This window comes from Stenotrophomonas maltophilia group sp. msm1 (assembly GCF_032025805.1).
GTDB lineage: Bacteria > Pseudomonadota > Gammaproteobacteria > Xanthomonadales > Xanthomonadaceae > Stenotrophomonas > Stenotrophomonas hibiscicola.
On the sequence record NZ_JAVSKH010000002.1, the window covers coordinates 1,534,940 to 1,615,753 of the forward strand.

Genomic DNA, 80,814 nt, shown 5'->3' on the forward strand with positions numbered 1-80,814 from the left:
CTCATCGGTGCGCGCCGCGGCCTCCAGGCGGTTCGGTGCCGATTCGATCATCCAGCCCGGCGGCAGCGACAGCCCGGCCTCGGCCAGCGCCTGCTGGAAACCGGCGCGGCGCTGATGACAGGAGCTGGATGCCGCGTGGCCGCCGAAGAAGGCGATCTGGCGATGGCCGCGCTCGATCAGGTGGCGCGTGGCGAGATAGGCGCCGTGCTGGTTGTCGAGGGTGAGGAAATCCCAGTCAGCCCCTTCAAGCTCGCGGTTGAACAGCAGCACGTTGGCATTGGCACCCAGCGCCTGCCGCAGCAGCGTGGTATCACTGCCCTCGGCCGGCGACAGGATCAGGCCGGCCGGGGTGTGCTCCATCAGCGTGGACAGCACCGCCTGCTGGCGCTCCGGCGATTCGCCGGTGCTGCCCAGCAGGGTCACATAACCACGCCCGCCCAGCGCCTCATCCACACCGGATGCGAATTCGGCGAAGAACGGGTTGGACAGATCGTTGATCACCAGCGCGATGCTTGATGACGTGCGCCGGCGCAGGTTGGCCGCCGCGCGGTTGTAGACATAACGCTGGCGGCGCAGTTCGGCCTCGACCTTGGCGCGGGTATCGACGTTGACCAGTGGGCTGCCGCGCAGCACCAGCGACACCGTTGCCCGTGACACGCCGATGGCACGCGCGATGTCGGTCACCGTCACCGCCTTGCCGGCGCGTTTGCTGGGACTGCTGCCGTTGTCGTTCATCGTCTTCCCGGACTCCGCTGGATGCTCAAGCCTAATGGATCAGGGACCTGTCGTGCCGTGCCGTTCGCTGGGTCACCGCGAACGGCACAGTCCGTCTCAGCGCAGCTGGCTACCCGGTGCCGCGCACCAGGATACCGGCAGGTCCTTCACCGCCGTGCCCCAGCCCTGCTCCGGCGCCTTCGCGTCGAGCGCGAACTGCAGGCGCGGGCCCTGCTGCAGCTGGTTCCAGTCCAGCCAAACCGGCGCATGCGGCTGGCCATCGACCTGCACGCCCTGCACATACTGCAGACGGCGGCCATCGGCACCCGGCGCGTCGATGCGCAGCGTGCGGCCATTGCCCATGTCCACTTCCACCTTGCTGAAGCGCGGGGTGTGCAGCAGGAACTGGCCACTGCCCGGCACCGCCGGGTACACGCCGATGGCGCTGAACAGGTACCAGGCCGACATCGTGCCGAGGTCATCGTTGCCGGTCACGCCGTTGGGGGCATTGGTGAACAGCTGCTGCGCCGCACGCACCACGGCGGCGGTCTTCCACGGCTGGCCGATCAGCGTGTACAGCCACGGCGCGTGCAGGTCCGGCTCGTTGTTCGGGTTGTAGCGGAACTGGTTGTAATAGCTGTACGGCCCGACCACCCACGCCTTGCGGGCGGCATTGAGCGGGTCGGCCTGCAGCGCGTCCATCGCGAAGAACGCATCGAGGCGGCGGCCGGCCTGTTCGCGGCCGTCCATGGCTTCGACCAGGCCCGGCACGTCCTGCTGCGCCAGCCACTGGTACTGCCACGCCGTGCCTTCATGGAAACCGTGATGCGAGCGCGGGCTGTAGTGGCCATCGGCCGGGGTGTACCACTGGCCATCCTCGGTGCGCGGGCGGGGGAAACCGGTGAAGCCGGTCTCGGCGTCACGCACCTGCGGGTCCCACACCTTGCGCCAGTTGCGGCCGCGCTCACGCAGCGTCGCCGCGTCCTGCGCATGGCCGAGGCCATCGGCCATCTGCGAAAGCGCACAGTCGGCCAGCGCGTATTCCAGCGTCGCCGAACCGCCGTGATGCGGATCGACGTCCATGCCCTTGGACGGGAACGCGCGGTCGTAGACCACGTAGCCCTTGTCCAGATAGGTCGGGTTGCCGGAGCGGCCAGCCATGCGCGAGTTCAGCGGCGGCGTGCCGAACGCGTTGCGGCGCAGCGCATCCCAGGCCTGCGATTCACGGCCCTTGAGCGCGCCGAAGCGCCACAGATCGACCATGAACGGCGTAACCGGATCGCCTGTCATGATGTTGGTCTCGAAATTGGCATAGCCCCAGCGCGGCAGCCAACCGCCCTGCTCGTCGATCGCCAGCAGGGTACGGCCGATGTCACGCGCCACGTCCGGGCGGGTCAGTGCCAGCCACTGGTTCTGCGCGCGGTAGGTATCCCACAGCGAGAAGTACTCGTAGTAGGTCCAGCCGTCGGCACGGTGGATGCCATCGTCATAGCCACGGTAGCGGCCGTCGGCGTCGTTGCCGGTCATCGGCTGGAGCAGCGCGTGGTAGACCGCGCTGTAGAACACCGCGCGGTCGTCGGCGTTGCCGCCCTGCACACGCACCCGGCCCAGCTGCTCACGCCACGACTGCTGGGACAACGCACGCATGCGGTCGAAACCGAGCAGCGCTCCATCCTGCATGCCATCTGCGCGCAGATTGATGCGCGCGCCTTCGGCATCCACGTGCGAGATTGCGCTGACCGCCGTCACCGACTGGCCCTTGGCCAGGTCGAAGGTCAGCCAGGCACCGTTCGGCTTCTGCTCGCCTTCCATGCTGTGCCGCGCACCCGGCAGGCCACCGCCCTCGCCCCAGGTGCCATGCGCCTTGAACGGACGGTCGAACTCGATGCGGAACCAGGTGGTGTACTGATGACCGCCACAGAAGCTCTTGGTCACCAGCTTGCCCTCGACTACACGGTCGCCGACCACATCGACCACGCTGCCGATCACTGAATGGCGTTCGTTGGCCTGGCCGACATTGACGAGGACGTGGCCATCGCCGCTGCGCTGGCTGAAGGTGTAGCGCTCGGCCGCGGCACGGGTGCGCGCGGTCGCCTCGGCATCGATGCCGCCGTAGCTGGTCAGGCGCACCTTGTAGTAGCCAGCCTGGCCGATCTCGCCGTCATGCGTGTAGTTCGAGGCATACGTCTTGTGGTCGAACTTCTTGGGGTTTCCGGTATCGAAATCGCCGCCCGGGCCGATCGAGCCGGTCACCGGCAGCACCGACACCTGGCCGCCCTGTTCCCAGCAGCCGGCACCGGAGATGAAGGAGTGGCCAAAGCCACGGATCTTCTCGTCGTCATAGCGCCAACCCGAATAGTGGCTGCCAATCGGGCTGACCTGGATCAGGCCGAACGGCGCCGACGCGCCCGGGAACGTATTGCCGTCGTCCTTGCTGCCGATGAATGTATTGACCTCCCGCTCCAGCGCTGCCGGCGCGGCCTGCAACAGCATCGGCATGGCCGAAAGTGCCAACAGGCAGGCCAGGCGCGCCAGCGGGCGCGAGGTCGATGGGACGGCGGGAGCGGACGGCACTGGGCGCATGTCGGGTTCCTGTAGTCGATGACGCGGAGGCAGACGGCCGGGGGCGTTCGGCACCGTTCCGCTGAGTCCCGCCGTGACCGGCAGAGAGCTCCCCCTGGAATGACGCCCGACCCGTGCGGTCGTGAATTTAGATCGATTCAAGTAGAGCATGCAGGTTCAGCCGAATGCATTCTGCGGCGCAGCATGAGGGGGTGTTCGGCAGGGCTGCGCCCTGCACCGCTCCGAGCTGGAGCAACAGCAACAGCAACAGCAACAGCAGAAGCTGGTTTCCTGTGGGGAGTCGGGCTGGGGCCGGTTGCGGGGGACGCTGCAAGTACGTCCATGTAAGCTCGGTCGCCGCATCCATGCGGCTCACGCCCCCGCAACCGGACCCACCCCGCCTTCGACAGATTTCCACGATCTGTCGGGCCTTGTTTTCTGTAGAGCCGAGCCATGCTCGGCTCAGATCTCCCGGATATCGAGATGTTCGATTTAGATGGAGATTCATCCACGCATGGCGTGCATCTACGTGTCGACCAAGGTCGACACCTACCAACAGCAGCAGGAATCTGTCAGAGGTGGGGCGGTGTCGGAGGGCGGGGTGTCAGCCGCATGGATGCGGCTGCCAAGCTTACAGGGACGTACTTGCAGCGTCCCCGCACTCCGACACCGCCCCGCCATCCTACGGAAAGCCCGCTGTTACTGTTGAGGTTGCCGGCCAGCGGCCGGCACTACCACGGGTCCAGGGCGCAGCCCTGCCGCCCCTCCTCAGTGGCGGCGGCGCTTGCGGTCCACGTACAGGGTCCTGGCAATGCTCAGCACAATGCCGACACCGATACCCACCACGCAGCCCAGCAGCAGGTTGTCGGCCCCAAGGCCCACACCCACGCCGACCACGGTGGCGATGACCATTTCAGCGGTGTGGGAAATAGGTTCGGGCTTCGGGGCGGACATGCGGGCTCCAGCGTCAGATCGGATCTTCGGGATGGGCCAGTGGCCCGGAAACGACGAAGCCGGGTTGCCCCGGCCTCGTCTGGTGCACCTGCAGGGGGCCGTCAGTGCGATTCGGCCGGGCCCGCGATCGGCGGCAGCGGACGGGCGTCGCCGCCCTTGTCGTTGCCACCGTCCTTGTTCGACTTGCTCCAGCCCGCCGGCGGCGGCGGATCACGACCTTCCATGATCGCGTCGATCTGCGGCGCATCGATGGTCTCGTACTGCAGCAGCAGCTGGGACATCGCGTGCAGCTTGTCGATGTTCTCGGTCAGCAGCTGGGTAGTACGGGCGTAGGCCTTGTCGAGGATATTGCGCACTTCCTCGTCGATACGGCGCGCCGTGTCGTTGGACACGCTCTTGTGCTGGGTAACCGACCGGCCCAGGAACACCTCATCGTCCTCTTCGCCATAGGCGATCGGACCGAGCTGCTCGGACAGGCCCCACTTGGTAACCATGTTGCGGGCCATCTTGGTGGCACGCTCGATGTCGTTGGAGGCACCGGTGGTGACCTTGTCCTCGCCGAAAATCAGCTCTTCGGCGACGCGGCCGCCGTACAGCGAGCACAGCTGCGACTGGATCGCGACGCGGTTCATCGAGTACTTGTCGCCTTCCGGCAGGTACATGGTCACACCCAGCGCACGGCCACGCGGAATGATCGTGACCTTGTAGACCGGATCATGCTCGGGTACCAGACGGCCGACAATGGCGTGACCGGCTTCGTGGTAGGCGGTGAGGGTCTTCTCCTCTTCGCTCATGGCCATCGAGCGGCGCTCGGCGCCCATCAGGATCTTGTCGCGGGCACGGTCGAAGTGGTCCATGCGGACTTCCTTCTCGTTGCCACGCGCAGCGAACAAGGCGGCCTCGTTGCAGAGGTTGGCCAGGTCGGCGCCGGAGAAGCCCGGGGTACCGCGCGCGATCACCATCGGCTCGACGTCGTCGGCCAGCGGCAGCTTGCGCATGTGGACCTTCAGGATGTGCTCGCGGCCCTTCACGTCCGGCAGGCCGACCACGACCTGGCGGTCGAAACGGCCCGGGCGCAGCAGCGCCGGGTCCAGCACGTCCGGACGGTTGGTCGCGGCGATCACGATCACGCCTTCGCCGCCTTCAAAACCGTCCATCTCCACCAGCAGCTGGTTCAGGGTCTGCTCGCGCTCGTCGTGGCCGCCGCCCAAGCCGGCGCCACGGTGGCGGCCGACAGCGTCGATTTCATCGATGAAGATGATGCACGGGGCATGCTTCTTGGCCTGCTCGAACATGTCGCGCACGCGGCTGGCGCCGACGCCGACGAACATTTCCACGAAGTCCGAACCGGAGATCGAGAAGAACGGCACCTTGGCTTCGCCGGCAATGGCCTTGGCCAGCAGCGTCTTGCCGGTACCCGGCGGGCCCACCATCAGCACGCCGCGCGGAATCTTGCCGCCCAGCTTGGTGAACTTGGACGGGTCGCGCAGGAAGTCGACCAGCTCGCCCACTTCTTCCTTGGCCTCGTCGCAGCCGGCGACGTCGGCGAAGGTGACCTTGATCTGGTCCTCGCCCTGCAGCTTGGCGCGCGACTTGCCGAAGGACATCGCGCCCTTGGCACCGCCACCGCCGCCCTGCATCTGGCGCATGATGAACAACCAGAAGCCGATGATCAGGATGACCGGCAGGAAATTCATCAGGATCGCGCCGAGGGAAATGCCGCTGGACGGCTCCTCCTGCACGATCTCCACGTTCTTGGTGCGCAGCACGTTGATCAGGTCGCGATCGAACGGTGCGGTGATGGTGGATGTCTGCCCGCCGCGGGTGGTGTAGGTCAGCTGGCTGGTGCCGCCGCGCATGTCGCCGCCGAAGGCGACCTTCTGCACGTTGCCGCTGTCCACCTGGTCCAGGAACTGCGAGTACGACGCGCCCTGCGCGCCGGCTCCGGAGGACTTCGGCGAGAAGCTCTGGAAGACCACCATCAGCACGACGGCGACGACCACCCATAGCAGGAGGTTCTTGGTCAAGTCGTTCATCCTCATTGGCTCCGGTGTTCCTCTCAGTGCTGGCGTTGCGTGGGGGTCGAACTTGCGTACATTGCGAGCTTACTTCATGTGGGCGCGTTTTCCCTGACCCAAGGCATACACCTCGGGAGAGCGCTTGCGCGAGGCTTCCGGCTTGCGGATGGAGACCTTGTCGTACCGGCGGCGCATGTCGCGCACGTAGTCGTCAAAGCCTTCACCCTGGAACAGCTTGATCAGGAACGCCCCACCGGTCTTGAGGTGGTTGTCGGCAAAATCCAGGGCCAGCTCCGCCAGGTGCATCATCCGCGGCTGGTCGACCGCACCCACACCACTCTTATTGGGGGCCATGTCCGACAGCACAAGGTCTACCGGCTGATCCCCGAGCATGGCTTCAAACTGCGATAGGACGGCTTCTTCCCTGAAGTCACCATGAAGGAACTCCACGCCGGCCAGCGGCGGCATGTCCAGGATGTCCAGGGCCAGCACCCGGCCGGTATCGCCGATCTGTCTCCGCACCTGTTGAGACCAGCCGCCCGGGGCCGCGCCGAGGTCGACCACCACCATGTGCGGCTTCAGCAACCGGTCACGTTCCAGCAGCTCTTCGAGCTTGTAGGCGGCACGCGAGCGCATGCCTTCGGCCTGGGCCTTCTTCACGAAGGGGTCGGAGAAGTGTTCCTTGAGCCAGCGCTGGCTGCTTTTGCTGCGGGTAGCCATTGAAAATAGGGGCTGATGGGGTCCTCATGATACCCTGATCGCCCCATTCAACCGTCTTTTCCTGCATGTCCATCGCCCTGACCGCTTCCCAGACCCGTTTCCTGCGCGGCCAAGCCCACGACCTGAAGGCCCTGCTGCAGACCGGCGGCAAGGGTGTGACCCCGGCCTTCATTGCGGAGCTGAACGAAGTGCTGGAGCGCCACGAGCTGGTCAAGGTGAAGGTCGCTGCCGAGGATCGCGACGCCCGTGACGTGATGATCGGCGAGATCGTCGAAGCCACCGAGAGCGCGCTGGTGCAGCGCATCGGCCACGTCGCCGTGCTGTACCGCCCGAGCAGGGAACAGCGCCAGATCGTGCTGCCGCGCGGCTGATCGGCCTACTGCCATGCAGCTGAACCACGAACCGCCGGACTACGCCTACAGCCTGCGCGCCGCCGATGGCCGCTCGGCCAAGGTCAATGACCAGGTGCTGGGCAGCAGTTTCTTCCTGACCCCGGACCAGCTGGTCACGCAATGGCCGGCGGTGAGCGCCACTGCGCTGCAGCTGGCTGACCTGGAACCGATCCTGGCGCTGAACCCGGCGCTGATCGTGCTCGGCACGGGTGACCGTCAGGTGTTCCCGCCGGCGGCGGTGATGGCCGCCTGCCTGTCACGCGGCATCGGCCTGGAAGTGATGAACAATCCAGCCGCCGCGCGTACGTTCAACATCCTGGCCGGCGAAGGCCGCAAGGTCGCGGCTGCTTTCATTCTGGAAGGCTGAGTTCTCGAGTCACCGGTGCCTCCGGCCCCTAGCGGCCTGAAGGCGCGCAGCGGAATGCCGAGAACTCCTGGAGCCGGCCGATCAGGTGGCCGCCCTGCCCCCAGCGGATATCCATGACCTTCCAGTCCCGGTCCTGCCGCTGCAGCAGGACCCGGTCGGTCCATCGATAGTCGCCCACTGCCATGTCGACGCGGATCCAGGTCGCGTCACCCCTCGATTCGGCCATTCCCACCGCGACCGTGTCCGGTCGGTCCGGCGCCAGCAGATAAAGGCTCTGGTCGAGCATGTGCGGCTTCTCGTCGTGCGCGGCCAGCGCGGTACAGGCCCGCTCGTAAGCATGCTGCGCATCGACCGCCGAGCGCAGGGCATCGCCCAGCAACGGCGGGATGGCCACTTCATCTGAAGCCGGCGCCTGGACTACGGCGTAAAGACGGGTGACCACGTCGCGCGGATCGCTGGCCGCGGTGACCAGCGGCGCGACGATCAGCAAGGCGAGAACGGAAGCAGGACGCAGCATGGGGTACCGGGTCGACTGGGACCGCTCAAGAATGCCGGGTATCCGGTCCGCCGTGAAGGTGAGCCTGCGGCACACAGGATCGCAAACGACCGCTCCGCAGTCGCTGAGTCGAGCACGGCTCTACAGGTCAGGAACGCCAGGCATGGCCCGGCACTCCCTGTTCCAACCGCGTCAACGTGCCGGCAGGTACTGCTGCGGATCGACCGGCTTGCCGTTGTAGCGAATCTCGAAGTGGACCATGTCGCGATTCGCACCGGTGCGGCCCATTTCGGCGATCTGCTCGCCAGCCTTCACGCTCTGCCCTTCATTGACCAGGCGCTTGCGGTTGTGACCATAGGCGGACAGCCACTGGTCGCTGTGCTTGATGATGATCAGTTCGCCGTAGCCGACCAGGCCGGCACCGGAGTACACCACCACACCGTTGGCGGTTGCCTTGACCGGCTGGCCGCTGGTACCGGCGATGTCGACGCCCTGCTTGGTCGCGTCACCGGCCACGTAGCGGCCGACGATCGCGCCATCGGCTGGCCAGCGCCAGGCGATGTTGCTCTTCACCGGCCCGACCGGCGCCGGGGCCGGCGCGGTGCTGCCGCCACTGCTGCCAGCCGAACGCGGCGGGGTGACCACCGTGGTCGGCGCACGGCCGCTGGTGGCCCCCTGCGGATACAGGCGGATCACCTGGCCGGGGTAGATGGTGGACGGATTGTCCAGGCGGTTCCAGGCGATCAGGTCGGCCGGGGTGATGTCATGGATGCGAGCCAGCGCATAGATGGTGTCGCCCTTGCGCACCACCACGGTCTGCCCGGGCTTGGGCACCGAGGTCTTCGGCGTGCTCACGCCGCCACCGGCGCTGCCGCCTCCCGGGCGGACCACGGTGGCGGTACCGCAGGCGGCCAGGGTGGAAACCAGCAACGCCAGCGCGCAGATGCGCACTCCCTTGCTCAGACGATCAGGACTCATGCGAACTTCGACCTCCATACAAGCCAGGCGATCAGCACCACCACCAGCGCAGTGGCGATCCAGCCCAGCGGTTCAATCCAGCGACGCAGTGCGGCTTCGGCACGCGCACCACCGATACGGATGACCGCGGCCAGCACGAACACGCGCTTGCCGCGACCGATCAGCATGCTCAGCAGGTACTGCGGCATGGGTACGCCGACGATACCCGATGCCCACGTGAAGACCTTCATCGGGATGGGCATGAATCCGCCCAGCACCAGGAAGGTGAACACCGCCCAGGGCGACTCGGCCATCTTCGCCTGCACGGTGGTGATGCCCTGCTCGATCGCCGGCAGCATGCCCAGCGCTTCGAACAGCGGCTTGATCGCCTCGAAGGCGTAGTGACCCAGTGCATAGCCAACCAGCGCGCCGAGCATCGAGCCGGCCAGGCTGAGGGTGGCGAACCACCAGCCGCGCTTGGGCTGGGCCACGCACATCGGCGCCAGCATCACCTCCGGCATCACCGGGAAAATGATCGCTTCGAAGAAACTCAACACCGTCAGGTAGGTCGGCGCGCGTTCGTGCGCCGCCCACTTCATCGCCCGCTCGTACAGCGGCCCGAAAATCTTCATGCAACCCTGCTCCGTGGATTAGTCGAGCATGCCAGACAGCAGCGGCACGAAGGTGACCGGCGCCAGCACGTGTTGTTCGATGCTGCCGTCGGCCTTGCGGTCCAGCTGCACCAGCGACTGCGCCCCGGGACCACCGACCGGCGCCACCAGCCGGCCGCCCTCGGCCAGCTGCTCGATCAGCGCGTCGACCAGTGCCGGCGCCGCCGCAGTGACCACGATGGCATCGAAGGGACCGTGCTCGGCCCAGCCGACGCGACCGTCGTCATGCTTGGTGCGGATGTTCATGCCCAGCGCACGGAAGCGCTTGCGCGCCTGGCGCAGCAGGTCGCCGATGCGCTCCACGGTGTAGACCTCCAGGCCCAGCGCACCGAGGATGGCGGCCTGGTACCCGGAACCGGTGCCCACTTCCAGCACGCGCTTGGGCGCGACCTGGAGGACCGCTTCGGTCATCCGCGCTACCACCCAGGGTTGAGAGATGGTCTGGCCGTGGCCGATGGGCAGCGCGGTATCCTCGTAGGCACGCGAGGCCAGCGCTTCGTCGATGAACAGATGGCGCGGCACCACCCGGATCGCGTTCAAGGTCGGCTCGTCGACGATGCCGGCTTCGCGCAGGCGGTCGACCAGACGGTCACGCACGCGCTGCGAGGTCATGCCGATACCCACAGCTTCCGGTTGCAGGCGCAGGCGTGGGCTCATGCCGGCTGGTCCAGGGCTGCGCTGAGGCCGCCGACCCAGCTGGCCACCTTCTCCAGCGCCTGGTAGCGGGTGAGGTCGACCTGGATCGGCGTGATCGAGATGTGGCCGGTGCGCACGGCGTGGAAATCGGTACCCGGGCCGGAGTCCTGCTCGCGGCCGGCAGGGCCGATCCAGTACACCTCGTTGCCGCGTGGATCCTTCTGCGCGATGCAGCCTTCGGCACGATGGCGGTTGCCGAGGCGCGTGACCTCGAAGCCCTTGACCTCGCTCCACGGCAGGTCCGGCACGTTGACGTTGAGGATGGTGTCGGCCGGCAGCGGGTCGGCCTTGAGCCGTGCAACGATCTCGACCGCGGCGCGCGCAGCGGTTTCGTAGTGCTTCGGATCGTGGTTGCGGCTGACCAGCGACACCGCCACGGCGGGCAGGCCCAGGAAGCGACCTTCCATCGCCGCCGAAACAGTGCCGGAATAGATCACGTCATCACCGAGGTTGGCGACGTTGTTGATGCCGGACACGACAATGTCGGGCTCGAATTCAAGCAGGCCGGTCAGCGCCAGGTGCACGCAGTCGGTCGGGGTGCCGGCCACCGAGACGGTGTAATGGTCGATGCGCTTGAGCCGTATCGGCAGATCCAGCGTCAGCGAGTTGCTGGCGCCGGAGCGATCGCGGTCGGGTGCGACCACCGTAACCTCGTGCCCAGCCTCGCGCAGGACCGAGGCAAGCATCCGGATGCCTGCAGCGTCGACACCATCGTCATTGCTGACCAGGATTCGCATCTTCGATTTAACGGCTTGATTTTCCAAGAATTCGATTCCGTCACCGTGCAGTGTGGGCGGGACCGCCGCGCTCCCCTGCGGAAGCCGTCGACCCTGCAAGCGCATCGTCTATTGTGCCGCATGCGAGCCGCCGGTCCTACCCTGCCGGCGGTCACGGCCGACATCGAACCGTCATAGGCAGACCTGCGCCGGCGGTTTACCCTGTGCGCATGTCGCACCCTGAAGACGAAGATCCCGCCGCGCTGTTCCGTGCGGCCATCGGCGAAGTGACGCCGCTGCGCAAGGATGCCGAGCCGGCACCTGCCGCGCCGCGACCGAAGCCGCGTGCGCGGATGGCCGAACGTGACGAGGCCGACGCCGCCGGCGAGTTCGCCCGGCTGCTGCGCGACAGCACCCCGCTGGAAGCCGGCGATGTGGCCAGCTATCGACGCGACAACCTGCCACCACGCCTGTTCCAGCGCCTCAAGCGTGGCCAGTACTCGGTGCAGGACGAGCTGGACCTGCACGGCGCCACCGCCGCGCAGGCGGAGACGCTGCTGCGCCAGTTCCTGCTTGAAGCGCATGCACACGAATATGGCTGCGTGCGCATCATCCACGGCAAGGGCCTGCAAGCCGATGGCGGTGCGCCGGTGCTGAAGAACCTGGTTGACCGCCTGCTGCGGCTGCGCAACGACGTGCTGGCGTTCCATTCAGCGCCGACCGGGCAAGGCGGGACCGGCGCGGTACTGGTGCTGCTGGCGCGGCGCTGAAAAAAGGGGACGCCATGAGTCCAGGTGGAGTCGACTGTCAGTCGACTGCTCTTCCAGCGGCAAGCGAATACCCCGCGCTGCGCGCGCAAGTCGACTGACAGTCGACTCTACCGTGCGCCCTGCTCAGGCCTGCGAGGCGTCTTCGACCGGGCCCAGCTCGTGCAGTACAGCGGTGGCGTAGCAGCCCGGCGGCAGCGCGAACGAGAGTTCCAGCACGTCATCGGCCAGCCACTGATGCTGCAGCAGCGCCGGGCGCAGGCGCAACGCGCGGCGCTCCTGTTTCAACCGTGCGTCTTCCAGGCCAGCGCGCAGCGCCTTCGATTCCTCGTCGTCCAGCGCGGCCAGCTCCAGCTCACGTGCAGCGTCGGCGCTGCGTAGTTCGCCTTCGCCCCACAACGGTGCGCTGGGATGGATGTCGAACCGCGCGAGGCGCTCGGCCAGCACCTCGGTGTACGGCTCGGGGCCGAACACGCTGCGACTGCCGTCCAGCATCCACACTTCGCCCTCCAGTGGCTGATCCCAGCTGCCCTGCTCCACGCGCGCGGCCAGCACGCGGTTGAACAGCGCCGAACGGGCGGCAGACAACAGCAGCGAACGCTGGTCCTTGCGCATGCGGCGGCCCCCGAACATCGCCAATGCGGCCGGCACGTTGCCGCCGTCGCGGCCGAAGCGCTGCTCACCGAACCAGTTCGGCAGGCCCCGGCTGGCAATCTGCTGCAAACGCTCACTGATCGCTGCAGCATCGCCCCGCACCTCGCGCAGCACCAGCTTGAAGCGGTTGCCGGCCAAGGCGCCGCGCTGCAGCTTGCGGTTGTGCCAGGTGGCTTCGAGCACTTCGATCTCATCACTGGCCAGCTCGGCCAGATCCGGTGCAATGCGCTTGGGCAGGTGCACGCTGAAGCGCTGGGTGGTGACCGCATGGCGGTCCTTCATGCCGGCGTAGCTCACCGCCATTTCCGGCAGGCCGGCCCACTTGGCCAGCAGCTTGGCCACATGCACGGTGTTGGCACCGCGCTTGCGGATGTGCAGCAGCAGGTGCTCGCCCTCGCCAGTGGCCTCGAACGCCGGCAACTCGTCGACCTGGAAATCTTCCGGCGTGGTGCGGATGCGCGCCGACAGCAACGGCGCACCAAACGCAAGCGGCAGCGGGATCATGCCGCCACCAGCAGCACCACCGCCTGTGCGGCGATGCCTTCTCCACGGCCGGTAAAGCCCAGCTTCTCCGAGGTGGTGGCCTTGACGCTGACCGCATCCAGCGGCAGCTGCAGCAGCGCACCGATGCGCTCACGCATGGCCAGCGCATGCGGACCGACCTTCGGACGCTCGCAGATCACGGTGATGTCGGTGTTGCCGACGCGCCAGCCACGCTCGCGCAGCAGGCTGTCGCAATGGCGGACGAAATCGCTGCTGTCAGCGCCCTTCCAGCGGTCGTCACTCGGCGGGAAGTGCTGGCCGATGTCACCCAGCGCCAGCGCACCGAGCATCGCGTCGCACAGGGCATGCAGGATCACGTCGCCGTCGCTGTGCGCGAGCACGCCGCAGCTGTGCGGCACGTTCACCCCACCGAGCATGATGTGATCGCCCTCACCGAAGGCATGGACGTCGTAGCCCTGGCCGATGCGGACGGGCGGGAACGGTGCGGTGCTCATGGATGCAACCCTTGCAGCAGGGCCGCGCGGGCAATCAGCCGGCGCGGCGGGAAAGTACGAATTCGAACCGGTCGAGATCGGCCGGAGTGGTTACCTTGAAGTTGTCCTCGCTGCCTTCCACCAGCAGCGGGCGCTGGCCCTGGCGCTCCATGGCCATGGCCTCGTCGGTGACTTCGACACCGGCGGCAGCGGCTTCGGACAGCGCGCGGCTGAGCTGGTGGCGGCGGAACAGCTGCGGCGTCAATGCACGCCACAGGCGCTCGCGCGGCTCGGTGCCATCGATGCCACCGTCATCGCCCGCGCGCTTGAGGGTGTCGCGCACCGGTGCGGCCAGGATCGCCCCGACCGGGTCGGCACGACCGACTTCAAGCAGGCGGCCAAGGTCGGCCAGCGACAGGTTGGGCCGGGCCGCATCATGGACCAGCACGAACTCATCGGCACGCACCGAGTCCGGCAGGGCCTGCAGCCCGGCCAGCACCGAGGCGGCACGGGTCGCGCCGCCGATGCAGGTCAGCACCGGCTTGCCGGCCCATTCACTCCAGCCAGGCCAGTCACCGTCGTCCTGTCCGATCACCACCATTGCGCCGGCCACGGCCGGGTGCGCCAGCAGCGCGTCCAGGGTATGGGCGAGCAGGATCTGCCCGCCGGCCTGCAGGTACTGTTTGGGCAGCGGTGCGCCGAAGCGGGCGCCACGGCCGGCGGCCGGAACCACCACCCAGATCGCCCCACTCATGGCACGTCCGCCGGATGATCGCCGACCTGGGCGCTGACACCTGGCGCAGGTTGCGCCGGTTGGACCGGCGCATCCTCGACCACACGGTAGAACTTCTCGCCAGGCTTGATCATGCCCAGCTCGCTGCGCGCGCGCTCCTCGATGGCGGACTGGCCTTCCTTGAGGTCCTTCACTTCGGCGGCCAGCGCGTCGTTGCGCTGCTGCAGGCCCTCGTTGTCCCGCTCCTGGTTGGCGACCTGGGCTTCGAGCATCATCACTTCACCCGAATTGCCCGGACCGAACCAGAAGCGGTACTGCAGCCAGCCCAGCAACAGGGCCAGCACCAGCAGCATCCAGCGCCAGTCGCGCATCGGCTCAGCGCTTCAGCGAAACGAACGCGTCACGACCGGCGTAACGCGCGCCGGCGCCGAGGGCTTCCTCGATGCGCAGCAGCTGGTTGTACTTGGCCACGCGATCGCTGCGGCACAGCGAGCCGGTCTTGATCTGGGTGGCGGTGGTAGCCACGGCGATGTCAGCGATGGTGGTGTCTTCGGTTTCACCCGAGCGGTGCGAAACCACCGCGGCGTAGCCGGCACGATCAGCCATGGCGATCGCTTCCAGGGTTTCGCTGAGCGTGCCGATCTGGTTGACCTTGATCAGGATCGCGTTGGCGGTGCCCGAGTCGATGCCTTCCTGGAAGATCTTCGGGTTGGTCACGAACAGGTCGTCGCCGACCAGCTGCACCTTCTTGCCGATGCGGTCGGTCAGCAGCTTCCAGCCAGCCCAATCGTTCTCGGCCAGGCCATCTTCAATCGTGATGATCGGGTACTGCGCGGCCCAGTCAGCGAGGAAGTCGACGAACTGCTCGGAGGTCAGGCGCTTGTTCTCGCCGACCAGGTTGTACTTGCCGTTCTCGAAGAATTCGCTGGACGCCACGTCCAGGCCCAGCAGCACGTCTTCACCGGCGGTGTAGCCGGCCTTGCCGATCGCTTCGAGGATGGTGTCCAGCGCTTCGACGTTGCTGCGGAAGTCCGGCGCGAAACCGCCTTCGTCGCCCACCGCCGTGCTCAGGCCGTGGCCCTTCAGCACCGACTTCAGCGAATGGAAGATTTCGGTGCCGGCGCGCAGCGCTTCGGAGAACGAGGTGAAGCCGACCGGCAGCACCATGAACTCCTGGAAGTCGACGTTGTTGTCGGCGTGCGCGCCACCATTGATGATGTTCATCATCGGCACCGGCAGCGCCGGGGCCACGCCGGTCTTTGCGGCCAGATACTGCCACAGTGCCTGCTTGCTCGACGCGGCGGCGGCGTGCGCGGCGGCCATCGAAACGCCCAGCAGCGCGTTGGCGCCCAGGCGGCCCTTGTTCTCGGTACCGTCCAGATCGATCAGGCGACGGTCGAGGCCGGCCTGGTCGGTGGCTTCAAAATCCTTCAGCGCGTTGGCGATGGTGGTGTTGACGTTGTCGACGGCCTTGCGCACGCCCTTGCCCAGGTAACGGGTCTTGTCGCCATCACGCAGCTCGACCGCTTCCTTGGTGCCGGTCGAGGCGCCGGAGGGAACCGCGGCACGACCGAACGAACCGTCCTCCAGGATGACTTCGGCTTCCAGCGTGGGATTGCCACGGCTGTCGAGGATTTCACGGGCGTGGATGCTGCGGATCGTACTCATGGTCGGGCCGGTTACCTGTCTGGAGAGGGGGCGACAAAACGAATGCCGCGTGATTATCCCCGGCTGCCCGCCACTTGCCAAATGGCGTGGGCGCCGTCAGGCCAGAGTGGCCCCGATCACCATCAGGATCAACGACACCATCACCACCAGCAGGCCACCAGCAATGGCCGCCACTACGCCGCCGCGGCGGCAACGCCAGGCCATCACCATCGCCACCAGGCTGCCAACGAAGGACAGCACGAGCATGGCCAGTGCAGCCCAGATCCAGTACTGCATGGCCTGCATGCCATGGCTGCCATCCCCGGGCGAACCGAAACTGGCGGCGAAGGCGAATACAGCTGCCACCAGGCCGGCCCAGGCAAGAACAGCCAGCGCCAGCGCGATCAGGCCCCAGGGCCGATCACGGGTTGCCAGGGTCGCATTCATCAGAACAGCCCGTAGAACAGGGCACCAAGCCACAGCGACAGCAGGATGATCGCCAACCCGGCGGCCACCTTGCCACGGTTCAGGCGCCAGGCCAGTACGGCGGCAGCGACGCATCCCACGGCGCCGACCAGCTCTGCAACCAGCAGCGTAATGAAGTACACGCGCAGATTGAGCGCGCTGCCGCCATCACCTGGTGGGCGCACTGACGCGGCGCCGATCAGCACCAGACCGAACATGCCCACGGTGAACAGCACGGCCAAGCCCAGTGCGATCAGGCCCCAGGGCCAGTGTTTCCAGTGCCGGCGGCGGCGCTGGTTTTCCAGCGCCAGCCACGGGTCACGACTCACGCGAAGCGCGAGAAGCCGTGCTTCTTGGTCACCGCGTCCAGTTCCATCAGGGTCTCGAGCAGGGCTTCCATCTGGTCCAGCGGCCATGCATTGGGGCCATCGGACAGGGCCTTGGACGGGTCCGGATGGGTCTCGGCGAACAGGCCGGAGATGCCCACCGCCACGGCGGCACGGGCCAGCACCGGCACGTGCTCACGCTGGCCACCGGAACTGGTGCCCTGCCCGCCCGGCAGCTGCACCGAATGGGTAGCGTCGAACACCACCGGGCAACCGGTCTCGCGCATCACCGCCAGCGAACGCATGTCGCTGACCAGATTGTTGTAGCCGAAGCTGGCACCACGCTCGCAGACCATGATCTGCTCGTTGCCGGTGGCCTTGGCCTTCTCCACGACCGGCTTCATGTCCCAAGGCGCCAGGAACTGGCCCTTCTTGATGTTGACCGGCTTGCCGGCCGAGCACACCTTGCGGATGAAGTCGGTCTGGCGGACCAGGAACGCCGGGGTCTGCAGCACGTCCACCACCGAGGCCACTTCGTCCATCGGGGTGTACTCATGGACGTCGGTGAGCACCGGCACGCCGATCTGCTTCTTCACTTCGGCCAGCACCTTCAGGCCCTCTTCCATGCCCGGGCCGCGGAATGCGGTACCCGAAGTGCGGTTGGCCTTGTCGAAGCTGGACTTGAAGATGAAGTTGACGCCGAGCTTGTCGGTGATCTCCTTCAGCTTGCCGGCGGTATCGAGCTGCAGCTGCATCGACTCGATCACGCAGGGGCCGGCGATCAGGAACAGGGGCTGGTCCAGCCCGACCTCGAATCCACACAGTTTCATGGCGTTTCCTTGTTGTCCGCAGCACCGGACGGGCCGGTGCGCTGGGGGTTGAAGCATGCAGGATGGGGGCCGAAGCCCCCATTCACAAGTCAGGCGCGCGCTTCGGAAAGCAGCTTGCCGCCGGCCTTGCGCTCGCGCGCGGCACGGATGAAACCGATGAACAGCGGGTGGCCGTCACGCGGCGTGGACAGGAATTCCGGGTGCGCCTGGCAGGCCAGGAACCACGGGTGGGCATCGCGCGGCAGCTCGACCACTTCCACCAGGGTGTCGTCCATCGACTTGCCGGCGATCACCAAGCCCGCATCTTCCAGCTGGGTGCGGTAACGGTTGTTGAACTCGTAGCGGTGGCGGTGGCGCTCGGCGACCACGTCCTTGCCGTACAGCTCGCGGGCCAGCGTGCCCGGCTTCAGGCGTTGTTCCTGCAGGCCCAGGCGCATGGTGCCGCCGAGGTCGCTCTTGTCGTCACGCTTCTCGACATCGCCGCTGGCGGTGCGCCATTCGGTGATCAGGCCGATCACCGGGTTCGGCGACTGGCGATCGTTCTCGGTGCTGTTGGCACCTTCCAGGCCGACCACGTTGCGCGCGTAATCGACCACCGCCGCCTGCATGCCGTAGCAGATGCCGAAGTACGGCACCTGCTGCTCGCGGGCGAACTTCGAGGTCAGCACCTTGCCTTCAAAGCCGCGGTCACCGAAGCCACCCGGTACCAGGATGCCGTCGACATCGGCCAGTGCAGCCATGTCGGTGCCTTCCAGGTCCTGTGCTTCCAGCCACTTCAGGTTGACCTTGGTGCGCTGGCGCAGGCCACCGTGCTTCAGTGCCTCGCCGACCGACTTGTAGGCATCCTGGTGATCGACGTACTTGCCGACCACGGCGATGGTCACTTCGTCCAGCGGGTGCAGGGTCGCATCGACCGCGTCTTCCCACATCGACAGGTCGACCGGACCGGCCTTGTCGGCCAGCTTCAGCTGGTTCACCACGATTTCGTCCAGGCCCTGTGCATGCAGGCCGGACGGGATGCGGTACAGCACGTCCACGTCCGGCACGCTGATCACTGCACGCTCGGAGACGTTGGTGAACTGGGCGATCTTGCGACGCTCCGAATCCGGCACCGCCTGTTCTGAACGGCACAGCAGCACGTCCGGCTGGATGCCGATCGAGCGCAGCTCCTTCACCGAGTGCTGGGTCGGCTTGGTCTTCAGCTCACCGGCGGCGCCGATGTACGGCACCAGGGTGAGGTGCATGAACAGCGCCTTCTCCGGGCCACGTTCGGTGCGCACCTGGCGGATCGCCTCCAGGAACGGCAGCGACTCGATGTCGCCCACGGTGCCGCCGATCTCGACCAGTGCCACGTCGTAGCCTTCGGTGGCTTCGTCGATGCAGCGACGGATCTCGTCGGTGATGTGCGGAATGACCTGCACGGTCGCGCCCAGGTAGTCGCCGCGGCGCTCCTTGCGGATCACGTTCTCGTAGATGCGCCCGGTGGTGACCGAGTTCTTGCGGCTCAGGCGGGTGCGCACGAAGCGCTCGTAGTGGCCCAGGTCGAGGTCGGTCTCCGCGCCGTCGTCGGTGACGTAGACCTCACCGTGCTGGAACGGGCTCATGGTGCCCGGGTCGACGTTGATGTACGGGTCGAGCTTCATCATCGTGACCTTCAGGCCACGGGCTTCAAGAATGGCGGCCAGCGACGCGGCGGCAATGCCTTTGCCGAGCGAGGACACCACGCCGCCGGTTACGAAAATCAAGGGAGTCATGGCTGCAAGCATCCTGTCTGGAAATGGAAAACGGCAGCACCACGCGCACCCGGAGGGCGGGCATGGTGCTCAGAGGGGGTTTTCCGGTTCGCTGAGGCAGCGAGGGAGGTGCGGATCCGTGCGGCGGCAGGCGCCGGACCGGAACCATCGTGCGAGGTCGGGGCGGCCGTGCCGGCCAAATCGACCGTCACCTGCGACCCGCCATGCTGGAAGCCACGCTTGGCCGCTCCAGCCCATTCGCAAATGGTGGACACGCACTTACTCCCGGAAAGCCATAGTTTACAGATTGATGGCCGCCAACCCAAGGGGCAGACGCCACGTTCCCAAAAAGAAACGCCCCGCTGAGCGGGGCGTTCCGGAGCGCAACCCTTGTCGCAAGGGCGCCTGGCAGGCTGCGGGATCAGCGCTTCTTGCGCGCTTCCTCTTCCTCTTCCTGCTGCGGGGCCGGCTGGCCCTGCGCCTTCATCTGGGCATTGGCCTGGGCCCGGCGCTTGGCCTTTGCATCGGCCTCGGCCTGGGCCTTGTCGGCCTGATCACCCTGTTGCGGGGCCGACTGGCCGGCGTTCTGCGCCACCACCAGCGGCACTGCAACGGCGGCAGCGGCCAGGATCGCAATGGTCAGCAACTTCTTCATGGAGTCCTCCTCGCGGTATGGCTTGGACGTTCTGATCCAACGGAGCGCCGGCGTTCAGATTCCAGCGGCTGCCATTTTACCCCCTCTGCGTCGCCGAGACTGAACCGCAGGCGTGCAAAATCCCGTGCCAGACCCCACACTTGCCCGTCGCTCCAAGCTTTCGAAGACAGATGAACGCCCGTTATAACGCCGCCGATATTGAAGTCCTGTCCGGCCTTGACCCGGTCAAGCGCCGTCCCGGCATGTATACCGACACCGCGCGCCCGAACCACCTGGCGCAGGAAGTGATCGACAACTCGGTGGACGAGGCCCTCGCCGGCCACGCCCGCTCGATCGAGATCACCCTGTACAAGGACGGCAGCGTGGAGGTCAGCGATGACGGCCGCGGCATGCCGGTGGACATCCATCCCGAAGAAAAGATCCCGGGCGTCGAGCTGATCCTCACCCGCCTGCATGCCGGCGGCAAGTTCAGCAACAACAACTACACCTTCTCCGGTGGTCTGCACGGCGTCGGCGTCAGCGTGGTCAACGCGCTGTCGACCCTGGTGGAAGTGCACATCAAGCGCGACGGTGCCGAACACCGCATCACCTTCCGCAATGGCGACCGCGCCACACCGCTGGAAGTAGTTGGCAGCGTCGGCAAGAAGAACACCGGTACCCGCGTGCGCTTCTGGCCGGACCCGAAGTACTTCGATACGCCGAAGTTCGCGGTGCGCGCGCTCAAGCACCTGCTGCGCGCCAAGGCCGTGCTGTGCCCGGGCCTGACCGTGAAGCTGACCGATGAAGCCACCGGTGAAGTCGATACCTGGTACTACGAAGACGGCCTGCGCGATTACCTGAAGCTGGAGCTGGGTGATCGCGAGATGCTGCCGGCCGAGCTGTTCGTCGGCAGCCTGAAGAAGGACACCGAGGTCGTGGACTGGGCAGTGGCCTGGCTGCCGGAAGGCGAGCTGGTGCAGGAAAGCTACGTCAACCTGATCCCCACCGCCCAGCACGGCACCCATGTCAACGGCCTGCGTACCGGCCTGACCGAGGCGCTGCGCGAGTTCTGCGACTTCCGCAACCTGCTGCCGCGTGGCGTCAAGCTGGCCCCGGAAGACGTGTGGGACCGCGTGTCGTTCGTGCTGTCGCTGAAGATGACCGACCCGCAGTTCAGCGGACAGACCAAGGAACGCCTGTCCTCACGCCAGGCGGCCGGCTTCATCGAAGGTGCCGCCCATGATGCCTTCAGCCTGCTGCTCAACCAGAACGTGGAGCTGGGCGAGAAGATCGCGCAGATCGCCATCGAGCGCGCCAGCGCCCGCCTGAAGACCGAAAAGCTGGTCGTCCGCAAGAAGGTCACCCAGGGCCCGGCCCTGCCCGGCAAGCTGGCCGACTGCATCAGCCAGGACCTGTCGCGCACCGAGCTGTTCCTGGTGGAAGGTGATTCGGCAGGCGGCAGCGCCAAGCAGGCCCGCGACAAGGATTTCCAGGCCATCATGCCGTTGCGCGGCAAGATCCTGAACACCTGGGAGGTTTCCTCCAACAGCGTGCTGGCCTCGGAAGAAGTGCACAACCTGGCGATCGCGATCGGCTGCGACCCGGGCAAGGACGACATCAGCGGCCTGCGCTACGGCAAGGTCATCATCCTGGCCGACGCGGACTCCGACGGCCTGCACATCGCAACACTGCTGACCGCGCTGTTCCTCAGGCACTTCCCTGCGCTGGTCGATGCCGGCCACGTGTTCGTGGCCATGCCGCCACTGTTCCGCATCGACGTGGGCAAGCAGGTGTTCTATGCCCTGGACGAGGAAGAAAAGCGCTCGATGCTGGACAAGATCGAACGCGAGAAGATCAAGGGCGCCATCAACGTGACCCGCTTCAAGGGCCTGGGCGAGATGAACCCGCCTCAGCTGCGTGAATCGACCATCCACCCCGATACGCGCCGGCTGGTGCAGCTGACCGTGGACGATCGCGAGCAGACAAGCTCGCTGATGGACATGCTGCTGGCCAAGAAGCGCGCCTCCGACCGCAAGGGCTGGCTGGAGTCGAAGGGCGACCTGGCTTCGCTGGAAGTCTGACTCCCGCAGCCCTCCTGTAGAGCCGAGCCCACGCTCGGCTGCATTCCGCGCCGTGCCGGGCAGCCGAGCATCGGCTCGGCTCTACAGAGATCCCACTCCCATCGGCAAACCCGGCGGCGCCATAATGCGCGTCCATCCGTGTGGACCAACGTATTGGCCAGCCACTCCCTGCTGTTTCCCGGCCTGCCGCTGCACAGCGCGCGCCTCGTCCTGAGCCCGATCCGCCGCGACGATGCGGCCGCCCTGTTCGCAATCCAGTCCGATCCGGACGTGATGCGGTTCTGGAACCATCCTGCATGGACACGACCGTCCGAGGCACGCGCGCAGATCGACGATGACCTGGCGGCACAGGCCACCGGCACCCAGCTCAAGCTGGCCGTGCGCGAAACGCTGGACGGCCCGTTGCTGGGCATCTGCGTGGTGTTTGCGTTGGACCGCGATGCGGCACGCGCCGAGATCGGCTACCTGCTGGCACCGGATCGCCAGGGCCAGGGCTACATGCACGAGGCCCTGCAGCAGGTACTGGCCTACCTGTTCGGCACCCTCCACCTGCATCGCGTGGAAGCCGAGATCGACCCGCGCAACGCACCCTCCGCGCACGTGCTCGAACGCCTGGGCTTCCGCCGCGAGGGAGTGCTGCGCCAGCGCTGGCGGATCCAGGGGGAACTGGCCGACTCGGCCGTCTATGGCCTGCTGGCCGATGACGAAGCGGCCGCCACCCTGCCCGCTTGACCCAATCTGGCCAGTAGCGGGCTCAACGCACGGCCATGCCTTTGGACACATACGACATGGGCCGCCACCGGCCTAGCATCGGAATCCCCTTCCGCTGCCCACCCGGTGCCATGAAGTCCCTGCTGCACACTGCCGCGCTCTGCGTCGGCCTGCTCATCGCCCCAGCCAGCGTGCTGGCCGCGCCTGATGCCGACGCCAAGCCCGATCCGAAAGACGACAAGACCGAGGCACCTGCGTTGCCCGCAGACGCCTCAGCCCGCCAGAGCATGCGCCTGGCCGGCCGCACCCTGGACTACACCGCCACCGTCGGCACCCTGCCGGTACGCGATGCCAAGGGCAATGTGATCGCCGATGTGGTGTTCACCGCCTACACGATGCCGGGCAAGGACCGGCCGGTGACCTTCGCGCTCAATGGCGGCCCCGGTGCGTCGTCGGTGTACCTCAACATGGGCGCGATCGGGCCCAAGGTGGTGACCTTCGGCTCCGAGGGTGACAGCGCGTCGGCGCCGGCCACGCTGCACGACAACCCCGGCACCTGGCTGGACTTCACCGATCTGGTGTTCATCGATCCGGTCGGCACCGGCTTCAGCCGCGCGCGGATCGGCGACGATGAAGCGAAGAAGGCACTGTACAACCCCAGCGCCGACATCGAATACCTGTCACGCTCGATCTACGACTGGCTGCTGCGCAACCAGCGCATGGCGTCGCGCAAGTACCTGACTGGCGAGAGCTACGGCGGCTATCGCGGCCCGCGCATCACCCACTACCTGCAGACCCGGCTGGGCGTGGCGATGAACGGCCTGGTACTGGTCTCGCCGTACCTGAGCCCGACCCTGGAAGACAACGCCGATGTCTCGCCGATGGCGTGGATGCAGACCCTGCCGTCGATCGCCGCCGCGCACCTGGAGCGCCAGGGCAAACTGACCGATGCAGCGATGCGCGAAGTAGTGGAATACACCCGTGGCGACTACGCCACCGCCCTGATGAAAGGCCGTAGCGATCCGCAGGCAACCGAGGCGATGCTGCGCCGGGTGACCGAACTGACCGGCCTGGAGCCGCAGTTCGTGCGCCGTGCCGGTGGCCGCCTGGAAACGCAGGCCTACCTGCGCGAAGTATTCCGCGGCAAGGGCACGCTGGGCAGCCGTTACGACTCCAACGTGACCGCGTTCGATCCATTCCCGAACGATCCGGAGCAGCGCGCCAACGATCCGCTGCTGGACAGCATCATCGCGCCGACCACCACGGCGATGGTCGACTTCGTGACGCGCGTGGTCGGCTGGAAGGTGGACGCGCGGTACCAGGCGCTGAACTACGACGTGAACCGGCTGTGGGACCGCAATGGCGAGCTGCGCGATGGCGCGGTGACCCAGCTGCGCCAGGCCGTGGCGATCGACCCGCACCTGCAGGTGCTGATCGTGCATGGCTGGAACGACCTGTCGTGCCCGTTCATGGGTTCGATCCTGACCGTGGACCAGATGCCGACGATGGGCAGCAATCCGGACCGGGTGCAGGTGCGCAGTTATCCGGGCGGGCACATGTTCTACAGCCGGGCCGACAGCCAGGCGGCGTTCCGGAATGATGTGAAGGCGCTGTTCCAGCGTAATTGATGGGTGGGGGCGGCCGGGCCTGCGGCCCGGCACCCGCTGGATCAACTGCAACTGCAACTGCAGCTGCGACTGCAAAGGCCTGGATTCCGTGGGATGGCGGGGTGGGATGGGAAGGCGGGGGACGGCAAAAACTGCTCCTGCGTGCCTCGTAGAGCGCCATCCATGGCGCTCTGCGCCCCCGCCTGCCCACCCCACCCCGCCTTCGACAGTTTCCGGGCGCTGTTGGTAGGTGCCGACCGTTGGTAGGCACGGGGGCGGATCCCGTTGTTTGGCAACGGGCTCTGACCCTGGTTCTGCTCAGGTAGGTGTCGACCTTGGTCGACACGGTGGGTGCGGAAAAATCCTTGCCCATGAAAAAGCCCGCCTGATATGGCGGGCTTTTTCGTTTGCAACCCTGGCGTGGCGATCAGGTCCAGCCGAACAGCTCGAACAGCTTCAGGATCAGGTACGCACAGCCGCCGGCCGCCGGGATGGTCAGGATCCAGGCCCAGACGATGCGCTCGATCACGCCGAACTTCAGCGAACGCGGGTTCTTGGCGAAGCCGACACCCATGATCGCGGTGGAGATGCTGTGCGTGGTCGAGACCGGCATGCCGAAGTGGGCCGCCAGGGTCAGGATGGTGGCCGAGCTGGTCTCCGCGGCGAAGCCGTGGATCGGGTGCAGCTTGACCATCTTGTGGCCCAGGGTCTTGATGATTTTCCAGCCACCCGAAGCGGTACCGGCCGCCATCACCACCGCGCAGGTCAGCACGATCCACATGGCGATGCCGTCACCGGCGTGCGCGTCCGGGTGCATGAAGGCCAGCCAGGACGGCAGATCGTTCAGTGCGCCGGTGGCTTCGGCACCAATCAGGGTCATCGCGATGATGCCCATGGTCTTCTGCGCGTCGTTGTGGCCGTGGGCGAAGCCCATGTAGGCCGCCGAGGCGATCTGCGCCTTGCCGAAGAAGGCATTGACGATGCGCGGGCGGGCCAGGCGGCCGATGGCGCCACCGACCTTGGCCAGGCCGGCGATCAGCGCCCACAGCAGCACCATCACCACAATGCCGAGCAGGAAGCCGGCGATCGGCGAGGTGATCATCGGCACGAACACCTTCCACAGCAGGCCCTTGTTCTGCGCCCAGCTGCCCAGGCGCTCGGACCAGATCAGGGCATCCCAGTTGTTGTGGGCCGCAGCCAGGCCGGCGCCGCAGAGGCCGCCGATCAGCGCGTGCGAGGACGAGGACGGCAGTCCCTTCCACCAGGTGATCAGGTTCCAGATGATGCCGCCCAGCAGCGCGCACAGGATCACCTGCGGGGTGACTTCCACCACGTTGGTGTTGAGCAGGCCCGAGGCGATGGTCAGCGCCACCGCCGTACCGGTCAGCGCACCGATGAGGTTCATGAAGGCGGCCAGCATCACCGCCCAGCCGGGCGAGAGCACCTTGGTCGCCACTACGGTGGCAATGGAATTGGCAGTGTCGTGGAAGCCGTTGATGAACTCGAAGACGAGCGCGGCCAGGATCACTACCAGGACAAGGGTCAACATGCGGCGGCGTCCGTCAGCTGTTCTTCAACACGATCTGGTACGCCACCACGCCAGCCTCGCGGCAACGGTCGATGGCCTTTTCCAGGATCTCGAAGAACTCCTTCAGCAGGAACATCTGCAGGTTGTCCAGGCGACCGGAGTAGATGTCGCGGTACAGCTCGAGCATCAGGCGGTCGGCCTCGTTCTCCAGCGAGCGCAGCTTCTCGTTCAGCGCGGTCATCCGGTCCAGGTTCATGTGGCGCAGGTCGGCCACCATCTCCACCACCACGCCGGCGGCCTGTTCCAGCATCGCCGCGCGCGGCGCGAAGTCGATGTGCTCCAGGTGGGTCGTGGCCAGCGAATAGCGATCGGCGAACTTCTCGATCTGCTTCGGAATCTTGTACAGGGCCGAACCCAGCGCTTCGATGTCTTCGCGCTCGATGGGGGTCATGAAGCTGTCCACCAGCGCCTGGCTGATCTTGTCCGAGGCCGCGCGTTCGCGCAGGCGGGCCAGCTTGAAGGCGTCCAGCGCGGGCTGGCGGTCGGCCTCGCGCAGCATGGAATGCAGCGCCTTGGCGGCATCGGAAGCCGCGACAGCAGCCTCATCGAGCAGGGTGTAGAACTGTTTGCCGGAACCGAAAATGGTCTGCAGAGAGAACATTGAGAAACCTGTCAGCCGTCGCGGGAAGGACGGCACCAGAGCGAATTATGACGGCTAGATGACCATCACGGGTATCCCCGCGCCCTTTCCGGGCTCTGGGAGCCCCAACCTGAACAGGCGGTTGCCACCCTGCCACGCCCCTTTGCTAAGATGCCAGCGCGCCTTCAGGCGCACCTTATGGACGACGACCCTTATCCCCCTGCGCCGCGCCGGACCCCGTTCCTGAGCGCCTGCCGCCATCGCAAGCACCCGCCCTCCCTGCCACCAACCGGGGACGACGCCCGTGTTTGAAATGATCCTGATTGTCTTCGCGCTGGTTCTGCTGAACGGCTTCTTCGCCATGTCCGAGATGTCGGTCATGACCTCGCGCAAGAGCCGCCTGAAGCAGATGGCCGCCACCTCCAAGCGCGCCGCCAAGGCGCTGGAGCTGTCGGAGAAGCCGGAGAGCTTCCTGTCCACCGTGCAGATCGGCATCACCGTGATCGGCGTACTCACCGGCTACCTCGGTGGTGATGCGATCGGCGACGCGATCGCCGGCTGGCTGCAGGGCCTGATGCCCGGCTTTGCGTACGCGCGCGAAGTAGGCACCGCCCTGGCGGTCTCGCTGATCACCTTCATCACGCTGATCTTCGGCGAACTGGTGCCCAAGCGCCTGGCCCTGACACGTTCCGAGGCCATTGCCGGCCTGGTCGCGATGCCGATGAGCTGGCTGGCCAGGCTCGCCCTGCCCTTCGTCTGGCTCCTGTCCAAGACCACCCAGCTGGTGCTGAAGGTGCTGGGCCTGGGCAAGGACGAGGCCGCGCAGGTGACTGAAGAAGAGATCCGGATGCTGGTGGCCGAGAGCCACGAGGCCGGCGTGATCGACGCCCACGAGCGCGACATGATGAACCGCGTCATGCGCCTGGGCGACCGCACCGCCGACAGCCTGATGACGCCGCGCAACCGCATCGCCTGGCTCGACACCCAGGCCGGGCTGGAGCGCAATCTGGACATCATGGCCGAGCACGAGTTCTCCCGTTACCCGGTGTACCGCGACAACGACATGGACGTGGTCGGCGTGCTGGAGCTGAAATCGCTGGCCACGCGCATGGCGCGCGGCGACAACGCGCTGTTCCAGACCCTGCGCGAACCGCTGTACGTCTCCGAATCGACCCACGCGATGAAGCTGCTGGAGATCTTCCGCGAGGAACAGCAGTCGATGGCGCTGGTGGTGGACGAGTACGGCGAGATCCAGGGCCTGGTGACCATCAGCGACCTGATGGGCGCCGTGGTCGGCCGCCTGCAGGCGGTCGAGAATGCCGACGAGGACGCCCTGGTGGTGACCCGCGAGGACGGCTCGCTGCTGGTGGACGGCTCGCTGCCGATCGAAGACCTGCGCGAGCTGATCGGAAGCAACGACCTGCCCGATGCCGAGGACGGCGATTACTACACGCTGGCCGGCATGTGCATCCACTACTTCGGCCGCATCCCGCACGCAGGCGAGTACTTCGACTGGGCCGGCTGGCGCTTCGAGGTGGTCGACCTGGACGGTGCGCGGGTGGACAAGCTGCTGCTGCGCACGTTGTCCGACGAGCAGGCCGATGAGCTCACCGCCTGAGACCGGCCAGGGCCAGGGCGCTCAGCGCGCGGCCTACCGCAACGAGGGCATCCGCACCCTGCTGGAGATGTTCGCCTCCGGCGATCCCGCCGAGCACATGCCGCTCGGCCAGATCCTCAGCAACCTGCAGCAGAGCGCGTTCGGCGTGTTCCTGTTCGTGGCGATCCTGCCCTCGTTCATCCCGATCCCGGGCATGGGGGGGGCGGTCAGCGGCCCACTGGTGGTCCTGATCGGCCTGCAGATGCTGTGTTGCCTGCGCCGCCCCTGGCTGCCCGGTTTGATTGCCCGACGCGGGCCGAAGCGCGGCACCATGCACCGCTTCCTGGACCGTATCGATCGCCCGTTGCGGCGGCTGGACAGGATGCTGAAGCCACGCCTGCCGCAGCTGCTGACACCGCTGCCCGCACACGCGTTCACTGGCCTGCTGCTGGTGTTGCTGGGCCTGCTGCTGTCGTTGCCGATTCCGTTCACCAACTTCCTGTTCGGCTTCCAGCTGCTGCTGTTCTCGCTGGCGCTGCTGGAACGCGATGGTGCGCTGATGCTGTTCAACTGGATCGCCGCACTGGTGGCGATCGCGTTCTTCGGCTTCAGTTCGGGGCAGCTGGTGGGCTATACAGTGGAGCTGTTCCAGCGCTGGTTCTGAAGCGGCATCCGGTAGAGCCGGGCTGGCCGGCTGCCACGTTTCCAGGGTTGCCGGCCAGCGGCCGGCACTACCAATACCGGACATCGGTCATCACCGAAGATCGATGAAGCCGTTGTCGGCCAGCGCCGCCGGTTCGTCCTGCACCGCCGACAGCACGAAGCTCAATGCCTTGCCCAGCAGCGTGCCCGGGCCATCCCAGTATTCGGCGCTCTCGGCGCGCACGTGGATCAGGCGCAGGTTCGGATCGTCCTTGCCACCCGGGAAGAACAGTTTCATCGCCGGCGACCACAGCTCCTCGATCTTCGCGCGGTCATCGACGACGCGGGCACGCCCGGCCACCGAGACATAGGTGTTGTTCGAGGGCGAGGCATACGCCACGTTGACCCGCGGGTCGAGCGCGATCTCGGCCACCTTCGGGCTGTCGGCGGTGATGACGAACCACAGGTCGCCGTCAAAGGCGACCTGCTGGGTGGCCAGCGGCCGACTGTAGAGCCGTCCGTCGACGCCGGTGGTGGTGAACATGGCCACCTCCACATCCTTGATCAGTTCGGCCAGCTGGTTGACGTGTTCGGCACGGGTGTCGGCCATGTGGGGGACTCCATCGGAATGAGCCCCCATCAGACCGGGCACGGCCGCAACAGCCCGTGACGCAATTGTTCAGCCCGCGTGGCGGGCGTGCCAGGCCTGCATGGTCAGTTCGAACGAGCGCAAGCGCGCGCGGTGGTCGTACAGGTTGGCGGTGAGCATCAGCTCGTCGGGCCTGTGCCGTTCGACAAACGCGGCGATGCCCTCCCCGACCTGCTGCGGATCGCCCAGCACGGTGCAGGCCAGCGCCCGCTCCACCCCCAGTTTTTCGTGCGGCTCCCAGAAGGACTCGATGTCGTCGATCGGTACCGGAATCTTGCCCGGCCGGCCACGACGCAGGTTGACGAAACTCTGCTGCTGGCTGGTGAAAAGGCGGCGCGACTCCGCCTCGCTGTCGCTGGCAACGACGTTCAGGGCCAGCATCGCGTGCGGCTGCTTCAGCGCCGCCGAGGGGCGGAACTCGCGGCGGTAGACAGCAAGGGCTTCGTCCATCGCGTCGGGTGCGAAGTGCGAGGCGAACGCATACGGCAGGCCCATCGACGCGGCCATGCGCGCGCCGAACAGGCTGGAACCGAGGATCCAGGTCGGTACCCGCAGGCCGCCACCTGGAACGGCCTGCACCGCCTGCCCCGGCTGAACCGGCTCGAAGTAGTGCAGCAGCTCGCGCACGTCCTGTGGGAACTGGTCCGCGCTGTCGAAGTAGCGGCGCAATGCACGCGCGGTCGGCTGGTCAGTACCCGGTGCGCGGCCCAGGCCCAGGTCGATCCGGTCCGGATACAGCGAGGCCAGCGTGCCGAACTGCTCGGCCACCTGCAGCGGGGCATGGTTGGGCAGCATGATGCCGCCGGCACCGACCCGGATGCGAAGGGTACCGCCGGCGACATGGCCGATCAGCACGGCGGTGGCCGCACTGGCGATGCCGGGCATGTTGTGGTGTTCGGCCAGCCAGTAGCGGCGGTAGCCCAGCGCATCGGCGTGCTGGGCCAGTTCCAGCATGTTGGCAAAGGCGGTGGTGGTGTCACTGCCCTCGCAGACCGGGGCCAGGTCAAGGATCGACAACGGGATCATCAGGCGTTTTTCCGTCACAGGATCCCCCATGCATGGGGACGACCCGGCGCAGCGGCCAGTGCCGGTGGCAGGATGCTGATTCCCGCAGCGCGGGTCCACGACTGGCTGCGCTTGATCCGGTAGAGCCGGCCGCTGGCCGGCAGGCAACGTGCCTGGCAGCCGGCCAGCGGCCGGCCTCTACCGGGGAATCGACATCCCGGCTTAGAACGCGCTGGGGCGCGGATCAGGCAACGGCTGGTCGACCATCGGCTTCAGTTCCGCATCCAGCGCAATGCGCTCATCGAACACGAAGCAGCGGCCTTCGTAGCCTTCGCCGCCCACTTCCTCGAAGTAGCCGAGGATGCCACCGTCCAGCTGCAGCACGTTGTCCATGCCGTCGTTGACCATCCACAGCGCCGCCTTCTCGCAGCGGATGCCGCCGGTGCAGAAACTGACCACGGTGCTGTCCTTCAGTGCTTCGCGGTGCGGCGCCAGCGCCTCCGGCAGGTCGGTGAACTTGTGGATGGGCAACACCAGCGCATCCTTGAAGGTGCCGTACTCCACTTCCTGCAGATTGCGCGTGTCGAGCATCACCACCGGCTTGCCGGCATCGTCATGCCCCTGCCGCAGCCAGCGCTGAACGGTGGCCGGATCCACCGCCGGCGCACGCGGATAGTCCAGCGGCTGGCCGTCATCACGGCGGAAGCTGATGATCTCGTCCTTCACCTTGGCCTTCAGCCGGGCGAACGGCTGGTGCTCGCTGAAGCTGGTCTTGACCCGCATATCGGCAAAGCGCGCGTCAGAGCGCAGCGCTGCGTAGAAACCCTCGACCGCCTCTGGCGCACCCGCCAGGAACAGGTTCAGCCCCTCGCCCGCCACCAGGATCGTGCCGCGCAGCTGTGCCGCCTCGGCACGCGCCAGCAGCTGGTCACACAGGGCCTGAGGGGCGTCGATGACGGCGAAATGGTAGGCAGCGGTATTGGCGATCATCCCGCCATTTTAGCGCCTCCCGCCCGCACAGACAGATTCAGGGGTCAGTGCCCTCTGCGCAGCAGAGGGATCCGACCCCAAGCCCGGCAGACACCCGGAATCTGTCAGGGGTGGGGCGGTGTGGGCAGGCGGGGGCGCAGAGCGCCATGGATGGCGCTCTACGAGGCACGCAGGAGCAGCGTTTGCCGTCCCCCGCCTCCCCACACCGCCCCACCCTCCCACTGAAGCCCGGCTTTTGACGTCGCCGTTGCGTCTGCGGGTGCCGGGTGCAACCCGGCCGAAACCCCTTACCCCCGCAACAGCACGAACGGCAGCAGCACCAGCGCAGCGGCAGCGGCCATCCCCAGCAGCACCAGCATTACGAACAGCGGCCGCCGCCGGAACAGGCTGCCGAAGGTCTCCGCCGTGCCATCACGCAATGCCTGCTCACGCTCGGCACGGATGCGCGGCCCGCGTTCGGCCTGGTACTCCGCCATCAGCGCCTTCGCACGTGGATGATCGGCGTCCTCGCGCAGCCACAGGCCTCCGTTGGAAATGCCCCAGGGGCTGGGTTCGGTGCGGTACCAGGCGATGCCGTGCTGGTCGAGCAGCGTGCAGACATCGGCGTATTCGTCGTCACCGACATTGCGCAGATTGAGCAGGAGTTTTGCCATGTCCCCATGATACCCGGCGCCGATGCGCTACCCTTGCCGCCCTCGACCTGCGCCCTACCGGAGACGCCCGATGCGCCGCCTGCTGCTTCCCCTGCTGCTGTCCCTCGCCGCCGCTGGCTGCTCGACCGAACCGTCCGGCCCGCCGCCCGGCGGCACCCTGACCGCCTTCGAGCGGATCGATACCGTGCCAGGTACCGGTGCTGAAGCCGTTCCCGGCAGCAAGGTCACCGTGCACTACACCGGTTGGATCTACGACAACCGTACCGAGACCAAGCACGGCAAGACCTTCGACAGCTCCTTCAAGCACGGCCAACCGTTCACCTTCGCGCTTGGCGCCGGCCAGGTCATCCGCGGCTGGGATGAGGGCGTGGCTGGCATGAAAGTTGGCGGCAAGCGCACGCTGATGATCCCGCCGGACTACGGTTACGGCGACCGCAAGGTCGGCCCGATTCCGGCCGGATCGTCGCTGGTGTTCGACGTCGAGCTGCTCGATGTCAAACCGTGATGCCGCCATGCCCCACCGCGTCGCCGTCATCGGCGGTGGCCCGGCCGGCCTGTTCGCCGCCGAGCGCCTGCGCGCCGCCGGGCTGGACGTCGACCTGTACGAGGCCAAGGGGTCGCCCGGCCGCAAATTCCTGATCGCCGGCAAGGGCGGGCTCAACCTCACCCATTCCGATCCGCGTCCGCTGTTCGACAGCCGCTACCGCGAGCAGTCCACGGCCGTGGGCCGCTGGCTGGACGACTTCGATGCGCAGGCGCTGCGCGACTGGGCCGCCGGCCTGGGCGTGGAGACCTATGTGGGCAGCTCCGGCCGCGTGTTCCCGGTCGACCGGAAGGCTGCGCCGCTGCTGCGTGGCTGGGTGCGCCGGCTGAAGGAACAGGGTGTGCGCCTGCATGCCAACCACCGCTGGATCGGCTGGGGTGAGGATGGCGCGCTGCGATTTGAAACCGAAGATGGCGCCGTTGAAGTACATGCCGATGCCACCCTGCTGGCCATGGGCGGCGGCAGCTGGCCGCAGCTGGGCAGTGACGGCGCCTGGGTCGCGCCACTGCAGGCCCGTGGCGTGGACATCGCACCACTGCAGTCGGCCAACTGCGGTTTCGACGTGGGTTGGACCCCATTCTTCGCCCAACGCAATGCCGGCGCGCCGTTGAAGCCGGTGGTCGCGCACTGGATCGACCTGGCCGGACAGCCACGGTCGCTGCAGGGCGAATGCGTGGCCAGCGAGTACGGCATCGAAGGCAGCCTGATCTATGCGATGGCGGCGGACCTGCGCGAGACCATCAACCGCGAGGGCCACGCGATGCTGTGGCTGGATCTGGTACCGGGCCGCGACGAGGCGCGCCTGCTTGCCGATCTGTCACGCCCACGCAAGGGCCGCAGCTTCGGCGAGCACCTGCGCCGCCAAGCCGGCCTGGATGCAGTGAAAGCCGCATTGGTGTTCGAGATTCTGGGTAAAGAAGCGGGCAGCGACCTGCCTGCCGTGGCGGCTACGCTCAAGCGCCTGCCGCTGCGCCTGCTGCGTCCCCGGCCGATGGCCGAGGTGATCAGCACCGCCGGCGGCGTGCGCCTGGATGCGCTGGATGATGGCCTGATGCTGCGGGCAGTGCCCGGCGTGTTCTGCGCCGGCGAGATGCTGGACTGGGAAGCGCCGACAGGTGGCTACCTGTTGACCGCGTGCTACGCCAGTGGCCTGCGTGCTGCGGAAGGCGTAATCGGGTGGCTGGCCGGGCGGTGACGCCTGCCTTGTAGCGTCGAGCCATGCTCGACGGCGTTACCTGTAGAGCCGAGCCCATGCTCGGCTTGAGTCAAAAGCAGCCGAGCGTGGGCTCGGCTCTACAGAACGCAGAAAACGAGCACTCACCACGGCCGGCGCATGCTCACTGAAGCCAGCGCCACGCCGCTGGGATGCGGGTAGGCCTCTTCGCGCACGCTGACGAACCCCTGGCGTTGATAGAACGGCACGGCGTTGAGCGAGGCCGACAGCACCACCTCACGTTCACGATCGGCCATCGCCAGCAGGCGCTGCATCAACGCCTGGCCAATGCCCTGGCCGCCATGATCCGGATTGACGAACAACGCATCGACTTCATTGGCATCGGCATCAAAGACGCCGAAGCCGAGCAGGCCACCCTGCCCGTCCTCGGCCACTACGCATCCGCCCTGCGACAACAGCCGCGCATACTGCGACGGTGGCGGCGAGGCAGACCAGGGCGCAATGACTTCGGGCGGGTAATGGCTGCTGCAGGTCTCGCGCACGCAACGCGTGCGCAGCGCCCACAACATGGCCACGTCATCCATGGTGCCGGTCCTGAACTGCATGACATCTCCTTGTAGAGCCGAGCCTATGCTCGGCTGCTTCTCGATCACGCATCGCGATGTTGGAACGAAGATCAGCCGAGCATGGGCTCGGCTCTACAACATCACGTTATCGCGACTTGCTGGCGCGCAGCGCCTGGATCTTCGGCGGTGGCTGGAACGAGTCGCTGCGCGCATCGGCCCAGAACGCATGGAACACCGCATGGTCGGGCACCTTGTGCAGCAGTTCGCCTGGCTCCAGGTAGCGGTACAACGAGGCCAGCGAACGGATCTCCACCGGCGAGACACGGCGCAGGATGTGTTCCGGCCCCAGCTCGGCCGGATCATTGAGGCCAGCGGCACACAGCAGTTCCTTCAAGGCATGCAGCGTGTGCTCGTGGTAGCTGTAGACACGAGCAGCCTTGTCCGGTGCATCCAGATGCTTCCAGCGCGCGGGATCCTGGGTAGCGATCCCGGTCGGACACTTGTCGGTATGGCAGCTCAGCGACTGGATGCAGCCCAGCGCGAACATGAAGCCTCGGCCGGCATTGCACCAGTCGGCCCCCAACGCGATGGTCCGTGCGATGTCGAACGCACTGGTGATCTTGCCGGCCGCGCCGATGCGGATGCGCTCACGCAGGTCGAGGCCGACCAGGGTGTTGTGCACCAGCAGCAGTGCCTCATGCATCGGCACGCCGACATGATCGACGAACTCGGCCGGTGCCGCGCCGGTGCCGCCTTCGGCGCCATCCACCACGATGAAGTCCGGCAACAGGCCGGTTTCCTGCATCGCCTTGGCGATGCCGAACCATTCCCACGGGTGGCCGATGGCCAACTTGAAACCGACCGGCTTGCCACCGGACAGTTCGCGCAGGCGGGCCACGAACTGCAACAGTTCAACCGGCGTGGAGAACGCCGAATGGCGCGACGGCGACACGCAGTCAACGCCCATCGGCACGCCACGGGTCACCGAGATCTCGGCGGTCACTTTCGGTGCCGGCAGCACACCGCCGTGGCCCGGCTTGGCCCCCTGCGACAGCTTGATCTCGATCATCTTGACCTGATCGTGGGTAGCGTTGGCAACGAAGCGCTCCTCGCTGAAACCACCTTTCTCGTCACGGCAACCGAAGTACCCCGAGCCGATCTCCCACACCAGGTCGCCGCCCATTTCGCGGTGGTAGGGCGAAATCGATCCTTCGCCGGTGTCGTGGTAGAAGCCACCGCGGCGCGCGCCTTCGTTCAGTGCGCGGATCGCATTGGCTGACAGCGAGCCAAAGCTCATCGCCGAGATGTTGAACACGCTGGCCGAATAAGGCTTGGCGCAGTTCGGGCCGATCAGGACGCGGAAGTCATGCTTGGCAATCGTCGTCGGTGCCAGCGAATGGTTGATCCACTCGTAGTCCACCGCATAAGTGCTGCGCAGGGTGCCGAACGGCACCGTGTCCATCTCGTTCTTTGCGCGCTGGTAGATCAGCGCGCGCTGCTGGCGCGAGAACGGCACGTCTTCCAGGTCGCTCTGCACGAAGTACTGGCGGATCTCCGGACCGATCGACTCCAGCCCGTAACGGAAGTGCGCCATCACCGGATAATTGCGGCGCAACGTGCTGCGTTTCTGCAGCAGGTCCCAGGTCCCCAGCGCCACCATCGCGGCAGTCAGGCCGACGCCCCAGTACCAGGCTGGCCAGATCGTGGCCAGCCACAGGCATATCGGGAACATCAGGATGGCGAGCAGGTAGACGATATACCGGTGCATGGCGTTCCTCGGTTGCAACTGCCCCCGAGTCTACCGCGCCGTTCGCAGCCGGGGCTTACAAACGATCGTCAACCACGTTGCGCGGCCAGGCCGATTTCACGTCGTAGACCAGGCCACCGGGCGCCAGCAGCGCCCGGATTGCGGATTCATCCATCGCCTTGAAACGGGCGTGGGCCACCGCCAGCACCACCGCGTCATAGCGCCCTGCCCCGGGCTCGGCCAGCCAGTCCAGGCCCTCGCCGGTCAATGCCGCCGGGCCGACCCACGGGTCGCTTACCTCGACCCTCGCACCGGCATCGCGCAAGCGCTGTGCCAGTTCCAACGCGCGACTGTTGCGCAGGTCCGGGCAATCCTCCTTGAAGGTCACGCCCAGGACCAGGATGCGTGCATCCGCCGGCGCACGGCCACGCTCGGCCAGCATCGCCAGCACCCGAGCCGCTACGTGCTCGCCGACGCGGTTATTGACCTGTCGCGCGGTGTGGATCAGGTCCGGGTGGTAACCCACGCTCTCGGACTTGTGCAGCAGGTAGTACGGATCGACGCCGATGCAGTGACCACCGACCAGGCCCGGGCGGAACGGCAGGAAGTTCCACTTGCTGCCGGCGGCATCCAGCACGTCCTGGGTGTCGATGCCGAGCCGGTCGAAGATCAGGGCCAGCTCGTTGACCAGCGCGATGTTGACGTCACGCTGGATGTTCTCGACCACCTTGGCCGCTTCAGCCACGCGCATCGAAGGGGCCGGGAACGTACCGGCGGCAATGATGCGCTGGTACAGACCATCAATCACCGCAGCGACCTCCGGGGTCGATCCGGAGGTGATCTTGCGGATGTCGGCAAGGCGCCGCCGGCGGTCACCGGGGCTGACCCGTTCGGGGCTGTAGCCGCAGTAGAAGTCTTCGTTGAAGCGCAGGCCGGACCCTTGTTCCAGCAGCGGCACGCACACTTCCTCGGTGGTTCCGGGGTAGACCGTGGACTCGTAGATCACCAGATCTCCGGCGCGGAGATGGCTGGCAATCAGGCGCGTGGCCGAACGCAACGGCTCCAGATCGGGCTGTTCGTAGGCATCGATCGGGGTCGGCACGGTGACGATGTAGACATTGCAGGCATCAAGCAGTGCCGGATCGCTGCCGTACTGCAACAGGTGCGCACTGGCCAGCTCGTCGGCTTCCATTTCCAGTGTGTGGTCCTGGCCGCTGCGCAGCTCGGCGATGCGACCGGCGTCGATATCGAAGCCCAACGTCGGCCACTGCCGGCCAAACGCCACCGCCAACGGCAGGCCGACATAGCCCAGGCCGACCACCGCAAACCGAGGGTCACTGGCCGCCGCAACCGGCACACTCATCGGCACATCCCATGCAATCGATGCAATCGCACATACGCTGCCATGGCTTCGGCCAACACACTCATCTGCTGCACCACTCCGGAAAACCTGCGCCAGAAAGGCTACAGCCTACCGGCCCCGGCGCCCTGCCGCCAAGGCGGGCTCAGGACCCCAACGCCACCGCCGCCGGTTCCAGCTCACCGTCGGCACCGGTCCAGGCCTGCAGCAGGCGTTCAAATCCACCGCTGCCAAGCAGGAAGCCGGGCCAAGCGGCGTCGACGATCTGCGCCAGAGGTTCTGGCTCGATGCGCCGCGTACCCATCGACCAGCGCGGAAATGCCCGCTGCACCACCGGAGCGCGGCACAGTACGTGCAGCTGCCCATGGCTGCGCGCGTTGAGAATGCGCTGGAACACCGAATCGATGCCGTCCTGCGGGCCCTCGAGATACTGCAGGAAGCGTGCTCCATCGAACATCAGGACGCCGGTGACTCCAGCTACACGATTGAATGCCGTGGCATCGGCCAGCAGGCGGTCAAGATCGGTTGTCTGCAGATCGGCGCGGGCCTCGCTGGCATAGGCAATCGCGTGCAGCGACATCAGATGGCTCCCCCCCTGGGAACGATGGCAGGGACTATGACATGAATACGATCGGCAGTTAAGCACGCGACCGCCGTGATGCAAACAGGCCGAGGCACCGCAGGTGGGCTACAATCGGCGCCGCGCTGCTGGCCCGGATGGCGAAACTGGTAGACGCATCGGACTTAAAATCCGCCGGGGGCAACCCCATGCCGGTTCGATTCCGGCTCCGGGCACCATACGCACGCCGCGCAACCCACACTCAGATCGCCCGCGAGTAACGCGGTTGCTCGTGAGTGGCACGCAGGTACGGATCGAAGCACATCGCCAGCAACCGCAGCAGCGGTCGCCCCGGTTCGCTGGAACGCACCACACCATCGCGGTATTCGGCCAGCCCGTCTTCCTGCAGCCGCTGTACCGAATGCAGGTCCTCGGCAAAGTACTGTTCGAAATCCACGCCGTGGCGCTGACCCAGCTGCACGCCATCGACCTCGCCCTGGCACATCAACTGCTGGATCAGTTCCGCACGCAGCTGGTCGTCAGCGCTCAGCGCCACGCCGCGCCACACCGGCAGCTGCCCCTGGTCCACGGCATCCTCCCATGACGGCAGGTCGCGCGGATTCTGGCTGTAGGTGGCACCGATGTGGCTGATCGCACTCACGCCCAGGCCGAGCAGATCGGTATCGGCGTGGGTGGTATAGCCCATGAAATTGCGATGCAGCTGCCCGGCGCGTTGTGCGCGCGACAGATCTTCTTCCGGCAATGCGAAGTGATCCATGCCGATGTACTGGTAGCCGGCCGCAGAGAGCGTCTCCACCGCCAGACCCAGCAGCGCCAGTTTGTCCTCCGGCGAAGGCAAGCGGCTTTCGTCGATCTGCTTCTGCGCACGGAACAGATGCGGCAGATGCGCGTATCCGTACACCGCCAGGCGGTCCGGACGCAGCGCCAGCACCCTATCGAGGGTGCGGCCGAACCCCTCCAGGCTCTGCCCGGGCAGGCCGTAGATCAGGTCGACGTTGACCGAACGCATGCCGCTGTCGCGGCAGGCGCTCAGGATGTCCAGTGTCTGCTGCACGCCCTGGATGCGGTTGATCGATTCCTGCACCTGCGGGTCGAAATCCTGCACGCCTAGGCTGGCCCGGTTGAATCCCAGGCGCGCCAGCATGGCGACGTCGCGGGTGTCGATGAAGCGTGGATCGAGTTCGATCGAGAAATCGCGCTGCGGTGAATCGCTGAAATCGAAGCGCCGGCGCAGCCCTTCCACCAGCGTGGTCATCGCCTCGGCCTCGAGGAAATTCGGCGTGCCACCGCCCAGATGCAGCTGGATGACCTCACGGCCGTCCTCGAACTGCGGCGCCAGCAGGTCGGCCTCGGCCAGCACGCGCGACACATAGCTGTGGCCACGTCCGCGGTCGCGGGTGATCACCCGGTTGCAGCCACAGTAGAAGCAGGGGCTGGAACAGAACGGCACATGCACGTACAGCGACAGCGCGCGGGCCAGCTGGTTGCTGTCGGCGATCGCCTGGCGCAGCGCCGGCGCGCCGAAGCCATCGTGGAAATGGGGCGCGGTCGGATACGAGGTGTAGCGCGGCCCGGGCCGGTCGTGCCGGCGCAGCAGATCGGGGTCGAAGGTCCAGGCCAGGCCACCGGCAGCGGGAGAGAACGTGTCCATGCCCCCAGCATCGCGCCAGGCGGCCTATGCCGCCTTGACCCAGATCAATGCTTGCCGGCGATCCCCAGTACCGGCAGGCCGACCTGCGGCCAGCGCAGCATCTGGTAGCGCTTCCAGAAGGTGTCACCGATCCGCGCAGCCACGTCGTTGGCCAGTTCCTGCATCGGCGGGTTGCCGCACTCGGCAGTGGTGGCCCGGAACAGCACCAGCCAGCGATCGAACAGGTCCTTGTCCAGCTCGATGGCCATGTGCTTGGACATCGGCGAGCCCTTGAAGCGGCGAGTGCCACGCAGCATCGCCGACCAGAAGTCGACCAGCTGCGCCAGGTGCCCGGGCCAGTCGTGCACGTGCGCCTCGAACACCGGTCCCAGCCGCTCTTCCGCTCGCACGCGGGCATAGAAATCGTGGACCAGTCGGGTCACTTCCTGCTCGGTGCACAACCCGGGCGAGGCGACAGGGAGGACAGGCGGCTGTGTTGCGTTCATCGGGGCATCCAAAGCTTGCAGGCAGGCTGCCGCACCCAGGCGGCAGCGCCGTTGATCCAGATCAATGTCGGCGCAATCCGCTGCGCCTAGGCTGGCACGCTTGCAGGAAGCATGCCCTGCGGATACGGCGCCGATCCTGGCGAAGTATACGCGCCGCCCACTTTTCGATCGGGGACAGCATGAACAGACCTTTTCCCAACCGCCGCCAGCGGCTGATCCAGCACTGGGGCGCGATCCTATGGCCCAGCTTCATCGCCGCCGGCGTTGCCAGCGTGGTGTTCTTCGCCTTCGTCGATCCATTGCGCCTGCAGGCCATCAGTTTCCCGGGCACGGCCATCAGCCGCGAACTGGGCTATACGGCAGGATTCTTCATGTTCTGGTCGGTCACTGCACTGTCCAGCGCGGTCACCTGGTACCTGCAGCGGCCCCTGCCGGGCGATGACGACGAGGAGCTGCCGCTGGGATGAGCACGTCCTGCACCCGGGTACCCCGTCCCTGGCATTGGCGCGGCACGCTCAGCGCTGCCCTGCTGGTGGTGTTCTACGCACTGCCGTGGCTGCGCTGGGAAGGACGCCAGGCGCTGCTGCTGGACATCAGCGCGCGGCGATTCGACCTGTTTGGCTGGACCTTGTGGCCCGGCGACGTCGGCGCGCTGATCGGCCTGCTGGCGGTACTGGTAGTAAGCCTCGCGCTGCTGACCCACCTCGCCGGCCGCGTCTGGTGCGGCCACGCCTGCCCGCAGACGCTGTGGCGCCGTGCCTTCGACTGGATCGCCCGCAGCGCGGCGCGGGTACTGCCCGCACCTGCGGCAGGCCCAGCCACCCAGCTGGCCTGGGGCCTGCTGTCAGTGTGGACCGGCATCACCTTCGTCGGCCTGTTCAGCCCGATCAGCGGATTGCTGGCCGCCGCGCCAAGCGCTGGCTGGAGCGGCTGGGAAACGTTCTGGGTGCTGTTCTACGCCGCCGCCACCTGGGGAAACGCCGGGTTCCTGCGTGAGCAGGTGTGCCGTTCGCTGTGCCCGTTCGCACGCATGCAGCCGCTGCTGACCGATCCGCATACGCCGCGCATGCTGTACGACGCCCGCCGCGGTGAGCCGCGCGGGCCACGCCCGTCCGGTCTCGGCGGGGTGCTGGGCCGTGGCCGCGGCCTGCTCGACCCGACCACTGCGCAGGACTACGTATTCCGCGCTGCGCATCCGCTGCTGGCAGGACCGATGCCGACCTTCAGCGCCGACCGCCTGGGTGACTGCACCGATTGCGCAGCCTGCGTCCGTGCCTGCCCGATGCAACTGGACATCCGCCAGGGACCGCAGGCCGATTGCCTGGCCTGTGGCGCCTGCCTGGAGGCCTGCGCACAACAACAGCTCCGGGCCGGTTTCGGTCCTGGGCTGGTGCGCTACTGCAGTCCGCAGGCGATGGCCGGACAACCGAAGCGCCTGTGGCGCCCCCGGACGTTGGCCCTGCTGTCCTTGTTGCTCGCGCTGCTTGCCTGCGGCGCCTGGCGCCTGCTGTGAATCAACGCGACGCGTTGGCGTGCGGCGGCACAAGCTGGGCGCGCCGGACGATGCCCAACTGTTCGATGATCAGCGCCATCTCGTTGGTGACTTCGGTACGCTCGGTCCCCTGTGGGACCAGGCGATCCAGCACCTGCTGGTAGGTATCCCAGAACGCCGGACCGCATCCGTGTTTGTGATAACTGGCTTCCAGTTCGCGGCGTACCCGTTCAGCCAAGCCATTCATGCCGTATTCCATACGACCTCCGTTGGAATTGTTCTGCATCGTTGACGGTCTACCGACTCACTTGCGTGCTACTGAAAGACTCCCAGGCTTCACGACTGGTTGACTCCAATTAGTCACAGATTTCACGACAGGTCAATTACATGCAGCGACTTTCGTGATTGAAATTATTAATCGTTCACGAAACTACATACGGGGCCCTGGGGGTGCCGGATGGGGCGAAGCCGACAGGCGTCAGGAAGCACAGCACGACGTCCGCAGTAGGCGGCACTGATTATCAGCTTGGGATCGATTGAACTTGCCTATTTTGCTAAGTGTACTTAGCGCATCGGGTTAAGCAGGCTGGATGCGACAAAAGGCGGCGCAAATCAGATGGATTCGTCTGCCCGCGCTTCAGTTGTCGGAAAAAGGTTCGGGTAGCGCTGATGGAGGATGTACTGCCGCAATGGAGGAATGGGAAAGTCCCTCGGCCATTGCGACACTGCGGAACGGCTGATGCCAAAGAAGCGCGCCAGTTCCGCGTCGGTGCGGAATCCCAGCCGGGTTCGTACCTGCCGCTTGCTCCAGAATTCGGTCACGGTCGGTCCTTCTGTTAACCAGACTGATTCTTGCGGCAAGGCTTCTTCGCAATCCACGCGTTAAGCTGGCTTGCATAGATGAATACTCTCGGCCAACGACTCGCGGCAGCCATGAAGAAAGCCGGGCACCCACGCCCGGCCGATCTGGCACGCGCCGCCAAATCAACGACAGCAACCATCAGCAACTGGCTCAACGACCACGTGAGCGCCTCGCACGTAAAGGCCGAACAGCTGTTCCGCATCGCCGATGCGGCCAAGCTGGACGCACGCGAGCTGCTGTACGGGGTCAGCGGGCTTGGCGTCGGTGAGCCTGGCAATGCCTACATCCCCAGCCAGGCCCACCTGGATGTCTGGCAGGACGCCTACGAGCTGGTCAGCCATCTGGTGGCCGAGAACGATCTGGAGATCGACCACCGGCGCCACGCGGCCTTGGATCTGCTCGCGTTTGAACTGCTGATGGACGGCTTCAGCCGCAGCAAGGTTGCCCGGGTTCTGACGACCTCGATGACGTAAATGCACCGCCGCTGGTAGCATGGGCCTCGATGGGGATGGGGCTCCCCCGATAACCGCCTGAGAAGGCTGATGGCTCCTGCCATGACGAATCCGGTGTTCGTCGACGGCGGGTCGTGCCTGCCCTCGGCGTTCGCCATTGACCCTGCGAACCCGTATTCGAGGCACCCCATGCACGCACTGAACGGCTATTTCCTGGTCTTCATCGGAGGCGGCATCGGTGCCTGCCTGCGCCACGCCTGCAATCTGCTCGGCGCGCGGGTAGTGGCCGGCAGTCCCTGGCCCTGGTCGACCTTCCTGATCAACATCAGCGGCGCGCTCCTGATGGGCGTCGTGGTCGAGGTCTTCGCGATGCGCAATGGCGCCTCGCCACAGCTGCGATTGTTGCTGGCCACCGGCATCCTCGGCGGCTACACCACGTTTTCCACCTATGCACTGGAGATCGGCCTGCTGCTGCAGCGCGGCCAGCATGGGCTGGCGGCCCTGTATGCCGGCGGCTCGGTGGCACTGGGCCTGGCCGGCCTGTTCGGCGGCATGAAGCTGGCCCGGCTGCTGCTGGGCTGAGCGCTCAGGCCGCGCTGGCCCGGGTCTGCCCGCGCCATTCCCGCGGCGACAGCCCGGTATGCGCCTTGAACGCGCGCGACAGCGCGGCTTCGCTGCCATAACCCACGTCGTCGGCAATCCGTTTCAGCGGGCGCCCCTGACGCAGTGCCTGCTGCGCCAGGCCCACCCGCCAACCCTGCAGGTACTGCCCGGGCGTGGTACCCATCGCCTCGCGGAAACTGGCAGCAAACACGCTGCGTGACATGCCGGCAACCTCGGCCAGGTCTTCCAGGGTCCAGGACTGTGCGGGCGCCTCATGCATTGCTACCAGTGCCAGCCGCAGCCGTGGATGACCCAGCCCGGCAAACAGGCCACCACGCATCCCGCCCCCTTCCATCAGTTGGCGCAGCACCTGGATCATCACTACCTCGAACAACCGGTTGACCATCACCGCACGTCCGCAGCGCTGCTCGAAGGCCTCCTCGAACAGCAGTTCCAGCGCTGCGTTGCCGCCATGGAGATCCGCCAGCGGCATGCAGATGAAATCGGGCAACGCGGCGCTGATCGGGTTGAGCCGACCGCCCTCGAAATGCAGGTTGGCGCAGGCCATGTCGGCGCCGTGCTGCGGATCAGTGCTGAAGCGATGCGGCATCGGTCGCGGGTACAGCAGCAGGCTGGGGACTTCGACCTGCACGGTCTGCCGGCCGTGGCTGACCTGCAACGGGCCGCGCCGCACCAGGTGCAGCTGCCCGGCCTCATTCTCCCCCTCCAGCATGTTGATACCGCACAGCGCACCGGCATGGAACACCGAGGCAGTGACCGCAAAGCGTTCAAGCAGAATGGCGAGACGGTCGACCATGACGGGACCTTGGGTAAAGTAGAAAGAGATCAAGGCGACACATCGTATCGGAATCCTCCCGTAGCGGACGTGATCGACTCGGGGAGCGCCCCCCGCCCTTCCTGCGGCAGTGCAGCGCGCGCAGGCTGCTGGCGGGGTCTAAGCTGACGCCATTCCCGGATGGAATGCCCGTGATGTGTCACTTGCTACGATGTGCCCTCACCCTCGCCCTGCTATTCCCGGCGACACCGGTGTTGGCCGCACCCGCTGCATCACCGCGCACGTTCAGTGGCCAGTTGCAGAGGGCCCCGTGGCGCCTGGACGTGCCGGCTGACTGGAACGGTGACCTGGTGATGCTGGCGCACGGCTACGAGCCGGTAGGCATGCCACGTGCTACGCCAATGGCTGCCAATGACGGCACCGCGCCACTGCTGGCTGCAGGCTACGCCGTCGCGCAGAGCGCCTATGCCAGCCAGGGCTGGGCGGTGGCCGATGCGATCACCGACATGGAACGCCTGCGCCGGCATGCAGTGGCCGAACTCAAGCATGTGCGCCATATCTGGATGCTGGGATTTTCGATGGGCGGCGCCGTGACCCTCGCCAGCCTCGAGCGGTTCCCGCAACACTACGCCGGTGGTGTGTCGCTATGCGGCGCCAATCTCAGTGGCGAACAGATCGCGAGTGATCTGCTGACCACGCTGGTCGCTTTCGATTACTTCTTTGCCAAGGCCGAAGGCCTGCCGGGTGCGGGACTGCTCTCACCCGAAGCGGCTGCGCTGCCACAGGGCGAACTGTACCAAGGCATCTCCAATGCGCTGCAACGCAGCCCCCCGCATGCCGCGTTGCTGGCACAGCGGCTGCAGGTGTCCGCTGATGCACTGGCCGGCACGATCAGCCTGCATGCACTGGTCCTGCACGAACTGGCCACGCGCAGCGGCGGCATGCCGGTGGGCAACAGAGGCGTGGCTTCCAGCGGCTTCGGTGACGACATGGCGTTCAATGCCGGCGTGCGACGTGTCGATGCCGTGCCTGCCGCGCAGGCCGCTGTCCGCAGGGAGCTGGCATTGAGCGGTGCGTTGAGGCGACCGCTGGTGATCCAGTTCAACAACAACGACCCGACGATCGTGCCGCGCATGCAGACAGTGTATCCGCAGACGGCCGCACGGGCCGGCGCCCGTCCGCTGCCACAGGTGCTGCCGCCCGTTGGCGAAGGCCATTGTGGCTTCTCCGGCGCGCAGATCATCGAGGCGTTGAAGGCCGCGCAGCGTTGAGCAATCGCGGCCCGCGCGCAGCTCAGCCGCCCAGCGTGCCCATCGTGAAGGTGTAGCCCGAGCTCATCAGGAATTCGCGCATGCGCATTTCCGCGCGACGCGGCGAAGCCAGATTGGCCGGCGCATAGAGGGCGTAGACCAGGCCCGACCCCTCGATATGCTCACGGCGCACCCCGCAGCGGGCGGTTTCCGAAGCGATGATCCAGCCATCCTTCAACCGGTCCGGCCCGATGGATTGCCCGTTCTTCAAGCGGAAGGTCAACCAGCGCACATCTGCCGTGACTTTGCTCATTTCCGTTTCGCTCCGTGGCTGGAACGACGCGTGATGTCCGTGCTCGCCATTGCGGCTCCCTGAGACGTGGAACTCGACCATAGCGCCTTTCCATGTCGTGGCCGGCTGAGACTGGCGATCGGGACGTGGCGAACGGCTGCAGGTGAAGCAGCGCGGCGTCGGAAATGGCGGCGGCAGGGAGCATCCTGCCGGCGCAGTTCACAGGCAGGGAACCCGACTCACGCAGCGCGGTCGCTGCCCTGGTTCAAGGCGTGCAGCGCATCGGCCAGCGCCTGGATTTCGGCACGCAGGGCCAGCCGCTGCAACCACCGCCCGGGGATTCCGCGCGCGCCATGGAATGCGCCCGCCAGCTGCCCGGCGATGGCGGCCGTGGTGTCGGCATCCTCGCCAAGGTTGGCCGCCTCGAGTACGACGGCTTCAAAGGTATCGTGGCGATCAAAGCACCAGAGTGCAGCTTCCAGGCTGTCAACAACATAGCCATTGCCACGGATCTGCTCACGCGTCGCATCACGATAGCCGCCCGCTGCGATCTGCTGCAGCCGCGCGCTCTTGACGGGAACATTGCTGAGATCCAGCACCCCGTCACGGGTGCCACCTGCCAACGCCCGCTCCAGCGCGACCGCCAGCAAGCGGCACGCCTCCAGGCACTCCTGCGCAGCGTGCGTCGTCCGCGAACTCAGCTCGGCCATTGCCTGCAGGTCGGGGGTCCCGGCGTAGCGCAATGCCACCGGCGCCAAACGCATGATCGAGCCATTGCCAGCGCTGCGTGGGTCGTCACTCCCCGCCAACGAATGACCGTCCTGCAGGAACCGGTCGATCGCAGCTCGCGTTGCCATACCGATATCGAAGCACTCGCCGGTCGCACTCCAGTAACCGTGCCGGTACCAGTTGGCGTAGCGGTTCATCTGATCGCGCGGGTCGAAGGTGTCGCAGCGCGCCAGGCTCTCGGCCAGGCACATCGCCATGGAGGTATCGTCAGTCCATTGCCCCGGCTGCAGGTGGAACGGCCCACCACCCACCATATCGGTAATCGGGGTGAAGCTGCCACGGGGCTTGAATTCCAGCGTGGTACCGACGGCATCGCCGCACGCCAGGCCGAGCAAAGCCCCGCGGAAGTGATCAATCTGGTTCATCACGCGAGTGTAGCGCCACCGCATCCGCCATGACTGACCGCCAGGTCGGGTGGCGATCGCGCGAGCGGGGAATCGATTGCAGCCAAACAAAAAAGCCCTGACCGGAGTCAGGGCTTTTCAATTGGAGGCCTCAAGCGGAATCGAACCGCTGTAAACGGATTTGCAATCCGGTGCATAGCCACTCTGCCATGAGGCCAACGTACTTCACGCCAGGAACGTAGCCCTGACAAGACAAAACCCCAAGATGGGGCCTGTCGGAACATGGAGCGGGAAACGAGACTCGAACTCGCGACCTCAACCTTGGCAAGGTTGCGCTCTACCAACTGAGCTATTCCCGCGTAAGCCGACATGCTACCGGAAATCCGGAAAACACACCAGCGATTTCACCTTTCTGACTGCGCGTAAAGCCTTGTGGCCCAACGTGCCCCGCCTTGCCGTGGCGGGAGAAAAACAAGGCCCCTACCGGGGCCCTGTAGAATCTGGAGCGGGAAACGAGACTCGAACTCGCGACCTCAACCTTGGCAAGGTTGCGCTCTACCAACTGAGCTATTCCCGCAGATTCCGTTCGACCTGCGTCGAAGGAGCGCCATTGTGTCCAAATTCCTTCACGCCGTCAACAGTCTTCACATCATGCGGTCACGGGCGTCCGCACTGGGGTACGCTGCCCCGCCCAAGCACGGACACCGCCGATGCCGAGACGCTACGTCCGCCTGTTCTGGTTGCTGGTCGCGCTGACCTGGCTGGCGCTGATCGCCGCGCTGGTCAATGCCGGTTTCACCCCGGACTACTGGCTGCTGCACCGACTGGAAGGCGCTGAGCTGCCCTACCCGACCAGCACCGTCATCCTGTTCGCGCTGCTGGGAACGGTTGAGCTGGTGGTGGCCGCGTTGATCGTGCGGCCTTGGAAACTGAAACGCCTGTGGCTGCGTCTGCTGATCGCCTTTGCCCTGCTGCTGGTGTGGTCGGTACCGTGGATGCTGTCGGCGATGCACCAGCCGCCGGTACAAGGCATGCACCTGCTGTGGTTGCTGCTGCTGGACGTGGGATTGCTGCTGGCGCTGTGCGGGGTGTCGGCGGTGAGCGCGTGGCGGGCGTTCAGGCGTCCGCCACCACGCTAGGCCTATTTCCGGAACTCCACCCGCACCTGCTGGCCGAAGCGCGCCTTGGCCTCGCCATCGAACTCCAGCACACACTCCACCACCTTGGCCACGCCACGCCCTGCATCTTCAGGCAGGCGTGCCTGCGCGAACACCGGGCTGATGCGTACCACGCGTGCGGTCGGCAGCGTGCCGGTGTTCTCGGCACCATCACTGTCCGGTACCACCGCCGCTTTCATGCCTACCTGCACCGCATCGGCGTAGGCGGCGCTCAGTTCGGCGCGCACCTGCAGCGGGCGCGCCGGCAGCAACGAGATCGCCGGCTTGCCCGCCTGCACGAAGGCACCGACGCCCGGCACCTGGCCGACCACGGTGCCGGCTTCCGGCGCGCTCAACGACATCTGCTGCAGTTTCAGCTTCGCGTGCTCCAGCTTGTGCTGCGCCATGTCTACCTGCGCACCGGCCACGTCGACATCGGCGCGCACGCCGGCCAGCTGCTGTTTGGCTGCATCGGCCTGCTGGTTCGAGGACACGCCTTCGCTGGCGCCCGTGGACAGGCGAGTGGCGTTGCGCTCCAGTTCGCGCAGCTGCGCCTGGCTGCCCTTCAGGCGGTCATTGGCCAAGGCCAGATCGGCGCTGGCCATCGCCACCTCCTGCTGCAGCAGGGCACCATCCAGCGACAACAACAGCTGCCCCTTCTTCACCGTGGCGCCTTCCTTCACCGGCGCTGCAGTGATCGAGCCATCCACCGGCGGTGCCAGCGCGATCAGGCCACCTTCGACGTCAATGATGCCCCGCGCCACGGCGACCTTGCCGGCGGCGGCAGTACCCTCCTTGCCTGAGGGGGCCGATGCAGCGGTGGGCGCTTCCCTGGAACAGGCGCCGAGCAGCAGTGCCGCGGACAGGGCCAGGCTGAGGGGAAGCAGATGCGACGTCTTGGTCATGGGGCGGACTCTACGGTTTCGTTCTGGCGGCGGTCATCACGGACCATGCCGTCTTCCATGGCGATCACCCGATCGGCATGCCGGATCAGGCGCGGATCGTGGCTCACGCACAGCACGGTGGCGCCATGCGCACGTGCGTAGCGATGCAGGATGTCGATCACGCGCTGACCGTTCTCGGCGTCCAGCGCGCTGGTGGGTTCGTCGGCGAAGATCAACGTCGGCGACTTGGCGAACGCGCGGGCGACAGCGACGCGCTGTTTCTCGCCACCGGACAGCTGCGCCGGGCGCATGTGGCTGCGGTGGCTGAGGCCGACTTCTTCCAGAGCCATGCGGGCCAGCGGCTCGCTTTCGCGATTGCGCATGCCGCGGTAGCCCAGTGGCAGCTGTACCTGCTCCAACGCAGTCAGTGCCGGGAACAGGTTGAAGCCCTGGAACACGAAGCCGACATGGTGCAGGCGGAAACGCTCCACTTCACTGCGGGTCATGTGGCCCACGTCCTGGCCCAGCGCGTGCACGCGACCGCCATCGGGTGCGGCCAGGCCGGACAGCAGCGACAGCAGCGTGCTCTTGCCGCAGCCGGACGGGCCGGATACCAGGGTCAGCTCGCCGGGATAGATGTCCAGCGACAGGCCACGCAGCACCGGCACCTGCACATCACCGGACATGAAGCCTTTTTCCAATGCTTCGGCCTGCAGGGTCGGGGCGATGGCGCGTGTGGAAGTCATCGGCCGGTCCTCAACGCAGCAGCAACGATGGATCGGAGCGGACGACGCTGCGCACCGCCATGATGCTGGAGAGCATGGCCATCACCGCGACCAGCGCCACGCAGCCCAGGATCACCATCGGCGTCAGCTGCACCGGTACGCGCTGGGTCTGCGCGATCAACAGCACCACCGTGCTGAACGCCGCCGCCAGCAGCATGCCCACGCCACCGATCAGCAATGCCTGCTCGAACACCACCCGCGCCAGCGCGTAGCGACCGGCACCGAGCGCATTGAGCGTGGCGTACTCGCGCACCGAACCTGCCACTACCGAGGCGAACGACTGGTTGGTGATCACCGCGCCGACGAAGCAGACGATGACGGCCATGAACAGCGCCGCGATGCCGGCGCCGGTGTCGAACAGCCAGTATTGCTGCGAACGGCTGGCGAACGCCGGCGCGGTCCAGAACTCGACCGGCGTAGCTTGGCCCATTGACGCGGCCAAGCGATCGCGCACGCGCTCGGCAAGGTCCGGCGAGCGCAGGCCCGCCACGAAGTAGGTACTGCCCTCATGTGGGTCGGTACCAGCGATGGCGCGCGCGGTATCCAGCGAAGCCAGTACGTTGACACCACCAAGGCCACGCAGGCCCGGCTGCGCGGCAACCACGCGCACGGCCTTGCCATTGATCCAGGCACGGTTGTTCTGCAGGTCCACGCCGAGCGTATCCAGATCGGCGCTGTCGACGATCACCGCACCCGGCTCGCGAAGCTGCGCGCGCAGGTTCGCAGGGAGGATGCGCGCGAACATCATCCCGTCGTCCCGGGTGGAGATGCCGGACAGGTACACCGACACATTGCCGGTGCCCTGCGCGCCGGACCGCCATTCGCCGTCGACCCACTCGTAGGGTTCGACGCGGGTGACATCCGGGTCCATGCGCAGGTGGCTTTCGACGTCGGCGCTGATCGCATGGCCGTAGTTGACGCTCTGGGTGCCGGGGAAACCGGCCCAGATATCGGCCGAGGATGCCTTCACGTAGATCGCAGCGGTGCCGAAGATGCCCAGCACCAGTGCCGCCTGCACGATCAGCAGCATGCCGGCGAAACACATCGCCAGCACCACCGGCAGGAACCGGCGCCACTCATAGGCCAGGGTCTTGCGGGCCAGCGCGATCATTGCGGTTCGCCCTCAGCCTCGACCGGCAGCGGTGCGCCGCCAAGGGCGCGGTACAGCGAAGCAAACGCCAGCACGCGTGCGCCCTGCGCACCGATCAGATCCGCCTGCGAAGCGAGCGCGGCACGTTGCGTGTCCAGCCCATCGAACTCGCTGGACAGGCCCAGCTGCACCTGCCGCGCCTGGCGCTTGACCTGCTGGTTGGCGGCATCGTTGGCCGCGCGCAGCGACTGGATGCTGCTGTCCTGGCGTGCAAGGCTGCCCAGCGCACCTTCCACTTCGCTCACGCCTTCCAGCACGGCCTTGCGATACCCGAGCAGCGCGGCGTCCAGTTGCTTCTCATCGGCATGGAAACGCGCACGGCGTTGGCCCCAGTCCCACAGCGGAATATCGACGTATGGACCGATCGACGGACTGGAGTCGGAATTGGAGCGCGCGTTCTGGGTGAGGTTGTAGGCATACAGAATGGAGCCGCCGAGGCTGATCCGCGGGTACATCGCGGCGCGCGCCGAGCCCTTGCTGGCGGCGGCCTGCATCACCTCCGATTCGGCCAGCAGGATCTGCGGACGATGGCGCAACAGGTCCGCCGGGACCTGCTGCAGCGAGAACGTGCCCAGCTTCGGCGGCGTGCGATAGGCGCGCCAGGCCGGATCCGGGCCATCTCGCCCCAGCAACACTGCCAGCGCGCGGGCCGCGTTGTCAGCGTTTTCCCGGGCCTGTGCCGTGGCCGCGCGGGTGGCGGCCTGGCGTGCACGCAGGCGATCCAGTTCGCCCGGCTCGTCCAGACGCAGGCGCTGGCGGACCCGCGCCAGTTGTTCGCCGCGGTCGTCCACGGCCTGCTGGCGCATCAGCAGATCCTGCTGGGCCTGCGCCACGGTCAGGTCCAGATAGCTGCGCACCACGTCGGCAATCACCGCTACCTGCGCGGCATTGCGCAGCGCCTCGGCATTGCCGGCCGAGGCCTGCGCGCTCAGCTGCGCACTCTCGGCGGCGCCGAACAGGCCCAGGTCCCAGATCGCTTCAATGCCGGCATGGAAGTAGGTATCGACAGCGGCGGCGTCCTGCACCTGCTTGGCGCTGGCGGAGATTTCCGGCAGGAAACGCGAGTCGGACGTGCCAGCGACGATCCGAACGGCCTGCAGGCGCAAGGTGGCCTGCTGCAGGTCGAGATTGCCGGCGACCGCCTGATCGACCAGGCCATCCAGCGCCGGGTCGGCCAGCACCTTCCACCACTGCCTGGCGTCCACCGCCACGCCCTGGCCCTGCGGTACCTGGGTCCAGGCGCTGGGTGTGCGATCAGGCAGGTCCGGGACGGGCACCGACATGCAGCCGGCCAGGGCCAGGGTTGCCAACAACGCACCGGGGCGCAGCACTGCCTGCAGGGAGAGTCCGCACCCTGTCCTGGGCACTGCCACTGAAGTGATACGCCTGACCACCAGCCCGCCAACGTGTAGAAGGAGAATGAAGGCTACCGTGCGATTGTGGAGCGAACATGGAGAATTGGTCCGAAAACGGTCACCACACGCGTGCGGTTCAGGCAGCGCTGCCCCAGTCTTTCACTGCGCTTTCAACGCGTTCCCGGTACAGAACACTGGATGCTTTTCACGGCGCATTGCACATTGCGACGTCTCCCCGGCTCGACGTACCACACGCGTGGACATCCTCGCCGCTGGCAGCCAATCGCTTCGATCACGGCGGTGCCTGTCGGTGCATCGTGGTCGCGCTGACCGCTCCACCGGCCTCGAACACTTGCTGGCGACCCATGGGCGCATCCGGTCCGACAAACGAAAAACGCCCCCTTCCGGGAGCGTTTTTCTTGAATCTGGAGCGGGAAACGAGACTCGAACTCGCGACCTCAACCTTGGCAAGGTTGCGCTCTACCAACTGAGCTATTCCCGCTTGGGAGGCGGCATTCTACCGGATTCACATCAGAGGTCAAGCATGGATCGCGAAGATCCGATGCCATCGATGAAGCGCCACTTCATCACCGATGAGAGAATGAAAAACGCTCTCTTGCGAGAGCGTTCTTCTTGAATCTGGAGCGGGAAACGAGACTCGAACTCGCGACCTCAACCTTGGCAAGGTTGCGCTCTACCAACTGAGCTATTCCCGCTTGGGAGGCGAAATTTTACCTATTCCAAGGATGGCGTCAAGCGCTTTTTTCAGGACCTGCGAGGCGCCCAGCACCGCGCTGATCTACTACAGCATCCCCGCAAACCGACAGATCCGCATCGTCCGTTGGATGCAGCATTTCCAGTAGATCCACGCCATGCGTGGATAGCGGATCGATGGGCTCAGTTGCCCAGCTTCTTCTGCCGCGCACGCTCGCGCGCAGCGCGCTCGTCATCGCGCAGGCTCGGCCAGGCGGCGTGCAGGTACTGCAGGCCCGACCACAGGGTCAGCACCGCGGCAATGGCCAGGGTCCAGTCGCCGATATGGAACACCGGCCAGCCCATCCAGATGTCTTCCACCGGCACGTTGGGGGCCACCGAATACAGCAGGCACAACAGCGCGACCATCTGCGCGGTGGTCTTGACCTTGCCGATCATCGCCACGCGTACCTTCGCGCGCTGGCCCAGTTCGGCCATCCATTCGCGCAGCGCCGACACCGCGATCTCGCGGCCGACGATGACCGCCGCCCAGAACGCCATCCACGGCGTCGGGTGGCCCTGCACGATCAGGAACAGTGCCACTGCCACCATCAGCTTGTCCGCGACCGGGTCGAGGAAGGCGCCGAATGCCGACTCCAACTGGTAACGGCGTGCAATCCAGCCATCGAGCCAGTCGGTGATCGCGGCCAGGCCGAAGATCGCCGCCGAAGCGAAGTTGGTCCAGGTATAGGGCAGGTAGAACACCAGCACCAGCACCGGGATCATCACGATCCGCAACAACGTCAGCCAGGTGGGCAGGGTCAACTTCATGCTTGCGTGCTTCTCTCTCTACTCGGCCGCATCGGGCGTGGCCAACCCGTGCAGGTTAGCGTAGATACGTGCCGCGAGGGCGTCATTGATGCCTTCCACCTTGGCGATTTCCGCTTCGCCAGCGGCTTTCAGGCCCACCAGGCCACCGAAATGCTTGAGCAGGCTGGCGCGGCGGCGCGGCCCGATGCCGGGGATATCCTCCAGCTTGCTGGTCATCCGTGCCTTCTGGCGGCGCCCACGGTGGCCGGTGATGGCGAAGCGATGCGCCTCGTCGCGCACCTGCTGAATGAACTGCAGCGCCGGGTTGGCCGCGCCCGGGCGCAGCTCGCGCCCATCGGGCATCACCAGCGCTTCGTGGCCGGCGCGGCGCTCCACGCCCTTGGCCACGCCCACCAGCAGCACGCCTTCCACGCCCAGGTCGGCCAGTGCGGCCTGCGCCTGCGCCAGCTGGCCGGCGCCACCGTCGATCAATAGAACGTCCGGCAGCACGCCCTGCTCTTCCACCGCACGGCGGAAACGGCGGTCGATGGCCTGGCGCATGGCGGCGTAGTCATCGCCCGGCTCGATGCCGCTGATGTTGAAGCGGCGATACTGCGCGCGCACCGGACCGGCGGCGTCGAACACCACGCACGAGGCCACGGTGGCCTCGCCCAGGGTGTGACTGATGTCGAAACATTCGACCCGCTTGACCGGCTCGGCCAGGCCCAGCATCTCGCGCAGTGCGTCGCTGCGCGCGTGCTGCGCGTTGCGGCTGTTGAGTTCGGTGGCCAGGGTCAGCTGCGCGTTGCGGCTGGCCAGTTCCACGTAGCCGGCGCGCTCGCCGCGCACGTTCCACTTCAGCTGCACCTTGCGCTCGGCCGAGGCCGAGAGCGCGGCAACCAGCAGGTCGGCGTCGGGAATTTCGCGGTCCAGCAGGATCTCGCGCGGCGGCTCGAATTCGATGTAGTACTGCGAAACGAACGCGGCCAGCACTTCTTCCGGGCTCTCCTCGCCATTGGTGCGGGGGAAGAACGGGCGGGTACCGAGGTTGCGGCCATCGCGGAACGCCAGCAGCAGCACGCAGGCCTGCGACCCCTGCATGGCCACCGCCAGCACGTCCAGGTCGGCAGCACGGCCATCCACGTACTGGCGGGTCTGCATGCTGCGCAGCGAGGAAATCAGATCGCGCAGGCGCGCGGCCTGCTCGAACTCCAGCGCCTCGCTGGCGGCCTGCATCTGCTCGCCCAGCTCGCGGGTGAGCTCGTCGCTCTTGCCCTCCAGGAACAGCGCGGCGCGGCGCACCGATTCGGCGTACTCGGCAGGCGCTACCAGCTCCACGCACGGCGCGCTGCAACGGCCGATCTGGTACTGCAGGCACGGCCGCGAACGGTTGCGGAACACGCTGTCCTCGCAGCTGCGCAGCTTGAACAGCTTGTGCATCAGGTTCAGCGTTTCGCGTACCGCGGTCACGCCCGGGTACGGCCCGAAATAGCGGCCGGGAATGGCGCGCGGGCCGCGATGCAGCGCGATGCGCGGCCAGTCCTCGCGGGTCAGCAGTACATGCGGGTAGGTCTTGTCGTCGCGCAGCGAAACGTTGTAACGCGGCGATAGGGATTTGATCAGCTGGTTTTCCAGCAGCAGCGCCTCGGCTTCCGAGCGCGTGACGGTCACGTCCATGCGCGCGATCTGCGAGATCATCGACATGATCCGCGCGTTCTTCGGACTGCCGTTGAAGTAGCTGCCAACGCGATTGCGCAGTGCACGGGCCTTGCCCACATACAGCAGGGTGTCGTCGGCGGCGTACATGCGGTACACGCCGGGCGCGGTGCTGAGCTGGGCCGCGAAGGCCTTGCCGTCGAAGGCCGGGGCGGGAACGTCGGTCATTCGCTGATCGGTACTTCGCTGAGCACGCCGCTGTCGGGATCGAATCGCAGCACGGCATGGGCGTCGGTCTCGGCAATCCACACCGCCCCGGCCCCCACCGCCAGGCCGGCCGGGCCATGCAGGCGACGCGGCAGCGGTTGGGTCGTCAGTTCGCCTCCGCCCAGGCGCAGCGTGCGCAGGCGGCCGTTGCCGGTATCGGCAATCCACAGCAGCGGCGCATCCGGGCTCAGCGCGATGGCCTGCGGGAACTGCAGGCTGGCTTGGGCGCGGGGACCGTCTTCACTGCCGAAGCGCCAGGGCCCCTGCCCGACCAGGGTCTGCACCAGGTCGCCACGCAGCTGAAGCGCGCGGATCGAGGAACCCAGCGCATCGGCCACGTACAGCACCTGCTGCACCACGGCGAGCGCGGTGGGCTGGGCGAAGGCCGCCAGATGGCCGCTGCCATCACGCTCGTCAATGGAGCCGCTGCCGGCGCGCCATTGCAGGCTGCGCTGGCCCAGGTGGTAGCTCCAGATGCGGTTGTCGCCGGCCATCGCGATGTGCAGCTGGTTGTCGGCAATGGCCAAGCCGACCGGGTGGTCCAGCGAGACCTGCCGCGGCTGCGCAACCGGACCTTCCACCGGCGCACCGGGGCGCCCGTTGCCACACAGGGTGTCGACGATGCCGGTCAACAGGTTGATGCGGCGCACGGCATGGTTGCCGGTATCGGCCACGTACAGCGAATCGCGCTCCAGCACCAGCGCCTGCGGGCGATGGAATGCCGCTTCGGCAAGGTTGCCATCCATGAAATCGGCGGTACCGAGGCCGAACTGGCGCAGGATGCGGCCACCGTGGCTGCATTCAAGGATGCGGTGGTGGCCACTGTCGGCGATGTACAGGCGCTCGGTGCTGACTGCCAGCCCCAACGGGAAGCGCAGTGCCTGGCGCGGTTCCGGATGCAGTTCGCTGCCCCCGCGCGACGGCGCCGAAGGGGCTCCCTGGCACAGCGCGTTCAAGGCGCGTTCCAGTTCACCGGGGGCCCCCAGCCCGATCAGCCGTTGCTGCTCCCTGCCCTGTGCATCCAGCAGCACCAGGGTCGGCCAGGCGCTGACGCCGAAGCGGCGCCAGCCATCCCAGTCGGCATCCAGCAGCACAGGCATGGTCAGGCCCTGGCGACGCAGCAGTTTCAGTGCAGCGCTGGCGTCACGTTCGAAATCGAAGCGCGGCACCTGCAGCACCAGCGGCTGCAGCTTGCCCGGATGGCGCGACAGCCATTGGCCGAACTCGGCCAGGCGTTGCGCGCTCCAGGCGGAGGCCGCATTGACGAACAGCAGCGCGACCGGCCGGCCGCGCAGTTCGGTCAGGGTGCAGGGGGTGGCGTTGAGCCAGGTGGCGAACTCGGGCAGGTCCGGGACGGGCTGGACGTTCATGATCCGATTATGCCGGAGTCGGCGTCATGCAACAGTCGTGCCACTGCACGTTTTGCAGCATCGTCGACCAGCGACCAGACCTGTTCGAAATGATCGCTCCCGCCGGTGTACGGATCGGGGATCGCGATCCGCCCCTGCGCGCCGGACCAGGGCAGGTACAGCGCCAGCCGTTCGCGCTGCGCCACCGACGCCAGGCGACCGGCGTCACGCAGGTTGGCCTCGTCGGCACACAGGATCCAGTCGAAACGGTCGAAATCCGCGGCCTGCAGCTGGCGTGCGCGCAGGCTGCCGATGTCCACACCGTGCCCGGCCGCGCAGGCGATCGCACGCCGGTCCGGTGGCTCGCCCACGTGCCAGTCGCCGGTGCCGGCCGAATCCACCTGCACCCGCCCGGCCAGCGGCGAGGCCTCCAGGCGTGCACGCAGCGCACCTTCGGCCATCGGCGAACGGCAGATGTTGCCGAGGCAGACGACCAGCAGTTTCATCGGGCAGCCAGCGCCTGAAGAAGCGCTTCGGCGCGCTCCAGGTCCTCGGGCGTGTCGATGCCCGGCGGGAATGGTTCGGGCGAGATCGCCACACTGATCGGGTAGCCCGCCTCCAGCACACGCAGCTGCTCCAGCGATTCGACCTGCTCCAGCTGGCCCGGCGGCATTGCCGCGAACCGCTGCAGGAAACCGGCGCGGTAGCCGTAGATGCCGATGTGGCGCAGCCAGTTGTGACCGGCCGGCAGCGCGTCGCGGCTGCGTGCAAAGCCATCGCGGTGCCAGGCGATCGGCGCGCGGCTGAAGTACATCGCCTCGTTGCGCACGTTGCGCACCAGCTTCACGACGTTCGGGTCGAACAGGGTGTGCGCGTCCTCGACGGTCGTGGCGAGAGTCGACATCGGCGCAGTGCCAGCGACCAGCGCATCTGCCACCGCGCGGATGCCGGTCGCCGGTGCGAACGGTTCGTCGCCCTGCAGGTTGACCACCACCGTGTCATCGGCCCAGCCGGCAATGCGTGCGCACTCGGCCAGGCGATCGGTACCCGAGGCATGCGTGGTCGCGGTCATCGCCACCTTCACCTCGGCCAGCCCGGACAGCGCATCGGCAATGCGCTGATCGTCGGTCGCTACCCAGACCTCCCGGGCGCCGGCCTGCAGCGCGCGGCGCGCCACGTGCAGTACCAGCGGTTCACCACCCAGCAGGCGCAACGGCTTGCCGGGCAGCCGCGAGGCGGCATAGCGGGCCGGGATGGCTACGACGAATTCGGTCATGGGGCGGTACTCGGCAGGCTCGTTACAAGGGGAATGCGGCCGGCGGCGCGTGAATGCAAGCGCCGCTGCGCCGCTCAGTTCGGTCGCAGCTTGTCCAGGCGGTCAGTCAGCGCCACCCAGAACGCGGCGGGCAACTCGGCGCGCAGCGGAACCGCGTAATGCCAGTCGTTGCCGAACGCCCGGCATTTCACCGCATCCTTTTCGGTCATCAGTACCGGCAGCTGGCTGCCGAAGGACAGGTCCTGCGGCTGATAGGCCTGGTGGTCGGCGAACGCATGCGGCACGACGCCGATGCCACGCGCGCGCAGCATGTCGAAGAAGCGCTGCGGATGGGCGATGCCGGCCACCGCATGCACGCGCTGGCCCTTGAAGTACGCCAGCGGGCGCGCGCGGCCACCGGCCAGCGGCTGCGCACTGTCGATGTGCAGGGCCATTGGCCACTGGCCGAAGCCACAGGCCTGTGCCGCGGTCTCCTCATCGGCCTGGCCGAGATTGACCACGCGGAAATCGCACTCGCTGGCGCGGCTGACCGGCTCGCGCAGCGGCCCGGCCGGAATCATCCGGCCATTGCCATAGCGACGCTGCGCATCGACCACTTCGATCTCGATGTCGCGCGCCAGCCGGTAGTGCTGCAAACCGTCGTCGCAGACGATCACATCGCAGCCGGCCTCGATCAGCGCCTTGCCGGCAGCAACCCGATCACTGTCCACGCGCACCGGCACGCCGGTCTTCCAGGCGATCAGCACCGGCTCGTCACCGCCCCTGGCGGTTGGCGTGTCGGCCTTTACCCACAGCGGCGTGTCGGCATCCTCGCGCCCGTAACCGCGGCTGGCCACGCCCGGCTTCCAGCCGGCGGCACGCAGGCGCTCCACCAGTGCGATGGTCAGCGGCGTCTTGCCAGTGCCACCGGCGGTGATGTTGCCAACCACGATGACCGGCACCGGCAGCGTGTAACGCTTGCGCCAGCCACGCCGATAGGCGCGCCGGCGCAGCGCGGTGACGCCGGCGTACAGCGGTGCCAGCAGGCGCATCGCCCACGGAACCGGGCTGCCGTCGTACCAGTACGCCGGGGTCTGGGTACCCTTGCCGGCCATCAGTCCTGCCTTTCGCGGAACTGCATGCTGTGCAGATGCTGGTACAGGCCGCCCAGCTCGAGCAGCTCCTTGTGGGTGCCGCGTTCAACGATGCGGCCATGGTCCATCACCAGCACCTGGTCGGCATGCTCGATGGTCGACAGCCGGTGCGCGATGACCAGCGTGGTGCGTTCGGGCATCAGGCGCTGCAGCGCGTCCTGCACCAGGCGCTCGGATTCGTTGTCCAGCGCCGCAGTGGCTTCGTCGAGGATCAGGATCGGGGCGTCGCGCAGGATCGCGCGGGCGATCGCCAGGCGCTGGCGCTGGCCACCGGACAGCAGCGCGCCGTTCTCGCCTACCGGCGTCTGCAGCTGCTGCGGCATACGTGCGATGAACTCCCACGCGTTGGCGGCTTCGGCCGCCGCGCGGATCTGCTCGTCGGTCGCTTCCATGCCATAGGCGATGTTGGCGGCGATGGTGTCATCGAACAGCATCACCTTCTGCCCGACGATCGCCACCTGCCGGCGCAGGTCGGCCAGCGGATAGTCATCCAGCGCCACGCCATCGAGGGTGATGACGCCGCCACTGGGCTCGTAGAAGCGTGGCACCAGCCGGATCAGGCTGGTCTTGCCGCTGCCGGAACGGCCGACAATGGCCGTCACCGTACCCGGCCTGGCAACGAAACTGATGTCGTCCAGGGCGATGCCACTGTCTTCGCGGTAGCGCAGCATGACGTGGTCGAACGCCAGTTCGCCACGCACGCGTTGCACGCGGTGCTGGCCTTCGTCGCGCTCCACCGGCATGTCGAGGATGCCGAACAGGCGCTCGGCGGCGGACACGCCGCGCGAAATCGAGGTCTGCACGCTGGTCAGGCGCCGCAGCGAAGGAATGATCGCCATCATCGAGGTCATCAGGCCCATGAACTGGCCGGCATTGAGGCGGCCGGCCAGGGCTTCGCGGGTCGACACCCAGACGATCACCGCCAGCGCCAGTGCGGCCAGGAACTGCACCACGCTGGACGCCGCTGCGCGGGTCACCTCGACCTTCATGTTCAGCGCCAGCATGCGGTTGGCCAGGCGCGAGTAGCGCGAGATCTCATGCTGCTGGGTGCCGTGCACCTTCACTTCCTGCTGCGCCGCCAAGGACTGCTCGGCGGTCTGCGCCATCGTGCCCATGCCGTCCTGGATGCCGCGGCTGATGCGACGATAGCGCTTGCCCACGTAGGACACGATGGCACCGATCAGCGGCACCACCAGCAGCATCGCCAGGGTTACCTTGACGCTCATCTGCAGCATCACCGCCAGCATCGCGATGATGGTGAGGGTATCGGCCACCACGGTCTTCAGCGCGTCGGCGCTGGCCTGGGTGACCTGCTCGGTATCGAAGTTCAGGCGGCTGACCATCACCGGCGTTGCTTCGGTGTCGAAGTGCGACGACGGCAGGTGCAGGTACTTCTGCAGCACCTGCTCACGCAGGTCGCGGACCACGCTGCGGCCGGTCTTGGCCAGCGTATAGTCGCTGACCCAGGTGGCCACGCTGCGCATCAGGAACAGGCCGAGGATGGTCAGCGGCAGGACCACGGCCGCGCGCGGCTGCGGATCGACAAACCCCTCGTTGACCAGCGGCTCCATCAGCTTGGTGAAGTGATAGCCGGCCAGGGCTTCGACCACCATGGCGATGACCGCGCCCACCATGAACACCCAGTAGGTGCGGGTGTAGCCCAGCAGACGTTTGTAGATCGGCCACACCGGCGCGTGATGGGAACTCATGGACGCACCTCTGGCGCAGTTGCAATGGCGATACGACGGAAACCGAGCTGACCGAGCGCGTCCTGCGCAGTCACCACGGCCTGGTAGGGAGTGCGTGCGTCGGCGCGCAGCAGCACGGGCTGGCTGCGGTCACTGCCGGCCACGGACGCGATGGTCTGCTTGACCGACTCGACGTCGCTGCGCAGCACTTCCTGGTCATTGATGAAATAGCGGCCTTCGGCGTTGATCAGCACGCTGAGCGAACGCGGCGGCTCGTTGTTGGGCTGCTGGCTGGCGGTAGGCAGCTGCACCTGCAGCGTCGAGCGCGCATCGAAGGTGGTGGTGACCACGAAGAAGATGATCAGCACCAGGATGACGTCGATCAGCGGAACCAGATCGATATGCGGCTCATCCTGGGAGCGGTCATTGCCGATACGCATCGATCAGGCCTTCGCCGTCGCGGCGTTGGCCGGTCGCGCCGGCGCGGCCGGGTTCATCACCCCGGGGCGACCGTCGAGCGTGTCCAGCAGGGCACTGGCTTCCTGCTCCATTTCCACCACATAGCCGTGGATGCGGCCCTTGAAGTACCGATGGAACATCAGTGCCGGAATGGCCACGATCATGCCGGTGGCGGTGCACACCAGCGCCTTGCCGATACCGCCGGCCAGCTGGTTCACGTCGCCCACCCCATGGTCGAGGATGCCCAGGAACATCTGGATCATGCCGATCACCGTGCCCAGCAGGCCCAGCAGCGGGCCGGCCGAGGCAATGGTGCCCAGCGCGTTGAGGAAACGTTCCATGCGGTGCACCAGGTGGCGGCCGGTGTCCTCGATGCGCTCACGGATCTGGTCGCGCGGGCGGTTGCGCGCTTCCAGCGCGGCCGCCAGCAGCGCGCCCAGCGGCGAGTTGGCACGCAGGGTCTGCAGGTGCGCCGGGTCAAGCTTGCCGCGTGCGGCCCAGTTGCGCACTTCCTGGCCGAGGCCGGGCGGCATCACTTCAGTCCGCCGCAGGGACCAGAAACGCTCCAGGATGATCGCCAAAGCCAGTACGCCCAACAGCAGCAGCGGCACCATCGGCCAGCCACCGGCCTTGACCAGTTCCCACACGTTTCAACCCTCCGGCCCAACGGCCGCTTGTTCGTTCGGCGATAGGATAGCAGCCGACCGCGCCCGCCCAGCGGCATCCCACCACCGGGATGCGTGGATACGCTGTTCACGCAGCTGCAGCCCTTGTGCACCAAGCCATACGCGGATCGCGCCGGAGTCGGCCGTGGCCAGCACTTCCGCCCCCTGCGCCTGCCAGCGTTGGACCACGTCCTGGCGTGGATGGCCGAAACGGTTGCGGTGGCCGGCCGAAACCACCGCCAACCGTGGCGCCACGGCGGCCACCCACGGCGCGCTGGAGCTGCCACCGCTGCCATGATGCGGCACCAGCACCACATCCGCCTTCAGCGCGGCCGGAGACGACTGCAGCAGCGTCCGCTCGGCCGGTCGGCCGATGTCACCCGGCAGCAGGACCACGCCGTGGTGGCTGGCGATGCGCAGCACGCAGCTGTCTTCGTTCTCGGCCTCACGGCTGCCCGGCGCCGGGTGCAGGACCTGGAAATCTACCCCGTCCCACTGCCAGCGCAGCCCCTGCTGGCAGGGCGTGGCGCCGGCGATGGTGCTGCCCGGTGGCGCCAGCAGCTGCAGTCCGGACAGCTGCCGTCGCAGGCTGGACAGGCTGCCGGTGTGATCAAGATGGTCATGGCTGAGCATCACCTGCCGGGGCGGCGCCTGGCCGAGCGCGCGCAGGGCCGGGACCAGAATGCGCTCGTTGCCCTCGCCGCCGGTCGGAGGCCCTACGTCGTACCAGAGTGCGTGCCGCGCTGTACGCACCAGCACCGCTGTGCCCTGCCCCACATCGTGCACCAGCAGCTCCAGTTCCCCCTCGGCCGGTGCATGCCGCGCCGGCCACAACAGCGGCAGGCACAGCAGCAGGCCCGCCAGGCCACCGCCGGCGCCGCGTGGCAGCAGCCACCAGAACACCCCCGCCAATGCCGCCGGTACGGCCCAGCGCGGCGCCTCGGCCAACCACCACATGGCCTGCGGGTGCAGCGCCAGTGGCTGCAGCGCCTGCCAGCTCAGCTCGAACAGCCAGGCCGCAGCACGCCAGGACCAGCGGCCGGCTCCCTCGTGCAGCGCATGCAGCCCCGTACCCAGCAACGACAACGGCACCACCAGCAACGTCCACCACGGAATGATCGGCAGGTTGACCAGCGGCCCCAACCGCGCGGTGCCGCCGAACAGGGCCACGCACAGCGGCAACAGGCCGAGGCTGGCCACGCCCTGGGCGGCCAGGAAGCCACGCAGGCCCCCACCGGCGCCCTCCGGCCCGGTTCGCGGCAGGCACCACAGCAGCCACAGCACCCCGCCAAAGCTGAGCCAGAAGCCGGCCGACAACACCGACAGCGGCGCCGGCAGCAGCATCACCATCGCGGCCAGGGCCAACCCCTGCCCCGCACCCACCGGGCGACGTCCGGCACGGGCCAGTGCCACCAGCCCGATCATCAGCGCCGCGCGCACCGTTGGCAGCGCGCCGCCGGCGGCCACGGCATAGGCGGCTGCGGCCAGCGCTGCACCCCATGCCGCCGCCTGTGGCCGTGGCCAGCAACGTCCCAGCACCGGGCACAGCCACCACGACAAGCGGCACAGCAGTACCCCGAAGCCCGCCACCACGCCCACGTGAAAACCGGAAATGGCGACCAGATGGGTCAGGCCCAGCGCGCGCAGGTGCTCCCAGTCGGCATCGGACAGCCCGCGGGTATCGCCCAGCGCCAAGGCCTGCACGAACCGCGCGGCAGGATGTGCCACCTGCGTAGCGATGGCGTCACTGCTGCGCTCGCGCCAGGCTGGCAGGCCCTGCGCAGGCGCGCGCTCACGCGCAGCCCCCGGGTCGCGTACCGTGCCATTGCCGGAGATGCCGCGCAGCAAGGCATGGCGTTCGCCGTCGAAGCCGCCGGGATTGATCCGCGAACGTGGCGCACGCACGCGCAGCGGCAACTGCCAATGCGATCCCGCACGAACCGCATGCCGCCCGCCCTCGGCCTCGTGCGCTGACGACCCGCGCCACGGATCGTTCCAGGTGACCTGCAGGCGCTTGCCGCGCAGCGCTGGCAGCGCATCGGCCTCATCCACGTGCAACACGAAACGGGTGTAGCCGGGCCCCCGCTGCGGAAGATCGGCGACCCGTCCGCTCACCCGCACATCCTGCGGCGGCGCGCCGGGTGGCAGCTGGCCGTGCAGCGCCCAATGCCCGTGCAATGTTGCCCATGCCAGGCCGAGCACGATTGCAGCCCAGGGGCGGCCGCGCCAGCGCAGCAGCCAGCCCGCGCCGCCGGCAACCGCCATCGGCGCGCTCAGCCACAGCGGCAGCAGCGCCGGCATCTGCACGCAGGCCAGCGCGCCCAGCACCAGGCCGGCAGCGCAGCCGGGGCCGAACAGGGCCGGCGCGGAACGTTCGGAAGCCATTCCATCAGCCTGCCGCCAGGCGCTACAGGCTGCCTATCGGGGTTTCCCCCGCGCGGCTGTCAGCGCCGGACGGTGCCGCGATGGAAGTTGACCCGGAAGCTGGCACCACCGCCGGTGGCCTCGCCGACACTGACCGAGCCGCCGTGATGCTGCACGATTTCCTTCACCAGATGCAGGCCGAGGCCACTGCCGCTGCCCGCCGCGCGCAGGCGATGGAACGGCTCGAAGATCGCTTCACGGTCACTCACCGGAATACCGGCGCCCTGATCGCTGACTTCCAGAAGGCCACGTGCATCCAGGCGCACGCAGATGGTGCCGCGCCCGCCGCCGTGGACGATGGCGTTGTGCACCAGGTTGGCGATCACCCGCCCCAGCGCCAGGCTGTCGCCATGGATCCACACGGGCGACTCCGGCGCATCCACCTCGAAGCCATAGCCGGCGCCGACCACCAGTGGCGCCAGATCGGCGGCCGCTTCACGCACCAGCAGCGCCAGATCCAGCCGCTGCAGTGCGCCGACATTGCGATCGAGCCGCTGCAGGTCAAGCAGGTGCTCGGCGACGTTGCCGAGCCGCGCCACGTCGGTCAGCAGCTGCGATTTCAGCTCACCCTGCGGCAGCTGCGACAAGCGCGCCTGTACCACTGCAATCGGCACCCGCAGCTCGTGCGCGGCATCGGCGAGGAACTTGTCACGTGCTGCATAGCCCTGCTGCACCTTGTCGATCGCGTCGTTGAAAGCTTCCACCAGCGGCGCGACCTCGGTCGATACCAGCTGCGCATCCAGCCGCGCACCCGGCTGGCCGATATCCAGCTCCTTGGCCTGCTGTGCGGATCGACGCACGCCGCGCATCGCACGGTGGATCACGGTCGGCATCACCAGCAGCGTGACCACGATCAACGGCAGGAAGAACCACAGGCCGATCAGGCGCAGCACCATCAGTGCGCCGTCCAGCAGCCCGCCCTTCGGCGCCCCGCCCACCATCACCGTGATGCGCCGCCCATCCTCGTTGCGGATCATCACCCGCGCAACGTCCAGATAGGGCGGCACCAGTGAACCCAGTTCGGTGGCGCCCACCGTCGGCAAGCGTGCCAGCAACGGGGCGTGGACCGCAGGAATCGTGCCGCGCTCCAGCCACGTGCCCCTGTCATCAACCGCCGCCAACCAGAGGTTGCCCCCCGCCCCGGCATTGAGCCTGTCCCAGCGCGCCTGGTCCAGTACCAGCCGGCCGCCTTCGCTGTGCACGGCTTTGGCTACCGCCTCGGCCGTGAACATGTCCATTCCCCAAGTGTCCTTGTCGCCCCAGGTCAGGATCAACGCGACCACCGCGAACAACACAGTGAAGGCCTGCGCCAGGAACAACCGCCAGGCCAGGCCGAGCGTGATGGAGCGGATCGGTCGGGTCATCTCACGCCTCCGCCAGCAGATAGCCGACGCCGCGGATCACATGGATCTCCACACCGGCCCCGGCCTGCTGCAGCGCCTTGCGCAGCTTGGAAATGTGCGCGTCGAGTGCATTGGACTGGATCTCGTCATCAAACCCGTACACCGCCGCTTCCAGCGCGCTGCGTGTGACCGTGCGCCCCTGGCGCATCGCCAGCGCCTGCAGCACCAGCACCTGGCGCCGGGGCAGTGCCAGCGGCTGGCCTCCCACCTGCGCCTGCAGCGATTCGAAGTCGAATTCCAGCCGCCCCAGGTGCAGGCGCGGCGTCACCATCGCCGAGGGCCGCCGTGAGACTGCACGGATCCGCGCCATCAGTTCCTCGATCGCCACTGGCTTCACCAGGTAGTCATCGGCCCCCACATCCAAGCCCTCGACCTTGTCTGACAACGTGCCCTTGGCGGTCAGCATGATCACCGCCAGGTTAGGCCGCAGTGCACGCGCGGTGGCGACGAACGCCGCGCCATCGCCATCGGGCAGCTGGCGGTCGAGCAACATCAACTGGTGTACCGGTTCGCGCAGCGCGATCGTAGCTTCGGCCAGGCTTCCGACTACGTCGGCGACCACGCCCTGCCGCTCCAGGCCCGATTGCAGGGCTCGGGACAGATCGGGATCGTCTTCGACCAGGAGGATGCGCATCAGGGGGTTCGGCTACCGGAAACGCTGCCGATCATAGTGCCTTGCGCCGGGTTTGGGCGCCTTCGCGTGCCGATTGCCGACGCGCAATGTTCTGACAATGTTGCGCCCGCACCATGCACAGCCATCCTCCGCAAAGTGGCTGATCGATGCCGTTGCTGCCCCCGACCCTGCTGCGCCTGTTGCTGTTCTCCGCTGCCATCAGCTTTCCGTTGGCCGCCAACCAGCGGTTCGGCGATGCAGTAAAGGACAGCCCGATGGCGCGGCGTGGGACACAGACGTCGGCCTTCGTTTCCCTGATGCGCTCGTTCTGAGCGAGCGCCCGTTACAGACAAGGACACCCCTCATGGCCTGCGTCTCCGCCCCCCTCGAAGCCCATGCGATCCTGTGTGCTCCCGACCTGGACAGCGCAGAACGTGCGTATCTGGGCCTTATGCCCGATCTGGAGCATGTGGATGCGCTGGCCCGCCGCGCACTCGGGCTTTCGCGCGTCGCCGATGCGGCACGCACCTACGCGCTGTCGATGACCCTGGTCGGGCTGCGCCTGCAGGAACTTGAGATGAGCGAAGCGACCGCAAAGGAGCACCGCCAGGCTACGCTGCACAGCCTGCGGCAGGTCTTCAACGCCTGAGCGCAGGGGCGCGATGGCTCAGCGGAAGGTGGCCCAGGCCAGCACCGCAGCCAGCAGAGCTACCCAGACCACGGCCTTGAAGGTGCCTTCCAGCATGTTGCCGCCGAACAGCAGCTCGACGAATGGATTGGTCCGGGGAGCCGGAACATGCTCGCTCATCTGAGACGGATCCTGAGAGTGGTAGGGGCGCGCACGCCACGGCGACGCGCGGAACGCCTGCTTAACAACTCGCGCCGCAGTTCGGGTATGTTCCGGACAACGCTGCGTTCAAGGATGATCAATGCTCAAGCGCGCCCTGGTTCCTGTTGCTGCCCTGCTGCTGTCGGCGTTGATCATCGCGCTGGGATGGCAGAACCGCCAGTTGCGGCAGATCAACGAGCAGATGGCCGCCCAGCTGCAGGCCATGCAGCATGAGGCGCATGGCCTGGCGCTGGGCACGCGTGCCGATACGTTGGCATTGAAAACCACCCAGCGCACCCGGGTGATGATCGGCGGCGAACGCAGCACTGCCCAGATCCTGTACTTCTTTTCCACCGCCTGCCGCTATTGCCTGGCCTCGATGCCGCAGCTGCAGCAGATTGCTGGCGGACGTGGCACCAGCGAGCTGGTCGGCGTGGGGCTTCCTCCCTACGATGAACTGGCCGACTACGCCGGCAAGCACGATCTGCGCTTCCCGATTGCCATCGACAGCGACGGCGATGCCGCCAGACGCTACCGCGCCACGGTCACACCGATGCTGGTGGTGCTGGCTGCAGATGGCAGCGTGGCCTACAAACACGTCGGCCAGCTCGATGAGCAGGTCGTGCAGGCCGCCATGAAGTCGCTGGCGCCTCGCCTTGCATTGCACTGAGGCGCCACGCGCCCGATCCGCGCGCCCGCCCTCGCCACCAGATTCGCGCCACAACCGGCACTCCGGTGCCTTCGGCAACTGCAACACCAACGCCAACCAAGGAGATACACATGATCGGAAAGAAGGTCCTTTCGTCCGTCGCCGGTATCGTCGTTGTCGCCGCGCTGTCGTTCGGCGCGTCCCAGGCCTTTGCGAAGCCAACCAAGGCTGGCTTCGCGCCGGGCTGCACCTACACGCCGGGCTGCGTTTTCGGCGGCAACGGGACAATCGGTGGTACCCGCATCTGCTGCCAGCCGAACTGACCTGTGCAAGGCCGTCCCGCAAACGGCCTACACCGTGCATTTCCACACCTGAAGGAGCCACGCATGATCGGTAAGAAGAAGCTGTTCTCGTCCGTCGCCGGTATCGTCGTTGTCGCGGCCATGGCCTTCGGCACCAGCCAGGCCTTTGCCGTTGCGCCCAAGACCGGCTATGCGCCCGGTTGCGAGCCGCATCCGAGCTGCCCGTTCGGCAACTCCGGCAAGCCTGGCCAGGTGCTGTGCTGTGATCCGCTGTAATCGAAGCCGAGCTGCGGGTCGCCAGCGCTGACCCAGCGCAGCGGTGTTGATCGGCGCCCACCCGCATCGGGCATCGCGCCGGGCCGTCTCTTGGGGCGGCCCGGCACTTCCGGCCCCGGATTCATCCTTCCCCGGGCGCCTTGGCGCGCGCTTTACCGGCTTTCGTCGCATACCGGTTTCACACCGCAGGGGGCAGTGCCACGCTGGACTCCCTTCTCCGGAGCACCGTGCCATGCCGATGCTTGCCCTGCTGCTGTTGTGCGCTGGCCTGTTCGGCCGCGATGCCGACGCCGGGGATGCTTCCCTGCGCAGCCAGATCCTGCAGGCCGAGGCTGGGCAGGCAGGAGCATCTCCAATGCCGGATGAGAAAGCAGACCCGGCCACCCTTCAGCTTTACCGGCTGCGCCAGGATCGCGTGCTGCGCGTGGGCAACCAGCCCCTGCGGGCGGACACCCCGCAGCAGCGCACCGGCTCGGCACGCGTTGCGCAGGTCTGGGAACGCGTGGACGGGCATTGGCGGCTGCAGCGCATGATCAGCATCGACGAATGGGTGGCCCAACGCTGACCGCTGGCTGCAGCCCACTGGCGCAAACGAAAAAAGCCGGCCCGGGGCCGGCTTTCACTCTGATCCACCGTTGCACCGGCAGTGCCGGGAGCCAGGTGGTGGGCGGTACAGGGTTCGAACCTGTGACCCCTACCATGTCAAGGTAGTGCTCTACCGCTGAGCTAACCGCCCATCTTGTTCTTGCCGCCCGAAAGCAGGCCTTGCTACGTAAAAACCCGGCGCCAGGGCCGGGCTTTGCATTTCACGACAGCCCTCTTCCGAGGACTTCGTGGTGGGCGGTACAGGGTTCGAACCTGTGACCCCTACCATGTCAAGGTAGTGCTCTACCGCTGAGCTAACCGCCCGTTTTTGCTTCTGAACGTTCGCGATTGCGTCGGTGCAGGCCGCGTATATTACGTATGCCCGCCGTGAAGTGCAATACTTTCGTGAAGAAGATGCTGCACTGCCGCGTTCAGCCCAGACTCGCCTCCTTCAGCTGCCTGATCTGGTCGCGCACGCGGGCCGCGTCCTCGAATTCGAGGTCCTTCGCATGCTGGTACATCTGCTGTTCCAGCGCCTTGAGACGGGACGCCAGCTGGGCCGGGCTGAGCGAGCGATAGTCGCCCCCGTCCTCGGCCACGCCAGGCCTGCCCTTGCCCTTGCCCTTCTTCGCTTCCTTCTCTGCCGCATCCGAACGCGCGCCTTCCAGTACGTCGACGATCGGGCGCGCCACCGAGCGCGGCACGATGCCATGTTCCTCGTTGTACTCGACCTGTTTGGCACGACGGCGGTCAGTCTCATCGATCGCGGCCTGCATCGAACGGGTGATCTTGTCCGCATACAGGATCGCCTTGCCACGCACGTTGCGCGCGGCACGGCCGATGGTCTGGATCAGCGAACCGGTGGAACGCAGGAAGCCCTCCTTGTCGGCATCAAGGATCGCCACCAGCGATACCTCGGGCATGTCCAGGCCTTCGCGCAGCAGGTTGATGCCGACCAGCACGTCGAACTTGCCCAGCCGCAGGTCGCGGATGATCTCCACGCGCTCGACCGTGTCCACGTCCGAGTGCAGGTAGCGCACGCGGATACCATGTTCGGTGAGGTATTCCGTGAGATTCTCGGCCATGCGCTTGGTCAGCGTGGTGACCAGCACGCGGTCGCCCGCCTTGATGCGCGCGTTGGCCTCGCTCATCAGGTCGTCGACCTGGGTACCGACCGGGCGGATCTCCACCACCGGGTCGATCAGGCCGGTCGGGCGCACCACCAGTTCGGTGATCTCGTCACCGGCTTCACGCAGTTCATAGGGCCCGGGCGTGGCCGACACGTAGATGCTGCGCGGGCAGCGCTCCTCCCACTCCTCGAAGCGCAGCGGGCGGTTGTCCAGCGCCGACGGCAGGCGGAAACCGAATTCGACCAGGGTCTCCTTGCGCGAGCGGTCGCCCTTGAACATGGCGCCGATCTGCGGAATGGTCACGTGCGATTCGTCGATCACCAGCAGTGCATCCGGCGGCAGGTAATCGAACAGGGTCGGTGGCGGCTCGCCGGCATTCTTGCCGGTCAGATGCCGGGAGTAGTTCTCGATGCCGTTGCAGTAGCCAACCTCGGCCATCATTTCCAGGTCAAACTGGGTGCGCTGGGCCAGGCGCTGCGCCTCCACCAGCTTGTTCTGCGCGTACAGCTGCTCCAGCCGCTCCTTCAGCTCCACCTTGATCGTCTCGATCGCTGCCAGCACGCGCTCGCGCGTGGTCGCGTAGTGTGTCTTCGGATAAACAGTGAAACGCTGCATGTTGCGCAGCGTCTCGCCGGTCAGCGGGTCGAACAGGGTGATCTTCTCGACCTCGCCATCGAAAAGTTCCAGGCGCAGCGCCTCGCTGTCCGACTCGGCCGGGAACACGTCGATCACTTCGCCACGCACGCGGAACGTACCGCGCTGCAGCTCGTACTCGTTGCGCGTGTACTGCAGCTGGGTGAGGTGATTGATCAGGTCGCGCTGGTCGATACGCTCGCCCTTGGACAGGATCAGGCGCAGCGACAGATAGTCCTCGGGTGCACCCAGGCCATAGATCGCCGACACCGTGGCCACCACGATCGCATCCGGGCGCGACAGCAGGGTCTTGGTCGCCGCCAGCCGCATCTGCTCGATGTGCTCGTTGATCGAACTGTCCTTTTCGATGAAGGTGTCCGACGACGGCACGTAGGCTTCCGGCTGGTAGTAATCGTAGTAGCTGACGAAGTACTCCACCGCGTTGTGCGGGAAGAATGCCTTGAACTCACCGTACAGCTGCGCCGCCAGCGTCTTGTTCGGCGCCATGATCAGCGTCGGCTTCTGCACGTTCTGGATGACGTTGGCGATGGTGTAGGTCTTGCCCGAACCGGTGACGCCCAGCAGGGTCTGCTTGGCGATGCCCGCTTCGAAGTTGCTGGTCAGCTTTGCGATGGCATCAGGCTGGTCGCCTGCCGGCGAATACGGCGAGACGAGTTCAAAACGGTCGCTCATGGTGTTGCCAGTTCCCGGGAAGGGTGAGTATACGGGGCAAGCGGTGACGGCCAGCTGAGGGGTTTCCGGGCAGGCGGGCGCGGCAGTGCCTGATGGCGAATGCCCCGGCGTACGGCGAGGCTGCATGCATGTCCCTCCGCCATCGCCCTGCCCGGCTCCACCGCGGGCTCCATCTGATCGAGTTCCTGATCGCCGTCATGGTGTTGGCGGTCCTGCTGGCGTTGGCGTGGGGCCCTTGGCAACGCATGTTGCGGCACTTCCAGGCGGAAACGCTGCGCGCCGAACTGGTGACCAGCCTGTCGATGGCACGCAGTGCCGCCATCACCGAACGCCGCCGCGTGACGGTCTGTGGCTCGTCGGATGGCATGACCTGCGACCAGGCATGGCGCCAGGGCTGGCGGGTACAGGTCGAACCGGCCAACAGCGCAACCGGCGCCGGAAGGGAACTGCGCGTGCACAGGGCACGCCAGCGTCATGTCGACCTGCGCGCCAGCGATAATCGGCCCGACGTGCGGTTCCGGCCCGACGGCCGCAATGCAGGCACCAACCAGTCCATCGTGCTGTGCGTGGACGGACAGGAGCACAGCCGCGTCATCATCAGCGTCCCCGGACGGGTCAGGAGCCAGCGCCCGCAAAGGCCCATCCCCTGCTGATGCCCGCAATGCCAACGCAGAAACGAAAAAAGCCGCGATTTCTCGCGGCTTTTTTCGAATCTGGCGCCCGAAGTTGGACTCGAACCAACGACCCCCTGATTAACAGTCAAGTGCTCTAACCGGCTGAGCTATTCGGGCGGGGTGCGCATTTTAGCCAGCGTTCGGTGGGGAGTGCAAGCCTTTTATGCGATGCCGCCCAAAGACCTGCCCTTTACCAGCATCCGGGCCCCTTGCTGGCATTCGGCGTCTTTCGTCCGGCCTGGTCCAGGGTCAGTGTGCCGCAGTCATCCTTCTTCTGGATCTCGGTCGGTGCCGCCTGGAGGGTAAAGGAGGTGCCATTTGGCGTTCCCACGTAGGAAAGCGTGTATCTGGCGGTACCGTCCCGTGGCGATTGCGAGAAGGGCAGCGTCATGCCCGCATAGGTGTTCTCCACGGTATGCCGCCGCTCCAGCATCTGCGCCAGCTCGACCAGATCGGCCTTGGCCTGGGCACGATTGGCCTTGCGCACATAGGCCTGGTACGAAGGCAACGCGATAGCAGCAAGAATGGCGACCACGGCCACGGTGATCATCAGCTCGATCAGGGTGAAGCCGGTGGCGGTTCGACGCCTGCTGTACACATGCATGGGCAACCTCGATATCGGATTCATCAACGGATCTGCCGCCACGATTGCCGCCCACAGGGCCGTGGCATGTAAAGCGGATCGGCGCCGGCCGCACGCAGCACGAACGTACACTGGCTGGCCTGCAGCATCTTGTCGACCGTGCACCCGGTGTCGCCAGGTTTGCAGGGCGTAAGCTTGGGCACAAAGATGTTGGTGTCCTTCACTGGCGGCCCTTGGCTAAGATCACCCTTCTTGGTCAGGGCGACACCACCGCAGTTGCCGGTGCACAGCGCTTCTCCGCCGATGGTTGGGCTCAAGCCGGACATCTGGCCCCCACCGGTCAGCAGATTCAGACCGTACAGCCAGTTCACGCCACCGCCGCTTCCGCAGATGGCGGTACCTGGCACATAGGACGTGAAGAACACGATGCCGTTCTGCACACGGGGGTTGCCGACGAAGCGTTCGCCTTCGACTGCCGATCCGGCCTGCAGGTCCACATACCAGCCGCGGGCCGAACCGTAGTTCACCGCATTGCGGGTGACATCACGCAATTGATAGCCGCTGGCCGATGTGCCGGTAGTGATCACCTGCTGTACCAGATTGTCGCGCGTGCCAACCGCAATGGCGAGGTTATCCCAGATGCCATACAGCGACTGCACTGGCGAGGTGCTGCTGACCGCATTGTCATCGGCGGCGAAATACTGGCCGGTACCGAAGAACAGACTGATGCCGCCGCCCGGACCCGTGCTGATCTCGATACCGCTCATGATCGGCTGCGGGCTGTTGTTGCGCGTAGCGGTGAACAGCGGCGTTCCAGACAGGGCAATGTTCCAATCGGTCGGATCGGTGCTGGAAAGATCGAACTTCCAGATATTGCCCTGCATGTCACCGCCATACACAGTGTCGGTGATGCCGTCATTGTTCTTCAACGCCACCGTGGCGATGTTGATCAGGCCATTGCGTGCCGCGTACTTGGCACCTACCGGCGAAAGCCGCTTGAGTACCTTGCCGGTCTGGATATCAACCACGAACAGCGCTGCCTTGCCGCTGGTGGAGTTGACGCCATTGCCGAAGATCGCGACGAAGCGCGGCGCAGCATTGGCATCGGCGCCCTTCACCGCCACCACAGCCGGCTTGCCCAGCACGAACCCGAGATCCGACTCTGTCTTGCCCGAGACTTCCCACAACACACTCGATGCACCGAACGCGGTCGGATCGCTGACATTCAGCGCGAACACGGAGCCATTGCCTACGCTCGTCGCATTGGGCGCCTTGCTGGAGCCACCACCACCCGTGGTGCCCACCAGCACCGTGTTCCAGGCATCCCCGTAGTAGACGTCGGACGACGTCAGTGGGCCATCCACGTAGTAGCGATGCCCATACTTGGGATTGGCCAGCTCGGCAATGTGCTGCATGGCAGCTGACGGAATGAAGGCCAGTTCTTCGGTACCGCCGGATGCTCCATTCGAACCGTTGAAACCATGCACCATCCCGTCATTGGCGCCAACATAGATCATCGTCGGCGGCCCCGAGGTCGCGCGCTTCGCTTTCAGGAAGGCGTCATAAGACGTGCCCAGCGTCGCCTTCCACTTGACTGTCGACTGCCTCGCCCAGCCTGCATAGCCGAAGTCATCCGTCTTGGAGACGATCTCGGTGGTGGAATTGACGATGTCACCCAACGGCGAAGTACGCGAACGGAGCCCGCTCACCGCCGCGCCGCGCAGATAGTTGACCAGGGTGGTCGAGGTCTGATTCGCGAACCATGCAGGAATCGAGTCACTGAATCCCAATGCCGACAGCTTCGCCCGCTCATCGTTGCCCGGCAGATTGGTGGCCAGGAACTCGTTCGCATTGACCGGGGTCACCGTGCCATCGGACGCGGTCTTCGTCGGGGACGTCGCCATGTAGATGCGGCGCGTGGCACTGCCGATGTTGCTGGACGCCTTCCACAGCACGGCTCCGTCCGCACCCTGGCCGTCGACCTGGGTGGCAATGACATCACCGGTCCAGTCCACAGTGCCAGAGGGCACGCTGTAATGGGACGATACAGTGAACGAGTTGGTCGAAATGCGCGCGCCACTGCCGCTACCACCGACCGGCGCATCACCTTCCGCTGCGCTGTTGAAGATCGCCTCCAGCGCCTCCTTCAGTTTGGTCGGATTGCGTGCCAGGAAGTAGTTATCCGGCACCCCTGGCTTCTTGCTGTCCCACTTCTTACCGGCCGGGACACCGTACTTGGCGGCATACCACAGCGGGCTCTGCAGCTGGCCCGCCGCAGTGGTAGAGGCCTTGTACTTGATGACTACCGGCCTCTGCCAGTTGCTCGGGAAGTTGTTTGTGCTGGTCAGCACGGAGCCATTGCTGTTGCCCGGACGCAGCGCCAGACGCTGCACGGTGCTGGAGGCATTTGAGCCTGTGATCGTGTAGCCCGTCAGCATTGCGTTGCCAGCGTAGGCCGACAGGTTCTCGATCCGTATGAGCACTTCATCCTCCTCGACCTTGCCGGCCAAAGTCGTGCCAATCCAATCCACCCCTTTGTTTGCAGTTGTGTAGTCGCAAAGTCGCGTATTGCCCGCGGCGCTGTTGCTCACTTTCGCATCAGCACGCCAGCAGATGTTGTTGAAGGTGCCGGTATCGTTGCACGCGGCGCCCACGCAGTAGCTCAGCATGGCAACGACGTCGTTGTCATGGTCATTGCCCCACAGCGAGTCTTCCCACACCAGCGAGAAGCTGCCGGACTTCGCATCTGTCCGGTAGGGACGGCCATAGATCAGCTTCCCGCCAGTGTCGTTGGCCTGCTTGGTGCCAATGCCGACCGAACCCAGGAAACAGCTGCGCCAGCCCGTGCTCGCTGCCGTTGCGCCTGAGGTGTTGTTGGCCTGGCAGAGTGGGGCCAATCCGATCTTGCTGTTGCCCACCGCGATCTCGAACTGCGGAAGGTTCTCCGCCATGGCAACGGCATAGGTGGTGGCAGTGACCTTGTACGTGCTTGGTTTGTTCTGCACGTTGGGACGCAGATCGGTCTCAGCTGCGGCCTTGGCCAGTCCCGCCATCAGGAAGCTGCCTTCCATCGAAGGAATGTCGGGGCAGATGCCACGCGCCTTGCTGAGGCCACTGATAGTCTGCCCTTGGCAGATATCGCTATGGGTATCAAGTGAGGTGTAGCGCGGCGTATCACCCACGCGACCGATCATGTAGCTCTTGCCAGCGATTCCTTCGGCCATGCCGACTGCATCGGTCGCGGACACCGCAGACGCAAGGCCGGTCACGGAACCGATGTTGTCACTGTCGAAGGACGGCAGGCCCGAAGACAGCACCAGGATGTTGCAGGTCGCACAATAAGAGTTGCCACCTTCTGCGGGCAGGCGGTAGGGATCCTTCCAGCTGATATTGGTTGGCAGGCCGCTGAGATCTCCGCTGTCACTATAGACCTTGGAACCCGCAGTGATGTAGCGCAGCGCCTCCGCATACATTTCCGCCAACGGATTGCCCCAGGCACTGCACTTCTGGCCTCCGGTTCCCGGATCGGTCAGATTGCCATTTCCCTTCTGGTCCTGTCGATTGAGGATGCCGTAGGTGTTGCAGTCATTCCAGTTGTTGGACCAGTTCCAGTTGTCCAGACGGAAGCTTGAAATCGCATTGATCACGCCCTCATCGTCGGCTTTGGCGCTTCCCGTCAGATTCAGGTAGCAGAACTGCCCCGTAGACAGGTCGATTTCATCACCCACGCCGCAGAACTTCGTACCGTTGCCCGCGATCTTGCCGATGTTCCGCCGCAGGACACCGCCATCCCGCGGATTGGCGTAGGTTCCCGTCACGAGCCCAAAGCGCAGTCGCCCGCTCTCACCGTAGGTCTGCAGCAGCCCAGCCGGCTTGAAACGGTCGGTGATGCCATCGTTGTATTTGCGGCAGAAACTCTCACGCACCGTTGAGCTGGCATCACACACTTCCACGCGCACGGTGTAGTCCGTGGCCGAGCGGGGAATGTCCGCGTAGCCATCGGCGTTGCTGGCTCGTCCGGTATCGCACTGGTTGCTGGCCGTCGAGGCCCACTCGCCCAGTGCACCTTCGGCCACGCGCATCAGCGGCGCCCCGGTTGCAGAACGGGTCACACTGCAGAAGCTGAAGGTTGTCCCGCTTCCAGCAAGGTTGGCGAACTCGCGAAGATCCGATCCACTGTAGACCTTGACCCACGCATGCAGATCGCTGGGGATCGGCGCCCGCTCCAACACCGTCTTTTCCTTCGTATCGGTGAAGCGCTGGCCGCCGTACAGCACGTAGCGCATCACGTCCAGGCGACTCATCGTCACCCAGTTGAGGAAGTTGCCCGACCACGCGCCGCTGCAGCTGTGCTTGTTGGCGCCCTTCGCCTCTGCACTGGCCTTGAAGACACCGCTGTTGTACGAGTAACAGAGGTTGTAATCGAAGTAGCCTGAGTAATCGAACTTGTCCTGGTAGGTGGTGTCCAGCACCCCGTCCCCGTCCAGGTCGCTGTAATCGCTGTAGGCCTTGTTGAACAGCTGCTCGTCACGCGACATCACCATCATCATCAATGGCGGCTGGCTCTGCTTGCTGTACAGCGGCTCCTGCGCGATGTCGTAGTCACCAAGCGCGGCCTGCAGCGGAATGATCAACGCGGCAAGGCCGGCAAGCGCAGCAACACCCACACCGGCCCGCAGCCAGCTGGAGGAACGAAGTGGAAGGAAACGGCGCTCGCTGTTCATGGGATGAAGATCGTATCGATGACCGCACTGGCGGACGCATTGGAGGGATCGTCACTGGCAAGCGCCGTGACCTGGTAGATGTTCCCGGTTTCTTCGTTCTGTCGGCCGCCGGTGCGCCGGCTGGACGCTGCAAAGCACTTGTCGATGCGACGCGTATAGGTGGACTTGGTCTCACTGAGACCATCGGCCCAGGTCTGCGGATCGTAGGAGGGACTGCATTCCTCCTGGCTGGCCTTGAAGATGCCCCCGTCAGCCAGCGCCTTCTCGATGGATTTCTCGGTCTGCCGGGCGTCGGCCTCAGCATTCTGGAAGGCAACGTTGCTGCGCAGATAGTTGGCAGCCATCCGTTCCTGCATGCTTGTGACCTGCATGCCGGCGATGCCCAGCAGGGCCATCAGCACCAGCATGATCAGCACGACGTACAGCACCGCGCCGCGCTGGGAACGCGGTGAATGCAGAGAATGGCGGCGGGCGGGATGGGTACGCATGGTGGCCTCAGTTGCCATACAGGCGATTGCGCAGAGCGATCGTGCTCTGGTAGGCGGCGCGCATGCGGCCGTCAGAAGGCGCGGTGTATGTCACGCCGAGCGCGGTCAGCTGCGTACTTGAACTGGCCTGGATGGATGCGGCCGGGTCTGGACTGGACACCACCAGCCCCAGTTGCACCGTGCCCACGCGCTGCCAGCCACGCGAGGTCGGCACGATGGAGGCCTGAACATCGGTCGCGGTACCCTGGCGATCAATGTAGCCGGTCGGCGACACCGTGCTCAGACCGTGATCCTGGCCGTACAGAAGCTGCATGTTCTCCACGCCTTCGACCAGCGCCTCTGCTGGTCCCGCGACCAGGGCAGCACCGGGCTTGGCGGTGAATCGAAGGCGATACAGCGACGATTGCTTGGTCGTAGCGTCGTAGCCCACGTACAGGATGGACGTCTCGGCGCGATACAGCACCGCTTGGCCGGGCTGGTAGTTGCGGGCGATGGCCACGTCGTTGTTGGGTGCAGTGCCCACTGTCACGGTACCGGCCTTTGCGTCGATCGCACGAGCCTGGAAGACCGTGGCGGAAATGCAGTCGGCCACACCGAACAGCCCCGCGTCGGTAACTCCGCTATCAAGCACGGCAAGACGTTTTGGATCAAAACTGAAAACCGGCTGGGCAACCGTTCCGGCTACCGCGGTGACCGGCACACCGGTCGGCACCAGATAGCGCAGGGCGACGATATCGCTGCCATCGACCCGGTTCTTGATGGCCGCGGCGAACTCACTCGGCAACGCCGGGGAGTACTTGGTGCCCCCCGTTGACGGCGTTGCCGCCAACGTCACTGCGTCGCCCGGCTTGGTATTCGTTGCCTCGTAGCCCTGGATCGACCGCGCGAAGTCCAGCGCGGGGTGTCCTCCCGCAGCAAAGGTGGTTGCCAAGGTGCCCTGCGGATCATGCGCCTGATCGTTCACGCAACCGAAGTGCCCCGCCATGCGCAGTTCGCGTTGCAGGGAATCCATCGCGAAACGACTGTTCTCCTGGACCCGCGCAAGCCCTTCAGACAGCTGGTAGGCCGTGCGTGAAGCGGCGAACACTTGGACCACGCCCAGCATGATGATCAGGCCGATGGTCAGGGCGATCATCAGCTCGATCAACGACAGGCCACTCATCGTTTGGCGGGAGCGCATTCTGGTCATCACAGCAGGCTCTCGGCGGCAAAGGTGGTGTCAGCCTTCGAATCGGGATTCCAACGCTCATCGCCCCAGCTGACCGATACCCGTACCCGGCCGTCATTGACAGTCACCGTTCCGGACGCCGAGTCACCCAGTGCGCGGCCGAGGCGACAGCGCCAGTCGCGGGTGAAGTCATCCTTGCCGATATCCTTGCCAATGGACGGCGCGCAGTCCCCCTTGCCGGTGGTAGCAGCATAGGTACCGGCATAGCTGAGCGCGTTGATCCGGTTGGCCCGGATCTGATCAAGCAGTTCGTACCCCAGGTTGGTGGCCTGGGTGCGATAGTTCGCGCTCTGCACGAACCGTACATTCATCGTCTGCAGCAGCGCGAAGCCCAGCAGGCCGATACCCATCACCAGGATCGCGATCATGACCTCGATCAGGGTGAAACCTCCCTGCGCCGCACGGTGCGGCTGGAAGCCGATCCTTTTCATGAGCAACTCTCCTTCAACAGCCGCACCTGTCCCGTAGGCGATATGCGCAGCGTTCGCTGCAGGGGCTGGTCGCCACACTTTTCAGGGCGCAGTGTCACATCGACTTCCGCGTTGGCGCGATTGCGGCCACGGCCATCGAAGCCGATGGTCAACGCTTCGGTTGCGGACTTCATGGTCGGGCGACCTTCGCTGTAGCGCAGCACGTTCTCACCGGAATCAAGCGCCCCGTTGCCGTTGCGATCTTCCCAGACCATCCAGCCGTCGGCCCAGCTGCTGCCATCACACTCTTTGCCCGCTGTGGATGCGCATAGAGCCCCACCACGCGTGTTTTTTATCGCCTCGGAACGGGCAAGCGCCAGCGACGCGATCAGTTCGTTGGTCGTCGTGGCCACACGATTTGAGCGGATCGTACTCTGGAAGCTGGGATAGGCGATGGTGCTCAGGACCGCCAGCACGGCAACCGTGACCATCAACTCAACCAGCGTGAAGCCGTTTTGCCGGCGCAAAGACATTGGACGCTCCCCAGCGTGTTGGTGGCCACGATGGGCCATCGCCCCGCCACCGGCAAGCGGCGGCAGGATGAACGGTCAATCCGGGGCGACGGGCGTCAAAGCCTTGACGAGCCCCCCCCCCCCCCCCCGGGGGGGGGGGGGGGCCCCCCCCCCCGCCCCCCCCCCACCCCCCCCCGGGGGGGGGGGGGGGC

Annotated in this window: 83 protein-coding genes, 9 tRNA genes, 1 pseudogene and 1 riboswitch (1 of these 94 running past the window's edge); of the genes and pseudogenes, 24 read left to right on the plus strand and 69 right to left on the minus strand. The window is 66.3% G+C overall.

The window, feature by feature from the left end; genetic code table 11:
- The 5 genes from ROV95_RS14700 to rlmE form a co-directional block, all read right to left on the minus strand.
- On the minus strand, nucleotides 1–735 hold the 5' portion of the coding sequence (locus ROV95_RS14700) for a LacI family DNA-binding transcriptional regulator (RefSeq protein ID WP_057499695.1). It extends 315 nt beyond the left edge of the window; only the first 735 of its 1,050 coding nucleotides appear in the window; the start codon lies at nucleotides 733–735; its stop codon lies off the left edge, out of view.
- Between the two features lie 96 nt (nucleotides 736–831).
- Nucleotides 832–3,213 carry a GH92 family glycosyl hydrolase gene (locus tag ROV95_RS14705; RefSeq protein ID WP_312545152.1) on the minus strand — a complete coding sequence of 794 codons (2,382 nt, stop codon included), beginning with the start codon at nucleotides 3,211–3,213 and terminating at the stop codon, nucleotides 832–834.
- An 831-nt stretch (nucleotides 3,214–4,044) separates the two neighbouring features.
- Nucleotides 4,045–4,230 carry a hypothetical protein gene (locus ROV95_RS14710; RefSeq protein WP_019658870.1) on the minus strand — a complete coding sequence of 62 codons (186 nt, stop codon included), beginning with the start codon at nucleotides 4,228–4,230 and terminating at the stop codon, nucleotides 4,045–4,047.
- A gap of 101 nt (nucleotides 4,231–4,331) precedes the next feature.
- On the minus strand, nucleotides 4,332–6,266 hold the full coding sequence (gene ftsH, locus ROV95_RS14715; RefSeq protein WP_058980127.1) for an ATP-dependent zinc metalloprotease FtsH: 1,935 nt from the start codon (nucleotides 6,264–6,266) through the stop codon (nucleotides 4,332–4,334).
- Between the two features lie 69 nt (nucleotides 6,267–6,335).
- Entirely contained in the window at nucleotides 6,336–6,968 is a 633-nt protein-coding gene (gene rlmE, locus ROV95_RS14720; protein WP_005409014.1) for a 23S rRNA (uridine(2552)-2'-O)-methyltransferase RlmE, read from the minus strand.
- A gap of 65 nt (nucleotides 6,969–7,033) precedes the next feature.
- Between rlmE and yhbY the strand changes: the two genes are divergently transcribed.
- Nucleotides 7,034–7,339 (plus strand): ribosome assembly RNA-binding protein YhbY, encoded by a 306-nt coding sequence (gene yhbY / locus ROV95_RS14725; protein WP_005416037.1) that lies wholly within the window; start codon nucleotides 7,034–7,036, stop codon nucleotides 7,337–7,339.
- A gap of 13 nt (nucleotides 7,340–7,352) precedes the next feature.
- Complete coding sequence (locus tag ROV95_RS14730) at nucleotides 7,353–7,727, plus strand: Mth938-like domain-containing protein (RefSeq protein WP_058980129.1); 375 nt, start codon at nucleotides 7,353–7,355, stop codon at nucleotides 7,725–7,727.
- 28 nt (nucleotides 7,728–7,755) lie between these two features.
- Here ROV95_RS14730 and ROV95_RS14735 read toward each other — a convergent pair whose 3' ends face one another.
- From ROV95_RS14735 to surE, 5 genes are all read right to left on the minus strand, one after another.
- Nucleotides 7,756–8,244: a hypothetical protein gene (locus ROV95_RS14735; RefSeq protein ID WP_312545044.1), complete on the minus strand. Its 489-nt coding sequence runs from the start codon at nucleotides 8,242–8,244 to the stop codon at nucleotides 7,756–7,758.
- A 171-nt stretch (nucleotides 8,245–8,415) separates the two neighbouring features.
- Nucleotides 8,416–9,201 (minus strand): peptidoglycan DD-metalloendopeptidase family protein, encoded by a 786-nt coding sequence (locus ROV95_RS14740; RefSeq protein WP_312545045.1) that lies wholly within the window; start codon nucleotides 9,199–9,201, stop codon nucleotides 8,416–8,418.
- Nucleotides 9,198–9,812, minus strand: a complete 615-nt coding sequence (locus tag ROV95_RS14745) for a YqaA family protein (RefSeq protein WP_021204087.1) — start codon at nucleotides 9,810–9,812, stop codon at nucleotides 9,198–9,200. The genes ROV95_RS14740 and ROV95_RS14745 overlap by 4 nt, the downstream gene beginning before the upstream one ends.
- An 18-nt stretch (nucleotides 9,813–9,830) precedes the next feature.
- Nucleotides 9,831–10,508 carry a protein-L-isoaspartate(D-aspartate) O-methyltransferase gene (locus tag ROV95_RS14750; RefSeq protein ID WP_010485977.1) on the minus strand — a complete coding sequence of 226 codons (678 nt, stop codon included), beginning with the start codon at nucleotides 10,506–10,508 and terminating at the stop codon, nucleotides 9,831–9,833.
- Nucleotides 10,505–11,284: a 5'/3'-nucleotidase SurE gene (surE, locus tag ROV95_RS14755; protein WP_019658877.1), complete on the minus strand. Its 780-nt coding sequence runs from the start codon at nucleotides 11,282–11,284 to the stop codon at nucleotides 10,505–10,507. Before surE ends, ROV95_RS14750 begins: the two co-directional genes overlap by 4 nt.
- A gap of 209 nt (nucleotides 11,285–11,493) precedes the next feature.
- On the opposite strand from surE, the gene ROV95_RS14760 reads away from it, so the two are divergent.
- Nucleotides 11,494–12,033: a Smr/MutS family protein gene (locus ROV95_RS14760; protein WP_111103041.1), complete on the plus strand. Its 540-nt coding sequence runs from the start codon at nucleotides 11,494–11,496 to the stop codon at nucleotides 12,031–12,033.
- Between the two features lie 123 nt (nucleotides 12,034–12,156).
- On the opposite strand, the gene truD is transcribed toward ROV95_RS14760, so the two are convergent.
- From truD to ROV95_RS14810, 10 genes are all read right to left on the minus strand, one after another.
- Complete coding sequence (gene truD / locus ROV95_RS14765) at nucleotides 12,157–13,188, minus strand: tRNA pseudouridine(13) synthase TruD (protein WP_312545048.1); 1,032 nt, start codon at nucleotides 13,186–13,188, stop codon at nucleotides 12,157–12,159.
- A complete protein-coding gene (gene ispF / locus ROV95_RS14770; RefSeq protein ID WP_021204089.1) occupies nucleotides 13,185–13,682 on the minus strand; it encodes a 2-C-methyl-D-erythritol 2,4-cyclodiphosphate synthase in 498 nt (165 codons plus the stop codon). Before ispF ends, truD begins: the two co-directional genes overlap by 4 nt.
- 34 nt (nucleotides 13,683–13,716) lie before the next feature.
- Complete coding sequence (ispD, locus tag ROV95_RS14775; RefSeq protein ID WP_019658880.1) at nucleotides 13,717–14,415, minus strand: 2-C-methyl-D-erythritol 4-phosphate cytidylyltransferase; 699 nt, start codon at nucleotides 14,413–14,415, stop codon at nucleotides 13,717–13,719.
- Nucleotides 14,412–14,765 (minus strand): cell division protein FtsB, encoded by a 354-nt coding sequence (gene ftsB / locus ROV95_RS14780; protein WP_021204090.1) that lies wholly within the window; start codon nucleotides 14,763–14,765, stop codon nucleotides 14,412–14,414. The genes ispD and ftsB overlap by 4 nt, the downstream gene beginning before the upstream one ends.
- A 4-nt stretch (nucleotides 14,766–14,769) precedes the next feature.
- Nucleotides 14,770–16,062 carry a phosphopyruvate hydratase gene (gene eno / locus ROV95_RS14785; RefSeq protein ID WP_312545051.1) on the minus strand — a complete coding sequence of 431 codons (1,293 nt, stop codon included), beginning with the start codon at nucleotides 16,060–16,062 and terminating at the stop codon, nucleotides 14,770–14,772.
- A 96-nt stretch (nucleotides 16,063–16,158) separates the two neighbouring features.
- On the minus strand, nucleotides 16,159–16,488 hold the full coding sequence (locus ROV95_RS14790) for a hypothetical protein (protein WP_019658882.1): 330 nt from the start codon (nucleotides 16,486–16,488) through the stop codon (nucleotides 16,159–16,161).
- Nucleotides 16,488–16,835, minus strand: coding sequence for a hypothetical protein (locus tag ROV95_RS14795; RefSeq protein ID WP_312545053.1), 348 nt, complete (start codon nucleotides 16,833–16,835; stop codon nucleotides 16,488–16,490). Before ROV95_RS14795 ends, ROV95_RS14790 begins: the two co-directional genes overlap by 1 nt.
- Nucleotides 16,832–17,662, minus strand: coding sequence for a 3-deoxy-8-phosphooctulonate synthase (gene kdsA, locus ROV95_RS14800; protein ID WP_010485995.1), 831 nt, complete (start codon nucleotides 17,660–17,662; stop codon nucleotides 16,832–16,834). The genes ROV95_RS14795 and kdsA overlap by 4 nt, the downstream gene beginning before the upstream one ends.
- Nucleotides 17,663–17,751: 89 nt before the next feature.
- Nucleotides 17,752–19,416 carry a CTP synthase gene (locus ROV95_RS14805; protein ID WP_005416023.1) on the minus strand — a complete coding sequence of 555 codons (1,665 nt, stop codon included), beginning with the start codon at nucleotides 19,414–19,416 and terminating at the stop codon, nucleotides 17,752–17,754.
- Nucleotides 19,417–19,816: 400 nt separating this feature from the next.
- Entirely contained in the window at nucleotides 19,817–20,050 is a 234-nt protein-coding gene (locus ROV95_RS14810; RefSeq protein ID WP_019658885.1) for a hypothetical protein, read from the minus strand.
- A 170-nt stretch (nucleotides 20,051–20,220) separates the two neighbouring features.
- Between ROV95_RS14810 and parE the strand changes: the two genes are divergently transcribed.
- From parE to ROV95_RS14825, 3 genes are all read left to right on the plus strand, one after another.
- Nucleotides 20,221–22,110 (plus strand): DNA topoisomerase IV subunit B, encoded by a 1,890-nt coding sequence (parE, locus tag ROV95_RS14815; RefSeq protein WP_019658886.1) that lies wholly within the window; start codon nucleotides 20,221–20,223, stop codon nucleotides 22,108–22,110.
- 153 nt (nucleotides 22,111–22,263) lie between these two features.
- A complete protein-coding gene (locus ROV95_RS14820) occupies nucleotides 22,264–22,842 on the plus strand; it encodes a GNAT family protein (RefSeq protein ID WP_019658887.1) in 579 nt (192 codons plus the stop codon).
- Nucleotides 22,843–22,952: 110 nt separating this feature from the next.
- Nucleotides 22,953–24,449: a S10 family peptidase gene (locus ROV95_RS14825; protein ID WP_312545056.1), complete on the plus strand. Its 1,497-nt coding sequence runs from the start codon at nucleotides 22,953–22,955 to the stop codon at nucleotides 24,447–24,449.
- Nucleotides 24,450–24,855: 406 nt separating this feature from the next.
- Here ROV95_RS14825 and ROV95_RS14830 read toward each other — a convergent pair whose 3' ends face one another.
- Nucleotides 24,856–25,977, minus strand: a complete 1,122-nt coding sequence (locus tag ROV95_RS14830; protein ID WP_019658889.1) for an inorganic phosphate transporter — start codon at nucleotides 25,975–25,977, stop codon at nucleotides 24,856–24,858.
- Between the two features lie 13 nt (nucleotides 25,978–25,990).
- Nucleotides 25,991–26,617: a DUF47 family protein gene (locus ROV95_RS14835; RefSeq protein ID WP_004152833.1), complete on the minus strand. Its 627-nt coding sequence runs from the start codon at nucleotides 26,615–26,617 to the stop codon at nucleotides 25,991–25,993.
- 292 nt (nucleotides 26,618–26,909) lie between these two features.
- On the opposite strand from ROV95_RS14835, the gene ROV95_RS14840 reads away from it, so the two are divergent.
- Nucleotides 26,910–28,214, plus strand: a complete 1,305-nt coding sequence (locus tag ROV95_RS14840; RefSeq protein ID WP_005416017.1) for a hemolysin family protein — start codon at nucleotides 26,910–26,912, stop codon at nucleotides 28,212–28,214.
- Complete coding sequence (locus tag ROV95_RS14845; RefSeq protein WP_111103058.1) at nucleotides 28,198–28,857, plus strand: exopolysaccharide biosynthesis protein; 660 nt, start codon at nucleotides 28,198–28,200, stop codon at nucleotides 28,855–28,857. Before ROV95_RS14840 ends, ROV95_RS14845 begins: the two co-directional genes overlap by 17 nt.
- Nucleotides 28,858–28,947: 90 nt before the next feature.
- On the opposite strand, the gene ROV95_RS14850 is transcribed toward ROV95_RS14845, so the two are convergent.
- From ROV95_RS14850 to ROV95_RS14865, 4 genes are all read right to left on the minus strand, one after another.
- Nucleotides 28,948–29,445, minus strand: a complete 498-nt coding sequence (locus tag ROV95_RS14850; protein WP_111103060.1) for a pyridoxamine 5'-phosphate oxidase family protein — start codon at nucleotides 29,443–29,445, stop codon at nucleotides 28,948–28,950.
- A 69-nt stretch (nucleotides 29,446–29,514) separates the two neighbouring features.
- On the minus strand, nucleotides 29,515–30,510 hold the full coding sequence (locus tag ROV95_RS14855; protein WP_312545059.1) for an LLM class flavin-dependent oxidoreductase: 996 nt from the start codon (nucleotides 30,508–30,510) through the stop codon (nucleotides 29,515–29,517).
- Between the two features lie 201 nt (nucleotides 30,511–30,711).
- The gene (locus tag ROV95_RS14860) at nucleotides 30,712–31,479 is read right to left on the minus strand and encodes a sulfurtransferase (RefSeq protein ID WP_019658894.1); all 768 of its coding nucleotides are present in this window, start codon (nucleotides 31,477–31,479) and stop codon (nucleotides 30,712–30,714) included.
- Nucleotides 31,480–31,766: 287 nt separating this feature from the next.
- Entirely contained in the window at nucleotides 31,767–32,132 is a 366-nt protein-coding gene (locus ROV95_RS14865) for a DUF6164 family protein (protein WP_021204401.1), read from the minus strand.
- 70 nt (nucleotides 32,133–32,202) lie between these two features.
- Here ROV95_RS14865 and ROV95_RS14870 point away from each other — a divergent pair, with 70 nt between their 5' ends.
- Nucleotides 32,203–32,637 carry an FKBP-type peptidyl-prolyl cis-trans isomerase gene (locus ROV95_RS14870; protein ID WP_134729552.1) on the plus strand — a complete coding sequence of 145 codons (435 nt, stop codon included), beginning with the start codon at nucleotides 32,203–32,205 and terminating at the stop codon, nucleotides 32,635–32,637.
- Complete coding sequence (locus ROV95_RS14875) at nucleotides 32,624–33,871, plus strand: TIGR03862 family flavoprotein (RefSeq protein WP_134729550.1); 1,248 nt, start codon at nucleotides 32,624–32,626, stop codon at nucleotides 33,869–33,871. The genes ROV95_RS14870 and ROV95_RS14875 overlap by 14 nt, the downstream gene beginning before the upstream one ends.
- A 122-nt stretch (nucleotides 33,872–33,993) precedes the next feature.
- Here ROV95_RS14875 and ROV95_RS14880 read toward each other — a convergent pair whose 3' ends face one another.
- From ROV95_RS14880 to ROV95_RS14895, 4 genes are all read right to left on the minus strand, one after another.
- Nucleotides 33,994–34,455 (minus strand): GNAT family N-acetyltransferase, encoded by a 462-nt coding sequence (locus ROV95_RS14880; RefSeq protein ID WP_111102018.1) that lies wholly within the window; start codon nucleotides 34,453–34,455, stop codon nucleotides 33,994–33,996.
- A 106-nt stretch (nucleotides 34,456–34,561) separates the two neighbouring features.
- Entirely contained in the window at nucleotides 34,562–36,184 is a 1,623-nt protein-coding gene (locus ROV95_RS14885; RefSeq protein ID WP_021204397.1) for an FMN-binding glutamate synthase family protein, read from the minus strand.
- A gap of 55 nt (nucleotides 36,185–36,239) precedes the next feature.
- On the minus strand, nucleotides 36,240–37,526 hold the full coding sequence (locus tag ROV95_RS14890; RefSeq protein WP_312545063.1) for a nucleotide sugar dehydrogenase: 1,287 nt from the start codon (nucleotides 37,524–37,526) through the stop codon (nucleotides 36,240–36,242).
- A gap of 142 nt (nucleotides 37,527–37,668) precedes the next feature.
- Nucleotides 37,669–38,103: a BLUF domain-containing protein gene (locus tag ROV95_RS14895; RefSeq protein ID WP_312545064.1), complete on the minus strand. Its 435-nt coding sequence runs from the start codon at nucleotides 38,101–38,103 to the stop codon at nucleotides 37,669–37,671.
- Nucleotides 38,104–38,234: 131 nt separating this feature from the next.
- Here ROV95_RS14895 and ROV95_RS14900 point away from each other — a divergent pair.
- Nucleotides 38,235–38,321: transfer RNA gene (locus tag ROV95_RS14900), tRNA-Leu, on the plus strand.
- A gap of 23 nt (nucleotides 38,322–38,344) precedes the next feature.
- Here the strand turns inward: ROV95_RS14900 and hemN are convergent.
- Together hemN and ROV95_RS14910 are read right to left on the minus strand one after the other, a co-directional pair.
- Entirely contained in the window at nucleotides 38,345–39,754 is a 1,410-nt protein-coding gene (gene hemN / locus ROV95_RS14905) for an oxygen-independent coproporphyrinogen III oxidase (RefSeq protein WP_019658967.1), read from the minus strand.
- 44 nt (nucleotides 39,755–39,798) lie between these two features.
- Nucleotides 39,799–40,239: a group III truncated hemoglobin gene (locus ROV95_RS14910; RefSeq protein WP_021204395.1), complete on the minus strand. Its 441-nt coding sequence runs from the start codon at nucleotides 40,237–40,239 to the stop codon at nucleotides 39,799–39,801.
- Between the two features lie 179 nt (nucleotides 40,240–40,418).
- On the opposite strand from ROV95_RS14910, the gene ROV95_RS14915 reads away from it, so the two are divergent.
- Nucleotides 40,419–40,706 carry a hypothetical protein gene (locus ROV95_RS14915; RefSeq protein ID WP_019658969.1) on the plus strand — a complete coding sequence of 96 codons (288 nt, stop codon included), beginning with the start codon at nucleotides 40,419–40,421 and terminating at the stop codon, nucleotides 40,704–40,706.
- On the plus strand, nucleotides 40,703–41,752 hold the full coding sequence (locus ROV95_RS14920) for a 4Fe-4S dicluster domain-containing protein (RefSeq protein ID WP_058980163.1): 1,050 nt from the start codon (nucleotides 40,703–40,705) through the stop codon (nucleotides 41,750–41,752). The genes ROV95_RS14915 and ROV95_RS14920 overlap by 4 nt, the downstream gene beginning before the upstream one ends.
- Before the next feature lies 1 nt (nucleotide 41,753).
- On the opposite strand, the gene ROV95_RS14925 is transcribed toward ROV95_RS14920, so the two are convergent.
- Nucleotides 41,754–41,990 (minus strand): hypothetical protein, encoded by a 237-nt coding sequence (locus ROV95_RS14925; RefSeq protein ID WP_019658971.1) that lies wholly within the window; start codon nucleotides 41,988–41,990, stop codon nucleotides 41,754–41,756.
- 353 nt (nucleotides 41,991–42,343) lie between these two features.
- Nucleotides 42,344–42,553 carry a hypothetical protein gene (locus ROV95_RS14930; protein WP_019658972.1) on the minus strand — a complete coding sequence of 70 codons (210 nt, stop codon included), beginning with the start codon at nucleotides 42,551–42,553 and terminating at the stop codon, nucleotides 42,344–42,346.
- 111 nt (nucleotides 42,554–42,664) lie between these two features.
- Between ROV95_RS14930 and ROV95_RS14935 the strand changes: the two genes are divergently transcribed.
- Both ROV95_RS14935 and crcB read left to right on the plus strand, forming a co-directional pair.
- Nucleotides 42,665–43,066, plus strand: coding sequence for a transcriptional regulator (locus tag ROV95_RS14935; RefSeq protein ID WP_312545067.1), 402 nt, complete (start codon nucleotides 42,665–42,667; stop codon nucleotides 43,064–43,066).
- A 22-nt stretch (nucleotides 43,067–43,088) separates the two neighbouring features.
- A riboswitch (Fluoride riboswitch) is annotated at nucleotides 43,089–43,152 on the plus strand.
- 82 nt (nucleotides 43,153–43,234) lie between these two features.
- A complete protein-coding gene (gene crcB / locus ROV95_RS14940; protein WP_021204393.1) occupies nucleotides 43,235–43,627 on the plus strand; it encodes a fluoride efflux transporter CrcB in 393 nt (130 codons plus the stop codon).
- 4 nt (nucleotides 43,628–43,631) lie between these two features.
- On the opposite strand, the gene ROV95_RS14945 is transcribed toward crcB, so the two are convergent.
- A complete protein-coding gene (locus ROV95_RS14945) occupies nucleotides 43,632–44,465 on the minus strand; it encodes an AraC family transcriptional regulator (RefSeq protein WP_019658975.1) in 834 nt (277 codons plus the stop codon).
- A 173-nt stretch (nucleotides 44,466–44,638) separates the two neighbouring features.
- On the opposite strand from ROV95_RS14945, the gene ROV95_RS14950 reads away from it, so the two are divergent.
- On the plus strand, nucleotides 44,639–45,715 hold the full coding sequence (locus tag ROV95_RS14950) for a hypothetical protein (protein WP_312545070.1): 1,077 nt from the start codon (nucleotides 44,639–44,641) through the stop codon (nucleotides 45,713–45,715).
- Between the two features lie 22 nt (nucleotides 45,716–45,737).
- On the opposite strand, the gene ROV95_RS14955 is transcribed toward ROV95_RS14950, so the two are convergent.
- The 5 genes from ROV95_RS14955 to ROV95_RS14975 form a co-directional block, all read right to left on the minus strand.
- A complete protein-coding gene (locus ROV95_RS14955) occupies nucleotides 45,738–46,007 on the minus strand; it encodes a hypothetical protein (RefSeq protein WP_020723485.1) in 270 nt (89 codons plus the stop codon).
- A 218-nt stretch (nucleotides 46,008–46,225) separates the two neighbouring features.
- On the minus strand, nucleotides 46,226–47,140 hold the full coding sequence (locus ROV95_RS14960) for an ADP-ribosylglycohydrolase family protein (RefSeq protein WP_312545071.1): 915 nt from the start codon (nucleotides 47,138–47,140) through the stop codon (nucleotides 46,226–46,228).
- A gap of 122 nt (nucleotides 47,141–47,262) precedes the next feature.
- Nucleotides 47,263–47,336, minus strand: a tRNA-Cys gene (locus ROV95_RS14965).
- Nucleotides 47,337–47,402: 66 nt separating this feature from the next.
- A tRNA-Gly gene (locus ROV95_RS14970) sits at nucleotides 47,403–47,478 on the minus strand.
- A gap of 142 nt (nucleotides 47,479–47,620) precedes the next feature.
- Nucleotides 47,621–47,696, minus strand: a tRNA-Gly gene (locus ROV95_RS14975).
- Nucleotides 47,697–47,829: 133 nt separating this feature from the next.
- On the opposite strand from ROV95_RS14975, the gene ROV95_RS14980 reads away from it, so the two are divergent.
- The gene (locus ROV95_RS14980; protein WP_021202080.1) at nucleotides 47,830–48,258 is read left to right on the plus strand and encodes a hypothetical protein; all 429 of its coding nucleotides are present in this window, start codon (nucleotides 47,830–47,832) and stop codon (nucleotides 48,256–48,258) included.
- Between the two features lie 2 nt (nucleotides 48,259–48,260).
- Here the strand turns inward: ROV95_RS14980 and ROV95_RS14985 are convergent, their stop codons facing one another.
- The 18 genes from ROV95_RS14985 to ROV95_RS15070 form a co-directional block, all read right to left on the minus strand.
- A complete protein-coding gene (locus ROV95_RS14985; protein WP_312545073.1) occupies nucleotides 48,261–49,181 on the minus strand; it encodes an HlyD family efflux transporter periplasmic adaptor subunit in 921 nt (306 codons plus the stop codon).
- On the minus strand, nucleotides 49,178–49,906 hold the full coding sequence (locus ROV95_RS14990) for an ABC transporter ATP-binding protein (RefSeq protein ID WP_019658988.1): 729 nt from the start codon (nucleotides 49,904–49,906) through the stop codon (nucleotides 49,178–49,180). The genes ROV95_RS14985 and ROV95_RS14990 overlap by 4 nt, the downstream gene beginning before the upstream one ends.
- Before the next feature lie 10 nt (nucleotides 49,907–49,916).
- Nucleotides 49,917–51,056: an ABC transporter permease gene (locus ROV95_RS14995; RefSeq protein WP_312545076.1), complete on the minus strand. Its 1,140-nt coding sequence runs from the start codon at nucleotides 51,054–51,056 to the stop codon at nucleotides 49,917–49,919.
- Nucleotides 51,053–52,516: an efflux transporter outer membrane subunit gene (locus ROV95_RS15000; RefSeq protein WP_312545155.1), complete on the minus strand. Its 1,464-nt coding sequence runs from the start codon at nucleotides 52,514–52,516 to the stop codon at nucleotides 51,053–51,055. Before ROV95_RS15000 ends, ROV95_RS14995 begins: the two co-directional genes overlap by 4 nt.
- 360 nt (nucleotides 52,517–52,876) lie before the next feature.
- Nucleotides 52,877–52,952: transfer RNA gene (locus tag ROV95_RS15005), tRNA-Gly, on the minus strand.
- 138 nt (nucleotides 52,953–53,090) lie between these two features.
- Nucleotides 53,091–53,166, minus strand: a tRNA-Gly gene (locus ROV95_RS15010).
- A 181-nt stretch (nucleotides 53,167–53,347) separates the two neighbouring features.
- Nucleotides 53,348–53,974, minus strand: a complete 627-nt coding sequence (gene pgsA, locus ROV95_RS15015; RefSeq protein WP_012510614.1) for a CDP-diacylglycerol--glycerol-3-phosphate 3-phosphatidyltransferase — start codon at nucleotides 53,972–53,974, stop codon at nucleotides 53,348–53,350.
- An 18-nt stretch (nucleotides 53,975–53,992) separates the two neighbouring features.
- A complete protein-coding gene (uvrC, locus tag ROV95_RS15020) occupies nucleotides 53,993–55,837 on the minus strand; it encodes an excinuclease ABC subunit UvrC (protein ID WP_197591995.1) in 1,845 nt (614 codons plus the stop codon).
- Nucleotides 55,834–57,246 carry a hypothetical protein gene (locus ROV95_RS15025; protein ID WP_019658993.1) on the minus strand — a complete coding sequence of 471 codons (1,413 nt, stop codon included), beginning with the start codon at nucleotides 57,244–57,246 and terminating at the stop codon, nucleotides 55,834–55,836. Before ROV95_RS15025 ends, uvrC begins: the two co-directional genes overlap by 4 nt.
- Nucleotides 57,243–57,731, minus strand: coding sequence for a low molecular weight protein-tyrosine-phosphatase (locus tag ROV95_RS15030; protein WP_134729530.1), 489 nt, complete (start codon nucleotides 57,729–57,731; stop codon nucleotides 57,243–57,245). Before ROV95_RS15030 ends, ROV95_RS15025 begins: the two co-directional genes overlap by 4 nt.
- A complete protein-coding gene (gene kdsB, locus ROV95_RS15035; RefSeq protein WP_312545078.1) occupies nucleotides 57,728–58,501 on the minus strand; it encodes a 3-deoxy-manno-octulosonate cytidylyltransferase in 774 nt (257 codons plus the stop codon). The genes ROV95_RS15030 and kdsB overlap by 4 nt, the downstream gene beginning before the upstream one ends.
- A 74-nt stretch (nucleotides 58,502–58,575) precedes the next feature.
- Complete coding sequence (lpxK, locus tag ROV95_RS15040) at nucleotides 58,576–59,595, minus strand: tetraacyldisaccharide 4'-kinase (protein WP_312545080.1); 1,020 nt, start codon at nucleotides 59,593–59,595, stop codon at nucleotides 58,576–58,578.
- On the minus strand, nucleotides 59,595–61,343 hold the full coding sequence (msbA, locus tag ROV95_RS15045; protein ID WP_134729525.1) for a lipid A export permease/ATP-binding protein MsbA: 1,749 nt from the start codon (nucleotides 61,341–61,343) through the stop codon (nucleotides 59,595–59,597). Before msbA ends, lpxK begins: the two co-directional genes overlap by 1 nt.
- On the minus strand, nucleotides 61,340–61,762 hold the full coding sequence (locus ROV95_RS15050) for a biopolymer transporter ExbD (RefSeq protein ID WP_005415977.1): 423 nt from the start codon (nucleotides 61,760–61,762) through the stop codon (nucleotides 61,340–61,342). Before ROV95_RS15050 ends, msbA begins: the two co-directional genes overlap by 4 nt.
- Nucleotides 61,763–61,765: 3 nt before the next feature.
- Complete coding sequence (locus ROV95_RS15055) at nucleotides 61,766–62,428, minus strand: MotA/TolQ/ExbB proton channel family protein (RefSeq protein WP_134729523.1); 663 nt, start codon at nucleotides 62,426–62,428, stop codon at nucleotides 61,766–61,768.
- Nucleotides 62,429–62,431: 3 nt separating this feature from the next.
- Nucleotides 62,432–64,831, minus strand: coding sequence for a DNA internalization-related competence protein ComEC/Rec2 (locus ROV95_RS15060; RefSeq protein WP_227843942.1), 2,400 nt, complete (start codon nucleotides 64,829–64,831; stop codon nucleotides 62,432–62,434).
- A gap of 59 nt (nucleotides 64,832–64,890) precedes the next feature.
- Complete coding sequence (locus ROV95_RS15065; RefSeq protein WP_312545082.1) at nucleotides 64,891–66,234, minus strand: HAMP domain-containing sensor histidine kinase; 1,344 nt, start codon at nucleotides 66,232–66,234, stop codon at nucleotides 64,891–64,893.
- 1 nt (nucleotide 66,235) lies between these two features.
- A complete protein-coding gene (locus ROV95_RS15070) occupies nucleotides 66,236–66,907 on the minus strand; it encodes a response regulator transcription factor (RefSeq protein ID WP_019659002.1) in 672 nt (223 codons plus the stop codon).
- Nucleotides 66,908–67,122: 215 nt separating this feature from the next.
- On the opposite strand from ROV95_RS15070, the pseudogene ROV95_RS15075 reads away from it, so the two are divergent.
- Both ROV95_RS15075 and ROV95_RS15080 read left to right on the plus strand, forming a co-directional pair.
- Nucleotides 67,123–67,218 (plus strand): annotated as a pseudogene (locus tag ROV95_RS15075) (MipA/OmpV family protein); the annotation flags it as partial.
- A 32-nt stretch (nucleotides 67,219–67,250) separates the two neighbouring features.
- Nucleotides 67,251–67,535 carry a hypothetical protein gene (locus ROV95_RS15080; RefSeq protein WP_019659004.1) on the plus strand — a complete coding sequence of 95 codons (285 nt, stop codon included), beginning with the start codon at nucleotides 67,251–67,253 and terminating at the stop codon, nucleotides 67,533–67,535.
- Nucleotides 67,536–67,553: 18 nt separating this feature from the next.
- On the opposite strand, the gene ROV95_RS15085 is transcribed toward ROV95_RS15080, so the two are convergent.
- On the minus strand, nucleotides 67,554–67,694 hold the full coding sequence (locus ROV95_RS15085; protein WP_021203593.1) for a hypothetical protein: 141 nt from the start codon (nucleotides 67,692–67,694) through the stop codon (nucleotides 67,554–67,556).
- 121 nt (nucleotides 67,695–67,815) lie between these two features.
- On the opposite strand from ROV95_RS15085, the gene ROV95_RS15090 reads away from it, so the two are divergent.
- From ROV95_RS15090 to ROV95_RS15105, 4 genes are all read left to right on the plus strand, one after another.
- Entirely contained in the window at nucleotides 67,816–68,385 is a 570-nt protein-coding gene (locus ROV95_RS15090; protein ID WP_019659006.1) for a TlpA disulfide reductase family protein, read from the plus strand.
- Nucleotides 68,386–68,495: 110 nt separating this feature from the next.
- A complete protein-coding gene (locus ROV95_RS15095) occupies nucleotides 68,496–68,687 on the plus strand; it encodes a hypothetical protein (RefSeq protein ID WP_019659007.1) in 192 nt (63 codons plus the stop codon).
- Nucleotides 68,688–68,750: 63 nt separating this feature from the next.
- Complete coding sequence (locus tag ROV95_RS15100) at nucleotides 68,751–68,942, plus strand: hypothetical protein (protein ID WP_019659008.1); 192 nt, start codon at nucleotides 68,751–68,753, stop codon at nucleotides 68,940–68,942.
- Between the two features lie 232 nt (nucleotides 68,943–69,174).
- The gene (locus ROV95_RS15105; RefSeq protein WP_312545084.1) at nucleotides 69,175–69,507 is read left to right on the plus strand and encodes a hypothetical protein; all 333 of its coding nucleotides are present in this window, start codon (nucleotides 69,175–69,177) and stop codon (nucleotides 69,505–69,507) included.
- A 96-nt stretch (nucleotides 69,508–69,603) separates the two neighbouring features.
- Here ROV95_RS15105 and ROV95_RS15110 read toward each other — a convergent pair.
- The 3 genes from ROV95_RS15110 to uvrB form a co-directional block, all read right to left on the minus strand.
- Nucleotides 69,604–69,678: transfer RNA gene (locus ROV95_RS15110), tRNA-Val, on the minus strand.
- Between the two features lie 98 nt (nucleotides 69,679–69,776).
- Nucleotides 69,777–69,851 (minus strand) — tRNA-Val (locus ROV95_RS15115).
- Nucleotides 69,852–69,958: 107 nt separating this feature from the next.
- Nucleotides 69,959–71,983 (minus strand): excinuclease ABC subunit UvrB, encoded by a 2,025-nt coding sequence (uvrB, locus tag ROV95_RS15120; RefSeq protein WP_021203591.1) that lies wholly within the window; start codon nucleotides 71,981–71,983, stop codon nucleotides 69,959–69,961.
- 128 nt (nucleotides 71,984–72,111) lie between these two features.
- Between uvrB and ROV95_RS15125 the strand changes: the two genes are divergently transcribed.
- On the plus strand, nucleotides 72,112–72,636 hold the full coding sequence (locus tag ROV95_RS15125; protein ID WP_312545086.1) for a GspH/FimT family protein: 525 nt from the start codon (nucleotides 72,112–72,114) through the stop codon (nucleotides 72,634–72,636).
- Nucleotides 72,637–72,697: 61 nt separating this feature from the next.
- Here the strand turns inward: ROV95_RS15125 and ROV95_RS15130 are convergent.
- The 7 genes from ROV95_RS15130 to ROV95_RS15160 form a co-directional block, all read right to left on the minus strand.
- A tRNA-Asn gene (locus ROV95_RS15130) sits at nucleotides 72,698–72,774 on the minus strand.
- Nucleotides 72,775–72,847: 73 nt separating this feature from the next.
- Nucleotides 72,848–73,261, minus strand: coding sequence for a type IV pilin protein (locus ROV95_RS15135; protein WP_049446493.1), 414 nt, complete (start codon nucleotides 73,259–73,261; stop codon nucleotides 72,848–72,850).
- Nucleotides 73,262–73,284: 23 nt separating this feature from the next.
- Entirely contained in the window at nucleotides 73,285–77,778 is a 4,494-nt protein-coding gene (locus tag ROV95_RS15140) for a PilC/PilY family type IV pilus protein (RefSeq protein ID WP_312545087.1), read from the minus strand.
- Between the two features lie 182 nt (nucleotides 77,779–77,960).
- Complete coding sequence (locus ROV95_RS15145) at nucleotides 77,961–78,470, minus strand: PilX N-terminal domain-containing pilus assembly protein (RefSeq protein WP_307741273.1); 510 nt, start codon at nucleotides 78,468–78,470, stop codon at nucleotides 77,961–77,963.
- Nucleotides 78,460–79,641 carry a PilW family protein gene (locus ROV95_RS15150; protein ID WP_312545090.1) on the minus strand — a complete coding sequence of 394 codons (1,182 nt, stop codon included), beginning with the start codon at nucleotides 79,639–79,641 and terminating at the stop codon, nucleotides 78,460–78,462. The genes ROV95_RS15145 and ROV95_RS15150 overlap by 11 nt, the downstream gene beginning before the upstream one ends.
- Nucleotides 79,641–80,111, minus strand: a complete 471-nt coding sequence (gene pilV, locus ROV95_RS15155) for a type IV pilus modification protein PilV (RefSeq protein ID WP_227843948.1) — start codon at nucleotides 80,109–80,111, stop codon at nucleotides 79,641–79,643. The genes ROV95_RS15150 and pilV overlap by 1 nt, the downstream gene beginning before the upstream one ends.
- Nucleotides 80,108–80,623, minus strand: a complete 516-nt coding sequence (locus ROV95_RS15160) for a Tfp pilus assembly protein FimT/FimU (RefSeq protein WP_251102268.1) — start codon at nucleotides 80,621–80,623, stop codon at nucleotides 80,108–80,110. The genes pilV and ROV95_RS15160 overlap by 4 nt, the downstream gene beginning before the upstream one ends.
- Between the last annotated feature and the right edge of the window lie 191 nt (nucleotides 80,624–80,814).

Coding starts and splice junctions, on each gene's coding strand:
- ROV95_RS14890 (WP_312545063.1), bottom strand. CDS start 37,526: ATGAGTGTGCCGGTTGCGGCGGCCAGTGACCCTCGGTTTGCGGTGGTC.
- pilV (WP_227843948.1), bottom strand. CDS start 80,111: ATGAAAAGGATCGGCTTCCAGCCGCACCGTGCGGCGCAGGGAGGTTTC.
- ROV95_RS15085 (WP_021203593.1), bottom strand. CDS start 67,694: ATGAGCGAGCATGTTCCGGCTCCCCGGACCAATCCATTCGTCGAGCTG.
- ROV95_RS15135 (WP_049446493.1), bottom strand. CDS start 73,261: ATGCATGTGTACAGCAGGCGTCGAACCGCCACCGGCTTCACCCTGATC.
- ROV95_RS14955 (WP_020723485.1), bottom strand. CDS start 46,007: ATGAGCAAAGTCACGGCAGATGTGCGCTGGTTGACCTTCCGCTTGAAG.
- ROV95_RS14835 (WP_004152833.1), bottom strand. CDS start 26,617: ATGTTCTCTCTGCAGACCATTTTCGGTTCCGGCAAACAGTTCTACACC.
- lpxK (WP_312545080.1), bottom strand. CDS start 59,595: ATGGCCGGCAAGGGTACCCAGACCCCGGCGTACTGGTACGACGGCAGC.
- ROV95_RS15140 (WP_312545087.1), bottom strand. CDS start 77,778: ATGTCGCGTGACGAGCAGCTGTTCAACAAGGCCTACAGCGATTACAGC.
- parE (WP_019658886.1), top strand. CDS start 20,221: ATGAACGCCCGTTATAACGCCGCCGATATTGAAGTCCTGTCCGGCCTT.
- ROV95_RS14730 (WP_058980129.1), top strand. CDS start 7,353: ATGCAGCTGAACCACGAACCGCCGGACTACGCCTACAGCCTGCGCGCC.
- ftsH (WP_058980127.1), bottom strand. CDS start 6,266: ATGAACGACTTGACCAAGAACCTCCTGCTATGGGTGGTCGTCGCCGTC.
- eno (WP_312545051.1), bottom strand. CDS start 16,062: ATGAGTACGATCCGCAGCATCCACGCCCGTGAAATCCTCGACAGCCGT.
- ROV95_RS15090 (WP_019659006.1), top strand. CDS start 67,816: ATGCTCAAGCGCGCCCTGGTTCCTGTTGCTGCCCTGCTGCTGTCGGCG.
- ROV95_RS15050 (WP_005415977.1), bottom strand. CDS start 61,762: ATGCGTATCGGCAATGACCGCTCCCAGGATGAGCCGCATATCGATCTG.
- ROV95_RS14705 (WP_312545152.1), bottom strand. CDS start 3,213: ATGCCGATGCTGTTGCAGGCCGCGCCGGCAGCGCTGGAGCGGGAGGTC.
- ROV95_RS14845 (WP_111103058.1), top strand. CDS start 28,198: ATGAGCTCACCGCCTGAGACCGGCCAGGGCCAGGGCGCTCAGCGCGCG.
- ROV95_RS15145 (WP_307741273.1), bottom strand. CDS start 78,470: ATGGCAACTGAGGCCACCATGCGTACCCATCCCGCCCGCCGCCATTCT.
- truD (WP_312545048.1), bottom strand. CDS start 13,188: ATGATCCCGCTGCCGCTTGCGTTTGGTGCGCCGTTGCTGTCGGCGCGC.
- ROV95_RS14960 (WP_312545071.1), bottom strand. CDS start 47,140: ATGAACCAGATTGATCACTTCCGCGGGGCTTTGCTCGGCCTGGCGTGC.
- ROV95_RS14740 (WP_312545045.1), bottom strand. CDS start 9,201: ATGAGTCCTGATCGTCTGAGCAAGGGAGTGCGCATCTGCGCGCTGGCG.
- ROV95_RS14885 (WP_021204397.1), bottom strand. CDS start 36,184: ATGCACCGGTATATCGTCTACCTGCTCGCCATCCTGATGTTCCCGATA.
- pgsA (WP_012510614.1), bottom strand. CDS start 53,974: ATGAAGTTGACCCTGCCCACCTGGCTGACGTTGTTGCGGATCGTGATG.
- ROV95_RS14925 (WP_019658971.1), bottom strand. CDS start 41,990: ATGGAATACGGCATGAATGGCTTGGCTGAACGGGTACGCCGCGAACTG.
- kdsA (WP_010485995.1), bottom strand. CDS start 17,662: ATGAAACTGTGTGGATTCGAGGTCGGGCTGGACCAGCCCCTGTTCCTG.
- kdsB (WP_312545078.1), bottom strand. CDS start 58,501: ATGACCGAATTCGTCGTAGCCATCCCGGCCCGCTATGCCGCCTCGCGG.
- ROV95_RS14995 (WP_312545076.1), bottom strand. CDS start 51,056: ATGATCGCGCTGGCCCGCAAGACCCTGGCCTATGAGTGGCGCCGGTTC.
- ROV95_RS14735 (WP_312545044.1), bottom strand. CDS start 8,244: ATGCTGCGTCCTGCTTCCGTTCTCGCCTTGCTGATCGTCGCGCCGCTG.
- ROV95_RS14810 (WP_019658885.1), bottom strand. CDS start 20,050: ATGAAGAAGTTGCTGACCATTGCGATCCTGGCCGCTGCCGCCGTTGCA.
- ROV95_RS14865 (WP_021204401.1), bottom strand. CDS start 32,132: ATGGCAAAACTCCTGCTCAATCTGCGCAATGTCGGTGACGACGAATAC.
- ROV95_RS15080 (WP_019659004.1), top strand. CDS start 67,251: ATGGCCTGCGTCTCCGCCCCCCTCGAAGCCCATGCGATCCTGTGTGCT.
- crcB (WP_021204393.1), top strand. CDS start 43,235: ATGCACGCACTGAACGGCTATTTCCTGGTCTTCATCGGAGGCGGCATC.
- ROV95_RS14920 (WP_058980163.1), top strand. CDS start 40,703: ATGAGCACGTCCTGCACCCGGGTACCCCGTCCCTGGCATTGGCGCGGC.
- ROV95_RS15095 (WP_019659007.1), top strand. CDS start 68,496: ATGATCGGAAAGAAGGTCCTTTCGTCCGTCGCCGGTATCGTCGTTGTC.
- ROV95_RS15125 (WP_312545086.1), top strand. CDS start 72,112: ATGTCCCTCCGCCATCGCCCTGCCCGGCTCCACCGCGGGCTCCATCTG.
- ROV95_RS15105 (WP_312545084.1), top strand. CDS start 69,175: ATGCCGATGCTTGCCCTGCTGCTGTTGTGCGCTGGCCTGTTCGGCCGC.
- ROV95_RS14870 (WP_134729552.1), top strand. CDS start 32,203: ATGCGCCGCCTGCTGCTTCCCCTGCTGCTGTCCCTCGCCGCCGCTGGC.
- yhbY (WP_005416037.1), top strand. CDS start 7,034: ATGTCCATCGCCCTGACCGCTTCCCAGACCCGTTTCCTGCGCGGCCAA.
- ROV95_RS14745 (WP_021204087.1), bottom strand. CDS start 9,812: ATGAAGATTTTCGGGCCGCTGTACGAGCGGGCGATGAAGTGGGCGGCG.
- ROV95_RS14950 (WP_312545070.1), top strand. CDS start 44,639: ATGTGTCACTTGCTACGATGTGCCCTCACCCTCGCCCTGCTATTCCCG.
- msbA (WP_134729525.1), bottom strand. CDS start 61,343: ATGAGTTCCCATCACGCGCCGGTGTGGCCGATCTACAAACGTCTGCTG.
- ROV95_RS14855 (WP_312545059.1), bottom strand. CDS start 30,510: ATGATCCCGTTGTCGATCCTTGACCTGGCCCCGGTCTGCGAGGGCAGT.
- ROV95_RS15070 (WP_019659002.1), bottom strand. CDS start 66,907: ATGCGCATCCTCCTGGTCGAAGACGATCCCGATCTGTCCCGAGCCCTG.
- ROV95_RS15065 (WP_312545082.1), bottom strand. CDS start 66,234: ATGACCCGACCGATCCGCTCCATCACGCTCGGCCTGGCCTGGCGGTTG.
- hemN (WP_019658967.1), bottom strand. CDS start 39,754: ATGGACACGTTCTCTCCCGCTGCCGGTGGCCTGGCCTGGACCTTCGAC.
- ROV95_RS14875 (WP_134729550.1), top strand. CDS start 32,624: ATGTCAAACCGTGATGCCGCCATGCCCCACCGCGTCGCCGTCATCGGC.
- ROV95_RS14830 (WP_019658889.1), bottom strand. CDS start 25,977: ATGTTGACCCTTGTCCTGGTAGTGATCCTGGCCGCGCTCGTCTTCGAG.
- ROV95_RS14895 (WP_312545064.1), bottom strand. CDS start 38,103: ATGTCGCTGCACGCGATTGCCTATGCCAGCGAGGCCCGCGCCGATCTG.
- ROV95_RS14710 (WP_019658870.1), bottom strand. CDS start 4,230: ATGTCCGCCCCGAAGCCCGAACCTATTTCCCACACCGCTGAAATGGTC.
- ROV95_RS15025 (WP_019658993.1), bottom strand. CDS start 57,246: ATGAACGTCCAGCCCGTCCCGGACCTGCCCGAGTTCGCCACCTGGCTC.
- ftsB (WP_021204090.1), bottom strand. CDS start 14,765: ATGCGCGACTGGCGCTGGATGCTGCTGGTGCTGGCCCTGTTGCTGGGC.
- ROV95_RS15060 (WP_227843942.1), bottom strand. CDS start 64,831: ATGGCTTCCGAACGTTCCGCGCCGGCCCTGTTCGGCCCCGGCTGCGCT.
- ROV95_RS15160 (WP_251102268.1), bottom strand. CDS start 80,623: ATGTCTTTGCGCCGGCAAAACGGCTTCACGCTGGTTGAGTTGATGGTC.
- ROV95_RS14805 (WP_005416023.1), bottom strand. CDS start 19,416: ATGACTCCCTTGATTTTCGTAACCGGCGGCGTGGTGTCCTCGCTCGGC.
- ROV95_RS14860 (WP_019658894.1), bottom strand. CDS start 31,479: ATGATCGCCAATACCGCTGCCTACCATTTCGCCGTCATCGACGCCCCT.
- ROV95_RS15100 (WP_019659008.1), top strand. CDS start 68,751: ATGATCGGTAAGAAGAAGCTGTTCTCGTCCGTCGCCGGTATCGTCGTT.
- ROV95_RS14825 (WP_312545056.1), top strand. CDS start 22,953: ATGAAGTCCCTGCTGCACACTGCCGCGCTCTGCGTCGGCCTGCTCATC.
- ROV95_RS14840 (WP_005416017.1), top strand. CDS start 26,910: ATGATCCTGATTGTCTTCGCGCTGGTTCTGCTGAACGGCTTCTTCGCC.
- ROV95_RS14915 (WP_019658969.1), top strand. CDS start 40,419: ATGAACAGACCTTTTCCCAACCGCCGCCAGCGGCTGATCCAGCACTGG.
- ROV95_RS14980 (WP_021202080.1), top strand. CDS start 47,830: ATGCCGAGACGCTACGTCCGCCTGTTCTGGTTGCTGGTCGCGCTGACC.
- uvrC (WP_197591995.1), bottom strand. CDS start 55,837: ATGACCGACGTTCCCGCCCCGGCCTTCGACGGCAAGGCCTTCGCGGCC.
- ROV95_RS14945 (WP_019658975.1), bottom strand. CDS start 44,465: ATGGTCGACCGTCTCGCCATTCTGCTTGAACGCTTTGCGGTCACTGCC.
- ispF (WP_021204089.1), bottom strand. CDS start 13,682: ATGAGCACCGCACCGTTCCCGCCCGTCCGCATCGGCCAGGGCTACGAC.
- ispD (WP_019658880.1), bottom strand. CDS start 14,415: ATGAGTGGGGCGATCTGGGTGGTGGTTCCGGCCGCCGGCCGTGGCGCC.
- ROV95_RS14790 (WP_019658882.1), bottom strand. CDS start 16,488: ATGAATGCGACCCTGGCAACCCGTGATCGGCCCTGGGGCCTGATCGCG.
- ROV95_RS14850 (WP_111103060.1), bottom strand. CDS start 29,445: ATGGCCGACACCCGTGCCGAACACGTCAACCAGCTGGCCGAACTGATC.
- ROV95_RS14910 (WP_021204395.1), bottom strand. CDS start 40,239: ATGAACGCAACACAGCCGCCTGTCCTCCCTGTCGCCTCGCCCGGGTTG.
- ROV95_RS14935 (WP_312545067.1), top strand. CDS start 42,665: ATGAAGAAAGCCGGGCACCCACGCCCGGCCGATCTGGCACGCGCCGCC.
- ROV95_RS14750 (WP_010485977.1), bottom strand. CDS start 10,508: ATGAGCCCACGCCTGCGCCTGCAACCGGAAGCTGTGGGTATCGGCATG.
- ROV95_RS15150 (WP_312545090.1), bottom strand. CDS start 79,641: ATGACCAGAATGCGCTCCCGCCAAACGATGAGTGGCCTGTCGTTGATC.
- ROV95_RS14985 (WP_312545073.1), bottom strand. CDS start 49,181: ATGACCAAGACGTCGCATCTGCTTCCCCTCAGCCTGGCCCTGTCCGCG.
- rlmE (WP_005409014.1), bottom strand. CDS start 6,968: ATGGCTACCCGCAGCAAAAGCAGCCAGCGCTGGCTCAAGGAACACTTC.
- ROV95_RS15030 (WP_134729530.1), bottom strand. CDS start 57,731: ATGAAACTGCTGGTCGTCTGCCTCGGCAACATCTGCCGTTCGCCGATG.
- ROV95_RS14990 (WP_019658988.1), bottom strand. CDS start 49,906: ATGACTTCCACACGCGCCATCGCCCCGACCCTGCAGGCCGAAGCATTG.
- ROV95_RS14880 (WP_111102018.1), bottom strand. CDS start 34,455: ATGCAGTTCAGGACCGGCACCATGGATGACGTGGCCATGTTGTGGGCG.
- ROV95_RS14760 (WP_111103041.1), top strand. CDS start 11,494: ATGTCGCACCCTGAAGACGAAGATCCCGCCGCGCTGTTCCGTGCGGCC.
- surE (WP_019658877.1), bottom strand. CDS start 11,284: ATGCGAATCCTGGTCAGCAATGACGATGGTGTCGACGCTGCAGGCATC.
- uvrB (WP_021203591.1), bottom strand. CDS start 71,983: ATGAGCGACCGTTTTGAACTCGTCTCGCCGTATTCGCCGGCAGGCGAC.